The following is a 112029-nucleotide window of genomic DNA, read 5'->3' as shown; positions in this document are numbered from 1 at the left end:
AAGTACTTTGCCCATGTAGTCAATCCAGATTGGCAAAGCGGCTTGCCCCCCTGTCTCTGAGCCACCCAAGGAACGCGGCTTATCAAAGCCAAGCCAACTGACTGCCACCAAATTAGGGGTGTAGCCTGCGAACCACGCATCGTGGGAGTCATTCGTAGTGCCGGTTTTCCCAGCAAGGTCGGTACGGTTCAAGACAGAGGCGCGGGCAGCGGTCCCAAAGCGCGTAACATCTTTCATTATGCTAGTCATAATAAATGCATTACGCGCATCTAGAACTCTTTCCGAATTCTTTCCTGCAATAGTCGCTTGTGTTTTGGCTAGGACAACGCCTTTGTCATTTTCGATGCGATCGATGAAGTATGCGTTAACCTTGAATCCGCTGTTGGCGAATACACTATACGCTTCCGCCATCTGCATTGGAGTCACGCTGCCGGCACCTAATGCCATCGTTAGATATGCGGGGTGATTTTTCGCGGGAAAGCCAAATTTAGAAATATAAGCCTGTGCATATTCTGGGCCGATCGACTGCAGTATGCGAATGGATACTAGGTTCTTCGACTTCGTTAATGCATCCCGCAGCGACATCATGCCGGCGAACTTGCCATCAAAATTTTTGGGTTCCCAGCGTTGCCCGCCGATGGATGTCGGATCAATCACCAAGGGGGCGTCGTTGATCATGCTGGCCGGAGTAAAGCCGCGCTCAATGCCCGCGGAATAGATAAATGGTTTGAATGTCGATCCTGGCTGCCGCCACGCTTGCGTAATGTGATTGAAATGATTCTTCTGGAAATCGAAACCACCAACCAAGGCCTTGATTGCGCCGCTGTTAGGGTCAATAGCGACGAAGCCAACTTCAACATCAGGTACTTGCCGAATCTGCCATTCGCCACCTATCAGTTGTACACGAATAATCGAGCCAGGACGGATGCGTTGTGCGGGGGAGAGCTTACTACTCAAATGGCGGGATGCAAATTGAAGTGACTTACCTTTAAGGGTAACTAGGCCGTGTTTACTAAGGTAGGCAGTAAGTGATTTATTACTGGCTTGGGTCACGATTGCAGGAAGTAGATCGCCAATTTGGCTAAATGGCGCTAATTGCTCATCGAGAAAATCGCTTGAAGCAGAGCTAATGCCTTTCAATTCAACATAGCTTTCAGGCCCTCGATAACCATGACGCTGATCATAAGCATAAATCCCGGCACGCGATGCCGCTATCGCTGCTTGCTGGTGTGTTGAATCTATCGTGGTGTAGACCTTAAGGCCCTGTGTATATGTAGACTCGCCATACTTTTCATGCACTGCTTGTCGAACCATTTCAGCGACGTACTCGGCGTGTGTATTGAAATTCTCCCTGGTTTTCTGGACCTTCAACACTTCCGCGCGCGCTTGCTGGTACTGTGCATCGTCGATCATGTTCAGTTCGTGCATGCGCCGGAGGACATACTGCTGCCTTAGCTTTGCTCGGCTAGGATTGACAACAGGATTGTAACTTGAGGGAGCCTTCGGCAAACCGGCAAGCATAGCCATCTCGGCGATGCTTAGACCGCCTAGAGGCTTGCCGAAGTACGTCTGCGCTGCCGCGGAAAAACCATGTGCACGTTGACCGAGGTAAATCTGGTTCAAGTACAGTTCAAGAATTTGGTCTTTCGATAAGCTATGTTCAATCTTAAACGACAGCAATGCCTCATTAAATTTCCGAGTGAAAGTCTTTTCGCTGGAAAGAAAGAAGTTTCGCGCAACCTGCATGGTAATGGTGCTTGCCCCAGACTGAGCATGCCCTGAGGCTAAGTTAGACAGCGCAGCTCGGGCTACGCCGATGTAATCAATACCGTTGTGACTATAAAAGCGCTCATCCTCTGCGGCCAGAATAGCTTGACGCATCAACAGGGGAACCTGTGCGATGGGTACAAAGTCCCGTCGTTCCTCGCCAAACTCACCGATCTGAACACCATCTGCGGTGTAAACACGCAACGGAATTTTGGGACGATAGTCCGTCAGAACCTCTAGGGCTGGCAGCTTGGGGTAAGTGAGGGCTACTGCTGCAAGAATAGTGCCGGCCACGGCGACAATCAGTGCACACGCTGCCGCAGCAAGGAGCACTAACCAACGATGCGTCATGAGTTTGTCTCTTGGTGGTTGATGTCTCGCATTCTACCTCGGAGGCTCGGCCGCTGCGCTTTAGCATAAATGCATAATTCGCCTTTACACTGTTCAGGTGGGCTGCTAGCATTTAAGCTGAAACTCGTGAAATCATCACTCCCAACTAAATTATTTAAAGGGAAATTCAAGTTGAATCTAGATTTCCTAAAGCCTAAAGCACCAGCTTTGATTGGCGTCGACATAAGCACCTCTGCGGTGAAGCTGGTAGAGCTATCTGAATCGGGCAAGCATTTTACTATCGAGCGATACGTCATAGAGCCTTTGCCAAAGGACGCTGTTGCTGACGGAAACATTGCTAATTTGGAGGCTGTTTCTGAAGCAGTAAAGCGGGCATGGCGCCTGATGGGTACGCGTGTGAAGGGGGCTGCACTTGCATTGCCGGCTGCTGCAGTGATCACCAAGAAGATTACGGTCCCTGCGGGCCAAACTGAAGCTGAGCTGGAGCAGCAGGTTGAGACTGAGGCAAATCAGTACATTCCTTTTGCACTTGATGAGGTGAACTTGGACTTTCAGGTGCTTGGCGCATCTGCCGCAACCCCTGATGAGGTTGAGGTGTTGATTGCTGCATCGCGCAAGGAGAAGGTGGAGGATCGTGTTGCAGCGATCGAAGCCGCGGGTTTAAAGGCTGTCGTGATGGACGTCGAGTCTTTTGCCACTCAGGCGGCATACGAGTTAATTGAACGTCAACTGCCTAATAATGGGCAGGGTCAGACTGTGGTTATCGTTGATATCGGTGCTGCAATGATGCACATCAATGTACTGCGTGATGGTCAGCAGATCTACTCAAGAGAGCAGGCATTTGGCGGCGCGCAGTTGACTCAGGATATTCAGAGGAAATTTAATCTTTCTGCTGAGGAAGCCGAGGCTGCGAAGCGCAATGGTGGCCTGCCTGATAGCTATGAGCCAGAGGTATTGCAGCCTTTTATGGATTCATTGGCGCTCGAAATTTCCAGGGCCTTGCAATTCTTTTTTACCTCGACGCAATATAGTTCGGTAGACCATATCCTCTTGGCAGGTGGCTGTAGTGTTATACCTGGATTAGATGAGGTTGTGGCCAGCCGTACTCAGGTGAGTACGATGATTGCAAATCCGTTTCTTAACATGAGTCAGTCCGCAAGGATTAAAACTCGGCAGTTGCTGCTGGACGCGCCATCTCTGATGATTGCTTGTGGGTTGGCAATGCGGAGGTTCGATTGATGATTAAAATCAATCTACTGCCTCATAGAGAGCACAAGAGAAAAGCAAGAGTCGCTCGGCTCGGGATCTTGGCGGCTACTTCGGTTGGCTTGGGAGTATTGCTTGTGGTGTCGGCGTATTTGGCATTGAGTGCAAGCATTGCTACTCAAGAAGAGAGGAATGCTTTTCTTGCTGATGAAAATGGAAAGTTAGATAAGCAAATCGCAGAAATTGAAACGCTAAAAAAGGAACGTCAACAGCTTCTGGATAGGAAAAAGGTTGTTGAGCGTCTCCAGGTAAATCGAGGAGAGGCAGTCTCGGTGTTGGATCAGCTGGTTCGCCAAGTTCCTGAAGGAATTTACTTTTCTGAGATCAAGCAGGTAAGTAATTCTCTGCTACTAATTGGGTATGCTCAATCCAGTGCGAGAGTCTCGACGCTCATGCGTAGCCTCAATGATTCCCCAGTCTTTGAGCAGCCCAATCTGATTGAAATCAAGGCTGAGAGCAAAGGCGGGCAGCGTTCCAATTTGTTTCAGTTAAAGGTCCTGATCTCGCGAGAGCAGGAAGTCTTAACTGAAGGTAAGGGCAATAAAGGGGCTGTCAAGTGAATTTAGATGAGCTTCGGAGCTTAGATCCGAAAGAGATTGCTAACTGGCCCGCTCCAATCCAGTTTTCTGCTCTCCTGCTATTAGTTGTCGCCGTTGTTGTTGCAGGCTATTTCGCTTTGCTTGCTGGTCAGATTGAAACTCTAGATCAAGGTAGAGCGCAAGAAGAAGTGTTGAAGCAGGCCTTCTTGGATAAAAAAGCCAAAGCAATGAATCTGGATGCGTATCGGCAACAACTTGCCGAAATTCAAGAGTCATTTGGCGCTTTGCTTAAGCAGCTGCCCAGTAAGGCAGAAATGGAAACATTAATTACGGAAATTAACCAGTCCGGCGTCGGTCGGGGGTTGCAATTTGAGCTATTTAAGCCATCCCCTTCGGAGATCAAAACGCCGGAGTTTGCTGAGCGTCCTATACAGCTGAAAATAGTTGGGGGTTATCACGACTTGGCTGCATTTGCTAGCGATATATCTCAGCTCTCTCGTATCGTGACGCTTAAAGACATGCATATTGCGCAGCAGGCAGGTGGGGCGGGCTTGCTTTCTATGCAGGCTATTGCAAGTACTTATAGATCTCTGGATGCTGAAGAGGCCGTTGAGATGAGAAAAGCTGCTGCGGCAAAGAAAAAGAAGAAGTAAGGGTATGGGGCTAGGTATGAAAAACATTATGCTAGCTGTATTTTCGATTGCATCGCTCTCGGCATGTATCGGTAATGATTTCGACGATCTTAAGGTGTGGATGGATGAGAGTAGTCGTAGCTTAAAAACCCGCATCGAACCACTTCCCGCGCCAAAGCCGTATGAGCCTTTCGTATATGCTGCTTTTGAACTAGTTGATCCCTTCAACCGCAGCAAAATGGAAGTTGCCAAACAAGCTGGGGGCGCGCTTGCTCCGAATCTTAATCGCCCGAGAGAAACTCTCGAGCTATATGATTTAGAGAAGCTCAGAATGGTGGGGACGCTACAGAAGGGCAAGGAAGTGAACGCTTTGATCCGTGCTCCCGATGGCAATCTCTACAGAGTAAAGATCGGTAGTTATATGGGCCAGAATTTTGGGATGGTCACTGGGATTTCTGAGACTGAAACGTCATTGAAGGAAATCGTGGAAGATAGCGGCGGTGATTGGGTTGAGCGCACTAGCGTGCTGGCCCTGGATGAAATGGAGCAGAAAAAATGAATAAGCGGCCCTGGCAAAACTGGTTAAAAGGCTCGCTGTTGCTGCTTATGACTACGCTTGTTTTTGCAGCGGAGCCTAATGCGATTAAGTCCGTTGAGCTTCGGACGGAGAGTGCTGACCGTCAAGAGGTGATGCTGGTAATGCAGCGACCTGTAGCCGCGCCTGCGAGTTTCGTTGTGAATACTCCCCCTCGCGTGGCGTTCGATTTTGCCGACACCGTGAATGATACCGGTAAGGCGACATACCCCGCTGCCGGCGGTAATCTCAAGTCTGTTAGCCTTGCTGAGGCCGGTGGGCGCGTGCGGGTTGTGCTTGGCTTAATCAAGCCAGCGGCTTATGAAACGCGGGTCGAAGGGAACAGGGTCTATTTAAGCCTAAACAATGCCCAATCTTCTATTGGAGGTGCGACGCAATTTTCTCCGGCGCAGAATAAAGGCAAAGAGTCGATTCGTGATGTAGACTTTCGGCGGGGGAAAAATGGGGAGGGGCGTATCTCTATCGACTTGTCTAGTCCCACTATCGGTATTGATATAAGGCAGCAGGGTAAGTCCTTGTTACTTGAATTTGCCAAGACTGCACTTCCGCGGCAATTTGAGCGGCGTATGGATGTGACTGACTTTGGTACGCCGGTTCAGACTATTGATAGTTATGCGCAAGGCGATACCGTTAAGATGGTTATTGAGCCTAAGGGTGCCTGGGAATATTCAGCCTATCAGACTGAGAATCGCTTTATTGTCGAAGTTAAAAATGTCGACGAGCAAGCGCGCCGCCTGGCTCAGCTCGATAAGCCGACCTACAAAGGCGATAAGCTCTCGCTCAATTTTCAGAACGTAGAGGTTCGGACCGTATTGCAGGTCATCGCCGAGTTTACTGGTAAGAACATTATTACCAGTGATACCGTCAGTGGTAACGTTACGTTACGGTTGAAGGATGTCCCCTGGGACCAAGCGCTTGATCTTATTCTTCAGAGTAAAGGATTGGATAAGCGTGAGAATGGAAACGTAATGTGGATTGCGCCGCGTGAAGAGATTGCTTCACGTGAAAAGATGGCTCTTGAAGCTAAGGCACAAATTGCAGATATTGAGCCGCTACGCACCGAGTCCTTTCAGCTGAACTATCTTAAAGCTGAGGACTTGAGGGCGATGCTGCTTAATGAGAAACAATCCTTCCTCAGCAAGCGTGGTAGCGCAATTGTAGAGACACGCAATAATGTCTTAATTGTTAGTGATATCCCGTCTAAGCTCGACTCTATTCGTGCTCTATTGCTGCGCTCCGATGTTGCAGCTCGGCAGGTCATGATTGAGGCACGAATTGTAATCGCGGATGATAATTTCAGCCGCACACTTGGCGCGCGTCTTGCTGTTCGAGGGGATAGGACGCTCGGCGATAAGAATCGCATCGGCATCGCATCCGGCATTAATGATTCCATTGATGTCTTGAATAATGGTGTTAATGCAGCCACCACGACAAATGTCAACTTACCTGCAAGTGCTTTGGGGGGCGTATCTCCCGCGTCTTTGGGTATTACTCTATTGAATAGTAGCGTGGGTGCTTTGCTAAGCCTGGAATTGCAAGCCCTTGAGGCCGCAGGTAACGGTCGAACGGTTTCAAGCCCTAGAATTATTACGGGTGATCAGCAAAAGGCGGTAATTAAGCAAGGTTCTCGTTTCTACATCACCGTTCCCGGACAGAATGGCGCTAATACTTCCGAGGAAAAGGAGGCTAATCTTGAGCTTGAGGTTACTCCTCGTATTACGCCTGATCGCCGCATCTTCATGGAGTTGAAGATCAGTAAAGATGCGTTAGCCTCAACGGGTGCTAACCCTGTTGTTGACACGCGTAGCGTGGAAACTAATGTGCTTGTAAGTAATGGTGATACTGCTGTGATCGGCGGGATCTACGAGCTCACTGAGTCAAACGGCGAGTCGAAGGTGCCTCTGCTCGGTGATGTGCCTATCTTGGGTCATTTGTTCAAGACCAAGACGGGTACGAACACCAAGCGTGAGTTGCTGATCTTCATCACGCCACGCATCTTGGATGATGCGCTGACGCTGCGCTAAGACGGCGCAATCCGCTACAATGCCCGGCATGAATTTGCCGGGCAATTTTTTTCTAGTGGGTTTGATGGGGGCGGGGAAAACCACCATTGGGCGGGCGTTAGCGCGGCTGACCAATAAGGTTTTCTACGATAGCGACCATGAAATCGAGGCGCGCACGGGCGTACGTATCCCTATCATTTTCGAACTGGAAGGTGAGGCGGGGTTTCGTCAGCGCGAGGTGGAGACTATCCGCGAGCTGACTGCTTTGCAGGATGTTGTTTTGGCCACGGGTGGTGGTGCGGTGTTGAACCCGGACAACCGCCATCGCCTTGCTTCCGAGGGTTACGTCATCTACCTACGTGCTTCTCCCGAAGACCTGTACCAGCGCACCCGTTTAGATAAGAACCGCCCTTTGCTGCAAACCGCAGACCCGAAAGGGCGTTTGCAGGCGCTGTACGCCGAGCGTGACCCGCTATATCGCGAAGTTGCCAATCTTGTGGTGGATACCAGCCGCCAGAGCGTGAATCAGCTCGCGCTTCATATCGTCCATGAACTGCAGAAGAAACATGCGAACCGTAGCTGTTGAGTTGGCCCACGCGCCTTATCAGATTCAGATTGCCAGCGGCTTGCTCAAAGACGCTAGCTTGATCGCGGCCTGTTTGCCACAGGCTAGGGTCGCCATTGTGACCAATCAGACGGTGGCTGCATTGTATTTGGAGGATTTGCAGCAGGCTCTGGAGTCTTCAGGGATTCGCACCCTGCGTATCGTGCTGCCAGATGGTGAGCAGTACAAGAATTGGGAAACCTTGAATCAGATACTCGACGCTTTGCTTGAGCATCGCTGCGAGCGCAAGACAACGCTGATTGCCTTGGGCGGTGGAGTGGTCGGCGATATGACGGGTTTTGCCGCGGCCATCTACCAGCGTGGCATGCCTTTTATCCAGGTACCGACCACGCTGCTCGCGCAGGTGGATTCCTCCGTTGGAGGCAAGACCGCCATCAACCACCCGCTGGGTAAGAATATGATTGGCGCCTTCTACCAGCCACGCTTGGTGTTGGCGGACTTGGATACCTTGCAGACCTTACCCGCACGCGAGTATTCGGCCGGCCTCGCTGAGGTGATCAAGTACGGCCTGATCGACGATCTGCCCTTCTTCGAATGGCTTGAGCGGAATATGGCGGCACTGATGCGGCGCGATATGGAGGCGCTGGCTTACGCGGTGGAGCGATCCTGCCAGAACAAGGCGCGTATTGTGGCAGCCGACGAGCGTGAGGAAGGTGTGCGGGCGTTGTTGAATCTGGGCCATACCTTCGGTCATGCGATCGAGGCGGGGCTGGGTTATGGCGTATGGCTGCATGGTGAAGCGATCGCTGCAGGCATGGTGTTGGCTGCCAAGGCCTCGGCCCTGCTCGGTAAGTTGCGCGCTGACGAGGTGGCGCGTATCGAGCTGCTATTGCAGCGCGCAGACTTGCCGACGACTGCACCTGAGCTCGGTTTCGCGCGCTGGATGGAGCTGATGGCACAGGACAAGAAGGTGCTGGATGGGCGTATTCGTTTTGTGCTGATGGACTGCCTGGGTCAATCGGAGCTGGCTTATCTGGATGAGGCGCAATTGCGCGAACTGCTGCACTAGCTTTTGCATTGGCGCTGGAAAAGAAAACGGCATGGATGGATTCCATGCCGTTTTGCTTAGGTGGCGTTGGCTTGCCGTTGCGGACGAGGGTTTTGCCGTTGCCGAGGCACGGGGTGCAGGAAGCGCGCCAATTCGGACAGCGCATGTTCGTAGACGCCTCGCTTGAACTCGATCACCGCTTCCAGCGGCGCCCAGTAATCATTCCAGCGCCAGGCGTCGAACTCCGGGTGATTCGAGGCCCGTAGCGACACATCGCATTCGCGCCCAACCAGCCGCAGCAGAAACCAGATCTGCTTTTGCCCTTTGTAAGTACCGCGCCACTCGCGCCTTACCCAGTGGGTGGGCACATCGTAACGCAGCCAATCGCGCGTACGCCCCAGGATGCGTACATGTTCGGGTTTGAGCCCGGTTTCTTCCATCAGCTCACGGAACATGGCCTGTTCGGGTGTCTCGCCCGACTTGATGCCACCCTGTGGAAACTGCCAGGAATGTTCGCGAACGCGTTTGCCCCAAAATACCTGGTTTTTGTCGTTGCAGATAATGATGCCAACGTTGGGGCGATAGCCGTCTCTGTCGAGCATGGGTATCACCGTATAAATCGTTAAATTGCAGCGATTTTTTCACATTGGCCGAGTGATGGAAAGCGCGGCCGACATCTGTGGCGTCAGATCGCCAGTCGGCGATCGTTGTGCTCGTTCATGCGGGTGAGGTCGGTGACGAATTCGCTGAACTCGAGCGGGAAATGCGCCTCCAGGATGGCGGCGCGCTCCTTCAGGCTGCTCCAGCTCGGGTTGTGGCTGCTGCGCTTGAAACACAGTGCGGTGATATTGCCGCGCTGCCGCGCCGGCAAGCAGAGCACCTGACCGTCGAAGGCGCGCGACAGCCGGTCGACATAGACCTGGAAGCGTGGATCGGAGCCCCACAGATTGACCAGCAGGGTGCCATCCGGCGTTAACCTATCGCGGCAGCGGCCAAAGAAATCTTCGGTAGAGAGTGCTTCGGCGATGCCGGTCGGCCCAAAGGCATCCAGCATGATGATATCGACCGGGTCGAGCAGATTAGCGATATAGGCAGCGCCATCGCCAACCACGACCTGCAGGCGCTCATCGTCGGGCGGCAGGCAGAACATGCTGCGGGCAATGCTGACCACCTGGGGTAGTAGCTCGACCGCAACCACGCGGGTCTGCGGCATATGGTGGTGCACAAACTTGGGTATGGAGCCGCCGCCCAGTCCGATCACCACCATCTGCTTGGGGACTTCCCGGAACAGCAGAAAGGCGAACATGCAGCGGCTGTAACCAAGCACCAGTTCGATCGGATCGCGCACCCGCATTGAACTCTGGATGGCTTCCGAGCCCAGGTGCAGCGAGCGGATGCCGTCCTTCTCGCTGACGTCGACGACCACATCGTCGGCAAACGATTTGTGCATGCGGCGACCGAAGCGCATCAGTGACAGCCTCCGCTGCGATTACGGCTATCGAGGATGCTGAGCTTGGCGAAGGGGTGGGCGTTCTCGTTGCTGGGCAGTTCTGGCGCATCGAAGGCGGTATCGCCGTCGGCGTAAGGGCTGTCCTGAGTTTGCAAGCCCACGAAGTCGAATTGCTTCGGGTCCGCCAGGTGGGAGGGCACCACGTTCTGCAGCGAGCGGAACATGGTTTCCAGTCGGCCTGGGAAGCGCTTATCCCAATCCTTCAGCATCTGACCGACTACCTCGCGTTGCAGATTGGGCTGCGAGCCACACAGATTGCAGGGGATGATGGGGAATGCGCGCAGACCGGCGTAGCGCTCGATATCCTTTTCGCGGCAGTAGGCAAGTGGGCGGATCACCATATGCTTACCATCATCGCTGACCAGCTTGGGCGGCATGGCCTTCAGGCGCCCGCCATGGAACATATTTAGGAACAGGGTTTCCAGAATGTCGTCGCGATGGTGGCCGAGGGCGATTTTGGTGCAACCGAGCTCATCGGCCACCCGGTACAGGATGCCGCGGCGCAGGCGCGAGCACAGGCCGCAGGTCGTCTTGCCATCTTCGATCACGCGTTTAACGATCGAGTAGGTGTCCTCTTCGATGATGCGGTACTCGACGCCGAGGCTGGCCAGGTATTCAGGCAGCACGTGTTCGGGAAAGCCGGGCTGCTTCTGGTCGAGATTGACGGCCACCAGCTCGAAATCGATAGGCGCACTTTTTTGCAGGCTGAGCAGGATATCCAGCATGGTGTAGCTGTCTTTGCCGCCCGACATGCACACCATGATGCGGTCGCCCTGCTCGATCATATTGAAATCATTGATCGCATCGCCAACGGCGTGGCGCAAGCGCTTGGCTAGCTTGTCGAAGTTGTACTTGGCTTTTTGCTCAGCGCTGCTGGGCGAGGTATCGGTGACTGCGGTGTCCATGGGACTGACCTGAAAATGCGAAAGCGCGTGATTTTACAGGGTTTTTTGTCGACTACGCAGCCGTAGCGTGCGCAGAATCCGCGATTCGCTCGTCTCTCCCCGTCGGCTCGACGCTATCGAGTTGCCGGCAGGCCAGGCCGCTGCGCTGAAACGCGTCCCCGCGCACTTCTGCGATGCAGTCCAGGCGGTTTGAATGGCTGCCTATCGGTAGCTCGCGCGATACTTACAGATAGATGCTGCGACCGCCATCCACATTGATGACCTGGCCGGTAATGTAGGGTGCATCCTGGATCAGGAACAGGATGGTGCGCGCCAGATCATCCGGTTCGCCCACGCGCTTGAGCGGGATGCTGCTGGTAATGCGCTGGCGGGCCAGTTCATCGAAGACCGATTCTTCGTCCGGCCAGATATTGGCGCCGGGGGCGACGGCGTTCACGCGGATCTCAGGCGCCAGCTCGCGTGCCAGTGATTTGGTCATGGCCACCAGACCGGCCTTGGCGATGTTGTAGACCACATGGCCTTTCATCGGCCGCTCGACGTGGATATCGGCAATACTGACGATGCAGCCCTGGGTCTTCTTCAGCTCGGGTGCGGCGGCCTGTGCCAGGAAGAGTGGGGCTTTCAGATTGCTGCCAATCAGATCAAGCCAACCGGCTTCGTCGACTTCGCCTACCGGGGTGGGGAAAAAGCTGGAGGCGTTATTGACCACCGCATCGAGCCGGCCGAACTGGCTGATGGTCTGCTGCACCAGCACAGGCAGGCCGGCGATATTGAGCAGATCCGCCTGGCTGATGGCGACCGAATTCGGGCGCTGCAGATTCAGTTCAGCGGCCAGTGCGCGTGCCTCGGTGGACGAGCTGCGATAGTGAAGCATCACATTGGCGCCGGCCCCATGCAGCTTGCGCACGATGGCGGCACCGACGCGCTTCGCACCCCCTGTTACCAATACCACTTTGCCCTGCATCGCTCTGCCTCGTTAAACTGGTCGATCTCGAATGGAAATCGAATCTAACACATGCGCTCCTTACCTGCCCCCGACGCCGAACAGTTGTCCAGTAGCCAGGCGCTGACTGCCCTGATCCGGGATGAGATTGCGCGTGCCGGCGGCTGGCTGCCATTTGCCGACTATATGCGTCTGGCCCTGTACGCACCGGGTCTCGGTTATTACAGCGCCGGCAGCCGTAAGTTCGGCGCGGCAGGCGACTTCATCACCGCGCCGGAACTCAGCCCGCTGTTCGCCCAATCCTTGGCTGGCCCGGTCGCCCAAGTCTTGGCTGCTTGCGGCGGTGATGTGCTCGAGGTCGGTGCCGGCACCGGGCGGCTAGCGGCCGATCTGCTGCAGGAACTTGCGCAGCGCGATGTGCTGCCCGCGCGCTATCTGATTCTCGAACTATCGGCCGATCTGGCCGAGCGGCAACGTGCCACCTTGCAAGCCGCTGTGCCGGACTTGCTGGACCGGGTGCGCTGGCTGAGCGCGCTGCCCACGGACTTCGTCGGCTGTGTGGTGGGGAATGAGCTGCTGGATGCGATGCCCTGTGAGCTGGTACGGCGGGGTGACGTTGGCTGGCAGCGCCGTGGTGTGGTCTGGCAGGAGGGGGGCTTTGCCTGGGCCGATCGCGCCATTAGCGACCCTGCCTTGGCTGCCGCGCTGGTTGAGCTGGACCTGCCCGTCGGCTATCAGACCGAGGTGCAGCTAGAGGCGCAGGGCTTTGTGCGTGCCTTGGAGGCTGCGGTCAAGCAGGGTGCGCTGATCCTGCCTGATTACGGTTTTGTGGCCGGCGAGTACTATCACCCGCAGCGCCATATGGGCACGCTGATCTGCCACTACCGCCATCACAGCCACGATGATCCGTTTCATCTGCCGGGTCTGGAGGACATCACCACCCATGTGGACTTCTCGGCCATTTATCGCGCGGCGATGGAGGTCGGCTGGCAGCTTGAGGGCTTCACCTCGCAGGCGTCCTTCCTGCTCGAGGCCGGCGTGCTCGATTGCCTGGGTCGCCTGGAGGCGGGCTCGAACGACTATCTAAAGGCGACAGTCGCCTTGAACAAGCTGATGAGCCCGGCTGAGATGGGCGAGTTGTTCAAAGTCATCGCCTTCTCGAAGCAGCTAGCGTTGCCAGCGCTACTGGCGGGCTTTGGGCGCGATGATCGATCGGGGGCTTTGTAAGAAAATCGTGATGGGGGCTTGACGACGGTCGCGACCCTCTAGATAATCGCGCCCTCTTCGATGGCTATGTAGCTCAGCTGGTTAGAGCACAGCACTCATAATGCTGGGGTCACTGGTTCAAGTCCAGTCATAGCCACCAGGTTTCAAAAGCCCGTCGCCATTAGGCGGCGGGCTTTTTCCTTATGCGCAAGCGCCGCGTGGCGGGTAAGATAAGCGCTTGATTTTAGAGCGTTTCACAGGTGGATCGATCGTGAGCAAGAAAGTCTTCATCAAAACCTTTGGCTGCCAGATGAACGAGTACGACTCGGACAAGATGGCCGATGTGCTGCATGCCAGCGAAGGGCTGAGCAAGACCGATAACGTCGAAGAAGCCGATGTGATCCTGTTCAATACCTGCTCGGTGCGCGAAAAGGCGCAAGAGAAGGTGTTCTCCGACCTTGGTCGCATTAAGCACCTCAAGCAGCTGAATCCGAATCTGGTGATCGGTGTCGGTGGCTGCGTGGCCTCGCAGGAAGGCGAGACCATCGTCAAGCGCGCGCCCTACGTGGACGTGGTGTTCGGCCCGCAGACCCTGCACCGCCTGCCCGAGCTGATTGCCAAGCGGCGCGAGAGCGGCGCGGCTCAGGTCGATATCTCCTTCCCGGAAATTGAGAAGTTCGACCACCTGCCGCCTGCGCGCGTGGAAGGCGCTTCGGCCTTTGTGTCCATCATGGAAGGCTGCTCGAAGTTCTGCTCCTTCTGCGTGGTGCCTTACACGCGCGGCCAGGAAGTCAGCCGCCCGTTCGAGGATGTGCTGGTGGAAGTGGCCGACCTCGCGCAGCAAGGCGTCAAGGAAGTCACGCTGCTGGGCCAGAACGTCAATGCCTACCTCGGCAAGATGGAAGACGGTGAGATTGCCGACTTCGCGCTGCTGCTTGAGTACGTGCACGAGATTCCCGGCATCGAGCGCATCCGCTACACGACCAGCCACCCGAAGGAAATGACCCAGCGGCTGATCGATTGCTACCGCACTCTGCCCAAGCTGGTGTCGCATCTGCATCTGCCGGTGCAGGCCGGCGCCGACCGCACCCTGGTCAATATGAAGCGCGGTTACACCACGCTGGAATTCAAGGCCATTGTGCGCAAGCTGCGCGAGGCGCGCCCGGATCTGTGCATCTCGTCCGACTTCATCGTCGGCTTCCCGGGCGAAAGCGACGAGGATTTCGAGCGCACCATGAAGCTGATCGACGATGTGCGCTTTGATGCGAGCTTCAGCTTTGTCTACAGCCGCCGCCCGGGCACGCCGGCCGCCGAGCTGCATGATGAGGTGGACGAGGCGGTCAAGCTCAAGCGCCTGCAACGCCTGCAAAAACGCATCGACGAGCTGGCCGATGAGGTGAATCGCAGCATGGTCGGCACTGTGCAGCGCGTGCTGGTCGAGAAAATTTCGCGCAAGAACGAGAACGAACTGGCCGGCCGCACCGACAATAACCGCGTGGTGAACTTTGTCGGCAACCCGCGTCTGATCAATCAGTTCGTTGAAGTACGCATCACGGAAACCGCCACGCACAGCCTGCGCGGCGAGATCGTCACCAAGGAAACCATCGCCGCATGAGCATCCGCCACGCCACTCGGGAATTGCATTTCGCGCCGGTCGACAATGGCCGGCTGGCCAATCTGTGTGGCGCGTTGGAAGAGAACCTGCGTCAGATCGAGACCGCGCTGGAAGTGGACATCGTGCGGCGCGGCGAGCATTTCAGCATCTCGGGGCGGATTGCCCAGACCAAGCTGGCGGCGGAGTTGCTGGAGCGCTTCTACTCGATCTCGCATCGGCCCATCGAGGTGGAGGAGGTCCAGCTCAGCCTGATCGAACTGCGCATGCCGGAAGACGGCTTGCCGGCTGCGCCGGGCGAGGACGGCATGCCGGTGCTGAAGACCAAGCGCGCCGATCTGCGCGGCCGCACCCCGCGCCAGAATATCTATCTGAAGGCGATTCAGGAACACGATATCACCTTCGGCATCGGCCCGGCCGGTACCGGCAAGACCTATCTGGCCGTGGCCAGCGCGGTCGACGCGCTGGAGCGCGACACGGTCAAGCGCCTGGTGCTGGTGCGACCGGCGGTGGAGGCGGGCGAGCGGCTTGGCTTTCTGCCTGGCGACCTGGTGCAGAAGGTCGACCCCTATCTGCGCCCCTTGTACGACGCGCTGTATGACCTGATGGGCTTCGAGAAGGTCACCAAATTGTTCGAACGCGGCGTGATCGAAATCGCCCCGCTGGCCTTTATGCGCGGCCGCACCCTCAACCACGCCTTCATCATCCTTGACGAGGCGCAGAACACCACGCCCGAGCAGATGAAGATGTTCCTGACCCGTATCGGCTTTGGCTCGCGCGCGGTGGTGACTGGCGATGTGACCCAGATCGACCTGGCCAAACATCAGAAATCGGGCCTGATCGATGCGCAAAGCGTGCTGCAGAATGTGCGCGGCATTGCCCTGCATTACTTCCAGACTGACGATGTGGTGCGCCACCCGCTGGTGCAGAAGATCGTCGATGCCTATGACCGGCGCGACAAGGCGCTCAACAAGGCCGAGACCTCGGAGGTCAAGCATGGCTAGATCGCTGCTGCTGTGCCTCCTACTGGCTGCCCTGCCGGCCATGGCGCTGGATGCCAAGGCGCAGCGCGAGATCGACCAGCTGCTCGACTTCGTGGCCCGCTCCGGCTGCCAGTTCGTGCGCAATGGCAGCGTGCATGCCAGCTCTGAGGCGAGCGAGCATCTGCGCATGAAGCTCGCTAAGGCCGGTAATCGCATCCGCAGTGCGGAAGACTTTATTGAACAACTGGCCAGCCAGAGCTATCTGAGCGGCAAGCCCTATGCCGCGCGTTGCCCCGGCAAGGCCGAGCAGCCCAGCAAGAGCTGGCTGAGCAATGAATTGCGGCGCCTGCGCGCTGCCTGAACCCGGGAAGACCCATGAGCCAAACCGCCGCTGTTACCGTATTCGCCATCGACGCCAAGGGGCGTGAAAAGCTGGTCAAGGCCGAGCAGCTGCGGCTCTTGCTGGCCGATGGCAGCGAGCTGCATGTACTGCTGGATGCGCCGGATGGCGTGCTGATCGGTACCCCTGCCGAGGAAGGTACGCCGGCGCGCCTCTTGATGCGCCCGGTCAGCGCCAATGCGCTGAGCATCGGTGTGGAGCACGATGTGCAGGAAGACGAGCTGGTGCTGGGTGAGCTCGACCTGACCGTGCAATACGCGGACAAGCCCAAGGGCACCCCGGGTAAGAAGCTGATTCGCAGCTGGGCCGAGGCGGCGCTGGAAGCTGGTCTGGATGCGTCGATCACCGTACGCATCGTGGACGAGGCCGAGGCGCGCTCGCTGAACCGCGAGTTCCGCCACAAGGATTACGCCACCAATGTGCTGAGCTTTGCCTTCAACGAGGGCGAGCCGATGCCGGGTATGGAAGACGTGGTGATGGGCGATCTGGTGCTCTGCCCGGCCGTGGTCGAGCGCGAGGCTTTCGAGCAGGGCAAGGCGCTGGAAGCGCATTGGGCGCATCTGATCGTGCATGGCGTGCTGCATCTGCAAGGCTATGACCACGAGGACGAACTGGAGGCAGAGGCCATGGAAGGGCTGGAAACCGCCTTGCTGGCCAGCCTCGGCTACCCCGACCCGTATGCGAGCGAAAAAGGCGCGCCGGACGCCTGAGCGGGGCGCTAGCTGATGTCGGTGCTCAAGCTGATCGCCCTGCTGCTGGCGGTGCTGGTCGGATGGCTGGTGCTGCAGCGCTTGCTCGATCCGCGCGCAGCGCGGCGTCAGCGCTTGTTCGGGCTGCTGCTTTTGCTGGTGCTGATCGCCGCGGCGTTGATCTGGTGGCAGGGCATCGATATCCATGTGTCCTGATTTGCCCAGCCCCCTGCTTGGCCTGCACCATGTGGCGCTGATCGTGTCCGATCTGGCCGCCGCGCGGCGCTTCTATCTCGATGCACTGGGTGGGCAGGAGATTGCCGCCCACTACCGCGCCGAGCGCGATTCCTGGAAGGTGGATGTGCGCCTGCCCGATGGCGCGCAGCTTGAGCTTTTCACCTTCCCCAAGGCGCCGCCGCGCCCAAGCCGGCCCGAGGCGCTCGGTCTGCGCCACCTGGCGCTGCGCGTGCGCGATCTGGATGCCATGCTGGCGCGCCTGCAGGCTTACGGCATTGTCTGCGAGCCGGTGCGCGTGGATGAATTCACCGGCGCGCGTTTCACCTTCTGCGCCGATCCGGACGGATTGCCGGTGGAATGCTACGAACTCCCCTGAAGCGGCGCCTTAGGCGCTGCAACAATCCCACGGCTATAATCGGCCTCATCCTTATTCCACCCCACCATCATGGACTTACCTTCTAGTCGCTCATCGCTTGCTTCCCCCAACCACAAGGCCAACTGGCTGGAAAGGCTGACCGCCTTCCTGCTACGCGAGCCGGAAGACCGCGAAGAGCTGGTCGAATTGCTGCATTCGGCCTTCGAGCGCCATCTGCTCGATGCTGATGCGCTGGCGATGATTGAAGGTGTGCTGCAGGTCGGCGACCTGCAGGTGCGCGATGTGATGATTCCGCGCGCCCAGATGGATGTAATCGAAGTCGAGGCCGCGCCGGCCGACTTCATTCCCTATGTGATCGAGTCCGGTCACTCACGCTTCCCGGTCTATGAGGGCAGCAAGGACAATATCATCGGCATCCTGCTGGCCAAGGACCTGCTGCGCTACTACGCTCGCCAAGACTTCAATCTGCGCCAGATGCTGCGCCCGGCGGTATTCATTCCCGAATCCAAGCGCCTGAATGTGCTGTTGAAGGAGTTCCGTGCCAACCGCAACCACCTGGCAGTGGTGGTGGACGAATATGGTGGCGTGGCCGGCCTCGTTACCATCGAGGACGTGGTCGAGCAGATCGTTGGCGATATCGAGGACGAATACGATTTCGATGAAACTGGCGACAATATCCTGCCCGACCGACAGGGCCGTTGGCGCGTGAAGGCAATGACACCGATTGCCGACCTGAACCGTGCGCTGGACACCGATTTCAGCGATGCGGACATCGATACCGTGGGCGGCCTGGTGGTGACCGAGTTCGGCCGCGTGCCCAAGCGCGGCGATGCGATCAGCTTTGGTGGCCTGCATTTCCAGGTGCTGCGTGCCGATAGCCGGCGCGTGCATATCCTGTTGATCGAACGCGAAGCCGCCCCGGCTTCGGACGCTGCGTGAGCCGCTGGCAGGCGGCGCGCCGGCAGCTGGCCCGACTGCTCCCCCCCGCTCTGATTGGCGCCATTGCCCTGTTTGGCTTCGCGCCGTTTTACTTCTGGCCGCTGGTGCTGCTGTCGGTGGCGCTGCTGTTTGGCCTGGTCGATAGCGCGCCCGATGCGCGACGCGCTGCCTGGATAGGCTGGGCCTGGGGCTTCGGCTATTTCTCGGCCGGCGTGCACTGGATCTTCATCAGTCTGCATACCTACGGCGGGATGCCGGCGGCGCTGGCCGTGCTGGCGGTGGCGGCGCTGGCCGCCTTCCTAGCGCTCTACCCGGCGCTGGCGGCCTATGCGGCGCGGCGCCTGGCTGGCGAATCGCGCGCCATCCTGCTGCTGCTGGCCCTGCCGGCTGGCTGGTTGCTGGTCGAATGGCTGCGTGGCTGGCTGTTTACCGGCTTTCCCTGGGCGGCCATCGGCTATAGCCAGATGCCGGACGGCCCGCTGGCGGGCTTTGCACCGCTGCTCGGTGTGTATGGTGTGAGTGGGCTGCTGGCCTGGCTGGCAGGCCTGGTGGCCTGGTTGCTCGGGCGCCGCCTGGCACGCATCGATGCGGCCCTGCTGGCTGGTGCGCTGCTGCTATGTGGCGTCGGCATTGCGCTCAAACAAGTGGCCTGGACCACGCCCAGCGGCAAGCCGCTCAAGGTGGCGCTGCTGCAGGGGGCGATTCCGCAGAACCAGAAATGGGGCGTGGATGACCTGATCTACAATCTGCGCACCTATTACCAGCTGGTCAAGCAGGCCAAGGCCGAGCTGATCGTGTTGCCCGAGACCGCCTTCCCGATCTTCCTGCATGAGGTGCCGCCCGATTATCTGGACGCGGTGCTCAGCTATGCCCAGGTGCAGAACGCCGCCCTGATTGCCGGTGCGCCGCGCTTGGACGCGAAGAGCCAGCGCTATTACAACGGCGCCGTGCTGCTGACCGACCCCAAGCGTCCGGCCAACTACAAGGCGCACCTGGTGCCGTTTGGTGAGTATGTGCCGCTGCGCCCGCTGTTTGCCTGGGTGTACGACAATATCCTGCACATGCCGCTGGCTGATTTCAGCTCGGGCGGCCCGGTGCAGACGCCGCTCGCGGTGCGCGACCAGCGCATCGCCGCCAATATCTGCTACGAGGACGTGTTCGGCGAGGAGCTGCTGCCCAATGCGCGCCAAGCCACCATGTTGCTCAATCTGTCCAATCTGGCCTGGTTCGATGGCTCGGTGGCGCTGGCCCAGCATGGGCAGATTTCCCAGGCGCGCGCGCTGGAAACGGGCCGCCCGATGTTGCGCGCCACCAATAGCGGCACCACGGCGGTGATCAGCCCGAATGGCCAGTACGCGGCGCGTCTGCCCGAGCGTATCGAAGGCATCTTGACGGCCAGCGTGCAGGGCATGCAGGGCAATACGCCCTATATGCGCTGGGGTAATGCGGCCGCCTTGCTACTGGCCGGCATGGCCGTGTTGGCGGCGCTGTGGCTGCGTCGCCGCCGGGCACAGTTCTCGTAAAGACTGTCGATTGGGGGGCGCCATGCTGAGCCAATTGCCTGAACAGCTGGAATCAGAACGCCTGCTGATTCGCGTCGCCAAGCCAGGCGATGGGGCGATCTTCAATGCGGCCATCGTCGAATCAGCCGAGAGCCTGAAAACCTGGTTGGGCTGGGTGTGGCCGGCGCCGACCCTGGCAGAATCGGAACAGGCTTGCCGGCGCGCCTATGCGCGCTTTCTGCTCAATGAAGACCTGATGGCCTTCTTCATCGACAAGCACAGCGGCGTGCTGATGGGCGGCAGCGGCCTGCACAAGGCGGACTGGACCTTGCGCCAATTCGAAGTCGGCTACTGGTGTCGCCAAGGCTGGGGCGGGCGCGGGCTGATGACCGAGGGGGTGCGTGCGCTCAGTGATTACGCTTTGCAGGCCCTGGGCGCGCAGCGGGTCTTCCTGACTACCGATGAGCGCAACACCGCCAGCTGGCGCCTGGCCGAGCGGGCCGGCTTTGTGCTGGAAGGCACGCTGCGGCGCGATCGCCTCGATCTGCAAGGCCAGCTGCGCAATACCCGCGTGTACGCACGCATTCCCGACTGATTCGACTGACTAGAGCGTATCCAGCCTGGCCAGATAGTGCTCGGCCTGGGCGAGCGTGGCGCTGCGCTCGGTCTCATCCATGCGCGACCACGCCTTGTAGGGCATGGCCAGGCGCGGGTTGCGGCCCAGGCTGTCGGCATGGCGCAGATGGAAGTGCCAGTACAGGCTATTGAGCGGGCAGGCCCGTTCGCCATGGCGGCGCTTGGCGTCGTAATGGCAGCCGCGGCAGTAGTCGCCCTGGCGCTGCATATAGCTGGCCGAGCCGCAGTAGGGCTTGCTGCCCAGCAGGCCGCCATCGGCAAACTGGCTCATGCCGCGCGTATTGGGCAGCTCCACCCATTCAAACGCATCGATATAGATGCCCAGATACCAGGCATCCACCTCGTCCGGCGCGCAGCCGGCCAGCAGGGCAAAGTTGCCGGTCACCATCAGGCGCTGGATATGGTGGGCGTAGGCGCTATCCAGCGACTGGCGGATCGCCTGCTGCAGGCAGGCCATCTGCGTGTCGCCGCTCCAGTACCAGCTTGGCAGCGGGCGCTGAGCATTCAGCGCATTGAGTTGGGCATAGCCGGGCATGCGTGCCCAGTACACGCCGCGCACGAATTCACGCCAGCCCAGAATCTGGCGCACAAAGCCCTCGATATCGGCCAGCGGCACCTTGCCGGCCTCGAAAGCCGCCAGCGCGGCCTGGATCACTTCAAGCGGATGCAGCAGTTTCACATTCAGCGCAAAGCTGAGCCCGGAATGGAACAGCGTGCGTGATTCGCGACTGAGCGCATCCTGGAAGCGCCCGAAATGCGGCAGCGCATATTCGATGAAGTGCGCGAGCCATAGTCTTGCCTCGCGCCGGCTCAGCGGCCAGGGGAAGGCCTCGGCCGAGGGCTCGCCCAGCGTCTGCACGCCAGCGGCCTGAATTTCCGCCCACAAGGCGCGCAGATCGTGGCGTGTGTTGGGCCAGGCGGGGGCGGCCGGTGTGCCAGACCATTTCTCGCGGTTGTCGGCGTCATAGCTCCATTGCCCACCCACAGGCTCGCCCGCGGCATCCAGCAGCAGGCGAAAGCGCAGACGCATGGCGCGATAGAAGGTCGCCATACGCGGCACTTTGCTGGCGAACTGGGCGGCGATTTCGCTGCGCTCCAGCAGGAAATGCTCGGCGCTGACGGTCTGGTTGGGCAGGTCCAGCGCGGCGATCGCCTGATCCAGCGCCTGCTCGACCCGATATTCATCGGCCTCGATGCGCTCGATACGCTGGATGCCGAGCTCGTTGGCTACCTGGGCCAGATTGGCAGCCAGGCTCTGCCGGTTGTGTGGATCGCCGATGCGGAGGTAGTGCACGTGATGGCCGGCGGCCTGCAGGGCCGCGGCAAAGCCGCGCATGGCGGCGAAGATGGCCAGCACCTTCTGGGCATGGTGGCGCACGTAGTCGGTCTCGCTACGCACTTCCATCAATAGGTAGATCACATCGTCGCGGCGTTCGCGCAGCCAGCTGTGGCCGGCATTGAGCTGGTCGCCCAGGATAAGTCGCAGTGTGCTCATGCAGCGGGGTTGACTTGGAAGCTATCCGATTCCCGGTAGTGGCATAGCCACTCGGTGGTGAAATGACTGGCCGGCGCTGGCCGGCTGAATAGATAGCCTTGTACCGCAGGACAGCCGACTGCGTTCAGAAATGCGGCTTGTTCAGGGGTCTCGATGCCTTCCGCGGTCACCTCGAGGTCGAGACTATTGGCCATCTGCATGATGGCCGAGATCAGCCCGGCATCGCGCGCGGTGCCGGGCAGGGCGATCACGAAGGAGCGGTCAATCTTGACCCGGTTGATCGGCAGGTGCTTGAGCAGGGACAGCGAGGAGTAGCCGGTGCCAAAGTCGTCCAGCGCCACCGCGATGCCGCGCTCGCGCAGCGTGTCGACGATGCGCTTGCTGCGGTGGAATTCCTGCACCGTCGACTCGGTCACTTCGATTTCCAACTGGCGTGCCGCCAGTCCGTGCCGAGCCAACATGGTGACGATGCCATCAACCAGCTGCTCATCGTTGAACTGGCGGGCCGACACATTCACCGCCATCAGCAGTCCCTTGGCGCCGGCCTGCTGCCAGGCGGCCGCCTGGGCGATGGCGGTATTCAGGATCCAGCGCCCGAGTGGCTCGATAAAGCCGCTTTCCTCGGCAATACCGATGAACTGATCGGGCGCGATCATGCCGCGCTCGGGGTGCCGCCAGCGCACCAGTGCTTCGAAGCCGATCAGGCAGCGGCGCTTGAGGTCGACGACAGGCTGGTAGTGGAGTTCGAACTGGTTTTCCGCCAGCGCGGCATGCAGGCCCTGCTCGATTTCCAGTCGCTCGCGGATACGTGCCGCGATGGTGGGCAGATAGCCGCAGTAGCGCCCCTTGCCCTGGCGCTTGGCCTCGTACATCGCACTGTCGGCCGCGCTGAGCAGGGCATTCAGATTGTTGCCGTCCTCCGGGTAGAGGGCCACGCCGATGCTGACCGAAATGTTGTAGCGCAGGGTGTCGATCTGCACAGGCTCGTCCATGGCTTTGAGCAGCTTCTGCGCGATGACCAGACTTTCCTCGGCATGGTGCAGATCGGGACAGACCACCACGAACTCGTCGCCCCCTAGGCGCACCGCAGTGTCCTGGCGGCGTATCTGCAGGGTCAGCCGACGGGCGATCTCCTGGATCACCCGATCACCGACATGGTGGCCGACCGTGTCGTTGATGGATTTGAAGCCATCCAGATCGAGAAAGATCACCGCGAAGATGCGCTCATTGCGTTGGGCGCGGGCAATCTCGCTTTCCAGCGTGTCGTTGAGCAGATAGCGGTTGCCCAGGCCGGTCAGCGCATCGTGATAGGCCAGATGGGCGAGCTGGCGCTCGGCCTCGCGCATGGCGCTGATATCGGCCAGCGTATGCACATACTGGAGCACCTTGCCGCTGGCATCGCGTACCGCACAGATATGCTGGAGGCTAGGGAACAGCTCGCCGTGGCGGCGCCGTGCGCAGACTTCGCCCGACCAGTAGCCCTCGCTGGATGCGGCGATGGCCGCATAGCTGGGCGGCCTGGCCTCGCTGCCCAACAGCAGGCTATCGGGCAGCTGGCCAAGCAGCTCGCTCTCGCGGTACTCGGTCAGCCGGCTCAGCGCCGGATTGACCGAGCGGATCCGATACTGCTCATCGAGGATCATGATGCCCTCGGCCGTGGTGCTGAACACCACGCTAGCCTGGCGCAGCTGCTCCTCCATCTGTACCCGTTCGGTGATATCGCGGATGGCGCCGATCACCTCGCGGTGCCCGCCGGGCAGCGGGCGCAGCTGGCCATGCATTTCCAGCGTGGCCTGCTCGCCGTTGTCGCGCAGCGCACGAAACGCGCAGCTGAAGAAGCCGGGCTGGTTCAGTCCCTGCTCGACGGTGGCGCGGTCGTCCGGGTGGACGCGCGCCAGGAAGGCGTGCAGATGAGTGTGGAAATGGCAGAGCGCACCGCCCAGCATGCGGTTGAAGCGCTCATCCCCCTGCAGCTTGTCCAGCTGCGACTCCCATTCCCAGATGCCGAGTTCGGCCGCTTCCACCGCAATGGCCAGGCGCGCTTCAGAGGCGGCCAGCGCGCATTCAGTCTGGTGCCGCGTATGGGCAACCTGGATGACCGCAGCCAGCTCCTTGTTCTGGAAGGGCTTGAGCAGATAGCCGAAGGGCTTGGTGGCGGCGGCGCGTTCTATGGTCCTGTCGTCTGCGAAAGCGGTCAGGTAGATGACGGGTAGCCCCCAGCGCTGATAGATCTCCTGCGCCGCATCCACGCCGTCGCGCGCGCCGCCCAGATGGATGTCCATCAGCACCATGCTCGGCTGCTCGCGTTCGATGGCGGCCAGCACCGAGGGCACCGAGCTGTGGATACCCTCCACCTGATGGCCCATCTCCTCCAAGGTCTGGCGCAGGTCGAGCGCCACCACCGGTTCATCCTCAACGATGAGTATCCGTTCCGCCTGCATGGTCGTCCTCCGGCGTGTCGGGGTTGAATTCGATCAGAAAGCGCGCGCCCGGCCCAGCACTGCCGTGCTGTAACTCGCCGCGCAGCTGGGCCACGAACATCGGGATCAGCTGCTTGCCCAGGCCGCCCGGCCCCTGCCAGCTGAAATCGGCCGCCAGGCCCACGCCGTCATCGCTGACTGTGATGCAGGCCAATCCGGCCGCGCTGCGGCTGAGCAGTACGCGGATCTGCCCTTTGTGCTTGGCGGGAAACGCATGCTTGATCGCGTTCACGATCAGCTCATTGATCACCAGACCGCAGGGAATGGCGCGCTGGATATTCAGCTTGATCGCCCGGTCCTCGGCATGAAAGCTCAGCGCAATGCCCTGGCTGCTGGCCCCATAGGTGGTGGCAATCAGCGCCAGTAGCTGTTCCAGATACTCGGCCAGATTGATCTCGGCCATGCTGCTTGATTCGTACAGCAGCTGGTGCACCAGGGCCATGGCCTTGATGCGGCTCTGGCTCTCGATCAACGCGCGCTGTACCTCGGGCGAGCTGCGCCGGGTCTGCAGATTAAGCAGGCTGGAAACGATCTGCAGATTGTTCTTCACCCGGTGGTGCACCTCGTGCAGCAGCGCGGTCTTTTCTTCCAGCGCATGCTGCATGGCATTGCGCGCGCGGCGCTGGGCGGAGATATCGCGCACGATGCGGCAGATGCCGATCACCTTGCCCCGGCTGTCGTGCAGCGGGGCCAGCGAAGAGGACACATCCAGCACCCGGCCATCCTGGTGTTGGAGCAGCGTCTCGTGCCCATTCACCGCCCGGCCCTGAATAATCGCCTGTAGCGACTGTTGTTCACTGTCCTGGGCGGCGGCGGGTATTAGCGCCTGCAGGGTCTGACCGACGATCTGCTCGGCCGTGTAGCCGAATAGCTGGCTCGCACCCTGGTTCCAGCCGGTGATCCGGCCTTCCAGGGTCTGGGTGATGATGGCATCGCTGGATGACTCAACCACGGAGCGGTAGCGCTCCTCTGATTGGTGCAGCGCCTGCTCGGCCTGGCGCCGCTCGCTCAGATCGATGATGGCGGCCAGCACGAAGGTGCCCTCGCTGGTCTGGATGGGATTGAGGCCGATTTCGACCGGGAACTCGCTGCCATCACGGCGGCGAGCGAACAGCTCGCGCCCCTCACCCATGCGCCGTGAGCTCGGTTGATGGAAGAATTGATTGCGCATGCCCGGATGGGCGGCACGGAAGCGTTCCGGAATCAGGATTTCGATCGACTGGTGCAGCAGCTCACCATCGCTGACCCCGAACAGGCGTTGCATTTCGGTATTGGCGAGCGAGATCTGCCCGCACTGATCGATCATCACCATGGCCACCGGCGCCGATTCGACCGCGGCACGAAAGCGTGCTTCGTGCCGGCGTCGCTCGCTGATGTCCACGATGGCGCTGACCACCAGCATGCCGTGCTCGGTCTGCAGTGGGCTCAGGCCGATCTCCATCGGGAACTCGGAGCCATCCTTGCGCAGGCCGAACAGGTCGCGGCCTGCACCCATCGGGCGAGCGGTCGGGGCATGCATGAATTGGCCGCGCAGGCCGGGGTGGGCGGCACGAAAGCGTGCTGGCAACAAATGCTCTACCCCGCTGCCCAATAGCTCGGCTGACGGGTAGCCGAACAGGCGTTCCCCCTCGGTGTTGATTAGCACGATCGTGCCATCGGCATCGACGACAATCACTGCCGTGGGGGTGGCATCCAGGATGGCAGCCAACTGGGCGGCGCTGTTGACCGAGGCGAGATACTGCATTTTCCTCCTCGCCAGGCGCATGCGACTCAGGGATGAGGTGGCCGGGCTTTTTATATGCCGGTATAGCTCAGCCGAGGGAGGACTGCCATGCCGCGTCCAACCACTGGGCGCGATAACTGCCGGAAGCGTCATAGCGCTGCGCCTGAGCCTGGGTGTCGAAACGGCGCAGCGGACGCGGATCGTTACCTACGCCGGCGATGTACTGCCAGTTGCCGTAGTTACTGGCCGGTGCGTAGTCGAGCAGATGGTGCTCGAACCAGGCTGCGCCCCAGCGCCAGTCTATGCCTAGCTCGTGCACAAGGAAGCTGGCTACGTTCTGGCGCGCGCGATTGCTTAGGTAGCCGCTGGTAGCCAACTCGCGCAGGCCGGCATCCACGAAGTCGTCGCCGGTTTCGCCTTGGCACCAGCGCTGGAAATCGCTCAGTGCGTGTCGCCAGGCGCGCGTCTTGCGCTGTATACCGCCACGCCAGTACAGCGCCGGTCCATGGCGTGCGGCGGTGAACTCGAAGAAATCGCGCCACAACAGCTCGAACACCAGCCAGTAGGTCGAGGCATTGCTGCCGAATTGGCGTTCGTAGTCGCGTACCGCCGCATGAATCTGCCGCGCGCTCAGGCTGCCCTGGGCCAACCAGGGCGAGAACTTGCTCGAATAGTCGTGGCCGAGCAGGCCATTGCGCGTCTCCTTGTAATGGCCGAGCGCGCGGCGCTGGAATACATACTGGTCGAGTCGCGCCAGTGCGGCGCGCTCGCCTGCCGCAAACGGGAAGGCGCTGCGCGGGTCGGCTGCGGCGGGCGGTATCGGATTGGCTGCCAGGGCTTCGCTCTGCGCCCAGTACTCGCTTGGCAGCGTCGGTAGTTCGGGCAGCTGTGCCGGCGTGGGCAGGGCGGGGCTGCCATGCCAGACCTTCTCCAGCTGGGTGCGAAAGGTGGTGAATACGCGCGGCAGCGCATCGGGCGCAAAGGGCAGGGCGTCGGGCGGCACCAGTGTGTGCTGCCAGATGATCTGGCTGCGCAGGCCCAGCGGCGCCAGCATTCTTTGCAGTGCGGCCTGCTCGGCCACTTCCTCGCTGCCGGTGGCATGGCTGCAGCGCAGCAGCTCGGCGCCGACCAGGGCGGCCAGCTCGGCCAGTTGCACGCGCGCCTCGCCTTCCAGCAGCAAGAGATCGCTACCTCGTGCGCGCAACTGTTCGCGTAGCGCGAGCAGACCTTGCTGGCGGAAAGCCAAGCGGCGCGTATGACTGCGCGGGAAGCCGAGTGGCACGCAGTCGATTTCGACCGGTGGCGTAGCCGTAGGCCAGATCGCCACCGGCAGCAGCCGGTCCCCGTGCTGCAGGCCGCTCAGGCATTGGTTGTCGTGCAGGCGCAGATCATCGCGCACCCACCACAGCACGCAGCTCATGCCGTACCGGCCTTGCTGCGCTGACGACGGCAGCGCTCCGAGCAGTATTTGACCTCGTCCCAGTCCTTGGCCCACTTCTTACGCCAGGCAAACGGGCGTGCGCACACCAGGCAAGGCTTGCTGGGCAGGGTGAGTTTCTTGTGCATTCAGGCTTCCTCAAACAAACCGAGCTGGCGCTGGTCGGGCGTTGGGCGCTTGCGCCGACCCCATTCGCGCTCGGCCTTGGCGCGCCGGCTACCGTGCTTGTCGAACACCGCGCGTGCGAGTTCACGCAGCCCCGGCTGTTCGCGCCATGTGCTGAAGCGTGCCTTGGCCGTGCGCAGGGAGGTGCTGAAGTCGACCAGCGGCGCCGGGTAGTCGTGGCCAATGCGCACGCCGTGGCGGGCTTGCAGGGTGCTGGGCATCTGCCAGGGTTCGAATAGATAGGGATCGGGCACCCGGCGCAACGCCGGCAGCCACTGGCGTACGAAGTGGCCGTGTGGATCGTGTTCCTGCGCCTGCTTGATCGGGTTATAGATGCGCAGCGCATTGATGCCGGTGACGCCCGACTGCATCTGCACCTGCGGGTAGTGAATGCCGGGCTCGTAGTCGGTGAACAGGCGCGCCAGATGGTGGGCTGGAGCACGCCAGTGCAGCCACAGGTTGTAGCTGGCAAAGCTGATCAGCATCGCGCGCATGCGGAAATTCACCCAGCCGGTGGCCTGCAGTTGCGCCATGCAGGCATCGATCAGCGGGTAGCCGGTCTGGCCGAGCGCCCAGGCTTCGAACCAGTCGCTGCGGAAATCCTGCTCGCGCAGGCCATCGTAGCCGCGGTGCATATTGTGCAGCTCAATCTCAGGCTCGCTCTCCAGCTTCTGGATGAAATGGCAGTGCCAGTGCAGGCGTTGCTCGAAGCTGGCCAGCGAGGGCAGCAGATTGCGCGGGCGCTGCGCCTCGGGGCCTTGCTGCAAGGCTAGCACATGGCGGCGCTTGGCCTGCACCACTTCACGCAGCGAGAGATTGCCCCAGGCCAGATAGGGCGACAGGCGCGAGCAGGCGCTGCCGGCCTTGAGCGGACTGGAAATCCCGCCACGGTATTGCGCCGCACGCTCGGCAAGGAAATCGCTAAGCACACCTACCGCCACGCGCCGGCCACCGCGCTGGCGTGCGGCGATATCGGTATCAGGCAGGCCAAGCTCACGCGCATCGGGCCAGCGATTGGGCGCGAGTGCGATCTGCGCCGCTTGGGCCGCGCGCGGTAATGGCGCCGCTTCGGCGGCCATGAACTGCTCCCAGCGCCCCGCCCAGGCATTGCGGCTATCCAGCCGGCGGATCACGCCGTACTGGGGAATTTCACGCCAGTGCACGCCGTGTTGCCGACACCAGGCGGCGACGGCCTTGTCGCGCGCATAGCTGGCCAGATTGCCGGTTTCCTCATGGCTCCACAGCCCGGCGATGTCGCGCTGCGCGCGCAGCTGCTGCAAGGCGGCGCACACCTCACCGTGGTAGAGCCACAGGCGCAGGCCAAGCTTGGCCAGATCGTGTTCGAGCTCGCGCAGGCTGTCCTGCACGAAGCCCAGGTGCCGCGCCGAGGCATCGGGCTGCTGCCACTGGCTGGGTTCGAAGCAGTACAGCGCCAGCACCGGTCCAGCCGCGCAGGCCTGTTGCAGCGGCCAGTGGTCGCGCACGCGCAGATCGCGCTTGAACCAGACCAGTTGCAGCGTCGTCATGGCCGTCGCTCAGGCCTTGGGCAGCGGGTGCAGCACGGCATGGCCGCCATCCACCCCGATCTGCTGGCCGGTAATCCAGCGTGCCTCATTGCCGAGCAGGAAGGCGATCAGGGCCGCGCTGTCCACGCCTTCACCCACCTTGCCCATCGGGTTCATGCGCGCATTGCGCTCAATTGCCTCGGGCGAACCAGTCAATCTTGCCGACAGGACCGATACGGTCAGGCCCGGGTGCACGCAGTTCACCCGTATGCCCTTGTCCGCATAGCTGGCGGCGGTGCTGAGCGCCAGGGCCGCCACGGCCGCCTTGGCGCTGGCAATCCCTTCATGGTTGGGAAAACCGGCCTGGGCAACCAGGCTGCCCACCAGCACGGCGCTGGCCGGCTGTTTGTGCTTGAGCGCCGCCTGCACAAAGGCCTTCAGGGTATGAAAGGCACTGAAGTAATTGAGCTCGAACACGGCGCGCAGATCGGCCTCGGCGGTCAGGTGCAGGGGCTTGATCAAGGTGCTGCCCACGCAATGGGCGAGGCCCTGTATCGGCCCCAAGGCCGCTTCTGACTGCGCGATGACGGCGGCGGCCGCATCGGGTTGGGTCAGATCGGCGGGCACGATCACGGTGTCGACCTCCAGCTGCTCGGCCAGGCTGCGCAGCTTGCGCTCATCGCGCGCGCACAGCGCCAGCTGCACGCCGGCTTCGGCCAGTTTGTGCGCCAGCGCGCGGCCCATGGCCCCGCTGGCACCGGTAATCAGCGTCGCTGCCATCATGCACTCCGTTTGCGTTTGTACAGGACGATTATAGGTCACAAAACCGATTGTGCGGATAGGCGCAAGCTGTGCTTGACCGGCGGCGGTATAGTGTCTTAAATTTCTGTAACGACAGAAATAACGGAATTGATATGCAGCTGAGCCCGACCACCGAGAAATACATCCTGCACTGGGGCGAGATGGGCACCCGCTGGGGGGTGAACCGCACCGTGGCGCAGATTCACGCACTGCTCTTCCTGAGCAACCGGCCGCTGCATGCCGAGGAGATTGCCGACACGCTGACCGTGGCGCGCTCCAATGTCAGCACCAGCCTGAAGGAGCTGCAAAGCTGGGGCCTGATCCGCGTGACCCATGTGCTGGGCGACCGGCGCGATCACTTCCAGGCCCACCAGGATGTATGGGAAATCTTTCGGGTAATCATGGAGGAGCGCAAGAAGCGCGAACTCGACCCGACGCTGACCGTGCTGCGCGAGTGCGCGCTGGAGGCCGGCAACGATGCGGCGCTGGAAGCCGCCACCCGTGCACGCATGGATGAGGTACTGGCCTTTCTGGAAATCCTCATGCGTGCTTACGACGACTTCAAGCATCTGGAACCCGCGACCCTGCAACGCTTTCTGAAAATGGGCGGCAAGATCGCCCGCTTCCTTGGCCCCGACGAAAAGGACGATCTATGAGCACCGCGCTGACCGTATTCTTTGATAGCCGCTGCCCGCTGTGTGCGGCTGAAATGCGCCGCTTGGCCCAGTGGGACCGGCATGGGCGGCTCGCCTATATCGATATGCAGGCGGCGGATTTTGACGCCAGCGCCTACGGCACAACTTGGGCCGCCATGGATGCCGAGCTGCATGCCCTGACGGCGGAGGGTCGCATGCTGGTCGGCATCGATGCCGTGGCGGCCGCCTACCAGACCATTGGCCTCGGTTGGCTGGTCTGGCCGCTGAAGCCGGCGCTGACCAAGCCATTCTGGCAGCGCACCTACCGCTGGTTTGCCCGCAACCGCTACCGCGTCAGTCGCTGGTTTGGCTATCGCTGTGTCGATGGGGTGTGCGACGCGCGCTATCGCTAATTTTTTTGCGCAATCATTTCTGTCTTTACAGAAATTACCGTTGGAGATAAGCATGAACCCGCTCAGCCTGCTTGCCCTGGAAATGCTGCTGTCGCTATTACTCAGCCTGATCGTCGTCAACTATCTGCGCACCGTACTGGCCGAATTGCTGGCCCAGGCCTGCCCGCATGGTGGCGGCTTATTCTGGATACGCACCCTGGCCCTGCTGCAATTCCTTGCCCCGCTACTGCTGGTGGTCTGGCGCAGCGAGCTGAACCCGGCCGTCGATGCTGCGCTGGAGATCAAGCGGGCGGTGGCCTGGATGCTGCTCGGGCATTGCCTGGCCTTGGCGCTGCTGGCGCGCACCGTGTGGAAGAGCCTGGTGGCGCCCGAACTGGCCGCCGCCAGGGTTGCGGTATGAAGATCCTGCTGACCGGCGCTAGCGGCTTGATCGGTGCCGCCCTATTGCCCCGCTTGCTGGCGGACGGCCATCAGCTGACCGCTGTATGCCGCCGTGCCGGGGCGCCTGCCGAGGGTCTGACCTGGCAGCAGGTCGACATGGCCCAGTACCTGCGGCCAGCCGACTGGCTGCCCTTGCTGGCCGGCGTGGACCTGGTCATCAATGCGGCCGGCATCCTGCGCGAGCAGCCTGGGCAGCACTTTGCCACGCTGCATGCCCAGGCGCCGGCGGCCTTGTTTGCGGCCTGCGAGCTGGCTGGTGTGCGCCGGGTGATTCAGCTCTCCGCCCTCGGTGCGCGCCAGGATGCCTCAACCGCTTACTGGCGCAGCAAGGCCGCCGGTGATGCCGCCTTACAGGCCATTGGGCTGGATTGGGCCATTGTGCGGCCCTCGCTCGTGTATGCCGATGAGGGCGCCAGCAGCGCGCTATTCCGGCGCCTGGCCGCCGCCCCCTGCTTGCTGCTGCCCACCCGGGCCGGCGTGGTGCAGCCGATACATCTCGACGATCTGCTTGCCTTGCTCGTCGCGCTGGTCAAGGCCCCGAGCCTTGGGGCGCACATCATCGACGCCGTCGGCCCGCAGCCGCTGCCCTTCGCCGATTATCTGCAAGCCCTACGCCGAGGCATGGGCCGCGCGCCGGCCACGGTGTGCCGGCTACCCGATCGCCTGGTGCAGGCCGCCAGCTGCCTCGCGCAATATCTGCCCGGCAGTCTGCTCAGTCCGGCTAGCCTGGCCATGCTGCGAGAAGACAATCGCGCCGATGTCGCGCCTATCGAGGCCATCTTGGGCCGCTCCTTGCGCGCGCCGGCCAGCTTCTGTCGGCCGGTGCTGCATGCCGATGCGCTGCTGGGGCTTTGGCTGCCCCTGGCGCGCGCCGGGCTGGCCTTTATCTGGCTGTTTACTGCCTGGGTTTCGCTCTACAACGCGCCCGAAGGCCTGCGCCTGTTGGCGGATGCCGGCCTGCCGCCCAGCTGGCATAGCGCGCTGCTCTGGGCGGGTGCCGGACTCGATACCGTGCTGGGCCTGCTCACCGTACTGCACCCTTCGCGCCGGCTCTGGCAGGCGCAGATGGCGCTGGTGCTGGGCTACACGCTGTTCATCAGCCTGTGTCTGCCGCAATGGTGGCTGCACCCGTTCGGGCCGATCAGCAAAAACCTGCCCATTCTGCTCTGGCTGGCCCTGCTGCTTGGCACCAGCAAACCTGCGGCCTCACCCAGACCTCCATCCCCCTAGAAAGCCCGCCATGGACTACCTGACCCTGAAATGGCTGCACATCCTGTCGGCCACCCTGATGTTCGGCACCGGCTTCGGTACCGCTTTCTATATGTTCTTCGCCAACCGCAGCGGCAATGTGCAGGCCATCGCGGTGGTGACGCGCTGGGTGGCGCGCGCCGATTGGTGGTTTACCACCCCGGCCGTCATCATCCAGCCGCTCAGCGGCTTCTGGATGATTTATCTGGCCGGCTTTCCGCTCCAATCGCGCTGGATTGTCTGGTCGCTTGCCCTATACGCGCTGGCCGGTGCCTGTTGGCTGCCGGTGGTGTGGCTGCAGCTGAAGATGCGCGATATGGCCGCCCAGGCCGCGCAAAGCGGCAGCGCGCTGCCCGCGCGTTACTGGCGCTACGAGCGACTCTGGACCGCGCTCGGCTTCCCGGCCTTTGGCGGCCTGCTCATCGTGTACTGGCTGATGGTGCATAAGCCGGTCTAGGGCCTGTTCATCCTCATTTCGTGGATCGCGTTTGCCAACTTTGGGGCCTGATGCAAGGCGCAAGACGAGTGGCGTAGTGATCTACGCAAGCGGCTTGCAACGCAGCAGCAGGCCCCAAAGTTGGCAAACCCGCAGGGCTGGGTCGATTTTTGCGGCATGGCGTCGTTTCGACTCACTGACTTATCCCGATAAGCCACGTTCGTCGCGCCTAGCCCTGCCGCAAAACTCGGCCCAGCGCGACCACGAAATGAGGGTGAATAGGCCCTAGCTCGCGCCGCCCGTCGCCAACTTCCTTCTTGCGGCCGTGCTTGGCTACCTGCCTGCTAGCGTTAGCTCAGCATGCCTAGTGCCCAGTTCGGCTTTCAGATCAGTAGCTTGAGGAGGATGGCGATGGCCAAGTATACGGTGAAATTTGTGAAGGGTGACTATACGGCGCGCCAGGAAGCGGCCAATGCGCTGAAGGCGGTCGCCTATGTCGAGCACCATTTCAATAGCGGGCCGAGCACGGCGGGCTATGTGTCGGTGGTGGTGGGCAGCAATGCCAGCCAGACCAGCAAGAACTGGGGGCGCTGGTATGCACAGGCGATAGGCAATGCCTTCGGGGTCAAGCTCTACCAGCCCGATGGCGTGGTGGTGGGGGGCTTTGGCGGGCGTGGCGACGGCAATCTCAAATATACGCGCATGCCCGCGCTGCTGCTCGAGCCGCTGTTCTGCAGCAATCCGCTGCATGCGGGCTGGATACGCAGCGCGCAAGGCCAGCAGCGCCTGGCCGAGGTGCTGGCCGACAGCATCCGGCGCTTCTTTCCCGATGGCGGCACCATCGCCTTTAGCGTCGGGCACAAGTACAAGACCAGCAGCCCGAAGGACCGCGGCGCCGAGGTATTTGGCGGCGGCATGGAGGCCGATTACGCCGAGCTGGTCCTGAAGGCCGCCCAGGCCCTGCTGGAAGGCGAGCCGGCCGCCGCACTCGACCAGGTCAAGATACGCCGTGGCGATGCGTTGCTGCAGGCGATCGATGTCGACCCGGATACGGAGCTGCGCTGGGACCCGGTCACCAAGACGCTGTATCTGTAAACCCATGCACAGCAAAAAGGGACGCCGCGGCGTCCCTTTTGCATGGCAGTACGGGCGTGGATCAGGCCAGTACCATCACCGCATCGGCTTCCACCAGGCCGCCCTTGGGCAGCGCGGCGGCCTGCACGGCGGCGCGGGCCGGGTAGGGCGCTTCGAAATACTGACCCATGATTTCATTGAGCTTGGCGAAGTTGGCCAAGTCCACCACGAACACGCCGAGTTTGACGATGTCCTTCAGGTCGCCGCCGGCAGCCTGGGCCACGGCGCGCAGATTCTTGAACATCAGGTGGGCCTGGGCTTCGAAGCCTTCGGCCAGCTCCATGGTGGCGGGGTCCAGGCCCAGCTGGCCACTCAGGTAGACGGTATTGCCCACCTTGACGGCCTGCGAATAGGCGCCAATGGCCTTCGGGGCGTGATCGCTATGGATGATCTGCTTGCTCATGGATGTCTCCTTGGGTGAATGGTGGTGTCGTGCCACTGGTTTACGCGTCGTGCAGGAAGAGCTGCAAGAGGGTGTTCTGGTAGCGGCGGCCGCGCTCGCTCGGTTTAATGGTGCGGAAGTCGCGCTCGATCAGGCCTTGCGCTTCAGCCGCCTGCAGCTGGCGCTCGATCACCGTGATCGGCAGGCCGCTGCGCTCGGCAAACAGCGGCACGGCAAAGCCCTCGGCGAGGCGCAGCGCATTCAGCATGAACTCGAACGGCAGCTGATCGTGGCCGACCACTTCCTCGCTCTGCACTGCATTGCCCTCGCTCACCGCCTTCAGGTAAGCAGTCGGCTGCTTGAAGCGCGCCTGGCGGAGGATGCGGTCGTGGAAGCTGAGCTTGCCGTGCGCGCCGGCGCCGATGCCCAGGTAATCGCCAAACTGCCAGTAATTGACGTTATGGCGCGCGCGGTGACCCGGCCGCGCAAACGCACTGGTTTCGTAATGCTCGAAACCCGCCGCCATCAGGCGCGCTTCGATCGCATCATGCATCTCGGCCGCCGCATCGTCGTCCGGTAGCTCGGGCGGGTAGCGGTAGAAATAGGTATTCGGTTCCAGGGTCAGGTGGTAGCAGCTCAGATGGGTGGGCGCGAAGCTCAGCGCGGTCTCCACATCCTGCAACGCCTGCGCGATGCTCTGGCCGGGTAGCGCGAACATCAGGTCGAGGTTGAAAGTGTCAAAGGTCTCGGCCGCCAGCGCCGCGGCGCGCTTGGCCTCCTCGGCATCGTGGATGCGGCCGATGGCTTGCAGATGTTCGGCGTTAAAGCTCTGGATACCGATGGACAGGCGGTTGATGCCGGCGGCGCGATAGCCCTTGAACTTGGCCGCTTCCACTGTGCCCGGATTCGCCTCCAGCGTGATCTCGGCATCGGGCAGCAATTTGGTGCGCGCACGGATGCCGGCCAGGAGCGTGTCCATTGCCTCGGGCGAGAACAGGCTCGGTGTGCCGCCGCCCATGAAGATGGTGTGGATAGGCCGGCCCCAGATCAGCGGCAGGCTGTGTTCGAGGTCCTGCAGCAGCGCCGCCACATAGCCCATCTCGTCAATGCCACCGCGCGCCTCATGCGAATTGAAGTCGCAATACGGGCATTTGCGCACGCACCAGGGGAAGTGGATATACAGCGACAGCGGCGGCAGCGCGCTCAGCTGCCAGTTGGCGCGGCTGACCGGTTGTTGGGCAACGGGGCGGTAGTTGGGGGCGGGGTGGATGGGGATGCTCATACGGGTGCCTGGCATTGAGCCTGCGCCGGGCCACCGCCCGGTAGGCGTTGTAGCGAGAGGCGCTGGCTGGCGAGCAGCTCGACCGGGCAATCTTGCAGGCGCAGCAGATTGATCGGCAGCTGCTCAATTCGCGTCAGCTTGCCCTCGGTAAAGCCCAGCAGAATGACTTCCTTGGGCGGCTTGGCCAGTGCGGTGCGGCAGTCTTCCTGGCCTGCGCTGAGCGTATTACAGGCGGCCATCAGGTCGGCGCCGGGGGCGTACAGGCGCGCGGTCTGCCATTTGCCGTCGTTCAGGTCGGCAAAGCGCAGCTGCTGTGGGGTGTCGCGTGCCAGGGCGAACGCCTGTTCGGCGGTATTGCGTGCCAGCGAGGGCGTGCGGCCGCTGGGCATGAACCAGGTCTGCAGCGCGGCGAACACGAGGCCGAGCGCGATCAGGATGGCGAAGCGGCGGCCTTCGCGCTTCGGCGTGGCGGGGCTGTCAGCGGCCATAGGGGTTGACCAGTTCATCCACCATGCGGTGCAGCGCTTCGCGCATCTGCGCCTCGTTCACTTCCATCAACAGGCCATCCTCGAACGCGTCCTGCGCCATCTGGCGAATCTCGTTCAGGTTCTCTTCCATCACCTTCACTTTTTCAAAGCAGCTGACCACGCTGCCATCGTCCTTCAGCCATTTGGGCCAGGCGCTGCTCATAGGGCGTCCTCCTGCAGCTTGGCCAAGAGGGCGGCCAGCGCCTTGCCGCGATGGCTGATCGGGTTCTTTTCTTCTGGTGTGAGTTCAGCCGCGGTCTTGCCCAGGCCTGCGATCAGGAAGTGCGGGTCGTAGCCAAAGCCACCGGCGCCACGCGCTTCGGCAATCACCTCGCCATCGAGCCGACCTTCGGCGATCAGCGGGCGCGGGTCATCGGCCGAGCGCACCAGTACCAATACTGCGTAATAGAAGGCGCGCTTATCCTGGTGCTGGGCCAGGTCGGCCACCAGCTTGGCGTTATTCGCCGCGTCCGATTTTGGCTCGCCCGCATAACGCGCCGAGTACACACCCGGTGCGCCGCCCAGGGCCGGCACACAGATGCCCGAGTCGTCAGCCAGTGCGGGCAGGCCGGTGGCCGCCGCCGCATGGCGCGCCTTGGCCAGCGCGTTTTCCACGAAGGTGGCGTGCGGCTCTTCCGCCTCGCTCACCCCGAGCTGGCCCTGCGGGATCACCTCGATCGCCAGCGGGGCGAACAGGCGGCTGAACTCCTTGAGCTTGCCAGCGTTATTGCTGGCCAGTACCAGTTGCTGCATGGCTTTCCTTCAAGCTGGGCGCCACGGCGCGTAGCGCGTTGGCAAAGATTTCGGGTTGCGGCAGGCCAAACCAGAGCTCGCGGCCATCGGCGAGTTCGATCTGCACACCGCGGTTCAGTTCGGGAGTGAAGTTGCCACCGTGCAGCTCGGCCTGGCCGAGGCGGCGCACCGGGCGCGTCGGTTTATCGGGCAGGCTGGCCACGCGTACGGCGCGGATATCGGCCAGCTTCAGGCTGCCGGCCGGGCCGGTATTCAGCTGGCCCCAACGCCAGTACAGGCTATCGCCCGCGCGCCACAGCTTGAACGCCAGGCGCGGCAGCAGCCACCAGGTCAGCGCCAGGGTCACGGCGAGCGCAAGGCCCAGGGCGCTGGTCGGCGCGGCCAGCCAGCGCAGTATGCCAATCACGATCACCAGGGCGATCAGGGCGGCCAGGGCCGGTGGGTAGATGACCCACTGTTTGAGTTGCTGGTCGGGTGTGTTGCTGGGCATGGTCAGAATTTCTTTTTCAGGGTCATGGTGTCGCCATCGCGCTGCATCTGCAGGCGGTTCAGCACGCTCATGCCGATCAACGGCACTTCGGGGAAATTGCCCTCGCTGACCACCACGTCGACTTCATATAGCGTGATGCCTTCGATCTTCAGGCTGTTCGCCTTGCCGCGCCAAGACACCTTGCGCCCCTGCGCGGTGCTGAGCAGGATGGGATTGCTACGGTCGATGCGCAGGCCAAGCTGGGCCGCCTGGGGCGTGGACAGTGACAGAAAGCTGGCGCCGGTATCGATGATGCCGCGCACCGTGCCCTGGCCGCTGCTGATATTGGCCATGAAGTGGCCGTGGCCGACACTGAACAGGGTAGCGCTATTGGCGCTCCCACTGGCCTGGCCTTCGCCGCCACCGGGGGCGAAGAAGCCTTGACCCAGGCGTACCTGACGGCGCTTGCCGTCGGCCTCGAACACGGCCGAATCGGGCGCCACGCTCACCAGTTTCACGCCCTCGCGGCTCTGGCCCACGCTGAGCGTGACCGGCTTGTCGCCAAAGGACACCGAGGCCTTATTGCCCATGGTGGCCAGCAGCACGGGTTCGGCCGCCTGGGCACAGAGCAGGCTGAGCGCGAGCGCGCCGCGGATGAGCTTACGCACCTTGGCTCGCCATGAGGCCATGCTCGACTTCAGCGAGCGCGGTCTCGATGATTTCCGGCCCCGCGCCCTGCAGCAGCTTGCTATCGCTGAGCAGGCGGCGCCAGTTGCGCGCCCCGGGCCGGCCCTGATAGAGGCCCAGCACATGGCGGACGATGTGCTTGGGCAGGGTGCGTCCGCTGGCCATGCGTTCGGCGATATAGGGCATCAGCGCGCGCGCCACCTCGGCGCGGCTGGGCACGGCGCGCGTGTCGCCGTAGTAGCGCGCATCCACGGCGGCGAACTGGTAAGGATCGTGATAGGCCATGCGCCCTATCATCACACCGTCCACATGCTGTAGCTGCGCATCCACGCTGTCCCAGTCGGCCAGGCCGCCGTTGAGGATGATCTCCAGCTGCGGGAAGTCCTGCTTGAGCCGGTGCACATAGTGGTATTTGAGCGGCGGAATCTCGCGGTTTTCCTTGGGCGACAGGCCCTTGAGGATGGCGTTGCGTGCGTGGGCGATAAAGGTGGTGCAACCGGCTTCGGCCACTGTGCCGACGAAGTCGCGCAGGTATTCGTAGTGCTCGACCTCATTGATGCCGATGCGGTGCTTGACCGTCACATCGATGCTGACTGCGTCACGCATCGCCTTCACGCAGTCGGCCACCAGCTGCGGCTCTTCCATCAAGCAGGCGCCAAACGCACCCGACTGCACGCGCTCGCTCGGGCAGCCGACATTGATGTTGACCTCGTCATAGCCCCATTGCTCGGCCAGCTTCGCGCACTGGGCAAGGTCGGATGGCTCCGAGCCACCCAGCTGCAGGGCCACCGGGTGCTCGCAGTCGCTGAAGTCGAGAAAGCGCGCGCGCTCGCCATGGATGATCGCGCCGGTGGTCACCATCTCGGTGTACAGGAAGGTATGGCGCGAAATCTGGCGCAGGAAGTAACGGTAATGCCGGTCAGTCCAATCCAGCATCGGGGCCAGACAGATACGGCGTGGGGTGGGCTTGTTCACGGCATGCTTTCAAGCGCCAAGGCGGTCGGGCTGGGCGTCCCTGCCGCCTTGGATAAACGGATTATTGCGCCAGCGCGGCCTTCTGCGCGGCCATCAGCTCGGTGATGCCGGCTTCGGCCAGCTCGATCAGGCTGTTCATCTCGCTGCGGCTGAACGGAGCGCCCTCGGCCGTGCCTTGCAGCTCGACAAAGCCGCCTTGCGAGGTCATCACCACATTCATGTCGGTGTCGCAGTCGCTGTCTTCCAGATAGTCGAGATCGAGCACCGGCTGGCCCTGGAATACGCCCACCGACACAGCGGCCACCTGGGCACGGATCGGGTTGCTGGCCAGTTTGCCGCTGGCCAATAGGCCGTTGATTGCATCCTGCAGCGCGACGAAGGCGCCGGTGATGCTTGCGCAACGCGTGCCGCCATCGGCCTGGATCACATCGCAATCGATGGTGATCTGGCGCTCGCCCAGGGCTTTGAGATCGACCACGGCGCGCAGGCTGCGGCCGATTAGGCGCTGGATTTCCTGGGTGCGACCGCTTTGCTTGCCGCTGGCCGCTTCGCGCTTCATGCGGCTATTGGTCGAGCGCGGCAGCATGCCGTACTCGGCGGTCACCCAGCCCTCGCCCTTGCCCTTCAGAAAGGGCGGCACGCTTTCTTCCACGCTGGCGGTACAGATCACCTTGGTGTCGCCCATCTCGACCAGCACCGAACCTTCGGCGTGACGGGTGAACTGGCGGGTGAGACGAACGGTGCGAAGCTGCTGGGGAGAACGGCCGGACGGGCGCATGGCGGTACCTTGTTGAATTCAAGGCGGAAATTATACCGCATGCGTCAAGATGGCCGGATCGGGGCTTTGCCAAGGGAGCGGCTCAGCCCCGGCCGACCTCACTTCGAGTACTTGTTGATCGCGTTCTGGATTTCATTGATGGCCGCTTCGATATCGGCCTCGGTGATTTCCTTGCTTTCCTTAAGCGCCTTGTCGGCGTTCAGGGTGTTCAGACGGGTGGTGACTTCGCCGTCCGACAGCTGCTTGGTGGACAGGCTGCCATTGCCGCTCAGCTCATCCTCGTCATGCCAGTTCACGCCCACGCCGGTCAGATTGTCGCCATGCACGCCACCACGCATCTCGGCGCGGTCGAGCAGCTGCGGCAGCGCATACAGCACCGGGTAGCCGGACAGCATCTGCTCAAGCTCGGCCTGGTTCACACCGCCCCACAGGCCGTCGGTGCACAGCAGCACGGTGTCGCCATCCAGCAGCGGTGTCTTGCCGCCGATCTCCACCTCGGGCGGGAACATCGAGCCCAGGCAGTTGTAGATCTTGTTCTTCTCCGGATGGCGTTCGGCTTCTTCCGGCGTCAGGCGGCCCATTTCCACCATCTGCTGCACCTTGGAATGATCGCGGGTGCGCGCAATCGTCTCGCCGTCGCGGATCAGGTAAAGGCGCGAATCGCCGACATGGGTCCAGTACAGCATGCCGTCCTGGATGATGGCCGCCACCACCGTGGTGCGCGGCGTCTCCAGCAGGCTGTGGTTGGCCGCGTAGTTGAAGATCGCGTCATGGCATTTCATGCAGCCGTCGATCATGAACTGGTGCGGGTTCTGGATGGTGGGCTTGGCCTTCTTCTGGAACAGTTCGGCCATCAGCTCGACGGTGATCTGCGCGGCCACTTCGCCATGCAGATGACCGCCCATGCCGTCCGCGACCACCATCAACAAGGAGTCGCGGCTGTAGGAGTAGCACATGCGATCCTGGTTGTACTGGCGGGCACCCTTCCGTGTTTCCTGGAAGATGGTGAATTTCATTTTTGTTCTCCCTTGCCGCCGGCCAGGATATCCATCCGGCCCAGGCGACTGACGGTGTTCTTCAGGCTGTTCAGCAGTCCGCCCTGCTTGATCAGCGGTTCAGCGGCGATATCAACCAGAATCTTCTGCACCTCGCGCACGCTTTGCGGGCGTTTGAGCGGGTCGAGTTCCAGGCACCAGTCCACGAGTTCCAGAAGGCGCGGCGAGTATTTGCCGGCCCAGGCCTTCTTGACCGATTGGTAACGGTCGTCCTTGGCGCGCTGGTCGGCCGCTTGTGGGGCCATGCCGCTCATGCAGGCGAAGATGCTGGCGCCCACGCTATACAAATCACTCCAGGGGCCGAGCTTGTCGCGCTCGGCATACTGTTCGGGTGAAGCGAAGCCCGGGGTGTACATCGGGGTGAACTTGCTCATCGCCGATTGGTTGAGCGCCTCGCGCGCCGAGCCGAAGTCGAGCAGCACCGGGCTGCCATCGCGGCGGATATACAGATTGGCCGGCTTGATATCGAGATGCAGCATCTTTTTCAGATGCACTTCGCGCAGGCCATTTAGCAGGTGGGCGAACACATACAGAATCATGTTCTCCTTCACCCCGCCCTCGGTCAGCTGGATTTCCTTTTGCAGCGTACGACCGCGCTCGTATTCCATGACCATGTAGACGGTCTCGTTGGCACGGAAGAAATTGATCACGCGCACCACATTCGGGTGGCGGATCTGCGCCAGGGTCTTGCCCTCCTCGAAGAAGCACTTCATGCCATGGCGGAACAGGGCCAGATTATCGGCCGAGGTTGCCAGCACCCGCTCGCCCTCGCTGCGCAAGGCCAGCGCATTGGGCAGGTATTCCTTGATGGCGACTGGCTGGTCGTGCTCGTCGTGCGCCAGATAGACAATGGAAAACCCACCCGCCGACAATTGCTTGACGATGGTGTAGTTGAGCAGTTGATAACCGCGTGCAAGCGGCAGATTACTGGGTGGAGGCATCAGGGCTGGCTTGGTCGCTGTGGTAGAATCCGGGCCTCTTCGAACCGGTGTTTTCATGACATCCGGGTTCGCGTGCCGCTGATTGTGGTTTTGCCCCGCCACAAAGTCAAAGCGGGCGCGTCATCACAGCATTGGGAGTTCCGCATGATCCTCAGTATGACAGGCTATGCCGTTGCCACCCGTGAACTGGCCGGCGGCCTTTTGAGCGTGGAATTGCGCGCGGTCAATCACCGTTTCCTCGACCTGAGCCTGCGTCTGCCCGAAGAGCTGCGCCTGATCGAAAACCAGATCCGCGAAAAGCTGGCCGGCCGCGTCTCGCGTGGCAAGCTCGATTGCCGCATCGGCTTTTCCGCCCGTGCGGAAACCCAGCCGCGCCTGCAACTGAATACTGAGCTGCTGAGCCAGCTGATCGCGCTGTCCGAACAGGCCCGTAGCGTGGCACCGAATGCGGGTGAGCTGCGCATGGGCGAGCTGCTGCGCTGGCCGGGTGTGCTGGCCACCGATTCGGTCACCCCGGAAGCGATGCAGCAGACCGCTTTGGAGCTGCTGGAACTGGCGCTGGCCGATTTCTCCGCCACCCGTGGCCGGGAAGGTGACAAGCTGGCGGCCTCGCTGATCGAGCGCGCCGACAAGATGGCCGCCATCGTGGAAGAGGTGCAACCGCGCCTGCCGGCCATCGTGGCCGCCTATGACGACAAGCTCAAGCAAAGGCTGGTCGAGGCGCTCGGTAGTGCCGATGATGACCGCGTGCGCCAGGAAGTGGCGCTGTTCGCACAGAAGATCGATGTGGCTGAAGAATTGACCCGCCTGGTCACCCATATCGCCGAGCTGCGCCGCATCCTGAAAACCGGCGGCGCGGTCGGTAAGCGGCTGGATTTCCTGATGCAGGAACTGCATCGCGAGGCGAATACCCTGGGTTCCAAGTCGGTGGCGGTCGATACCAGCCAGGCCTCGATGGAGCTCAAGGTGCTGATCGAACAGATGCGCGAACAGGTACAAAATATTGAATAAACTGCCGGGCCATTGCACGGCGCGCCGGCCAGTTTTGTGCGCGTGCCTGCATGGGAGCCGGGCGGCGATTGTGTTACGCTGCCACGAAGCCGTTTGAATCAACGAGATACGCACATGAGCAAAGGCAAGCTTTTCATCCTCGCTGGCCCCTCGGGCGCCGGCAAGGCCACCCTGGTTCACGCGCTGCTGGCCGCGGATGCCAAGGTGCAGCTGTCCATTTCCTTCACCACCCGCGCGCCGCGCGAGGGTGAGCAGAATGGCCGTGAATACCATTTCGTCAGCCGCGAGGAATTCCTCGCCATGGCCGGCCGCGGCGAGTTCCTTGAGCACGCCGAGGTGCACGGCAACCTGTACGGCACCTCGCAGAAGTGGATCAGCGACGCCATGGCGCGCGGTCAGGACATCCTGCTCGAGATCGATGTGCAGGGCGCCCAGCAGGTCAGACGGATTTTCGACGGTGCGGTGGGTGTCTTCATCCTGCCGCCCAGCGCCGAGATTCTCGAGCAGCGCCTGCGTAACCGCGGCACCGATAGCGAAGAAGCCATCGTCAAGCGCCTGGCCAATGCGCGCGAGGAAATCGCCCATGTGGGCGAGTTCGACTATGTGATCGTCAACGAGCACATCGATGAAGCCGTGCGCGACATCATTGGCGTGGTACGCGCCGAGCGCCTGCGCTTTCTGGCCCAGGCCGAGCGCCATAACGCACTGATCGCCAGCCTGCAGGGCTGAGCACCGATTGTTTTACCGCGCCGGCAGCCATGCCGGGCGTTTATCTGGAGTAGTGAAATGGCCCGTATTACCGTTGAAGATTGTCTGGATCGCATCCCCAACCGTTTCGACCTGACCCTGGCTGCCGCCTACCGCGCCCGCCAGCTGGCAAATGGTTCGACCCCGCTGGTGGAAGCAGCCGGCCGCGACAAGCCGACCGTGCTGGCCCTGCGTGAAATGGCCGCCGGCAAGATCGGCCTGGAAATGCTGACGCGTACGCGCAGCTAAACCAGCAGGTAGAAGACCAAGAAGCGGGCCCAGGCCCGCTTTTTGTCCCTTTGCCGCCATGCTAGACGCCGCCGAACTTCCCGTCCCCGCAGCCTACGCCACCCAGGTGGCGCACGACGCCAATGCGCTATTGGCCAAGGTGTCCGGCTATCTGAAGCCGGAGGACCTGCCGCTCTTGGAAGCGGCGTTCAAATTCAGCGCCGAATGCCATAAGAGCCAGCTGCGCAAGAGCGGCGAGCCCTATATCACTCACCCTCTGGCCGTGGCCGACATCCTGGCCGACCACCATCTGGACGCCCAGGCGCTGATGGCGGCCTTCCTGCACGACACCATGGAGGACACCGGCGTCACCAAGCTCGAACTGACCGAGCGTTTCGGCAAGCCGATTGCCGAGCTGGTGGACGGCCTGTCCAAGCTGGAAAAGCTTGAATTCCAGAGCAAGGAAGAGGCGCAGGCGGAAAACTTCCGCAAGATGCTGATGGCGATGGCGCGCGATGTGCGCGTGATCCTCGTCAAGCTGGCCGACCGTTTGCACAATATGCGCACGCTCGACCATATGCGCGAGGACAAGCAGCGCCGCATCGCGGCCGAGACGCTGGAAATCTATGCGCCGATCGCCAACCGCATCGGCCTGCATGCGATCTACCAGGAGCTCGAGGACTGGAGCTTCAAGTATCTGCACCCGATGCGCTACGAGGTACTCGGTAAGGCCTTGAAGGCGGCGCGCGGCAATCGGCGCGAGGTGGTGAGCAAGATCCTCGATGCGATCAAGCACAAGCTGCACGAGGCCAAGGTCGAAGCGACCGTCTATGGGCGCGAGAAGCATCTCGCCAGCATCTACCGCAAGATGCAGGAAAAGCACCTGAGCTTTTCCGAGGTGCTGGATATCTACGGCTTCCGCGTCATCGTCAAGGATGTGCCGACCTGCTACCTGGCGCTTGGCACCCTGCACGGTCTGTACAAGCCACGCCCCGGCACCTTCAAGGATTACATCGCCATCCCCAAGCCGAATGGCTACCAGAGCCTGCACACCGCGCTGTCCGGCCCCTATGGCACGCCGATCGAGGTGCAGATCCGCACCCACGATATGCACAAGGTGGCCCAGGCCGGGGTGGCCTCGCACTGGATGTACAAGTCGGGCGACGACGGCGTCAGCGATGTGCAGCAAAAGACCCACCAGTGGCTGCAGAGCCTGCTGGAAATCCAGTCCATGTCGGGCGACTCGGTCGAGTTCCTCGAGCACATCAAGGTCGACCTGTTCCCGGGCGAAGTGTATGTGTTCACCCCCAAGGGCAAGATCCTGACCCTGCCGCAGGGCGCCACGGCGGTCGACTTCGCCTATGCCGTGCACTCGGACATCGGCAATCGCTGCATTGCGGTGCGCATCAATTACGATCTGATGCCCTTGCGCACCCAGCTCAAGACCGGCGACCAGGTCGAGATCATCACCGCCACCACCGCGCGCCCGAATCCGAACTGGCTGAACTTCGTGGTGACCGGCAAGGCGCGCTCGCATATCCGCCACTTCCTGAAGACCATGCGCTATGAAGAGGCGGTGGCGCTGGGCGACCGCCTGCTCAACCAGGCCGTGCGCGCACTTATGAACCAGGCCGCCGACATCCCGCTCGATGCCTGGGAGCGCTATGTGAAGGAAAACGCGCCGTCGCGCCAGGACGAGATCCTGGCCGATATCGGCCTGGGTAAGCGCCTTGGCGTGGTGGTCGCGCAGCGCCTCCTGACCCTGGCTGGCCTGCTCAGCGAGGGCGAGACCCATGCCGGCCCGATCCTGATCCGCGGCACCGAAGGTGTGGCCGTGCAGTTTTCGCGCTGCTGCAACCCGATTCCGGGCGACCCCATCATCGGCATCATCAAGCAGGGCCAGGGCCTGGTCATTCACACCCACGACTGCCCGCAGGTGGTCGGTCGCCACAGCAAGTTCGACCCGGACAAGCTCCTGGAAGTGGAGTGGGATGTGCCGGCCGGCAAGCTGTTCGATGTCCAGATCAAGGTACTGGCCATGCATGAACGCGGTGTGCTGGCCCAGATCGCCGCCGCCATCTCGGAAGCTGCTGCCAATATCGAGAATGTGCGCATGGACAACGAGGCCGAGGGCGACCGCTACACCGAGATCAGCTTCACCGTGCAGGTGGAAAACCGCCAGCATCTGGCGCGTGTCATGCAGTCGCTGCGCAGCCTGGAACGCGTGGTGCGCATCCATCGCCTCAAGGGCCAGAACGGCCACGCCTGAACCCCTAGATACCGCTTCTCCATCGTGATCGACATCCATATCAATGGCGCAAGCCACCAGCTACCCGCTGCCACCACCCTGAGCAGCCTGATCGAGCAGCTCGGCCACGCTGGCCGGCGCATCGCCATCGAGCGTAATGGCGAGATCGTCCCCAAGAGCCAGCACGGCGACACCGTGCTGCAAGCCGGCGACAAGCTGGAAATCGTCGTTGCGGTTGGTGGCGGCTAGCCTGCCTTCCCCCTGTTTTCCCGGCCTTTGTGCCCAGCCTGCCCACAGGATTCCCATGCATACAGACGCACGCCTCACCATCGCCGGCCGTGAATACGGCTCCCGCCTGCTGGTTGGTACCGGCAAGTACAAGGATTTCAACGAAACCCGCGCCGCCATCGATGCCTCGGGCGCCGAGATCGTCACCGTGGCCATCCGCCGCGTGAATATCGGCCAGGACGCTGGCGCGCCCAGCCTGCTCGACTATCTGCCGCCGAGCGAATTCACCTATCTGCCCAATACCGCCGGCTGCTACAGCGCCGACGACGCAGTACGCACGCTGCGCCTGGCGCGCGAGCTGCTGGATGGCCACAAGCTGGTTAAGCTCGAAGTGCTGGGCGACCCGCATACCCTGTACCCGAATGTGCTGGAAACGCTGCGCGCGGCCGAAACCCTGGTGAAGGACGGCTTCGACGTGATGGTCTATACCTCGGACGACCCCATTATTGCCAAGCAGCTCGAAGCCATTGGCTGCTGCGCGATCATGCCGCTGGCCAGCCTGATCGGCTCGGGCATGGGCATCCTCAATCCGTGGAATCTGCAGCTGATCATTGAGCAAAGCACCGTGCCGGTGATTGTGGATGCCGGCGTCGGCACCGCCTCGGATGCCGCGATTGCCATGGAGCTCGGTTGCCACGGCGTGCTGATGAATACCGCCATCGCCGCCGCGCGCGACCCGGTGCTGATGGCCAGCGCAATGAAGAAGGGTGTGGAAGCCGGCCGCGAAGCGTTTCTGGCCGGCCGTATGCCACGCAAGCTCTACTCGGCCAGCCCGAGCTCGCCGACGACAGGCATGATTGCCTGATGGCCACCGTAGGAAGGATTCGCGCAGCAAACCGCCGCTGATCGAATCCAGCGCTGGACTCGCAACACTGAAAGTACAAGACATGGAAGACCCGAAACACCGCCATATCCGCAGCTTTGTGCTGCGCCAGGGCCACTTTTCCGAGGCGCAGACGCGTGCGGTGGAAGAGGGCATGCCGCGCTGGGGTATTGAGTACCGGCCCGAACCGCTAGATCTGCAGGCTGCCTTCGGGCGTGCCGCGCCAAAGGTGCTGGAGATCGGCTTTGGCATGGGCGCGGCCACGGCCGATATCGCCGCCGCGCGGCCCGAGGTCGATTTCCTCGGCATCGAGGTGCATGGCCCCGGGGTGGGCAATCTGCTCAAGCTGATCGACGACAAGCAGCTGAGCAATATCCGCGTGATCCGCCATGATGCGGTGGAAGTGCTCGCCCATATGCTGCCCGATGCCTCGCTGGATGGTTTTCATCTCTACTTCCCCGACCCGTGGCCGAAGAAGCGCCAGCAGAAACGCCGCCTGGTGCAGCCGGAATTCCTGGCAGGCATCTTGAACAAGCTCAAGCCGGGCGCCTATATCCATATGGCCACCGATTGGGAGGACTACGCGCTGCAGATGCTGGAGGTGCTGTCCGCCAATCCGGCCCTGCAGAACAGCTATGACGGTTTCGCGCCGCGTCCGGCATGGCGCCCGCTGACCAAGTTCGAGCAGCGTGGCCTGAATCTGGGCCATGGCGTGTGGGATTTGATGTTTACCAAGCGCGCCGACTGAGGCGCCCGGTGGGGTAGTACTCGCCCTACTGCAATGACTTTGATACCTGCCCGCGATAGGGCGTTTTGGGAGAGACCATGAAGAAGATGATTGCACCGTTGTTGTTGGCCCTCTTGGCCGCCGGCCACGCGCATGCGGTAGGTGTGGGTGTACGCGCGGGCACCACCGGCGTAGGCGGCGATGTGGCCTGGGGCGTGTTCCCGACCTTCTCGGCCCGCGTCGGTTACAGCGCGCTCAACTACAACACCACGGTGGACGACGAAGATCTCGACTACGACGCCAAGCTCAAGCTGAAGAACCTGAGCGGCCTGATCGACTGGCATCCGCTCGGCCCCTTCCGCCTGACCGCCGGTCTCGTCTCGGCTGGTAATAAGTTCGGCCTGAATGCCAAGCCCAGCAATGGCAATTTCGAGATCAACGGCAATAGCTATAGCGCGAACGGCGTATCGATCAATGGCGAGGTGAAGGGCAAGAAGCGCGTTGCCCCCTATCTGGGCGTCGGCTACGGCAACGTGTCGGGCTTCGGTGTGAACTTCTATGGCGATCTGGGCGTGATCCTGCAGGGTGGCGCCAAGGCCAGCCTGAATGTGAACTGCGGCAGCAGCCTGTCGCCGGCCGAGTGCGCGAGCCTGAAGAACGACGTAGAGGCCGAGCGTGTGAAGCTGCAGGACGATCTGAAGAGCTTCAAGGTCTGGCCGGTGCTGAATGTCGGTCTGACCATCGGCTTCTGATCGGCACCGCTGAGTTGGATGGCAAAACGGCGACCCAAGGGTCGCCGTTTTTTGTGGGTGAGTGACCGCGATCCCGCTCAGCAGTCGACCTCGCTGACCGTGCTGCCACGGAAGTTCATCGCAGCCCGGCCAAGATTCAGGCGTGCCGACTTGGGTACCTGACGGATCAGCAGCTGCAGGCTCTCGCCCTCGCCGCGCTCGCGCATGACAGCCGAGCGCACACCCTGCTGCTTGACTGCTTCCAGGCGCCGCTCGGCCGCTTCGCGGGTCGAGAACAGGCCCAGCGATACCGAGCGGTTCCAGCGCGAGCCATCGGCTACCACGAAGAAGTCGCTGACCCCGAGGCCGCGCAGCTCCTCGGCCTTCTTCTGCGCATCGGCCAGCGTGCCGCGCGGCGGGATATACACCCAGAAGCGCTGCGGGCCCTCGGCGCCGACATTCTGTACCGACACCTCGCCACCCAGTTGCAGGGCAGCCAGGCGCTTACGCGCATTGGGCAGATCGGCCGGCAGGATATTGCGCCAGGCGAAACAGGCGAGCGGGCCGCTAGGCTTGGGTGGCGTCGCTGCCGCTGTTGTCGCCGGGCTGGCCGGCGGAGGGGCGGGTGTTGCGGCCACCGCGGGCACGGCGGGTTTGGGCTCGGTCTTGGGCTCGCTCGCGGCTGGCGCGGCGGCGGGTGCGCTGGTAGCAGGTTCCGCCGCCGGCGTTTCGCTTGGCGTGGGCGTCGGTTCGGCCGGCGCGCTGCTATCGGCAGCCGGCTCACTGGCGCCAAAGGCCACCTGGCGCAGCTGCGCCGCATTTACCTCGCGGCTGCGCCAATCGACCTGGGCCGGTGGGCTTTCCAACTGGGTGTAGGCGAAGAACAGCAGATTGCCGAGCAGCAAGAGTACGAACAGCCATTTCATGCAGAAGCTTCCTGGTTTGAGTCGCGCTGCGCGAGCTGGGCCAGCCCGTGCAGCACCAGATTATCAATGCGGATCAGCTGGGCGGCCAGTGCTGGCGGCAGGCAGGGCGCAATCCGGGCCGCATCGCCGCCCGAGAGAAGGATCTGCACGCTGCGCCCGCTGTAGGCACTCAGCTGCGCATACTGCTGGGCAATTGCGCCAGACAGGGCCGCCAGTGCGCCATTCACGATCGCCTCGCCCGTGCTGCGCGCGAAGGTGGCCGTGGCGCCATCGGGCAGGCCGAGGTCGGCGGTGCCGCGCGCGAGGGCCTCACGCATCAGCCGAAAGCCGGGCACGATCACCCCACCCAAAAATTCACCCGTACTGCTCAAGGCATCCACGGTCATCGCGGTGCCGGCCATCACCACCAATAGATCGGTTTGGCGTAGCGCACGCGCGCCGATCAGCGCGGCCCAGCGGTCGGCGCCCAGTTGCTCGGGGCGCAGATAACCATTGCGTACGCCGGCCTGGGCCGCGCTGCTCTTCAGCCAGGCAATCGGCAGCGCGGGCCAGCAGGCGGCAAGCTGCTTGGCCACTGCGGGGCCAGCCACATTGCAGGCCAGGATGCGCTGCACGGCCGGCCAGGGCGCGAGCTGGGCTGGCAGCCCGGCCAGCTCGGCATAGGCGCACACGCCTTGGGCCAGCCAGTGCGGGCCATCCAGCAGCGCCCACTTCAGGCGGGTATTGCCCGCATCCAGCAAGAGGCAGCTCATGGGCGCGCCCTCAGGCTGACTTCGCCGCTATGCCATTCCTGCACGCCATCCGTGCCTTCCAGCTGCAGCGCGCCATTGGCCGCCACACCGCGCACCAGGCCATCCACGCTAGTGCCGTTTGGCAGCAGCAGGCGGGCGGGGCGGTTCTGCAGCGCATGGCAGGCCTGCCAGTCGGCAATGAAGGCGGTAAAGCCCTGTTGTTCGAAACGCGGCAGCAGCTCGGCCAGCTCGGCCAGGATGGTGGCCAGCAGGGTATTGCGCTCGCCTGCGTAGCCAACGGTGGCCAGCGATTCGGCCGGCTGGTCTAGCGCAGCTCGCTGAGCGTCGCTCAGGCGCACATTCAGTCCGATACCGATGACCACGGCCGAGGGGCCGAGTGCGTCGCCTGCCAGCTCGATCAGGATGCCGCCCAGCTTGCCGCTGGGGGCGATGATGTCGTTTGGCCATTTGAGCGCGGCATCCTTGAGCCCCAGGCCATGTAGCGCACGCGCCACCGCCAGGCCGACCACCAGGCTCAGGCCGGATAGATCGGCCACGCCCAGATTGAAGCGCCATAGCAGCGAGAACATCAGGCTATCGCCCAGCTCGCCCTGCCAGCTGCGCCCGCGCCGGCCGCGCCCGCGCGTCTGGTGCTCGGCCGCGTAGCACAGGCCCGAAGGCGCACCTTCGGCAATCCTGGCCAGCAGCGCGCTATTGGTCGAGTCGATCTCGTCAAAGCAGTGCAGGTCGAAATAGCGCGCGTGCTCGCCCAGTGCCTGCGCCACGCGCGTCTCATCCAGCCAGCTCAGAGGCTGGGCCAGCCGGTAGCCACGGCTTTTCTGCACCAGCACCTGCACGCCCAGCTCGCTGGCCGATTTCAGCGCCAGCGACACCGAGGCGCGCGAGACGCCCAGAGCCTCTGCCAGTTGTGGGCCGGGCGTGTAGTGTTCGTGCGACAAGCGGCGCAGGAGCGGGTAGGGATTCATGCCGGGCTACGGGTCAGACGCGAGTAGAGCACGGTGCAGACGAAGATCCACACCGACAGGGCCACTTCAACCAGGGCCAGATAGCGGATGGTGCCGACATCGCTCCAGCCGCGCATCACGCCCTCGATAAACCAGAGCAGGATGTACATGGACAGCCACTGATAGGTGTAGCGCTTGCCGCGCAGCACGCCGGGCAGCGGCAGCAGCAAGGGCAGGGCCTTGATCCACAGCAGCGAACCGGGGCGCAGCGGGGCGAGCCAGGCTTCCCACAGCAGGCACAGGGCCAAGAGGGCCAGCATGCCGGCTACGGTGCCGTTGCGGCTCAGGCGGATCAACGCGGCGACGTTCATAGCGGGCGCTCCAGTTTCAGCGCGGTTTCGGCCAGACGTTTACCCAAAGCCATGGCCAGCGCCTTCTCGTGTTCGTCGATGGCGCGGCGGCCGTCGTGGCCGGCCACGTGGCTGGCGCCATAGGGTGTGCCGCCGCCCTGGGTTTGCGTCAGGCCCGGCTCGCTATACGGAATGCCCAGCACGGTCATGCCATGGTGCAAGAGCGGCAACATCATGGTCAGCAGGGTGGCCTCGTTGCCGCCATGCGGGCTGCTGGTGCTGGTGAAGACCGCTGCCGGCTTGCCCGAGAGGCTGCCGGCCAGCCATTCGCCGCTGCTGCCATCGAGGAAATACTTGAGCGGTGCGGCCATATTGCCAAAGCGCGTCGGGCTGCCCAGTGCGAGGCCCGCGCATTCGCGCAGATCGCTGAGTTCCACATAGGGTGCGCCGCTATCGGGTACGGCCGGCGCGCTGGCTTCAACCACGGTGGATACGGCCGGCACGGTGCGCAGGCGGGCCTGGCAGCCCGGCATGCTTTCAATGCCGCGTGCGATCAGCTGCGCGAGTTGGCGGGTGGCGCCGTGACGCGAGTAATAAAGGACCAGGATATCGGCCATGCTGCTTCTTTGTGGGTGGGCGTAAAGCCGGGATTATAGGGCTTTGCCATCCTGCATATTTCATGGATAGTCGTGGCCATCTCCCGCAAGCCCGATTCTGCTGCAATGCCCAGCCTGTCCGACTACCGCCGCAATGTGTTTACCCGCCTGCCCGCGCCGCTGGACTTCGTGGTCTTCCTCTTGCGTCGCCTGCGCGATGACCGCTGCCTGGAAGCGGCCGGCAGCCTGACTTTCACTACGCTGCTGGCCCTGGTGCCCTTCCTGACCATTGCCATCATGGTGGTGTCGGCCTTCCCGATGTTCGAGGATTTCTCCAGCGAGGTGCGCCGCTTCCTGATCAAGAACCTGGTGCCCGATTCGGCTGGCCGGGTGATTACCGGGCCGATGCGCCAGTTCACCGAGAACACCGGCAAGCTGACCGCGGTTGGCTTCATCACCCTGGGCGTGACGGCGCTGGCCATGATGGCCACCATAGACCGCACCTTCAACCGCATCTGGCGTATTCAGCGCCAGCGGCCGTGGATGTTGAAGACGCTCACCTACTGGGGCGTGCTGACCCTGGGCCCCTTGCTGCTGGGGGCCGGCTTGACGCTGACCGGCTGGATTTCCGACAAGGCGGGCGAGAGTGCGCTGGCCACACTGCTCAACGGCAGCGGCTTTATCCTGGCCCTGCTTGGCTTCACCCTGCTGTACCGCGTGGTGCCCAACTGCCCGGTGCCGCAAAGCCACGCCACCATCGCGGCCCTGTTCAGCACGGTGGCGCTGACGTTGATGAAGGGCCTGTTCGGTCTGTATGTGAAGAAGTTCGGTACCTTCAAACTGATCTACGGCGCCTTCGCCAGCCTGCCCATCTTCCTGCTCTGGCTCTATCTGATCTGGGTGATCGTGCTGGCCGGTGCGGTACTGAGCGCGAGCCTGTCCTACTGGCATGGCGAGGCCTGGCGCAAGCGTGCCCATCCGGGCCAGCGTCTGTACGACGCGGTGCGCCTGCTGCTGCGTCTGGAAGACGCGCGCGAACGCGGTGAGGTGCTGAGTCTGGGACGGTTGCGCCGTGCATTGGCCCTGGGGCAGGACGAGCTGCATGAACTGTTGGGCATGTTGTCCGAACGCGGCTGGGTGCAGGCCACGCGCAGTGATGGCTGGCTGCTGGCGTCCAGCCTCGAGCGCATCACCCTGCAGGAGCTCTACCACTTGCTGGTCGCGCGCCCGGTGGTGGCGCCGCGCAGCGCCGATGGCCTGCACAGCCTGCTGGCCGAGCGCTTCGGCCTGATCGATCAGACTCTGGATATCACCCTGGCGGAACTGGCCCGCCTGGCGCGCCATCAGGAAGCCGAGCGCGTCGCGCATGCGGCGGCGCTGGCACCGCTGGGCTAAGCACGCCTCACCCGCGCATCAGCCCTCGCTGGGCACGTATTCGAACAGATCGAAGCCGACCGCCTGCTCATGCAGGCGGCTGGCGCGCAGCAGCTGCTCGCCATCGTCGGTGTACAGCGATAGCTCGCGCATCGGGGCAAAGCTGCCGCGTGGGGCTAGCAAGAGCGGCGGCTGCTTGAGCGCGCTGACCTCGGGCAAGAGCAGGCAGGGCTGAAAGCTATTGCCCGAATGGGTGATGGTGGGGCGCAGCATGGCGGCGCTGCCGCGCGGCGCCAGCACCTGGATGCCGATCTCCACCGCCTCGCCCGCCTCTGTGGTTTGCAGCCAGCGTATGCAGGCCACCATCCAGTCATCTTCCTCGTGCGCGCGCAGGCCGACTACATCGCCAACCCGGTACACGCAGTTCTGCGGTACTGGCTTGAGCCGCAGGGCAAAGCCGCCCGGACTTTCGTTCAGCAGCACCCAGTCGTCGGGCGGGCCGTAATGGCTGCCCTGTAGCGTGGGCGGATTGTCATTGTCCGGCTCGCTACCATCGAGCAGCAGCGGCTGGAACAGCGGCGTGGCGTTGTTCAGGTAGAAGGCGGTCATGCGCAGGCCGCCCATCATCTTGATGCGGCTATTGGCGCGGATGCGCTGGAAGGCGCGCTTGGGCGCAATGCTCCATTGCCGGCTGACCCGGCGCAGCAGCTCTATCCAGGCTTGCGCCTTGGCGCGATCGGTGGCGGTGGGTAGCTTCTGCTCGACCGCATGCAGGGCCTTGTGTAGCAGCTTGGCCATTTCCAGGGTGTCGAGCAGGATGGCATTGCTGGCATCCACATCCTGCGGCTTCTGTCCAATGAACACCGGCGGCGCGTCCTGGTCCATGCGCACCAGGAAGCAGCCGGCCGGGTGGACCGCATGGCCTATGGCCTGGAACTGCGCGGCGGCGCCATAGCTGCGGATCAGGTCGTGCACCTTCTCCTGCTCGATCGGGTGGTAGCGATAGGGGTCGGACAGCGCGAGCAGCAGCATCTGCTTGTAGCAGCCGCCTATGGTCTTGCTCGGATGCTCGGCGCCATCCGGTTCGTCCAGCAGCTTGTGCTGGATCGCGTAACGGAACAGCGCATGCACCTCCTGCCAGACGCCGGTCGGAATCGGCGCGTAGTTCTTGCAGCAGATCCACATCAGCTTCTGGTAGATGCCGAGCAGGCGATAGATGAGCTCGGGGATATCGCGCTTGCCAAAGCCAAAGCGCGCGCCCAGGCGCTCGGTCAGCGCCAGCTTGTAGCCATTGGCCAGTTCCAGCTCCAGATTGCGCGCCAGCGTGCCGGCCTGGCGCGCCTTTTCCTTGGCCGGTACGGCGGCCGAGCCGAACAGCGCTTCCAGCGGTGCATCGAGCATATCGATGGCCACCTGGTAGTGCTCAAGCAGTTTGAGGCGGCTGTCGGCATCCAGCTTGACCCGGTTCAGCGTAGTCAGCGCGTCGAAGATCGCCCGGGCGGTCTCGGCCGTCTGCGCCGGCGGCAGCGAGACCAGCCAGGCTTTGACGGCGCGCGGATTGGTCTCCACGCTGATGGAGTGACCGGTAATCGGTTCGGGGACACGCAGGGCGATGGACATGGACGGGGTGGGCTGGGGCGCTGGTTCGGTATAGCGTAAATCGGGGCGGTCGGGCCGGCTATTATGTCGTTTGCATCAGCGCAGGCCTTCGTCCAGCAAGGCCTGCAGCGTAGCGAATACCTGTTGCAACTCGGCGATAGTAACGACGTAGGGCGGCATCAGGTAGACCGTATTATTCACCGGACGCAGCAGCACCCCGCGCGTCAGTGCGGCTTCAAACAGACGGCTGGCAAAGCCGGGGGCCGCATCGATGACCTCGAAAGCCCAGATCATGCCCAGCTGGCGCGCATGCGCGACGCGCGGATGGGCGGCGAGGCGCGCGAAATCGGCCGCCACGGCCGCCGCTTTGCTGTGGTTGTGCGCCAACACATCGTCATCACGAAAGATGCGCAGCACTTCCAGCGCCGCGCGGCAAGCCAGCGCATTGCCGGTATAGCTATGGCTGTGCAGAAAGCCGCGCGTCACATCGTCGTGGTAGAAGGCGGCGTAGATCGCATCGGTGGTCAGCACAGCCGACAGGGGCAGATAGCCGCCAGTAATGCCCTTGGACAGGCAGATGAAATCGGCGCGTATGCCGGCCTGCTCGCAGGCGAATAGGGTGCCGGTACGCCCGAAACCCATGGCGATCTCGTCGGCGATCAGATGCACGCCGTATTCATCGCATAGCGCGCGGGCGCGCTGCAGATAGACCGGGTGGTACATGGCCATGCCGGCCGCGCCCTGGCACAGCGGCTCGACAATGAAGGCCGCCAGCTCGCCAGCCTTGGCCTTGAACAGCGCCTCCAACGCGGCGGCGGCGCGCAAGGCATAGGCCTCGGCGCTCTCGCCCGGCTCGGCCAGGCGCCAGTCGGGCGACATCACCCGCTCGGTCTGGCGCAAGAGCGGCGCATAGGTGGCGCTAAACAGCGGCACATCGGTCACGCTCAGCGCACCCAGGGTTTCGCCGTGATAGCTGTTGTGCAGGCTGACAAAGCCGGTCTTGGCGGGCTGGCCGCTGTTCTGCCAGTACTGAAAGCTCATCTTCAGCGCGATTTCGGTCGCGCTCGCCCCATCCGAGCCATAGAAAGCGTGACCTAGGCCGGTCAACTCGCCCAGCTGCTCGGACAGCTCGACCACCGGTCGGTGGGTGAAGCCGGCCAGGATCACATGTTCGAGCGTATTCATCTGCTCGAGCAGGGCCGCATTCATGCGCGGGTTGGCGTGGCCGAACAGATTGACCCACCAGCTGCTTACACCATCCAGAAAACGCCGTCCGGCGAAGTCGATCAGCCACGCACCTTCGCCACGGGCCACCGGCACGATGGGCAGGCTTTCATGGCGTTTCATCTGGGTACACGGGTGCCAGACCGCCTTGCGGCTGCGGGCCAGCCAATCCTCATTTGCTTGCTGCATGTTTTCTCCTTGCGCAGCGGGCTTCTACGCCCGCCGTGGCCGACTGTAAAGCCTTTCCCTGATGTGGCGCACGCGCACGGTGCACGTGCCTGTCCTTGGTGCATAGACAAGTCGCTGCCAAGCCGCGCCAATACTGAATTGCCTGTGTAGACAAGTGCTTATTGCACTGCAGCAGGCGTGGCACGCCTTCTGCTAAATACCCGCCAGCGCTCAGGCTTGAGCCCTTACCGGGGCTGGCCCTCATGCATCACGTTTCCGGTACGCCAATTCACGGCCTGCCGCGTCGAGCAGTCAGGTTTTCTACCGCACCAGCTTGTTCTTGTTTGTTCACACTTTCAGGGAAGGAAGCGTCATGAAGCGTCGCATCGTATTGAAGGCGGCCAGTGCCGCGGTGGCACTGGGTTTCGCCGGCATCGGCCTGCAGGCTTACGCGGCCGAGACCATCAAGGTCGGCATCCTGCATTCGTTGTCCGGCACCATGGCGATCTCGGAAACTGCGCTGAAGGAAACCGCGCTGATGACCATTGCCGAGATCAATGCCAAGGGCGGCGTGCTGGGCAAGAAGCTTGAGCCGGTGGTGGTCGACCCGGCCTCGAACTGGCCGCTGTTCGCCGAGAAGGCACGCCAGCTGATCAGCAAGGACAAGGTGGCGGTCACCTTCGGTTGCTGGACCTCGGTATCGCGCAAATCGGTGCTGCCGGTCTACAAGGAGCTCAACAGCCTCCTGTTCTACCCGGTCCAGTACGAGGGCGAAGAGCTCGAGAAGAATGTGTTCTACACCGGCGCCGCGCCCAATCAGCAGGCGATTCCGGCCGTCGAATACCTGATGAGCAAGGATGGTGGCGAGGCCAAGCGCTTCGTGCTGCTCGGTACCGACTATGTGTACCCGCGCACCACCAACAAGATCCTGCGCGCCTTCCTCAAGTCCAAGGGTGTCAGCGACGCGGACATCATGGAGGAGTACACCCCCTTCGGGCATAGCGACTACCAATCCATCATCGCCAAGATCAAGAAGTTCTCCGCCGAGGGCAAGAAGACCGCCGTGGTGTCCACCATCAATGGCGACTCCAACGTGCCTTTCTACAAGGAACTCGGCAATGCCGGCCTGAAGGCCACCGATGTGCCGGTGGTGGCTTTCTCGGTGGGTGAGGAAGAGCTGCGCGGTATCGACACCAAGCCACTGGTGGGCCACCTGGCTGCTTGGAACTACTTCATGTCGGTGAAGAACCCCGAGAACGCCGCCTTCACCAAGATGTACCGCGACTGGGCAGTGAAGAACAAGCTGCCCAATGCCAGCACCGTGGTGACCAATGACCCGATGGAAGCGACCTATGTGGGCATCCATATGTGGGCCAAGGCGGTGGAGAAAGCCAAGTCCACCGATACCGACAAGGTGATTGCCGCCATGGCCGGCCAGAGCTTCAAGTCACCGTCCGGCTTCGTGCTGACCATGGACCCGAAGAATCACCATCTGCACAAGCCGGTGATGATCGGCGAAGTGAAGGCCAATGGTCAGTTCGACGTGGTGTGGAAGACCAAGGCGCCGATCAAGGCCCAGCCCTGGAGCCCCTTCATTGCCGGCAACGACAAGAAGAAGGATGAACCGATGCTGGCAGCCAAGTAAGCCGATCTAGGAATGGCCCGGCGCCGGCTGGCGTCGGGCGACCCTTGCCTGGAAGACACCATGGCCTCTACACCCCTTATCTGGCTGCGCCACCTGCTGGTCTGGTTGGCCTTGGCTGGCCTGGCCGCATCGGCCAGCGCGCTGGAGCGCGCCCAGCTGCAGACCCTGGTCAGCGGCGAAAACGATGACAAGGTCAGCGTGATCGCGGCACTGGCCGCGGCGGGCGATGCGCGCGCGCTGCCGGTGCTGCAGGCGCTGAGCGAGGACGCGCTGCTGGCTGGTCCAGATGGCTCGGCCTACCTGGCACGCGGCACGCAGGTGATCGACGCGCTCAGCGGCCAGATCGTCACCTTGCAGGCGACGGATCTGGAGACCGTCAGCATCAATAACCGCCTGCGCCGCGAGCTGGCCAGCGCGCTGGCGCTGCTCAAGCTCGGCGCGGCCGAGCCAGCCACTCGCCTCGCTGCCGTGGCGGCGCTGAGCGAGAGCGCCGATGTGGCGCTGCTGCCCAGGCTGCGTCAGCGCCTGACGAGCGAAAGCGATGTCCAGCTGCGCGCTGCCTTGAACGAGGTGATCGCCCGCGTGGAGCTGGCCAGCCCCGAGCCGGCTGTGCGCGCCAGCGCCGCACGCACCCTGGGCGAAAGCGGCGCGCCTCAGGTCAAGGCCCTGCTGGAAAGCGCGGCCGCCAGCGAGACCGACGAGAAGGTGAAGGCCGTGCTCGCCCAGAGCCTGCGCGAGGTCAAGCAGCGCCTGATGTGGGGCGAGATCGCCGGCCAGCTGTTCACCGGGGTCAGCCTCGGTTCGATTCTGCTGTTGGCGGCACTGGGCCTGGCGATTACCTATGGCCTGCTGGGCGTGATCAATATGGCGCACGGCGAGATGCTGATGCTGGGCGCCTACACCACCTATCTGGTGCAGGGCCTGTTCCGCAGCTACTTTCCCGGTGCCATCGATGCCTATCTGGCCCTGGCCCTGCCGGCCGCCTTCCTGGTCACCTTCGTGGTCGGCGTGGGGCTCGAGCGCCTGGTGATCCGCCATCTGTACGGGCGCCCGCTGGAAACCCTCTTGGCCACCTGGGGTATTAGTCTGATGCTGATGCAGGCGGTGCGCGTGCTGTTCGGTGCCCAGAACGTCGAGGTGGCCAACCCAAGCTGGATGAGCGGCGGCTGGCAGGCGCTGCCCAATCTGGTGCTGCCCCATAACCGCCTGGTCATCATCGTATTCGCCGCCCTGGTGCTGCTGGCGGTGTGGGCCTTGATCAACCGCACCCGCCTGGGCCTCTTCGTCCGCGCGGTCACCCAGCACCGGCCGATGGCGTCCTGCGTCGGGGTCAGCACCGCACGCGTCGACATGCTGGCCTTTGGCCTCGGTTCCGGTATTGCCGGCCTCGCGGGCGTGGCATTGAGCCAGATCGGCAATGTCGGGCCCGATCTGGGTCAGGCTTATATCGTGGATTCCTTCATGGTGGTGGTGCTGGGCGGGGTAGGGCAGTTGCTCGGCACCGTGCTGGCCAGCCTCGGCCTCGGCATGCTGGCCAAATTGCTCGAGCCGCAGACCGGCGCCGTGCTGGCCAAGATCGCCATCCTCTTGCTGATCGTGCTGTTCATCCAGAAGCGCCCGCAGGGCATGTTTGCCCTCAAGGGCCGTTCCGCTTAAGGAGGCTTGTCCATGAACGCTGCCAATCCCGCCGTCCACCCGCCCTCGGCCGCCCAGCTGCCGGTGCCCGGCCATGGGCCGCTCGGCCCGCGCGGTATGGCTGCCGTGCTGGTGGCCCTGTTCGTGCTGGTGGTGCTGGTGCCGGTACTCAATCTGGCTGTGCCGGCCGATAGCGCGCTGCACCTGAGCGCCAGCACCGTGGCGCTGGCCGGCAAGATCATGTGCTACATGATGGTGGCGCTGGCGATGAACCTGATCTGGGGCTACACCGGCATCCTTTCGCTCGGCCATGGCCTGTTCTTTGCGCTGGGCGGCTACGCGATGGGCATGTACCTGATGCGCAGCATCGGCCGCGAAGGCGTGTACCAGAGCGATCTACCCGACTTCATGGTCTTTCTGGACTGGAAGGAACTGCCCTGGTACTGGAGCTTTACCGAGCACTTCTGGTACGCAGCGCTGCTGGCCGTGCTGGTGCCCGGGGTGCTTGCGCTGGTATTCGGCTTCTTCGCCTTCCGTTCGCGCATCAAGGGCGTGTATTTCTCCATCATCACCCAGGCACTGACTCTGGCGGCCATGCTGCTGTTCTTCCGCAATGAAACTGGTTTTGGCGGCAATAACGGCTTTACCGATTTCAAACGCATTCTCGGTTTTTCGATTACCGCACCCGAAACGCGCGCCACGCTGTTTGCCATCAGCGGCGCGGTGCTGATCGCCATGCTGCTATTCGTGCGCTGGCTGACCGGCAGCAAGTTCGGCCGCATCCTCACCGCCATCCGCGATGCCGAGCCGCGCGTGATGTTCTGCGGCTACCAGCCGCTGTATTACAAGCTCACCGTGTGGACCATCTCGGCCGTCATGTGCGGCATTGCCGGCGCGCTGTATGTGCCCCAGGTCGGCATCATCAACCCGGGCGAAATGAGCCCGGCCAACTCGATCGAAATTGCGGTCTGGGTGGCGCTGGGCGGGCGCGCCACGCTGCTGGGTCCCTTGTTCGGTGCCGGCATTGTCAACGGTGCCAAGAGCTGGTTCACCCAGGCCTTCCCCGATATGTGGCTGTTCTTCCTTGGCGCGCTGTTTATCGTGGCTACGCTGTGGCTGCCGAATGGCGTGGTCGGGCTGTGGCAGCAGTTGCGCAGCAAATGGCAGGCAAACAAGGAGGACGCAGCATGAGCGAGCTGCTGGCCCGTGCCGCATCGGGCGATAGAGAGAGTGCGCCGGTCGGCTATGCACGCGTGCTGGGCGAAGGCGTGGATACCTCGCATGGCCCGATTCTCTACCTCGACGATATCACGGTCAGCTTCGATGGCTTTCGGGCGTTGAACAAGCTGACCCTGACCATTGATGTGGGCGAATTGCGTTGCATCATCGGCCCGAATGGTGCGGGCAAGACCACCATGATGGATGTGATCACCGGCAAGACCCGGCCCGATAGCGGTACCGCCTTCTTTGGCCAGACCATAGACCTGACCCGCCTGAGCGAGCCGGAGATCGCCACGGCCGGCATTGGGCGCAAATTCCAGAAGCCGACGGTGTTCGAGCCGCTCAGCGTGTTCGAGAACCTCGAACTGGCCATGAAGACCGATAAGCGCGCGCGCCACAGCCTGCGCGCCAAACTGAACAGCGAAGCGCGCGACCGCATTGCCGAGATGCTCGCGCGCATCAATCTGTTCGACTCGGCTGCGCGCCTCGCGGGTGAGCTGTCGCACGGCCAGAAACAGTGGCTGGAGATTGGCATGCTCTTGATGCAGGAGCCGCAGCTCTTGCTGCTGGACGAGCCGGTGGCCGGTATGACCGACCACGAAACCGCCAAGACCGCCGAGCTATTCGTCTCGCTGGCCGGCAGCCATTCGCTGGTGGTGGTCGAACACGATATGGACTTCGTCGAACGCCTGGGCGGCAAGGTGACGGTGCTGCACGAGGGCAGCGTGCTGGCCGAGGGGCCACTTGCCGAGGTGCAGCAGGATGAACGTGTGATCGAAGTCTACTTGGGGCGCTAGGCAATGCTCGAAATTGAAGGCCTGAACCAGTACTACGGCGGCAGCCATATCCTGCGCGGGGTGTCGCTAAGCGCGCCGCAGGGCCGCGTCACCACCTTGCTCGGACGCAATGGCGTGGGCAAGAGCACCCTGCTCAAGTCGCTGATGGGTCTGGTGCCGGTCAAGGCCGGGCGCATCCGCTGGAACGGAGCCGACATCACCGACTGGCCTACCCACCGGCGCGTGCGCGCGGGCATCGGCTATGTGCCGCAGGGGCGCGATATCTTTGCGCGCCTCACCGTGGAGGAAAACCTGCGCATGGGCCTCGCTACCCTGAGCGGCACGGCGGCGCGCACGATTCCGGACGAGATCTACACCATGTTCCCGGTGCTGAAGGACATGCGTACACGGCGTGGCGGCGATCTGTCCGGCGGGCAGCAGCAACAGCTAGCCATCGGCCGCGCGCTGGCCGCCAAGCCCAAATTGCTGATCCTTGACGAGCCGACCGAGGGCATCCAGCCATCCATCATCAAGGATATCGAGGCAGTGATCCGTCATTTGGCCACCAGCGGCGAGATGACTATCCTGCTGGTCGAGCAGTATTACGATTTCGCCGCCAGCCTGGCCCACCACTATGCGGTGATGTCGCGCGGCGAGCTGATCCGCCAGGGCGAGGGCGCCGAGATGCAGGACGCCAGCGTCAAGAACCTGCTGGCAATCTGAATGCAGCGTGCGCTAGACCCGGCCCTGAGTCCGGCTGCCAGCTTTGGCGCCTGGCAGGCGCGCCTGCAGCTCGGTTTCGAGCGGATGGACGATGGCGGTGGTGCGCGCACCGTGTTGCGCCGCCTCGGCCAGCTCGGCCCGCTGACCGTGCAAAAGCCGCTCTACCCGGAAGGGCCGCTGCGCTGCCATGCGATTGTGCTGCACCCGCCCGGTGGCATCGCCGGTGGTGATCACCTTGAGCTGGGCATCACGGTGGGCGAGGGTGCCGAGGCGCTGCTGACCACGCCCGGCGCGGCCAAGTGGTATGCGAGTGTCGGCCCAGAGGCGCGCCAGCACATACAGCTGAGCGTGGCGACGGGCGGCTGCCTCGAATGGCTGCCGCAGGAGAGCATCGTGTTTGATGGCGCGCAGGCGCAGTCCGAGGTCGAGATCACCCTGGGCGAGGGGGCTCGGCTCGCTTACTGGGACATCGTCTGCCTGGGCCGACCGAGCAATGCGCTGCCGTTTACGCGCGGGGCATGGCGCCAGTCGCTGCGTATTCGCGGCGCCGATGGGCGCGTACGCTTTCTGGAACGCGGCCGACTACTGGGGGGCGATGCGCTGCTGAGTTCGCCCATGGGCCTCGCTGGACTGCCGGTAATGGGCACGCTGATCCTGGCCGGCCAATTGGACCGCGACAGACTGGCCGCCGTGCGCGAATTGCCCAGCCCGGCTGGCGTGCAGCTGGGCTGGACCCAGCTCGAGGACCTGATTGTGTTGCGTGCGCTGGCCAGCCAGGCCGAGCCGCTACGCGCTGCCTTTGTGCAGGCCTGGCAAGCGCTGCGGCCAGAATGCCTGGGGCGCCCGGCCATGCTGCCGCGCATCTGGGCCACCTAGGGCGGTTACGCGGCCTTGAACCGAGACGAGACACCATGGAACTGACACCAAGAGAGAAAGACAAGCTGCTGATCTTCACCGCCGGCCTATTGGCCGAACGGCGCCGCGCGCGCGGCTTGAAGCTCAATTACCCGGAAGCGGTTGCCTATATCTCGGCCGCGATACTGGAAGGTGCACGCGATGGCCGCACGGTGGCTGAGCTGATGCAATATGGCACCACCCTGCTAAGCCGCGCCGATGTCATGGATGGCATCGCCGAGCTGATCCCCGAGATCCAGGTTGAAGCCACCTTCCCGGACGGCACCAAGCTGGTGACCGTCCATCACCCGATTGCCTGAGATTTGCCATGACTGTCCAGATTCGCCCCGCCCTCGATGCCGACCTCGAAGGCATACGCAGCATTTACAACGACGCGGTCGTTAACACCACCGCCATCTGGAATGAGGTGGCGGTAGACCTAGCCAACCGGCGTGCCTGGCTGGCCGACCGCACGGCGGCCGGCTTTCCGGTGCTGGTGGCGGTGGATGCCGCCGGCGCGGTGCTTGGCTATGCGAGCTATGGCACCTGGCGCGCGATTGATGGCTTTCGCCATACGGTCGAGCACTCGGTCTATGTGCGCGCCGACCAGCGGGGCGCCGGCCTTGGCGCGCGCCTGCTCGAGGCGCTGATTGCCGAGGCACGCCAAGCCGGCCTGCATGTGCTGGTGGCGGCCATCGAAAGCGAGAACCAGGCCTCGATCCGTCTGCACCAGCGCTTCGGCTTCACCATCACCGGCCAGATGCCCCAGGTGGGCCGCAAGTTTGACCGCTGGCTGGACCTGACTTTCATGCAACTGATTCTGGAGTAGCGCGACCATGATTCCCGGCGAAATGCAGGTGCAGGACGGCGAGATCGAACTGAATGCGGGGCGGGCCACCGTCACGCTCAGCGTAGCCAATACGGGCGACCGGCCCATCCAGGTCGGCTCGCACTACCATTTCGCCGAGACCAATGATGCGCTGGCTTTCGACCGCGCCGCCGCACGCGGCTTTCGCCTCAATATCGCTGCGGGCACCGCCGTGCGTTTCGAACCGGGCCAGAGTCGCACGGTGGAGCTGGTGGCCTTGGCCGGCGACAGGCTGGTCTACGGCTTTCAGGGCCGGGTGATGGGGGCGCTATGAAGATCAGCCGCCAAGCCTATGCCGAGATGTTCGGCCCCACGGTGGGCGACCGCGTGCGCCTCGCCGATACGGATCTGTGGCTGGAGGTCGAGCGCGACCACACCATTTATGGCGAGGAAGTGAAGTTCGGCGGCGGCAAGGTGATCCGCGACGGCATGGGCCAGAGCCAGCGCCTCGATGCCGAGGTGATGGACACGGTGATCACCAATGCGCTGATCCTGGACTGGTGGGGGGTGGAGAAGGCCGATATCGGTCTGAAGGCCGGGCGCATCGCCGCCATCGGCAAGGCCGGCAATCCCGATATCCAGCCCGGGGTGACTATCGTGATCGGCGCCGCCACCGAGATCATTGCCGGCGAGGGCATGATCGTGACCGCCGGTGGCATCGACAGCCATATCCACTTCATCTGCCCGCAGCAGATCGAAGAAGCGCTGATGAGCGGGGTGACCACCATGATAGGCGGTGGCACCGGGCCGGCCACCGGCACCAATGCCACCACGGTCACGCCGGGGCGCTGGCATATGGCGCGCATGCTGCAGGCGGCCGACAGCTTCCCGATGAATATCGGCTTTACCGGCAAGGGCAACGCGAGCCTGGCCGAGCCCTTGCGCGAGCAGGTGGCGGCCGGTGCCATCGGCCTCAAGCTGCATGAAGACTGGGGCACCACCCCGGCCGCCATCGACAACTGCCTCTCGGTGGCCGATGAATGCGATGTGCAGGTGGCCATCCATACCGACACCCTCAACGAATCGGGCTTTGTGGAAACCACGCTGGCCGCCTTCAAGGGCCGCACCATCCACACCTATCACACCGAGGGCGCGGGTGGTGGCCATGCGCCCGACATCATCAAGGCCTGCGGCGAGGCGAATGTGCTGCCCTCGTCCACCAACCCGACCCGGCCCTATACGGTGAACACCATCGACGAGCATCTGGACATGTTGATGGTCTGCCACCACCTCGACCCGGCCATTGCCGAGGACGTGGCCTTTGCCGAAAGCCGCATCCGCCGCGAGACGATTGCCGCTGAGGACATCCTGCACGACCTCGGCGCGTTTTCCATGCTCTCGTCCGATTCGCAGGCGATGGGCCGCGTCGGCGAGGTCATCATCCGCACCTGGCAGAGCGCCGACAAGATGAAGGCCCAGCGCGGCCAACTGGCCGAGGACGTGGCCGGCAACGACAACTTCCGTGCGCGCCGCTATATCGCCAAGTACACGATCAACCCGGCCATCACCCATGGCATCGCGCATGAGGTCGGCTCGATTGAAGTGGGTAAGCTGGCCGATCTGGTGCTGTGGAAGCCGGCCTTCTTCGGCGTGAAACCGAGCCTGATTCTGAAGGGCGGCATGATTGCCGCGGCGGCCATGGGCGATGCGAATGCCTCGATCCCCACTCCGCAACCGGTCCATTACCGGCCCATGTTCGGCAGCTTTGGCAGCGCCATGGCCGCCACCGCGCTGACCTTTGTCTCGCAGGCGGCACTGGCGCGCGATATCGGCTACGAGCTGGGCCTGAAGAAGCGCCTCGCGGCCGTGCAGGGCATACGCAGCCTGCGCAAAAGCGATATGAAGCTCAATACCTACTGCCCGCGCATCGAGGTCGACCCGCAGAACTACCTGGTGCGCGCCGATGGCCAGTTGCTGGTGTGCGAGCCGGCCGCCGTGTTGCCGATGGCGCAGCGTTATTTCCTGTTTTGAATTCGATAGAGACCGCCTATGTGGGTACTGACCGAACGACTCCCCGCCCAGGCCACGGCCGATGCCGAGCTGGCCATGCCGTTTGAGCTGCGCCAGAAGAGCCGTCTGCGCACGCGCCTGGCTGATGGTAGCGAGGTGGGGTTGTTTCTGGAACGCAGCGGCGTGCTGCGCGGTGGCGACTGCCTGCGCGGCGAGGATGGCCGCGTGTTACGCATCCTGGCCAAGCCCGAGGCGGTGCTCGAGGTGCGTTGCGCTGATGCGCGCGAGCTGGCGCGTGCCGCCTATCACCTCGGCAATCGCCATGTGATGCTGGAAGTGGGCCCCGACTATCTGCGCCTGCTCGACGACTATGTGCTGCACGATATGTTGCGCCAGCTTGGCTGCACGCTGAGCGCCTTCGAAGCGCCGTTCGAGCCCGAGGCCGGCGCCTATGCGGGCACCCCGCACTCGCACGGCGAGAGCGAATTCGTGCGCAAGCCGCGCATCCACGACTTCGCGCGCTGATGCAGGCGCTGCAGCTGTGCCAGTTGCTGCGCCTGGCCAGTCCGGCCCTGCCGGTGGGCGCCTACAGCTATTCGCAGGGGCTGGAATGGGCGATTGAGGCCGGCACCGTGCACGACGCGGCCAGTGCCCAGGCCTGGATTAGCGACATGCTGCAGCTCAACCTTGCCCATTACGAGCTGCCGCTGCTTGCGGCGCTGCTGCGCGCCTGGCAGGCCGATGATCTGGCCGAGGTGCAGCGCCTGAACGATGACTACCTGGCCAGCCGCGAGAATGCTGAGCTGCGCGCCGAAACAGTGCAGATGGGCTATTCACTCGCCCAGCTCTTGGGCGCGTTGCCCGAGCTTGGTGCGCTTGGCCAGCGCCAGCTGGCCGGCCTGCAGCGGCCGTGCTGGCCCAGCCTGTATGCGCTGGCCGCGCGGCACTGGCAGCTGGATGGCGCTGCCGCGCTGACGGCCTATGCCTGGGGCTGGCTGGAAAACCAGCTGATGGTGCTGATGAAGGCGCTGCCCATGGGCCAGCTGGCCGGGCAATTGCTTCTGTCGCGCTTGCTGCCGCAACTGGCGCCGCTGGCCGAGCAGGCCAGCGCCCGCCCTGAAGCGGCTTGGCACAATCTGGCGCCCGGCTTTGCCCTGGCCTGCGCCCGCCATGAAACCCAGTACAGCCGATTGTTCCGCTCATGAGCTATCAACTACGCCCCCATACCGATGCCGACCTGCCCGCCATGCTGGCCTGCATACGCGCGGCCTTCGCCCAGTACCAGGGCCTGCTCGACCCGCCGTCCAGCGCCGAGCAGAAGACGCTTGAGCACGTGCGTGCCGAGCTGCGCGACGCTGAGGCCCTGGTGGCCGAGCAGGATGGCAGCCTGGTCGGCTGCGTGTTCCTGCATCGCCGCGCCGAGTCGGTGTATATCGACCGCCTGTCGGTTTTGCCCAGCCATCGCGGCCTGGGCATAGGCGATGCCTTGCTGCGTGCATTGGAAAAACGCGCACGCGGCCAGGGGGCGCGTGGCCTCAGCCTGTCGGTGCGCCTGGCGCTGGAAGCGCAGCAGGATTACTACCGGCGGCGTGGCTTTGCCCACGCGAGCTTCGGCACCCATGCCGGCTACGCCCAGCCTACCTATCGCAATATGTTCAAGCCGCTGACCTTGGCGTCGGCCCAGCACGAGGAAGCACTATGAAACAGCAGCCCCTGCGCGTCGGCATCGGCGGCCCGGTCGGTTCGGGCAAGACCGCGCTCACCCTGTCGCTATGCCGCGCGCTGCGCGACAAATACCAGGTCGCTGCGGTGACCAACGATATCTACACCCAGGAAGACGCGGCCTTCCTGGTGCGTAATGACGCGCTGCCGCCCGAACGCATCCTGGGCGTGGAAACCGGCGGCTGCCCGCATACCGCGATCCGCGAAGATGCCTCGATCAATCTGGAAGCGGTGGCGCGCCTGCATGGCCGCTTTCCCGATCTGGAGCTGATCTTCGTCGAATCGGGTGGCGACAATCTGGCCGCCACCTTCAGTCCTGAGCTGTCCGACTTCACCATCTATGTGATCGATGTGGCGGCCGGCGAGAAGATTCCGCGCAAGGGCGGCCCCGGCATCTGCAAGTCCGATCTGCTGATCATCAACAAGATCGACCTGGCGCCGCATGTCGGCGCGTCGCTGGAAGTGATGGAGGCGGACGCGCGCAAGATGCGCGGTGAGCGCCCGTTTCTGTTCAGCAATCTGAAAACCGGCCAGGGCCTGGCCGAGATCATTGCCACCATCGAGAGCCGCGGCATGTTGCTGCCGGCCTGATTGTCCCGTTCAACCCGACCCGATACGAGACCACCATGCTGCTGTCTGCCGTACGCCGTACGTCCCTGTTATTGATCGGCCTCCTCGCCACCCCCGCCTTGGCCCATAGCGGCGGCGCCCATCTGCATGGCTTCGCGGCCGGCTTTGTCCACCCCTTGTTTGGTTGGGATCATCTCTTGGCCATGCTGGCGGTTGGCATCTGGTCTGCCCAGCAGGGCGGCGTGCGCCGTGTGCTGCTGCCGGCCTGTTTCTTGGCCGCCATGGCCGTGGGGGGCGCGCTGGGCATGGCCGGCGTGCAGCTGGGCTTTACCGAAACCGCCATCGCGGTCAGCGTGCTGACGCTGGGCGTGCTGATTGCGCTGGTGCGTACACTGCCAGCGCCGGTTGGGGCTGCGTTATGCATAGTGGCCGCCATCTGCCACGGCCTTGCGCATGGTGGTGAGCTGCCGCTGGCGGCCAGCGCCACCGGCTATGTGCTCGGTTTCCTGCTGGCTACGGCCGGTCTGCACCTGGCCGGCATCGCCCTGGCCTTGCGCATGCAGGCTGTCTGGCTGCGCGGCTTTGGCTTGCTAGCCGGGCTGGCTGGCAGCTATCTGCTGCTGGCCTGACGGGGCTGGGCAGACAAAAGCGCAGGCTTTGCGTAGCCTGCGCTTTTTTCATGCTGCCTAAGGAATCGGAATGAATCGCCTCTGGCTTATGCTGGCCGCTCTGGGCGGCTTCAGCGGCGTGGCGCTCGGGGCGTTTGCCGCCCATGGCCTGCGCGCCCAGCTCTCGCCCGCCTATCTGGCTACTTTTCAGACCGGTGTGCACTACCAGCTGATCCATAGCCTGGCCCTGCTGGCCTTGGCGGGCTTTGGCGCGCAGCTGGGGCGCCTGGGTCTGTGGGCCGCGCGTGCCTTTGTGCTCGGCACGGTGCTGTTCTCGGGCAGCCTGTATCTGCTGACGCTGACGGCCACCCCCCAGCTCGGCATGATCACCCCCTTGGGCGGCTTGGCCTTTCTGTTCGGCTGGGCCTGCTTATTCCTGGCCGGCTGGCGTCAAGCGAAGACCCCCTGAGTAGGTATCTTCCCCTGCGCGATGGCCGGGTGCCTCAGCCGTCCTGATCGGCCGCCTGGCGCGCCAGGTGCCGGTAGAGCGTGCTGCGATGAATGCCGAGCCGCCGCGCCGCACTACTTACGCAGCCCGCGCTGGCGGCCAGTGCTGCGTCCATCGCTTCACGGGTTAGCTCGGCCAGCACCTGGCTGCCCGCCTGCGGGCCGCGCAGTGCGGCAGGCAGGTCATCCAGGCCCAGCGTGCTACCGGTTTCGGCCAGCGCAATCAGCGTGCGCAGCGTACTGACCAGCTCGCGCACATTGCCCGGCCAGGCGTGAGCGAGCAGCGCGCCTTGCGCAGCCTCATCCAGGCGCAGCTGTGCCGCGCTGCCGCCCAGCTCGTCAAACAGGCGCGCCAGCAGTGCAGCCTTGTCGTCGCGGTGGCGTAGCGGCGGCAGGATCACCTCGTACTCGCGCAGGCGGAACAGGAGGTCGGCGCGGAACTGGCCGTGCGCGACCAGCTCGTTCAGATCACGATGGGTGGCGCAGACCAGGTCGAAATCCACCTGCACCGTCTTGCCGCCACCGAGCGGGGTCACGCTCTTATCCTGCAGCACGCGCAAGAGGCGCGCCTGCAAGGCCACGGGCATATCGCCTATTTCATCAAGGAACAGCACGCCGCCCGCCGCTTCGCGCACCCGGCCCGGCATGCCGCGTTTGCGCGCGCCGCTGAAGGCGCCCTCCTCATAGCCGAATAGCTCCGATTCGATCAGGTTCTCCGGCAGCGCCGCGCAATTGACCGCCACGAAGGGGCCGGCGGCGCGCCGGCTGGCTGCATGCAGGCGGCGCGCGAACACCTCCTTGCCCACGCCGGTTTCGCCGTGGATGAGTACCCCCAGCCCGGCATTCAGCACCCGGCTGGCCTTGCCAAGCAGGCTGGCCAGCGCATCGGGCGCTGTGGCCGGCGTGCTGGGCTTGGCCGCGCTATGCAGATTGGCCCAGCGCCCGATCAGCGGCAGGCCGGCGCGCTCGTAAAAGGGCAGCAGCGTGTCGCCGCTGCGCCGGGCCGGCAGGCTGTCGAACCATTCATCCAGACCCGAGCCGATCAGCCGCTCGCGGGCAATGCCCAATAGGCGCAGTGCGGCCTCATTCGCGCCGACGATGCGCTCCTGCTCCACGATCAACACTGCTTCGCGATGACTGCCGAGCAGGGCGGCTTGGCGGTGAAAGTGCAGGCGGGGCAGGGCGCCGGCGCTGTCGATGAGCAGGCGGTGTTCGACCAGGGTGGCGGCCAGTCGCACCAGGGCCAGCGATTCAGCCGGTAGACGCCCGGCTTCGCCCGACACATCGAGTACCCCGGCCAGGCTGCCGTCCGGCCCGGTCAGTGGCGTGGCGGCGCAGCTGAGGATGCGGTTATCGCTTAAATAATGTTCGGCGCCGAACACCGCCACGGCGCTGCCCTCGGCCAGGGCGGTGCCGATGGCATTGGTGCCACGCCCGGCTTCCGACCAGCTGCTGCCGGGCTTGAGCGCCAGCCGCTCGGCACGGCTGAGAAAGGCCAGATCACCGGCGGCATCGAGAATCAGGCCATCCGGATCGGTGAGGATCACCATGCCACCCAGGCCGCGCATCTCGTCCGCCAGCGATTCCAGCGCCGGTTGGGCGGCGCGGCGCAGCTGGGCGTGTTGCTCGTGGCGCTCGCGCAACTGGCGCGGGGTCACCGCTTGAGCCAGTTCCAGATCGGGCTGCAAGAGGCGGCTGCGTTGCCAGGAGCGCAGGATCAACGCCGGCACCAGCTCGCTCGGGCTTTCGCCCTGCTCGAAAAAGCGCTGGCGCGCCTGGGCCAGCAGATCGTGATTGGCTTGGGACAAGACCGTCTCCTGCTCGCGTTGTCGCCCGCGACACCGGCGCGACAGCAGGCTGTCGCAATCTGCGACGCCGCTGCCGATGGACTGATGGCCGGTATGGTGCGGCGCTGCCACGTCTAGAGCAAATATTCTTTTGCAATCAGGGCGCTGGCGCAGCGCGGGTTAGGGCAGGCGCGCGTGGCACGCTTGCTGCAGTGCTGGAAGGGCGCAAACAGCGCTCACAACAATCACGGAGACCATCATGCCCCAGCTCGAACCCGGCCATTTCGGCCAAGCCCCCTTGTTTAAGAAGCGTTACGGCAACTACATCAATGGCCGTTGGGTGGAGCCGCTGAGCGGCCAGTACTTCGAGAACATCACCCCGATTACCGGCAAACCGTTCTGCGAGGTGCCGCGCTCCAATGAGGCTGACATCGAGCTGGCGCTGGATGCTGCCCACGCGGCCAAGACGGCCTGGGGCAAGGCTTCCACCACCGTGCGCTCGGGCGTGCTGCTGAAGATTGCCGACCGCATGGAGGCCAATCTGGAACTGCTGGCCACGGCCGAGACCTGGGACAATGGCAAGCCGATACGCGAGACGCTGGCCGCCGATATTCCGCTCGCCATTGACCACTTCCGCTACTTCGCCGGCTGCCTGCGCGCCGAGGAGGGCAGCATCGGCGAGATCGACCACACGACCTATGCCTATCACTACCGCGAACCGCTCGGCGTGGTCGGCCAGATCATCCCGTGGAACTTCCCCATTTTGATGGCGGCCTGGAAGCTGGCGCCTGCGCTGGCGGCCGGCAACTGCGTGGTGCTCAAGCCCGCCGAGCAGACGCCGGCCTCGATTCTGGTGCTGCTGGAAATTATTGGCGACCTCTTGCCGCCGGGTGTGCTCAATGTGGTGAACGGCTTTGGCCTGGAAGCTGGCAAGCCGCTGGCGTCCAGCAAGCGCATCGCTAAGATCGCTTTTACTGGCGAGACCAGCACCGGCCGCTTGATCATGCAGTACGCGAGCCAGAACTTGATTCCGGTCACGCTCGAGCTCGGTGGCAAGTCGCCGAATATCTTCTTTGGCGATGTGTGCGCGAAGGACGACCGTTATCTCGACAAGGCGGTCGAGGGTTTCGTGATGTTTGCATTGAACCAGGGAGAGGTGTGCACCTGCCCCTCGCGCTCGCTGGTGCATGAATCGATTTATGAGCAGTTCATGGAGAAGGCACTCAAGCGCGTGGCGGCCATCAAGCAGGGGAACCCGCTCGAGCGCGACACCATGATCGGCGCACAGGCCAGTCAGGAGCAGCTCGACAAGATCCTCGGCTACATGGACATCGGCCGTAGCGAGGGTGCTGAATGCCTGATCGGTGGCGGGCGCCAGCTGCTGACGGGGGCATTGGAAGGTGGCTACTACGTGCAACCCACGGTATTCGCCGGCCATAACAAGATGCGCATCTTCCAGGAGGAAATCTTCGGCCCGGTGCTGAGTGTGACCAAGTTCCGCGATGAGGAGGAAGCGATCCATATCGCCAATGACACGAATTTCGGCTTGGGCGCCGGGCTATGGACGCGCGATATGAATACCGCCTTCCGCGTGGGCCGCGCCGTGCAGGCTGGCCGGGTATGGACCAATTGCTATCACGCCTACCCGGCCCATGCGGCCTTTGGCGGCTACAAGCAGTCGGGCATTGGGCGCGAAAACCACAAGATGATGCTCGACCACTATCAGCAGACCAAGAACCTACTGGTCAGCTATAGCGACGACCCGCTGGGCTTCTTTTGATCCGGGCTGATTTGCATTGCGTGTCTGCCACTATGCCCCGCCTAGGCGGGGTTTTTTTATTGGCTCAAGTGCGACTTTTCGTCGCCATTCCGGTCGCCAATGCGCATTTGGGAAAATCTTTATTTGAATTGGGCTCGCGATAGGTATTAAATAAACGCAGATCGCCATTCGGCTATCTCTCCAAGCAGCAGTCCCCAGGCCCGCACGGCCGAAAGCGGATTGAACCTTGGCCCCGGCAGGGCAGTCGATATTTCATGCAGAACCGTTTCCTGATCTGCACAGCCATCCGGCTTGAAGTCCGCCTGTCTGCCCCAATTAATGGCTCATCTCGGTAATCTGTGATTGCAGATACTTAGTTCAAAGAGAGTATGAAGACACGTCAAAATCGTTCTCATGACGCTGCCCAATCGCGTGCAGCGCTTGAAGCCCTGTTCAGCAATTCCAGCAGTGCCAATCCCAGCCCGTCCTCACCCGCTTCGCTGGAAGGCGAAGTATTGGTCGCCAAGAAGGCGGCCGATGCCCATGCGGTTTCCTCGCGCATCGACCTGCTGCGCCGCAAGCGCGAAGCCATGCAGGCGATCCAGGAGGCGGCCAGTCACACGGGTTTCTCCCTGGAAGAGCTGCGCGAAGTCGCCGACCAGGCCGACCGCCAGCACTGATCACTGCTTCCCCGTCGGGCTCAGGTGCGGCCGCGCCTGCGGCTGTGCGTCTGTTTTTTGTGCCGCTTCCGTCTGTCCACCCCGCCTCGCTTCAAACATCGCTAACAGCCCCACTCTTGAAATGGTCAGGTCTCGCCCATATCATTAGCACTCGTTAGCCGTGAGTGCTAACAGCGATCATCGAAGTACTGATTTTTGCCTGTTACGGCATTCAGAAAAATCCCCATCAGGAGCAAACCATGAAGATTCGTCCCCTGCACGATCGCGTTGTGATCAAGCGCGTCGAAGCCGAAGAAAAAACTGCCTCGGGCATCGTTCTGCCAGGCAATGCGGCCGAGAAGCCCGATATGGGCGAAGTGGTGTCCGTTGGCACCGGCAAGATCCTGGAAAACGGTTCCGTGCGCGCCCTGCAAGTCAAGGCTGGCGACAAGGTGATCTTCGGCAAGTACAGCGGCCAGACCGTCAAGGTGGATGGCAATGAACTGCTGGTGATGCGCGAAGAAGACATCATGGGTGTGGTTGAAGGCTAAGGCTTCGCCTTACGCCCTAGGGCGTGTGGTAGACCACCTCTTACCCCAGCCCTTTCCCCTTGGAGGGGAAAGGGAGGCGTGCCAAGCACGTCGGTAAACTAATCGGAGATATGAACATGGCTGCAAAAGAAGTGAAATTCGGCGACAGCGCACGCGCGAAAATGGTTGTTGGCGTGAACATCCTGGCTGATGCCGTCAAGGTGACCCTGGGCCCTAAGGGCCGCAATGTGGTGCTGGAGCGCTCCTTTGGCGCCCCGACCATCACCAAGGACGGTGTGTCGGTGGCCAAGGAAATCGAACTGAAGGACAAGTTCGAGAACATGGGCGCCCAGATGGTCAAGGAAGTGGCTTCCAAGACTTCCGACATCGCCGGTGACGGCACCACCACCGCTACCGTGCTGGCCCAGGCCATCGTGCACGAAGGCATGAAGTTCGTGGCCGCCGGCATGAACCCGATGGACCTGAAGCGCGGTATCGACAAGGCCGTGACCGCCCTGGTCGCAGAGCTGAAGAACATCTCCAAGCCTTGCACCACCTCCAAGGAAATCGCCCAGGTCGGTTCGATCTCGGCTAACTCCGACACCAGCATCGGCGACATCATCGCCACCGCCATGGACAAGGTTGGCAAGGAAGGCGTGATCACCGTTGAAGACGGCTCCAGCCTGGAAAACTCGCTCGACACCGTGGAAGGCATGCAGTTTGACCGCGGCTACCTGAGCCCCTATTTCATCAACAATCCGGAGAAGCAGATCGCTTCGCTGGACAACCCGTTTGTGCTGCTGTTCGACAAGAAGATCAGCAACATCCGTGATCTGCTGCCGGTGCTGGAACAAGTGGCCAAGGCTGGCCGTCCGCTGCTGATCATTGCCGAAGATGTTGAAGGCGAAGCCCTGGCTACCCTGGTGGTCAACAATATCCGCGGCATCCTGAAGACCGTGGCCGTGAAGGCGCCTGGCTTCGGCGATCGTCGCAAGGCCATGCTGGAAGACATCGCCATCCTGACCGGCGGTACCGTGATCGCCGAAGAAGTCGGCCTGACCCTGGAGAAGGCCACCCTGGCTGATCTGGGCCAAGCCAAGCGCGTGGAAATCGGCAAGGAAAACACCACCATCATCGACGGTGCTGGCCAAGCTGATGCCATCCAGGCTCGCGTGGGCATGATCAACAAGCAGATCGAAGAATCGACCAGCGACTACGACCGCGAGAAGCTGCAAGAGCGCAAGGCTAAGCTGGCCGGCGGTGTTGCCGTGATCAAGGTTGGCGCCGCCACCGAAGTCGAAATGAAGGAAAAGAAGGCACGCGTTGAAGACGCGCTGCACGCTACCCGCGCTGCCGTGGAAGAAGGCATCGTGGCCGGCGGTGGCGTGGCCCTGCTGCGCGCCCGCGCTTCGATCACCGAACTGAAGGGCGCCAATGCCGATCAGGATGCCGGTATCAAGATCGTGCTGCGCGCCATCGAAGCCCCGCTGCGTCAGATCGTCCAGAACGCCGGCGATGAGCCGAGCGTGGTGGTGGCCAAGGTGCTGGAAGGCAAGGGCAACTTCGGCTACAACGCCGGCACCAGCGAGTACGGCGATATGGTCGAAATGGGCGTGCTGGACCCGACCAAGGTCACCCGCTCGGCCCTGCAACACGCCGCTTCGGTTGCCAGCCTGATGCTGACCACCGACTGCATGGTTGCCGAACTGCCGAAGGAAGACGGCCCGGCCATGGGTGGTGGCATGGGTGGTATGGGCGGCATGGGCGGTATGGACATGTAAGTCCTGCCGGCTAAGGCCAGCACAGAGCCCCGCTTCGGCGGGGCTTTTGCTTTCTGAGGTGCTATCGGCTGGTCTCAGCCGTCGGTCAACTGCTCGCTGCCTTCTGTCTCAATGCGCTGGAGCAAGGCGGCAACTTTGGATTAGTGTATGACGTGATGATATTATTCATTCGTCATGGTGCGCGTCGGCGATGCTGGACTGTCGCCCCGCATGTGACTCAACTGATCATGAATTTTTGGTAAAAAATATGTGCTGCTACACGAACCGATCGCTAAGCCGGTCTGTTGCCAGAAGCTTGAGGCAGCAGGGCTTGACGCTTATCGAACTCATGATTGTGATCGCCCTGCTAGGGGTCGTCATGGCCATAGCCGCTCCGAACTATCAAGAGTTTGTAAGAAATAGCCGCTTGGCTACAGCTTCCGATGAATTGCTTACAAATATGATGTTGGCGAAAACAGAAGCGATCAAGCGTAATGGTGTCGTGATTGTTTGTAATTCCAGTGATCCGACCGCCGCAGCGCCTTCTTGTGTCGCCGATAACCCTAATTGGAAAACAGGCTGGATTGTTTTTGTGAGTAAAGATGGTAATGGCACATTTGATGAAGATGAGGACGAACTAATTAGAGTAACGGCGGGCTCGGCAAATATTGGCAGTGTTACAGGACCTGATGATGTGATCTCAGTTACCTTCCGATCTATCACCCTTAGCGGGGGGGATAAGGAATTTAAATTCTGTACCGAGGGAGCGGCATCTCGAATTGTAACCGTCGAGAAAACTGGCCGAATCTTTCGCACTTTAGGCCCGACTTGCACATAAGGAGATAAAAATGAAACGTCAGTCCGGGCTGATTATGATCGAAGTACTATTGTCGATGTTCTTGATTGCCATTGGTGTGCTCGGTGTTGCCTCACTACAGGCCTACTCAATACGGAGTAGTCAGAGCGCCTATTGGAGAGCGGTTGCAGCTGATCTTGCAAATGATCTAGCTGAGCGGGTTCGCGCGAATCGCTCCCCCAAATTGGTGCTTACTGGTGAGACCGGAGCTGGCAGTGATGAGTCGGGAAAGACCGTACCCTTGGCGCCTGACTATGGCCGGCTGGCCTGTGAACTGAGCGACGACGATAAGATGGAGTGTGATTGGATGGATGCGTACGCCCTGCCAGCGGGCACGGCAGGCGCGGATATAGCGAAGGCCGATTTGGCTGAGTGGATGGATTTGGTGCGTTACACACTGCCCGTAGGGTCGATGGGTGGGGCAATTATTTGCCGCAGCAATACAACGGACAATCCGATTAATCCGGACAGTGCCCCAGTATTAGATCCAGCTGCTGCCGATTTTACGGACAAGACTGGATGTTTGGCGACTGATGCTGCTAACTACGCAACGGCGCCCTATGTAATTAAAATCTGGTGGCAGGATATTCGTGAATCTCGAGGCGAGAGCGTGGATGCGGGCATGCTACTTTACTCAACGACGATCTGATTATGAAAAAGACACAACAGGGTTTTACGATCATCGAGCTGATGGTTGGTCTGTCCTTGGGGTTGTTGCTGGCTTTTGCCGTGGCGGCTATTTATCTACAAACCGGGCAGTCGCGTAATACACAGACGGAATTGAGTCGATTTAACGATAATGGACGATATGTTCTGGATACATATAAGCGAATTGTTACGCAGTCTGGCTATCGTGCCTGGTCTGATGCAGGGTCGTCCAAGGATAATATTCAGTTAAATTTGGCTTTTCCCGCCGCAGGCGACTTTCTTGCGGGTCAAACGATTCTAGAGAAAGACAACGAGTTATTGGTTAGATTTAAAGGCGATGCGAGTAAGAATATTATTCGTTGTGACAAAAGTGATGATGCGGATTACCCTTTTCTGAAAGATGCTTCTGTTGCCACCACGTTCGCGCTATATCTAGATTCGGGGAGTTTGATCTGCAAAATCGCTGGCGAAGATGACTCTAAGCAAATCCTCGTTAAGAATGTGGTGGATTACAGTCTGTTATATGGTGAGGATACTGGAGGGGCTAAAGACCAAATTCCAGATGCTTATGTGTTAGCAGGCGCAGTTGGTAATTGGTCGGATGTCTATGCAGTGAAACTTTGCTTTGTTCTGAAGAGCGAGAATGCGAAGTTGCTCGAAAAACCTATGGATTATATGAAGTGCGATGGCAGTGTTTCGGATGGCTCTGCTGCCGGGCGAGCTGGAGACTTGGCGATGTACAGGACATTCAGAAGCACGATTATGCTTAGAAATCGTTTCAAATAGGGGGGGCTATGAATACTTATAGCCGACGCATAAACTCAGGCTTTGTCCTTATCACGAGTCTGGTTTTTTTGATCGTTCTGACAATGATAGTGGTTAGTTCGATTCGGAGTGCAACGCTATATGAGCGTGCTGCAGGCAACACTCGCAATCATAGCCAAGCCTTTCAGGCTGCAGAGTTTGCGCTTAGGCAAGCACAATTTAGGCTAGTGGCAGACCCTCCGCCGGTTGCCGCTGCAGATGATGCTTGCAATGACGGATTGTGTGGTAAGACATTCGATACGTCGATATTTGCAACGGCTTCTAATTGGCTTACTGATGATAATAAAGGTAAAAGCTGCGGTGTTAATAACGCCGATTGCAACAAAGGTGGTGCAGCCAAGGTGGCAGAGCTTCCAAATGTTACTGAACAGCCACGTTATGTCATTAAGAAGTTAGTTCCAGGCACTGACTCAAATCCAACCTGCGACTACTTTGAACTGACTTCTATGGGTGTGGGTTCTAGCGCAGATAGCGCGGTGATCCTCCGCTCCATCGTTAAATCTTGCGCTAGTTAATTGCAAGGAGATTACTGTGTCTAATCGTCACCAATTCTTGTGGTGTGCTCTACCGCTGCTCAGTATGAGCGCGAATGCCGCCCCCATTACGCAGGCGGGCCAGAATCCATACACGCCTTTGTTGGCCATCAACAATGCGCCGCCGCTTAATACTTTAGTGCTTGAGCGCGACTTTAAGCTGTGGATGGCGGCGTATAATGATGCAAGTGCACTGGTTGAAAATGGCCCAATTGATGTGGGCTATAAAGGAAATAAGACAAAGTCCGGTGCCGAAGGCGCAAAGAAAGGCGACTTTCGGATTGACTATTATGGGTTGTTTGATTCCTATAAGTGCTATTCGCATACGTCGGGTATCTTTACACCGATTGCCGAGACGGTGAATAAGAAATGTACCAATGCCTGGAGTGGTGATTTCTTAAACTATTTAACTACTTCTCGCATGGACGCTTTGGCAAAGGTACTTTTCGGTGGTATTCGAAATGTTGATACCGCAACGAAAACAGTCCTGCAGCGTGCATATATTCCAAGTAACTCCAATTCTTGGGGTAAGGAATACACCAGCGAAACTGTGGATGGATACAAGATCACCGATTACACGCCTTTAAAGCAGCCCAGTGCCGGCAAACGTCATTTGTTTGTTAGCGTCACGCCAACTGATTCATCTGGTGGTGTTGGTAAAGCACCAACGCTAAAGTACCTGCAAGATAGGCAAGAGCGTATTTGGGAGTGGACTGCTAAAGAAGTGCCAGTAAGTGGTGACACGATCGATCAATCTGCCTACGGTGGTAAGGATGCGGTCGACATCTCTGGCAGCGTTACAAAGCTAGATGTTTATGTCGAGGTGTGTAAGGCGAATCTGCTTGAAGATAACTGTACGCTATATGGTAGTACTTATAAGCCTACGGGATTGCTGCAGCAGTATGGTGAGCCAGATGCGATGCGCTTTGGCTTGCTAACGGGTAGTTTCACCGCAGGTACCAACTCAAAAAATGATAAGGGCGGTGTGCTACGTAAAAATGTCAGTAGTTTCTCAGACGAGATTAATCCTACTGATGGCACATTCAAGTATACGACCAACGGTATCATTGCCACGTTGAGTAAAATGAGACTGGATGGTTGGAAAGATAACGGCTACTCGGGTGCTAGCTGGGTTTACAACCCGGTGGCGGAAATGCTTCAAGAAACACTTAACTACTACGCCGGCGGTTCGGCAAACGCTAACTTCAAAGGTGACACCGCAGGTGCCGCCCTAGCTTGGGGGACGGGCGCTGTCGGGAAGTGGACGGCAGGTTTGCCTGAGCCAGCTTGGGTAAATCCTTATGCCAGCGCAGATAAGTGCTCTAAGCCCTATATCACTCTTATTTCTGATGTGAATCCATCCAAGGATGGTGACAATCTGGTTTCGTCCATTGGTGGTAAGTCTTTTAGCTCTAGTACGATTGGTAAGAAATTATGGGACAAGGAATTTGGTGGTGTCGCCAATGTGCTTGTCGCGGACACTATCGGGGGCATTAGCCAACCGGCGAAGATTGCGATCTCCAATTTTGACGATATTAAAGCGCTGTCTCAGGAACCTGGTTTGGCGGGCACTTATAAAGCGGCTGCTGTGGCTGAATTTGGTCGGCAAAACAGCCTGATTTCAAAAAGCGCAGATTTGAAAGTGGCGAACTATGTACTCGCCCTGTCGTCACCATTTCCTTACATCGAACTAACCGTGAAGAAGAAACGCGTTATTGTGACGCCTTTCTCAAAGTCCACCAATGGTCAGGGTAATAAAATTGTAGGTTTCTTTATCGACAAGGCATTTAATGCCCCGGGCTTCCCCGATAATCTGACGCCAGGAACTAATCTGGATTTAGGTCAGGGGAATGGTGGATTGCCCATTTATCGTGTCCGGGTCAGTTTCTCTGACAATGATCAGGGTGCCGGCGATGATGATATGGACTCCATTACTCAATACACGGTCTTTGCGAACGCTAATGACACATTTACCGTGAATGTCGACTCCATCTTTGCCGCTGGCGGTGGAACAGAACACCAAGGTTATGCAATCAGCGGTGCCGGTGACGCCGATCGTGTTTATCTTGTTGTTCGCGATTGTGATACCGCTAACGTGGAGAAGCTTCCTTCTGGTAGCGGCCCACTTTCGGCTGATGAGCCGTTCGATACGGATATTACAAAAGCGAAACAGCTATGTAATCGATCAAGCCGTGAGCGTAGCTGGTCTCGGAATGCCGACGTAGCGATTTCTTTGGATTCTCCAGACCCTGGTAGTGGATACCCAAACAAAACGGGTGCAGTCTACTCTGGTAGTAGTGTGGTTAAGAACAACGCTCGGCAACTGCCATTGCGCAGCAGTCGTACATTTAGCGTGAACGAGTCGTCAACCATCTTGGCTGACTTGAAGAATCCGCTCTGGTACGTAGCTAAGTACGGTGGTCCCGTGCTGCCTAAGGATACCGACAGCAAGGATAAAATCCCCGACAGCTACTTCTTGGTGAGTAATCCGCTCAAGATGAAAGAACAGCTAGGAAAGGCTTTCGCTGATTTGCAAGCCGATGCTGCGACCTCGGCGCTGGTTGGTAGCGGAGGTAGTACAACGGGCAGTGACCAGGTGATTTACCGTGCTTCTTACTTGTATAACCGTTGGCCTGGCGAGCTCGTTGCTTTCTCTCGGACTGCCGGTAGCAGCGGCTTAGGTGAGGAACTGTGGAGCACGTCTAAAGTACAGGCCGATTACAAGACACGTAATGTCATTACTCTGAATAGCAGCACGGCGAAGGGTGTTCCCTTCCTGTGGGATAAGTTGTCTACGACTCAGCAGTCTTGGCTTAACACTGATGGATATGGCAACGCCGATGCCAAGGGTGCTGATCGCGTCACCTACTTGCGGGGCAGCAACGCTAAAGAGGGCACCAGTGCCGGTACATTCCGCCAGCGCCAGCAGGTGCTGGGCGGAGTAAGTAACTACTTTGGTGACATTATTGACGCCAGCCCCTATCTGGTTAGTGCGCCAGATCCGCTGTATCGCGCATCAACGTCTTCTCACAAGGAATTCGCTGACGCATTCAAGACGCGTAAAGAAGCGGTCTACATCGGCGCGAATGATGGGATGTTGCATGTCGTTGATAACGGCGGGGCAAAACTTAAGGACGGGGGCAAAGAACTGCTCGCCTATGTTCCGTCGTTTATGTACGAAAAGCTCAGCTATCTGACCAGTCAGAACTATAACCATGCCTACTATGTCAATGGGCAGGTTTCGGTTAATGACGTCCAGCTGACCAAGAGTTGGCACGTTGATAGCGGCTGGTCTACTTTGGCCGTTGGATCAGTCGGTTTTGGGGGGAAAGGTATTTATGCTCTGGATGTAACCGACCCTGCACAGTTTACGGAGGCCAAAGCTGCGGATATCGCACGCTGGGAATTCAGTAGTAAAGACGATGCTGATATGGGCTTTGTTACGGGTAACCCGCTGATTTTGAAGACGAACGATGGCAAGCATCGAGTAATTGTCGGTAATGGCTACAATAGCGATACCGGTAAAGCTGTACTTTATCTGTTAGACGCGGATGGTCCAAAGTCGGGCAGCTGGGCTGGTCAATATGTGAAGATTGACGTAGAGATGGGGTCTAAGACTGATCCCAACGGACTTTCTGCGCCTACATTTGCCGATCTGAATGCCCTGAATGCGAATCTGGATGAGGCTAGCAGTGATGGTACTGTTGATGTTGCCTACGCAGGCGACCTTTACGGAAATCTTTGGAAGTTCGATTTGAGCAGCAGCGATCCGAAGGACTGGAAGGTGGCGCTGACTGATGCTAAGACAAGCAAACCACAGCCTTTGTTTACCACTGCAGTCTGGGATGATAAAACCGGCTTACGTACAGGCGGCAAGCCAATTGCAGGTGCGCCTGCGGTAGCTCAGCATCCTGTTAAAGAGTCTGGTAAGGGGTTGGTAAAGTTTGACAAGGATGGCAAGCCCGAGACATTGAGCGGCACCTTGGTGTTTTTTGGGACAGGGAAGTTCTTGGGTGATTGTGACAAAACAAATGACTGTGACCGAGAGTTCAAAACGAACACGTTCTATGGGGTCTGGGATAACCAAAAGCCGGTAGAGGCCAGCACGCTTCTCGAGCGCAAGTATTATTACTACACCAAGGACGCAATAGAACTGGCTATGGCTAAGACATCTACGAAGCTGAGTGCAGCTGAAATCAGTGCAATCGTTGATGCTGGTTATGCGTACATTGATCCTAAATGCGGTACCGCAGACTGCGAAATTAATTGGGATACGCAAAATGGGTGGTTCATGAATTTGGTTGATCTGTCGAATGTTGCGGGAACAGGCGCACGAATCGCTGGTGAGCCGCGTATTCTGAATGGCACCATGGTCGTATTCGATGTGATGAATACCAAAGTGTCTTCTGATTCCTGTTCTGTGAATGGTGTTAACACGACCCTGGTCGCCAATATTGGCGACGGATCGGGGAAAGGTAATTCAACCGGCTCGACTTTCAATGTCACTGTTGGCGGTCTGCAATTGGCATTGCCGAATGCAGGCTACTCTGTTAAAGAGAACCTCCCGCGTGGTACTCGTACTGTCGGTGTTGTGACGACGGGGCTTGCAGACCGGAACGATGGTGGTAAGAAATACGGTGTAACGGGTTCAGGCAAGACGATGAACTGTTCGGGGCTGGATTGCGAGGATATTTTCCTTGGCCGTACTGTCACCCAAGTAAACTGGCGCGAGATTATTCAATAACGCTGTGTGCCGGGGTGCTCACTAAATTTGATACGGCGGATCGAATGATCTGCCGTATTTTCTTATTAAGAGGATTGCAAATGAAAAGCGAATTTGCTCGTTCCAGTGGATTTACTCTGGTGGAATTGATGATTGTGGTTGCGATTGTGGGTATCCTGCTGTCCATAGCAGTTCCCAGCTATCAGGAGTATGTATATAAAGGTAGGAAGACGGACTTGCAGACTGTCTTGTTGCAGAATGCTCAGATCTTGGAGCGCCATTACACTGCTAATAGTCGATATACAGAAGCCGATGGAGACTGTGATATGGATGCTTTAGGCTTGATCAAGAATGCGCCTATTGATGGTGCGACTAAGTACTACGAAATTAGCTTTGATAAGGATGCGGGCGGCGCTGATATGTGTGATCAGAACACATATAGGCTTAAAGCCCAGCCGATTAACCAGCAAGCAAAGTATGGTGACGATAAGGACTTCCTGCTGCTTGATTCTGCTGGTCGGCGTGCCTGGGATGCAGATCACGATGGGTCAATTGCCGCCGGTGAATGGCACTGGTAAAGCATGATCACCATCACGTTGATAGTGATCATGCTCTTCAAGCACGGCGAGCTCACTAAAGTTGCGGGTGGGCGCGCTCCTGATTGGCCGCAAGGTGATTGAGAGCCGATAAATATGCTTTTGCCGAAGCAATAAGGATATCTATATCAGCGCCTTGTCCGTTAACTACGCGCTCTGCTTTGTGCAGGCGAACAGTAACTTCACCCTGGCTGTCGGTGCCACTCGTAATTGCATTGACCGAGTAGAGTTGTAAATCGGCCTGACTCTGTAAGATGGACTCGATTGCTTTGAAGGTTGCATCTACCGGGCCCGCTCCAATAGCTTCGCCCGCGAGTTCAATGCCGTCCCTACGTAGCGTCACGGTCGCTTTGGGAGCGGTTCCCGTCTCCGATGTTACTTTCAACGCAACTAGTTGTATGTTCTCTGATGCTGTACCCGAGTCTTTACCGAATAGCGCAAATAAGTCCTCATCAAATATCTCGCGCTTCTTGTCCGCTAAGGCTTTAAAGCAGACAAAGGCGTTATTGAGCGCTTCTTCCGAGCTGGGTAGCAGATTTAACTCCTGCAGCCGGCTGCGGAATGCATTCCGCCCCGACAATTTCCCCAATATCAGTTTGTTCTGCGTCCAGCCCACCGACTCGGCGGACATGATTTCGTAGGTTTCGCGGTGTTTGAGGACGCCATCCTGGTGGATGCCGGACTCGTGTGCGAAGGCGTTGGCGCCGACGACGGCTTTGTTTGGTTGTACCGGGTAGCCGGTGATGCTGGAGACCAGCTTGGAGCTCGGGACGATCTGGGTGGTGTCGATGCGGGTTTCCAGGTCGAACACATCGCGCCGCGTGCGCACGGCCATGACGATTTCTTCCAGGGCGGCATTGCCGGCACGCTCGCCGAGGCCGTTGATCGTGCATTCCACCTGGCGTGCGCCACCTTGCACGGCGGCCAGGGAGTTGGCTACCGCCATGCCGAGGTCGTTGTGGCAATGGGCGGACCAGATGACTTGGTCGGAATTGGGTGTGCCTTCGATCAGCTGGCGGAAGAAGGCAGTGGTCAAATAGGGCACGGCATAACCGACCGTATCGGGCACGTTAATAGTGCGTGCACCGGCTTTGATCACGGCCTCGAAAATGCGGCATAGGAAGTCGGGTTCCGAGCGCAGCGCATCCTCGGCCGAGAACTCCACGTCATCGGTGTATTCGCGTGCCAGCTTCACGGCTGCCACGGCAGCTTCCACCACCGCATCCGGCTGCATGCGCAGCTTCTTTTCCATGTGGATGGGGCTGGTGGCGATGAAGGTGTGGATACGACCTCGGTTGGCGGGCCTGATTGCCTCACCGGCGGCACGGATATCGCGTTCATTGGCGCGCGCTAGCGAGCAGATGGTGGAGTCCTTGACCGTCTCGGCAATCGCTCGGATGGCATCCGCGTCGCCCGGGCTGGCTGCGGCGAAACCGGCCTCGATAATGTCGACGCCAAGCTTTTCAAGCTGCTTGGCAATGCGGATCTTCTCGTCGCGGGTCATGGATGCGCCCGGGCTTTGCTCGCCATCCCGCAAGGTGGTGTCGAAGATATACAGGCGTTCGCTCATGATGTTGCTCCAATCACGGTTTTGATTGTTCTGAGAGTAAAACAGCCGCCGGGTCGGGGACCGGGCGGCTGTGGAATGAAATCGACTGCTGGATTGCATGGCGTCGCAGCGAAGCATGTGCCGCGACTTGCTCCGTGCCAGACCGCGAAAGCCATAAGACTGTCTTTGCAATCATCGGTTTATGCAGGCTAAGGCTGCCGCTGCAGCGTGTCAAGGCGCGCTGGCGGCGCTGCTGGGCTTGGGCCGCAAGTAGCCCCAGGCCGCCAGGACGTAGCCGGATAGCGCATAGGCGACAAACAGGCAGAACAGTGCCACGGGCGGGCTGGCGGCAATGGCGACCAGCACGAATAGAATCGGCAGCAGCAGGAAGAAGGGCACGGTTTTGCGCACATTGACCTCCTTGAAGCTGTAGTAGCGCACATTGCTGACCATGGTCAGGCCGGCAAAGGCCGTGATGACCAGCGTAAACCAGCGCATGTGTGCACCGGCCCAGTCCATTTCCAGCGATACCCAGACGAAGCCGGCAACCAGGGCGGCTGCGGTCGGCGAAGGCATGCCCTGGAAGAAGCGCTTGTCGGATACTTCTAGCTGGGTATTGAAGCGCGCCAGTCTTAGCGCAGCGCCGGCGCAGTAGATAAAGGCGATGATCCAGCCCAGCTTGCCCATGCCGCGCAACATCCATTCATAGGACAGCAGTGCTGGCGCCACGCCGAAGGACACCATATCGGACAGCGAATCGAATTCCGCACCGAAAGCGCTCTGGGTGTGCGTCATGCGCGCCACACGGCCATCCATGCCGTCGAGCACCATGGCCACGAAAATGGCCACCGCGGCGTATTCGAAGCGATGGTTCATGGCCTGCACGATGGCATAGAAGCCGGCAAACAGGGCGGCCAGGGTGAAGCTATTGGGCAGCAGATAGATGCTCTGGCGGCGCAGATTCATGCGGCGCTTGGCGCTGGGATGCATAGGGCGTGTCTCGGAGTGGTGCGAGCCGACCGTCGATGGCAGGCAAGCGGATGTGCCGACAAAGGCGCCTGATTTTAACCGAGGCCTACTCGGCTGTCTTTGCAGTCCGCCGCCAATGCGGTGACTGCGATAGAATCGCGGGCTTATTACTTATCCAGGATTGACCGTGTCCGAACGGCTGTTTGTTCTGTTGCAGCATGTGCTGCCCAAGCTCGCCTTGACCCGCCTGGCCGGGCATTTTGCGCGCCGCCCTGCTGATCCGCTCGTGCGCTGGATGATCCGCAATTTCATCGCGCGCTATCAGGTCAATATGGCCGAAGCCGCGAACCCGGATATCGATAGCTACGCCAGTTTCAACGAGTTCTTTACCCGCGCCCTGAAGCCGGGCGCGCGCCCCTTGGCGGATGCCGACCTGGTGTGCCCGGTGGATGGCGCGATCAGTCAGTTTGGTGCCATCGAGCAGGACCAGATCTTCCAGGCCAAGGGCCATCGCTACTCGACCCGCGCGCTGGTCGGCGGCGATGCCAAGCTGGCCGAGCAGTTCCAGGATGGCAGCTTCGCCACCATCTATCTGAGTCCGCGCGATTACCACCGCATCCATATGCCTTGCGATGGACGCTTGTTGCAGATGATCTATGTGCCGGGCGAGCTCTATTCGGTTAATCCAGCCACGGCGCGCGGCGTGCCCGGTCTGTTTGCCCGCAATGAGCGCGTGGTGTGTGTATTCGAGTCGGCGCGGGGGCCGTTTGTGCTGACCCTGGTTGGCGCGACCATCGTCGGCAGCATGGCTACCGTCTGGCATGGTGTGGTCAACCCGCCGCGCGGCAAGCAGGTGCAGGTATGGAACTACGCGGAGCAGCAGATCGTGCTCAAGCGTGGCGAGGAGATGGGGCGCTTTCTGCTTGGCTCCACCGTGGTGTTGCTGTTTCCCAAGCCTGCCGTGTCGTTCAACCCGGCCTGGGCGCCCGCTGCCGGTGTGCGTCTGGGTGAGGCGATGGCGAACTACGTACGCTGATGCGATGGCGCTTGGCAGGCTGGGGCTGCTGGTAGCCAAAGAAATGCAAAAGGCCGGTCAGCTGACCGGCCTTTTGCTTGCACTGCGTGCTGCTTAGTTCTTGCTCTGGTCGACCAGCTTGTTGGCCTTGATCCACGGCATCATGTCGCGCAGCTGCTCACCGACCACTTCAATCGGGTGCACAGCGTTCAGGCGACGACGCGCGGTCATGCTCGGGTAGTTGGTCTTGCCTTCCAGGATGAACATCTTCGCGTATTCGCCGGTCTGGATGCGCTTGAGCGCATTGCGCATGGCGGCGCGCGACTGCTCATTGATCACCTCGGTGCCGGTCACGTACTCACCGTACTCGGCGTTGTTGGAGATCGAGTAGTTCATATTGGCGATGCCGCCTTCGTACATCAGGTCGACGATCAGCTTCAGCTCGTGCAGGCACTCGAAGTAGGCCATTTCCGGCGCGTAGCCGGCTTCGGTCAGGGTTTCGAAGCCCATCTTGACCAGTTCGACCGCGCCACCGCACAGCACGGCTTGCTCGCCGAACAGATCGGTTTCGGTTTCTTCACGGAAGTTGGTTTCGATCACGCCGCCCTTGGTGCCGCCATTGGCTGCGGCGTAGGACAGGGCGATATCACGTGCCTTGCCCGACTTGTCCTGGTACACGGCGATCAGCGACGGCACGCCACCGCCACGCTTGTATTCGGAACGCACGGTGTGGCCCGGGCCCTTGGGGGCAACCATGATCACATCGAGGTCGGCGCGCGGCACGATCTGGTTGTAATGCACATTGAAGCCGTGGGCAAAGGCCAGCACGGCACCTTGCTTGGCATTCGGGGCGATGTCGCGCTCGTACACGGCCGGTTGGCTCTCGTCCGGCAGCAAGATCATGATCACGTCGGCGCTCTTGACCGCTTCGGCCACTTCCTTGACCGGCAGGCCGGCGGCTTCCGCCTTGCTCCACGAAGCACCGCCCTTGCGCAGGCCGATGGTTACGTTCACGCCGCTGTCCTTCAGGTTCAGCGCGTGGGCATGGCCTTGCGAGCCGTAACCGACGATGGTCACTTGCTTACCCTTGATCAGGGAGAGGTCGGCGTCTTTGTCGTAGAAAACTTTCATTTGGAACTCCTGTGAGGGGTGAGGTGAGAGGGGTGAGGAGCTGCGCTGGTTGCCGTGCTCCTCACGCCTCACGTCTAATCAGATTTTCAGAATACGTTCGCCGCGGCCGATGCCCGAGGCACCGGTACGCACGGTTTCCAGAATCAGCGTGCGGTCGACTGCTTCGATGAAGGCATCGAGTTTGCTGCTTTCGCCGGTCAATTCGATCGTGTAGGTCTTCTCGGTCACATCGAGGATGCGGCCGCGGAAGATATCCGCCATCCGCTTCATTTCCTCGCGGTCCTTGCCGGTAGCGCGCACCTTGATCAGCATCAGCTCGCGCTCGACATGGTCAGACTCGTTCAGATCGATGACCTTGACCACCTCGATCAGCTTGTTCAGCTGCTTGGTGATCTGCTCGATCACATCGTCCGAGCCGCTGGTGACGATGGTCATCCGCGACAGGGTCGGGTCTTCGGTGGTCGATACGGTCAGTGAGTCGATGTTGTAACCGCGTGCCGAGAACAGGCCCACCACGCGGGACAGCGCGCCGGCTTCGTTTTCCAAGAGGATGGAAAGAATATGTCGCATGGGTCTTCCCTCCTTAGCTCAGATTGCCGTAGTCGCGCTCTTTGGCGACGGTGCCGGTTTGCAGGTGGCGCATATGCGGCGGCAGATCCATCTGGCTCAGGCCGCGGTTGTTCTGCACCATGGGGAAGACGTTTTCCTTCTGGTCGGTGATGAAGTCCATGAACACCAGGCGTTCCTTGAGCTTCATGGCCTCGCGCAGGGCCGGCTCCACATCGGCCGGACGTTCGATCTTCATGCCGACGTGGCCATAGGCCTCGGCCAGTTTCACGAAGTCGGGCAGCGCATCCATATACGACTCGGAATAGCGGTTGCCGTAGAAGAACTCCTGCCACTGCCGCACCATGCCCAGGTAGCGGTTGTTCAAGTTAATGATCTTGACGGGGGTGTGGTACTGCTTGCAGGTGGACAGCTCCTGGATATTCATCTGGATCGACGCTTCGCCGGTGATGCAGGCGACGGTCGCATCCGGATTGGCCAGTTGCACGCCCATGGCGGACGGCAGGCCAAAACCCATGGTGCCGAGGCCGCCCGAGTTGATCCAGCGACGCGGCTTGTTGAACTTGTAGTACTGCGCGGCCCACATCTGGTGCTGACCCACGTCGGAGGTGATAAAGGCCTCGCCGCCGGTCACTTCATACAGCTTCTGCACCACGAATTGCGGTTTGATGATCTCGCTGTCCAGGTCGAACTTCAGGCAGTCATGGCTGCGCCATTCCTGCAGCTGCTTCCACCAGGCGGCCAGCGGCTCGGCGGCCGGCTTGGCGCCAGTCTGGCGCAAGAGGCCCAGCATCTCGTCCAGCACATCGCGCACATTGCCAACGATGGGGATGTCCACCTTCACGCGCTTGGCAATTGAGGACGGATCGATATCGATATGGACGATCTTCTTCGGCGAAGACAGGAAGTGCGAGGGCGAGGAAATCACCCGGTCGTCAAAGCGTGCACCAATGGCGATCACCACATCGGCGTGCTGCATGGCCATATTGGCTTCATACAGTCCGTGCATGCCCAGCATGCCGAGGTTCTGCGGGTCGGAACCCGAGAAGGCACCGAGGCCCATCAGGGTGTTCACGGCCGGCACGCCCAACATTTTCACCAGTTCGGTGACTTGGTTGGAGGCGTTCGACAGCACCGCGCCACCACCGATATAGATCAGCGGGCGCTTGGCATCGGCCAGCAGATTGACCGCTTTCTTGATCTGGCCAGGATGGCCCTTGGAGGGGGGGGTGTAGGAACGCAGGCTGACCGATTGCGGATAGTGGAACTCCGCCTTGGCGATAGTTACATCCTTGGGGATGTCGATGACCACCGGGCCTGGGCGGCCGGTCGTGGCGATATGGAAGGCTTTCTTCATCGACGCGGCCAGATCACGCACATCCTTGACCAGGATGTTGTGCTTCACGCAGGGGCGCGTGATGCCGACCATATCGACTTCCTGAAAGGCGTCGAGACCGATGGCGGGTGTGGGCACCTGGCCCGAGATCACCACCATGGGAATGGAATCGAGGTAGGCGGTGGCAATGCCGGTAATGGCATTGGTGGCGCCGGGGCCGGAGGTGACCAGGGCTACGCCGACTTTCTGCGAGGAGCGCGAATAGCCGTCGGCCGCGTGGACTGCGCCTTGTTCGTGGCGCACCAGCACATGCTTGAATTTGTCTTGCTTGAAGATTGCGTCGTAGATTTCGAGCACCGCGCCGCCAGGGTAACCGAAGACGAATTCAACGCCTTCTTCCTGCAGACAGCGGGTAACGATTTCCGCACCGGATATTTCCATGATGTCTTCCTTTGTGGAGAGGACACGTCATTAACAGCTTCCAGCATCGCGTGACCGATCGACCAACTGACGGAGGCAGGCACTGCATGGCAGAACCGGACGACGGGCGCCGAATGACCACCGGGTCATCAAGGCCAGACATCATTACCGACGCAATCGCGGAGCGTGTGCCCCAGATCAACTTGTTAAACGACAACTGAAAACTGCACCAATGCAGCAAAAAAGCCTGTAGGACTTTTGATCAGCACGCTAGCTGCGTGCCTAAGCCAACCGGGTCGTCGCCGCGCGCTGCTTGTGGCTGCTGGGCGAACATCATAGGACTGCTGCCGATGTGGTGCCTGCGAGGGAGTTGCAAGCGGGCACCGTCCGTGGCGGAGAGATAGACGCCAACATAGCCGACCCGGCTGCGCGCGGTCAAGTAAGTTTGTGCACCCGCAGCATCGGCGCGATCGTCGGCAAGCCACTGGCGCCTGCCGGGTAGGCATCGTATCGTGGCGGCCTTCTTTGATTCCCCGCTTTAAGCCATGTCTGCTGACTATCCACTCGCGCCGCGCGGGCGCCGTCTTTTCTCACTGTGCTACGAGGCCTTACTGGTGCTGGCCGTCGTGCTGGCCTCCGGCGTGCTGTTCCAGCTGCTGCTCGGCGTGGGTGGCGTCAAGGCCACCGCGATTGCCGAATCGGCTGTGTGGCGCGGCTTGTTTGGCGTCTACTGGCTGCTGATCCTGTACGGCTATTTCGCCTGGTGCTGGCGGCGCAGCGGCCAGACCTTGCCGATGAAGACCTGGCGCCTGCAGCTGGTCATGCGCGAAGGCGGCGTGCTGAGCCAGCGCGCGATGTTGATCCGCTTTGTGGTCTGCTTTCTGGCTTTTGCGCCACTCGCGCCAGTCATGGTCTGGGTGCGCCACACGCCTGATATGCAGTGGGTGAAATGGGCGGCCTATGCCTGGTTGGCGCTGCCGCTGCTCTGGTCATGGCTAGATAAGGACAGGCAGTTCCTGCATGACCGCCTGGCCGGCACGCAGATTCTGTTGCTGCCCATCGTGCGTGAATAAGGGCGCGCGAGCGCGGCAAGAAAACCCGGGCCGTTCCCGGGTTTTTTCTTTGGAGGGGAGGCCAAAACGAAAAGCCCGACTCGTGAGAGTCGGGCTTTTTGTATCTGGTGGCCAGTCGCGGAATCGAACCACGGACACGCGGATTTTCAATCCGCTGCTCTACCAACTGAGCTAACTGGCCGTCGAGAGAGGCCGCATTAAACCGGAAAGGCCGCAGTGCGTCAAGCACTGGGCTGGAAGTTTTTTCATTTCGCTGACGGCGAGGGTGGCCGTTACGGGCGCTCTAGCGTGCGCTTGGCAGCCGGATTTGCGGGCGTAAGTATTGGTTTTGATTGCACGCGCGGGCTTTGGTAGGCCTCGCTGAGCTGGCCGGTGGCGAGGTCGAGTGTCTGGCCGACCTTGAGTGGCGGTAGCGCGGCGCCAAGGCCAGGCTGGCGCAGTTGTAGCTGAGGACTGCGTTGGGCAGGCGTGCTGCCTCTGGCATTCAGCTGGGCTGGTTGGGCGGGCTTGGCATCGTTCAGCCACACCGTCGTCAGCTGTCCCTGGCGGAGCAGCAGGCCTTTGAGGTGTACGGCTTGCTCGGACACGGCTGGGCTAGCCGGCGCTGCCGGTTCGCGTAGCGCCTCCAGCTCGGCCCGCTCTTGTGGGCTGAAGAACAGCCGGCCGAGTGCCGTGTCGGCGCTGTGTACCGAGGCGGGGAGCAAAAGCGTGGCGAGCAGGCAGGGGGCAATGCGCATGATGTTCTGCTTAGGGGGAGGACCGATCTGGCCGGGCTAGGGTAAATAGCTTGCCCTGGCATTGCAGCGCCAGCCGATAAGGACGTGGCCCGTTGGTGCCGTCGCTGCGGCGCAGCCGGCATGCATCAAGCGTATAGGCGCCGGGCAAAGTGTCGAGCTGGCGCAGCAAGCTGAGCAGATCGCCCTCGTGCAGCAGCTTACTGTCGAGCTTGAGCGGGCTGGCGTAAAACTGCAGCTCGGCTTGGGTCGCGCCGTTTGCTTCGTTCAGCGGGCGACGCGGGCCCAGTTCCAGTTGCAAGCTGGCTAGCCGACCGCTGCGCTGCAGTGCATCGACAGCCTCTGCCCAGGCCAGACGCTGCTCCTGGCCGAGCAAGCCGCGCTGCTGCAAGGTGGTCAGCACGGCCAAGTGGCGCGTGCGCTCGGTCTGCAGGCTTTGCGCGGTTTGGATATTGGCCTCGGCAGCGTGGGCGGTGGCTTCGCGCTGTTGTAGGCGCTGCTCGGCCACTTGGCGTGTGTGCTGCGCCCAGATCATCAGGCTGATACTGAGCAGCACACTGACCAGGCCGCAGAGCAGCGGCAGTTTGATGCCTGGCAGCAAAGGCAGCGCCTCCTTCATGGGGCGACCTCGGCGTGGCCCTGGCCGCTCGGCTTTGAAGGGTTGAGCTGTAGCTGCAGGCGGGCTCCGGCCGTTTGGTCGGCGCGCTCGCTGCTCAGTTTAAGGTGCTGGTCAGGGCGCAGGTCCAGCGGCAGTTGGCGCGCTTCCACTTGGTAGCCCGCAGCTTGCAGACTGGTGATGATCTGCTGGCTGAGCGCCAGCTGCGTGCGTTGTGCCGCGGCACTCAGCTGGCCGTGCAGTTCGATGTGTGGGCCGCGCGTATTGGCGTGAGCAGTCTGATCTGCGTTACCTGCCTCGGCCGCTGCGCTGGTGGGGCTACCTTGGGACCAGATCAACTCGTCCAGTTGATACTCGGGATGAGCCAGCAGTGCTTGGGACACCGTGAGCAGGCTGTCTGCCAGACGCGGCTGCTCGGCCAGGTAGTGCTGATAGTGGCGCGACAGCTGCAGCAGATTCGCCGGGCTTGGCTCATCGGCACGCGGGCGCAGCAGGGCTTGCTGGCTGTCCTCAACGCGGGCTAAGCGCTGCGCAACTAGGCGCTCCGCCTGATTGGCTTGCTCGGCCTGCCGCCAGTCGTGATAGGCGAGGCCGAGTCCAAGCAGCAGGACCGCCGCACTGGCTAGGTAGAGCGCGCGACCCGCGCGCCAGGCCCGATAGGGCACGCGCAGCGCCGCGGGGGCGAAATCATGTTGCGGGCGGCCTTGGGCGAGCAGGCTCAGCCAGAAGGCCGTGTTGCCCTGCGTGCCGGCCGGGGCGGGTAGCTTCAGGGCCTTCGCCAGTGCGGGCAGCGGCAATGCTCGATACTCAAGCAGCGGCGTGTTCTGGCAGTACGGCTGCAGTGCGCGCTCTTGCCCAGGTTCGCACAGCAGGCAGACCGTCAGCGCCGCCTGAGCGTCGATGGCGCGCAGGCTGGCCAGGTATTGGCGCGCCTTGGCGGCCTCTTCCTGAATCTGGGTGGCCAGCAGGGCGGGCTCGGTACTTGCCACGTGGCTCAGGCGTGAGAAGCGTAGCTGGCCCTGTTCCAGATACAGCTGACGCAGCCCACTATCGGCCTGATGGCTGATCAGCAGGGCGTGAGGCGGTAGCGCTGGCAGGTGGGGCAGGTGCTGGGCGCCCAGCAGCGAGATTGAATACAGGCCGACCAGACGAGCCTGCTGTGCCTGCAAGGGCGCCAGCCAGAGCGCGAGTGGGGTCGGATTGGTCTGCGCACCGAACAGTAGGCGCTCATGTCGCTTGGGCGTTTCTGCCCTCCCAAGGCGCAGCGCAGCATGGTAGGGCGTATGGCGATATAACTGCTGCAAGCGACGTGTGATTAAGAGCAGGCGGTCGCGCCCGTGCGCCGGAGGCAGGGTCTCGATGCGGCAGTCTTCCTCCTGCAGATCGAACAGGACTGACCACAGGGCTTGCGGTTGGGCGGCGAGCAGGTGTTCGAAGCTGGCCACGCCCTCGGCATCAGCCGGATAGCGCGCGCTGCATTGCATCAGGTCGGCTTGGCGCTGCCAGACGGTGAGCGCGGTATCGCTGATGAACAGGAAGTAGTGCGCGTGAAGCATCTCAGTAACGGATCTGGCTGAGCAAATCGTAGATCGGGCCGAGCACCGACAGCATGACCGTGCCGAGCAGCACGCCAAGCAGCAGGGTCAGCATTGGCTCCATGAGCAGCTGCAGGCGGGCGATGCTTTCGCGCGCATCGCGGCTGTAGAAATAGCTGACATTGCCGAGCGCGCGGTCGATGGCGCCGGTGCTTTCACCCACCCGCAGCATGCGGATCACCAGCGGCGGAAACAGGCGCAGGCGCTCGAAGCTGGCGGCCAGGCCCTGACCGGCGCTGATATCGCGGCGAGCCTGTGCCAGGCTGTGGGCGAGCGCGCTATTGCCGACCACGCCTTCCAGCACCGCCAGACTGTCCAGAATCGGGATGCCCGCGCCGTACATGAGGCCGAAATAGCGTGCGAAGCGCGCCAGCATGATCTTCTGCAGCACCGGGCCCAGATAGGGCAGGGCGAGCGTGAGCCGGTCGACCTTGTATCGGTAGGTGGGATCGAGCCAGCGCCACAGTCCCCATGCGGCAAACGGGCTGGCGGCCAGCAGGGCGAGCAGATGGGGCTGGCTGCGCAATAGCTCGGACAGGTTGAGCAGCAGGCGGGTATTCCAGGGCAGCGTCTGGCCCATATTGCGGATGAAGCTGGCCAGATTGGGGACCAGCCAGAGCAGCAGGAAAAGCAGCACCAGGCCGATGATCAGGCCCAGCAGGCTAGGGTAGATGAGCAGGCGCCGTGTCTGCGCAGCCAGCTCGTCCTGCCACTTCAGTGTTTCCACCAGGTGCTGGAGCACCTCGGGCAGCTTGCCACTGGTTTCCCCGGCTTCGATCAGGCTGACGAATACCCGGTCGAACACCGCCGGGTGACGCGCCAGCGCATGCGAGAGCGGCTGGCCACCCTCGATGTCCTCGATCAGGCTGGCGATCAGCACGCGCAGGCGGCCCTGCGGCAGGCTGTCGCGCAGATCGGCCAAGCTGTCGAGCAGTGGCACGCCGGCGTTCAGCAGCTGTTCGAGGTGAAAGCACAGCTCGATCAGCTGGCTGCGGGTGACCGGTGCGCGCCGCCACAGCCGGAGCGTGGGTGCCAGTGGTTGGGCATCGATCAGGATCAGGCCAAGCCGCTCCAGGCGCAGTTCAAGCGCTGCGCTGTTCTGCGCGTCGAGCCGACCGCGCTGGCGGCGCCCGTCCTGGTCGATGGCTCGATAGCGGTAGCGCATCAGCGTCGCTCCGTCAGGTCGACCACGCGCTGTGCTTCTTCCAGCGAGGTCGCACCCTCCAGCACGCGCCGGATGGCGTCCCCGGCCAGCGGTCGAAAACCGCTGGATTCCGCCTGAAGGCGCAATTCACGCGGCGTGGCGCGCCGCGCGATCAGCTCATCCAGCGCCTCGTCCGGCTTGAGGATTTCCAGTACCGCCAGCCGGCCGCGATAACCGTGCTCATCACAACGTGCGCAGCCACGGGCGCGCCAGATCGGAAGGGCTGCGTCGTCGTCCCGACCCAGCAGGGCGCGCTCCGCGGCGCTGGCGGTGTCTGGCTGCTTGCAATGCGGACAAAGCCGGCGCAGCAGACGTTGCGCCACGATGCCGATGATATTGCCGGCCAGGATGTCGGGCAGGATGCCCATGTCCAGCAGGCGCGGAATCGCGCCGATGGCCGAATGGGTGTGCAGGGTGGAATACACCTGGTGGCCGGTCATGGCCGCACGCAGTGCCATCTCGGCGGTATCTTGGTCGCGGATCTCACCGATCAGGATCAGGTCCGGGTCCTGACGCAGCATCGCGCGTATGCCGCCGGCGAAGTCGATCTTCTCGCTGACCGAGGTTTGGCGCAGCAGCGGCAGCGGGTACTCGACCGGGTCCTCGAGGGTCATGATATTGACCGCTTCGTGGTTGAGGTGGCTGAGCAGGGAGTAGAGCGTGGTGGTCTTGCCCGAGCCGGTCGGCCCGGTGACCAGGATGATGCCTTCGGGGCGCGCCATCATGCGTTTGAGCACGCCCAGGCTGTCGTCGGGCAGGCCCAGCTCCTCCAGCTTCAGCAGGCCTTTCTGCTTGTCGAGTATGCGCAGCACCAGATTCTCGCCATGCAGGGTGGGCTGGGTGGCCACGCGGAAGTCGAGCGGGCGGCCGGCGATGCTGAGCGAGATACGCCCATCCTGAGGCGCGCGCGTCTCGGCGATATTCATGCCCGAGATCACCTTCAGCCTGACCACCATGGCTGGCCAGTAGGTCTTGTGCAGGCTGCGGATCTGACGCAGCACGCCGTCGATGCGATAGCGGATGCGTACGAAGTGCGCCTCGGGCTCGAAATGCATATCGGATGCGCCGCGATGCACGGCATCGGCCAGCAGCGCGTCGATCAGGCGCACCACCGGCTGGCTGTACTCGGCCAGCTGGCTGCTCAGGCTCGCGTAGTCGAGCTGGCCGGTTTCGATTTCATGCAGGATGCCGTCCAGCGACAGCTCATAGCCATAGTGCTGCTCGATCGCGCGCAGGATGTCGGCCTCGGCCGCCAACACCGGCTCAAGCTGATAGGCATTGCGTAACAGCGCACGCAGCTGATCGAGCGCGACCAGATTTTTCGGGTTGGCCATCGCGATGCGCAGCTGGCCGGAGGCCGGATCCAGGGAGAGCGGTAAGAGCAGATGGCGTTTGGCCATGTCCTTGGGAATCAGCGCCACCGCGTTGGCCGTGGGCAGCACATGGGCCAGGTCGACCGCATCCTGCTCCAGGTTTTCTGACAGCGCCTCGCGCAGTGTGGCATCTGAGACGAAGCCCAGCCGCACCAGCTCCTGCCCCAGGGCCAGGCTGGACTTGCGCTGCTCGGTCAGCGCGATGCGCAGCTGATCGGCGCTGATCACGCCCTTGCCGACCAAGAGTTCCCCCAGTGGTGACTTGACCTCGTTCATGGCCGCTCCAGCTCGCTGAGCCGTTGGGTGGCGGCTAGTACATCAAAGCTGGCACGCGCCTGCTGTGCCAGGTTCAAGGCCTGGCGATAGAAGCCGGCCGCCATCCGTCCTTCGCCCAAGGCATCGAGGCTGACCGCCAGATTGAAAGCATGATCAGCCTGCTGCGGCTCGGCATGGTGGGCCTGGAAGTAATAGTGCTGCGCCTCGCGCCAGCGCCCCTGCCGGGCCAGCAGGCTACCCAGGGCGGCGGCGGTATCGGCTTGCGGGTGGCTGTCATGCAGCTGCCGCAGCTGACGTTCGCTCGCCTCGGCCTGGGCCTGTGGGTTCAGGCTGAGCAGCGCCGCCCGGGCAATCGGATCGAGCGGGTCGAGGCGTAATAGCTGTTGATACAGTGCGCGCGCCACTTCCAGGCGAGTCTGGCGCAGTGCCAGGGCGGCCAGGCCGAGCAGGGCGTCGCGGCTGCGTGGGTCTTGCTGCAGATGCTGACGATAGTGGTGCTCGGCCTGTGCGTCATCGCCTTGCTGGAAGGCCGTGTAGGCCTCCTTGAGGCGGGGCGCAAGCGCCGGCTCGGCAGCGTTGCGCTGCACGCGCAGACGGCTGCTGGGCGGTGGACTGGCCAGAATCTGGGCGCGGTCGTGTGCTTTGGTGCGCGCTGCGGGCGGTGCGGCTTGCGTGCCGGGGCTGATGAGCGGCTCGGCACTGGCCTCTGCCTGGCCAATGGTGCTGACCAAGAGTGCCGCCATCGATAGCGCGCAGCCGCGCCAAAGCCGGTCCCGGCACAGCGGGTAGCGATTCATGGCCCCTCCTGTCGTGCACTCAAGCCGTTCTGGAACACGGAGATTTCATCCGCGGCGCGGCTGAAGAAGTCGCTGCCGGGCAGAAATTGGCGGAACTCGCGCAGCTCACCATTCAGGCTGGGGTCGTGCACGACTACCGGGCGCATGAAGATCACGAGCTCGGTCTTAGTGGCCTCGTCTTCACGGTAGCTGAACAGATCGCCCAGCAAGGGCAGGCGCGATAGCAGCGGCACGCCTGCGCGACTGGTCTGCAGATTGTCCTGGATCAGCCCGCCCAGCACCGCCATCTGGCCGTCGGCCAGCTTGAGCGTGGATTCCAGCTCACGTACCTGGATTTCCGGGATCAGATTGTCGACTTCGCTGCCACTGAGGCGCAGGGCCGGATCGATCTTGTAGCTGGTGATGCGCGAAATGGTCGGGCGCACATTGAGCGAGACCATGGCATTGTCGGCGATCTGTGGCGTGACGCTCATCACTACGCCTACCGGCACGGTGCGGATTTCTGAGGTGTATTCGCGCCGCTCGGGTGCATTGTCGGTGGCGGCGGTCACCTCGAGCTTGGTGGTGAAATAGACCTTCTCATCCACCACCTTGAGCAAGGCGGTCTGATTGTTCAGCGCCATGATCTTCGGGCTGGACAGCACCTTGGTCTTGCCGAACTGCTCGAGCGCCTTGATGGTGGCGGTGAAGTCGGCGCCACCCAGCCAGCCGCTGGCCAGATTGGTATAGGTGAGTACCGAGAGTGGCGAATCGGTAAAGCGGTTGGCAGTCAGGTTTTGGCTCAGATTCAAGCCATTGCCCGGCTTGAAGATGCGCCAGTCGATGCCGGCTTGGTACTGGTCGCTGAGCAGCACCTCCACAATGGTGGCCTCGATCAGCACCTGGCGCCGCGCGCCCTGGGCTATGCGTTCCAGCAGCTCACGCACCTTGGCGTGTTCGCTGGCGGTGGCATTTACGCTAACCACGCCGCTTTCCGGGTGGATGAACACATCGACACCTGCCTGCTCGGTTTCCGCGCTGGCGGGCTTGGGCTCGTTCAGCACCATGGACAGTAGGGCTGGGGCGCCATTGCCGGCGGGTGCCAGTGCCTGCGCGGTCTTCAGGCGCGCCTCCTGGCGTTGGCGCTCGCTCTCTGGCTGCTGTTCGGCCGCATGGGTCGGCGTCACGCCCTCGTTTAGTGCTGCACGTTCCTTGCGCAGGGCGCGGCTGGTTCGCCGGCTAGCACTGATCAGTTCGCGCAGATTGGTTTCCAGGCGCTCCCAGAACTTGTTCTCGGACAGATTGTTCACCTCGGTGCCCGAGCTATTGCGACCTTCGGCGCCGCCGCCATTTGCGCTGCCCACGCTGCCGCCGGTGGCTGCCACCGAGGTGGAAATGGCCACCTTGCCCTGGGTGCTGCGGCTGACGTTGACGTAGTCGACGCTATAGCTGCGAATGAACGGGGTGTCGGGGCTGATCACTAGCACGCCATGTTCGAGCGTGTAGCGCATCGCCACCTGGCGCGCGATGCGCTCGAGCAATTGCGGCAGGGTCTGGTGCAGCGCATTCAGGGTGACCGTGCCTTCGATCAGCGGATGCACATCGACATTCAGATTGGCATCGCGCGCCAGTACGAACAAAAGCTCGCGCACCGGCAGATTGCTGGCCACTACGCTATAGGTGTCGGCTTTGCGGCTGGGGCTGGGCGGCGGCAGAAAGCTCGGTCGCTCGACGATGGCGGGCAGATCGGCTGGGCGCGCGGACGGTGCGGCAGCATGCCGGCCGGGCTCCAGCCGCAGCGGCTGCGTGGCGCAGGCGGTCGCCAGCGCGGGCAGCAAGAGCGCGAGTAGACGCATGGGCGCGATAACCTTGTTTTGTCGTTATTGGGTCAGGCTGTTTTTAAATCGGCCCGTTTCCTCCGCGGGTCGCATGCCGTTATAGGAAAAAAATCGATGGCAACGGAAATGTGCAAACGGGCATTTCCGCCCAAAGGCTTGAAACAGCCTGATGCGCCCCCAAATACTGTCGCCTGAGCGGGTGCGGCGCCGCTACCGCGCTGCGAAAATGCTTTTTGCATAGGCCGGCATGCATCTGCTTGACGAGGGTGAGATAATGTTGCCGCACTGCAACATGAACGGTTATTCCTAATTGGTGTCACACCCACCCTTCACCTAAAATTCGCCACCCAATGCCACTGAGCACCCCCGCTGTGTCCGCAGACCCTCTTGTCGCCATCGACAACGTCACCTTTGCCTATGACCGCCGCACCATCCTGAAGGGAATCAGCCTGACGATTCCCAAGGGCAAGGTTGTTGCCATCATGGGTGGTTCCGGCTGTGGCAAGACCACCTTGCTGCGTCTGATCGGCGGGCAGGTCAAGCCATCCAAGGGCGAGGTACGCGTGGCCGGCAAGGTCGTGCACGAGCTCGATTCGGACGGCCTGTACCAGCTGCGCCGCAAGATGGGCATGCTGTTCCAGTTCGGCGCGCTGTTCACCGATATGTCGGTGTTCGACAACGTGGCCTTCCAGATGCGTGAGCACACCGATCTGCCGGAAAGCATGATCCGTGATCTGGTGCTGATGAAGCTGAATGCAGTCGGTCTGCGCGGCGCGTCCAAGCTGATGCCGTCCGAGCTGTCGGGCGGGATGGCGCGCCGGGTGGCGCTGGCGCGTGCGATTGCGCTCGACCCGATGCTGATGATGTATGACGAGCCGTTCGCGGGCCTCGATCCAATTTCGCTCGGTGTGGTTGGCCAGCTGATCCGCCAGCTCAATGATGCGCTCGGCGCCACTTCCATCCTGGTCACCCACGATGTGGTCGAGTCACTGCAGATCGTCGACTATGTGTACTTCGTCTCGGAAGGCGCGATTGTGGCGGAGGGCACGCCGGATGAAATCCGCGCCTCCACGGAACCCTTCGTGCGCCAGTTCGTCGGCGGCCTTCCCGATGGCCCGGTGCCCTTCCAGTACCCGGCCAAACCGTATGCAGAAGAATTGATGGGGTTGAAAAATGCTTGAGTGGCTTAGTGCCCGCGTTCGCGGTTTTGGCGCGCCGGCCGTCGATGCCCTGATCAAGCTGGGCTTCGGTTTCCGTTTCCTCAGCGCGGTGCTGTGGCATTCCGCCACCGCTTTCCGCCGCTTCAATCTGATCATCCGCGAGGTGTACTTCACCGGCGTGCTGTCGCTGGTGATCATCCTGGTCTCTGGTCTCTTCGTCGGCATGGTGCTGGGTCTGCAGGGCTACGATACGCTGCAGCGCTTTGGCGCGTCGGAAGCGCTGGGCGTGCTGGTGTCGCTCAGCCTGCTGCGCGAGCTTGGCCCGGTGGTGGCGGGTCTGCTATTCGCTAGCCGCGCCGGCTCCGCGATCACTGCGGAAATCGGCCTGATGAAGGCGACCGAGCAGCTGGCTGCCATGGAGATGATGGCCGTCAACCCACTGGCCCGCGTGGTTGCACCGCGCTTCTGGGCCGGCGTGCTGTCCATGCCCATCCTTGCTGCGTTGTTCTCGGCCATGGGCATTCTGGGCGGCTATTTGGTCGGTGTGGTGCTGATCGGTGTGGATGCTGGTTCCTTCTGGGCGCAGATGCAGTCCCAGGTCGATCTGTACAACGATATCGGTAACGGCCTGATCAAGAGCGTGGTGTTCGGGGTGGCCGTGTCCATCATCGCCGTGTTCGAGGGCTTTGATGCGCCGCCGACTGCTGAGGGCGTGTCGGGTGCCACCACCCGTACCGTGGTCACGTCTTCGCTTGCCATTCTTGGTCTGGATTTCATCCTGACCGCTTTCATGTTCCGAGGTGTTTGATGAATCGCCGCTTCTACGACTTCTGGGTCGGTCTGTTTGTAATCCTGGGCTTGGCTGCACTGGCTTTCCTGGCGCTGCGCGTCAGCAATATCTCCTCGGCCAATGGTCATGCCACCTACCGGGTTACCGCCGCCTTCGACAATATCGGCGGCCTGAAGGCCAAGGCGCCGATCAAGAGCGCCGGCGTGCTGGTGGGCCGCGTGGCCAGCATCCAGCTCGATCCGACTACCTACCGCGCCGTGGTGACCATGGATGTGGAAGAGCAATTCCAGTTCAGCAAGGACTCCTCGGCCGAGATCCTGACCTCGGGCATTCTGGGTGACCAATATATCGGCCTCACGCCGGGTGCCGAGGAAACCATGCTCAAGAATGGCGATCGAATCAGCCTCACCTCGTCGGCCATCGTGCTCGAACAACTGATCAGTCAGTTCATGTTCAGCAAGGCGGCGGAGAATCCCCCAGAGGCGAAATCCGCCCAATAATAGGAAATAGACATGCGTAAATTTCTCGGTTTTATCCTGCTGCTGGCTGGCCTGAATGTGGCTGCCGCCGATGTGCCCGCGCCCGAGCAGCTGGTGCGCAATACCAGCAAGGAAGTGCTGGAGGTGATCAAGACGGAAAAGCTGTCGCCGTCCGACAAGCGTTTCCGCGATCTGGTCGAAGCCAAGGTGCTGCCGATTTTCGACTTCAACCGCCTGACCGCACTGGCCGTGGGCAAGTACTGGCGCCAGGCTTCGCCTGAGCAGCAGGCTGCGCTGGCCCGTGAGTTCCGTACTCTGCTCGTGCGTACCTACTCGACCGCCGTGGGCGCCAACAAGGTGCAGGAAATCAATGTGAAGGCGGTCAAGATGGCCGATGCCGACACCGATACCACTGTGCGCACCGAGGTGATCACCGCCAGCGGTCAGCCTTTCCCGATCGACTACCGTCTGTTGAAGACCGGTAATGGCTGGAAGGTGTATGACGTGGCGGTGGAAGGGGTGAGCCTGGTGACCAATTACCGCACCAGCTTCAACCAGACCATCCAGAAGGACGGCATCGATGGCCTGATCAAGGCGCTGGCCGACCGCAATGCCGCTCAGCCGGCCAAGACCTCGGCCAACTGAGATGAGTGAGCGGATTACCCTGAGTGGCGGTCTGGTGCTCGACTCAATCTGCCGGGTCGAGCGCGAGGTGGCGCCCCAGCTGGTGGCGCCGGCGCTCTGCCTGGATCTGAGCGAGGTGGCGGAAGTGGATTCGACCGCCATCAGCCTGCTGCTGCAATGGCGGCGCCAGGCCCACGCGGCCGGCCGCCAGCTCACGCTGCACAATCCGCCCGCCAGCCTGCTTAGCCTGGCCGCGCTGTATGGCGTGGAAGACTTCCTGCAGTTTTCTGCCGACGCTGCAGCCAGCGCTGCCTGAGGACTTTGCGATGCGTAGCCTGCTTGCCCCCCTCTTGCTCAGCCCGCTTCTGTTGGTCGCCTGTGCCACGCCGGCCAATCATTACGACCCGCTCGAACCGATGAATCGCAAGGTGTATGCGTTCAATTCGACGCTGGACAAGGCGGTGCTCAAGCCGGTGGCCGAGGGCTATGCCGCGGTTACGCCGCGCCCGGTGCGTACCGCGGTGGGTAATTTTTTCGGCAATCTGTCCGACGCCTACAGCGGCGCGTCCAACTTCCTGCAAGGCAAGTGGCGCCAGGGTACGACCGATGTGGGCCGCGTACTAATCAACACGACGCTGGGCCTGGGTGGGCTGATCGATATCGCCTCGATGGCGCCTAGCCTGCCCAAGCGCAATGAAGACTTCGGCCAGGTGCTTGGCCACTGGGGCGTGGGTTCTGGCCCCTACTTGGTGCTGCCTGTGCTGGGGCCCAAGACCTTGCGCGATAGCGTTGACTATGTGGGCGTTTACTACACCGACCCGGGCATCCATATCAACGACACATTGCTGGGCTACGGCTTGACCGGCCTGCGCCTGATCGATACGCGTGCCAACCTGCTGTCGGTAGAAGAAACCATGCAGGCGGCGGCGTTTGGTGATGAGTACACCTTTGTGCGCGATGGCTATCTGCAGCGCCGCTACAGCTTGGTCTGGGACGGTCGCCCGCCCGAACCGCTGCAACTGGGTGAGCCGCTCGAAATGGACGAGGAAGAGATCGATGTGAAGGATCTTGATATGTCCGGGGTGGAGAAAATCGAGGCCCAGGAGGCCAAGCCCGCGCCCTAGCGCGCTGGTAGTGGATGCAAGCGGCCCCCGGGCCGCTTTGCTTATTCTGCTTGCCAGTACTAGTTGCGAAAAAACTGATTGAGCAGGCCGCTCTAGGTACAATTCCGCCTTTCCGCACTGATCCGCCCATGTCTACAGCCATCCGCTTCTCTGCCGTCAAGAAACGCTTCGGGGACTTCGAAGCCCTGAAGGGTATCGACCTCGAGGTGCGAGAGGGCGAGTTCTTCGCCCTGCTGGGCCCGAATGGCGCCGGCAAGACTACGCTGATCTCGGTGCTGGGCGGGTTGACCCGGCCCGACTCGGGTTCGGCCAGCGTGATGGGTTGCGATGTGCAGGCCGATTACCGCGCCGCGCGCCGCCAGGTCGGCATCGTGCCGCAGGAGCTGACCTTTGATCCCTTCTTTACCGTGCGCGAAACGCTGGTCTTTCAGTCCGGCTATTTCGGCCTGCGCCGTAACGACGCCTGGATTGATGAGCTGCTGGAAAATCTTGGTCTGGCCGACAAGGCAAATGCCAATATGCGTGCGCTGTCGGGCGGTATGAAGCGGCGCGTGATGGTGGCGCAAGCCTTGGTGCACAAGCCGCCGGTCATCGTGCTGGACGAGCCGACCGCTGGCGTGGATGTGGCGCTGCGCCAGACCCTATGGGCCTTCGTGCAACGCCTGAACGATGAAGGTCATACCATCGTCTTGACTACCCACTATCTGGAAGAGGCGGAAACCCTGTGCAACCGCATCGCCATGCTCAAGCAGGGCGAGCTGGTGGCGCTGGATGACAAGGTGGCGCTGATGCAATCGCATTCGACCCGCTTACTGTCGCTGCGTCTTTTGCCCGATGCGCTGCCGGCGGCCTTGCAACCCTTGCTGGTCAGCGAGCGTGATGGGGCGTATCTGTTGCGCCTCGATGACTGCAAGCAGCTTGAGCCGATGCTGGCCTGCGTGCGCGAGGCGGGTGTCAGTCTGCGCGATATCGAAATCGTCCAGCCCGACCTGGAGTCGGTATTCCTCGATGTGATGGGAAGGAAGGCGGGCTAAGGCCCTCGAACCGTATGCAAGGCTTCTACACCCTGTTCTACAAGGAAATCCTGCGTTTCTGGAAGGTGAGCTTCCAGACCGTGGCCGCGCCGGTGCTGACCGCCGTGCTGTATCTGCTGATCTTCTCGCATGTGCTGGAAGCGCATGTCGAAGCCTATCCGGGTGTGCGCTACACCGCCTTCCTGATTCCTGGCCTGGCCATGATGTCCATGCTGCAGAACGCGTTCGCGAATACCTCGAGCAGCCTGATCCAGTCCAAGCTGACCGGCAATATCGTGTTCATCCTGCTGCCGCCCTTGTCGCGCCTGGAGTTCTTCCTTGCCTATGTGCTGGCGGCCATCGTGCGCGGCCTGGTGGTGGGCGCGGGCGTGTTGCTGTTCACCAGCCTGTTCGTGCTGCCCGAGCTCAAACACCCGCTGTGGGTGCTGGCTTTTGCCCTGCTCGGTTCGGGCGTGCTGGCCGTGCTCGGCATGATCGCCGGCATCTGGGCGGAGAAATTCGACCAGCTGGCGGCCTTCCAGAACTTCATCATCGTGCCGCTCACCTTTCTGAGCGGCGTGTTCTATTCGATCCATTCCCTGCCGGTGTTCTGGCTGGGCGTCTCGCACCTGAACCCGGTCTTCTACATGATCGATGGTTTCCGCTACGGCTTCTTTGGCGTGGGCGATGTGTCGCCCTGGCTGAGCCTGAGCGTGGTGGGCAGCACCTTTGCCCTCTTGACCCTGTTTACCCTGCATCTGTTGCGCACCGGCTATAAGCTGCGCCACTGAGCCCCGATTTCTTACTGGTCCCCCATCATGGTTACCCCTGAACAAGTCAAACAATACATCGCTGCCGGCCTTGCCTGCGAGGTGCTGGAGGTGAGCGGCGATGGCCATCACTTCGAGGCCATCATCGTGGCGCGCGCCTTCGATGGCCTGCCGCGTGTGCGCCAGCATCAGCTCGTCTACCAGGCGCTGGGCGAACGCATGCGCGAGGAAATCCACGCGCTGTCGATGAAAACCTTCAGCCCGCACGAATGGAAGAGCCGCGCCTGAAACCGGCCAAGCCCGACAAGCCGGCAGGTTTCAGCCGGCTCGGACTAGTATTGGTGAACCTGCCCTGGCTATTCGTGCTGCTGGTGCTGTACTGGATCTGGCGCTAGCTGCGCCGCCATCACATAGATGATCGTGCCGCTGCCCTGTGGCGGCCTTACAGGTTGAAAGACATGGAAAAACTCAAGATTACCGGCGGCCCCAGCCTGGAAGGCGAAATCAGCATCTCGGGTGCCAAGAATGCGGCGCTGCCGATTCTGTGCGCGAGCCTGTTGACGGCCGACACCCTGCGCCTGACCAATGTGCCGCAGCTGCGCGATGTGCTGACCACCCAGAAGCTCCTGCAGGGCATGGGCATGCGCGTGATGACGGACAATGTGCACGAGTTCGAGCTGACCGGCGCGGGCGTGGACAAGCTGGAAGCGCCGTATGAGCTGGTGAAGACCATGCGCGCGTCGATTCTGGTGTTGGGTCCGACCCTGGCGCGTTTTGGCGAGGCGCGCGTGTCGCTGCCTGGCGGTTGCGCGATCGGTAGCCGTCCGGTCGAGCAGCACATCAAGGGTCTGCAGGCCATGGGCGCTGAGATCAATATCGAGCATGGCTATATCCATGCCCGCGCCAAGCGCCTGAAGGGTGCGCGCTTTATGTCCGACATGGTGACCGTGACCGGCACCGAGAACCTGTTGATGGCTGCCGTGCTGGCCGATGGCGTGACCGTGCTGGAAAACGCCGCGCGCGAGCCCGAGGTGGTCGATCTGGCCGAATGTTTGATCAAGATGGGCGCCAAGATCAGCGGCCACGGCACCGACACGATTACCGTGGAAGGCGTGGCCAGCCTGCATGGCGCCGAGCATGCGGTGATGCCGGACCGCATCGAGACCGGCACCTTCCTGTGCGCGGTGATGCTGGCGCGCGGCAAGGTGCTATTGCGCAATACCCGCGCCAATATCCTGGAAAGCGTGCTCGACAAGCTGCGCGAAGCCGGTGCCTATATCGAGGCCGGCGATGGCTGGATCGCCATCGAGATGCGCGAGCGCCCGAAGGCGGTCAGCCTGCGCACGCTGCCCTACCCGGCCTTCCCGACCGATATGCAGGCCCAGTTCATGGCCATGAACACCCTGGCCACCGGCACCGGCGTGATCACCGAGACCATCTTCGAAAACCGCTTCATGCATGTGTCGGAACTGGCCCGCATGGGGGCTGACATCCATATCGACGGCCATACCGCCGTGGTGCGTGGCGTGGAGCGTCTGTCCGGTGCGACCGTGATGGCCACCGATCTGCGCGCCTCGGCCTCGCTGGTGATTGCGGGCCTGGCGGCCGAGGGCGAGACCATCGTCGATCGCATCTACCATCTGGACCGCGGCTACGAGCATATCGAAGCCAAGCTCGGCGGTGTCGGCGCGCTGATCGAACGTACCCAGTAAGCCCCGCTGCGGCGAAAGCCACAACGCGAGTCAGTAAGCCCGGTGGGCGGCATATTCCTTGTCGCCTGGCCGGGCTTTGTGATTTAAAGGCGCTTTGCCCGTGGGAGGCGCCGTATGACTGCCGAAGCCGAACTGATCACCCGCTTTTACGCGGCCTTCCAGCGCCGCGACTGGGCCGCCATGGCGGCCTGCTACCACCCCGAGGCGCAGTTCTCCGACCCCGCGTTTACCGATTTGCGCGGCCGCGCGCCGGGCGCCATGTGGCGCATGCTGCTGGAAGGTGCCACTGATCTGGCCGTCAGTTTCTCTGCCGTGGAAGGCGCGGCCGGGCGCGGTTCGGCCAACTGGGTGGCGGTCTACCCATTCTCGCAAACCGGCCGCACTGTCACCAATCGCATCCACGCCCAATTCGAATTCCGCGACGGTCTGATCTGGCGCCATCGCGACCAGTTCGACTTCTGGGCCTGGAGCCGCATGGCCCTGGGCCTGCCCGGCTATCTGCTCGGCTGGTCGCCGCTGTTGCGCAACAAGGTGCGCAAGATGGCTGGCCAGCGCCTGCAACGCTTTATCGACAAGCACCCGGAATACCGTTGATTGACTAGACAAGTTTCGCATGAACTTGGCTAAGCATCTGATGGGTAAATAACTTTTCCTTATGATGGTGATAGACAAGTATTGCTCGCCAGCCCTGGGTCTGGCCGGCATAATCCGTCTCCTGCTGTTTTCTGCCTTGCCATGATTACCATCGCCCTGTCCAAAGGACGCATCTTCGAAGAGACCGTGCCGCTGCTGGCCGCGGCCGGCATCGTGCCGTCCGAGAATCCCGAGAGTTCGCGCAAGCTGATTCTCGGTACCAACCGTGCCGATGTGCGCCTGGTCATCGTGCGCGCCACCGATGTGCCCACCTATGTGCAGTACGGCGCCGCCGACCTCGGCATCGCCGGCTACGATGTCTTGCTTGAGCATGGCGGCGCTGGCCTGTATCAGCCGCTCGATCTGCAGATTGCCGCCTGCAAACTGATGGTGGCGGTGGCCGAGGGCTTCGACTACCACGCAGCCGTCAAGCAGGGCGCGCGCCTGCGCGTGGCCACCAAGTACGTCGAATCGGCGCGCGAGCACTTTGCTGCCAAGGGCGTGCATGTCGACCTGATCAAGCTGTATGGCTCGATGGAGCTGGCGCCGCTGGTGGGCCTGGCCGATGCCATCGTCGATCTGGTCAGCACCGGCAGCACGCTCAAGGCCAATAAGCTGGTGGCGGTTGAGCATGTGCTGGATGTCAGCTCGCGCCTGGTGGTTAACCCGGCCTCGCTCAAGCTCAAGCGCGCCGGTGTGCAGCCGATTCTGGATGCTTTCGCGCACGCCACTGCGCAACACGCCGAGCATCATCACGCCTGAGGGGTCTGCACCTAGGTGCCGGCCCCGTGTTAACACGCACCGGGTCACAGGCTTGGTGCCCAGAGTGAACCCCGTATGAGACGCCTGAATAGTAGCTCCGCCGATTTCCCCGCCCAACTGGCCGCCCTGCTGGCCTTCGAGACCGCCCAGAACCCCGAGGTGGATGTCGCTGTCGCGCGCATCTTGGCCGATGTGAAGGCGCGCGGTGATGCGGCCGTGGTCGAATACACGAATCGCTTCGATGGCCTGAACGCCAGCAGCATGGCCGAACTCGAGCTGAGCCGCGCCGAGCTGGAGGCCGCCTATCAACGCCTGAGCACCACGCAGCGTGAAGCGCTGGAAGCCGCCGCCGCGCGCGTGCGCCGCTATCACGAGCAGCAGGTCCAGCACAGCTGGCAGTACACCGAAGACGACGGCACGGTGCTGGGTCAGGCGGTGACGCCGCTCGATCGCGTGGGTCTGTATGTGCCGGGCGGCAAGGCCTCCTATCCATCTTCGGTGCTGATGAATGCGATTCCCGCCAAGGTGGCCGGGGTGGGCGAGATCATCGTGGTGGTGCCCACGCCGCGCGGTGAGCGCAATGATCTGGTGCTGGCCGCCGCCTATATCGCCGGCGTGGATCGCGCCTTCACCATCGGTGGTGCACAGGCCGTGGCGGCGCTCGCCTATGGCACCGCCACCATCCCGCAGGTCGACAAGGTGACCGGACCGGGCAACCAGTATGTAGCGGCCGCCAAGCGCGCGGTATTCGGCGTAGTCGGCATCGATATGGTGGCCGGTCCGTCCGAAATCCTGGTTATCTGCGATGGCCAGACCGACCCTGACTGGATAGCCATGGACCTGTTCAGCCAGGCCGAGCATGACGAGATCGCCCAGTCCATCCTGCTCTGCCCGGATGCCACCTATCTGGAGCAGGTGGCGGCCAGCATAGCGAAGCTGCTGCCCAGCATGCCGCGCCGCGACATCATCGCGCAGAGCCTGGCTAATCGAGGTGCGCTGATACAGGTGCGCGATCTGGATGATGCAGCCGAGATTGCCAGCCAGATTGCCGCTGAGCATCTGGAACTGTCGGTGGTCGACCCCTGGGCGCTGCAGGCCAAGATTCGCCACGCCGGGGCTTTTTTCCTTGGCCGCTTTGCCTCGGAAGCGCTGGGCGACTACTGCGCCGGCCCCAACCATGTGCTGCCGACTTCGCGCACCGCGCGTTTTGCCAGCCCGCTTGGTGTGTACGACTTCCAGAAGCGCTCCAGCCTCATCTATGTCTCGGAAGCTGGCGCGCAGACACTAGGGCGTATTGCCAGCGTGCTGGCGCATGGTGAAGGCCTGCCCGCCCATGCCAAATCGGCCGAATACCGTTTGAAGGATCAAGCATGAATGCGCGTGACTGGGTAAGGCCCGAGATTGCCGAGCTGGCCGCCTACCATGTGGCTGACGCGAGCGGGCTGATCAAGCTCGATGCGATGGAGAACCCGTTCCCGCTGCCGGCCGACTT

At 61.8% G+C, this 112029-nt stretch carries 118 protein-coding genes and 2 tRNA genes (2 of these 120 running past the window's edge); 76 read left to right on the top strand and 44 right to left on the bottom strand.

Features of this window, described 5'->3' with window-relative positions; all coding sequences use genetic code 11:
* Positions 1-2118, bottom strand: partial view of a penicillin-binding protein 1A gene (locus BT173_RS11825; protein ID WP_072428857.1) — the 5' portion only. It extends 192 nt beyond the left edge of the window; only the first 2118 of its 2310 coding nucleotides appear in the window; it begins with the start codon at positions 2116-2118; its stop codon lies beyond the left edge, outside the window.
* A 126-nt stretch (positions 2119-2244) separates the two neighbouring features.
* On the opposite strand from BT173_RS11825, the gene BT173_RS11820 reads away from it, so the two are divergent.
* From BT173_RS11820 to aroB, 7 genes are read left to right on the top strand one after another with little or no spacing between them, the layout of a single operon-like run.
* Complete coding sequence (locus tag BT173_RS11820) at positions 2245-3357, top strand: pilus assembly protein PilM (RefSeq protein WP_373279668.1); 1113 nt, start codon at positions 2245-2247, stop codon at positions 3355-3357.
* A complete protein-coding gene (locus BT173_RS11815) occupies positions 3357-3944 on the top strand; it encodes a PilN domain-containing protein (protein WP_072428856.1) in 588 nt (195 codons plus the stop codon). Before BT173_RS11820 ends, BT173_RS11815 begins: the two co-directional genes overlap by 1 nt.
* A complete protein-coding gene (locus BT173_RS11810; RefSeq protein WP_072428855.1) occupies positions 3941-4576 on the top strand; it encodes a type IV pilus inner membrane component PilO in 636 nt (211 codons plus the stop codon). Before BT173_RS11815 ends, BT173_RS11810 begins: the two co-directional genes overlap by 4 nt.
* 16 nt (positions 4577-4592) lie before the next feature.
* Positions 4593-5114 (top strand): pilus assembly protein PilP, encoded by a 522-nt coding sequence (locus tag BT173_RS11805; protein ID WP_072428875.1) that lies wholly within the window; start codon positions 4593-4595, stop codon positions 5112-5114.
* Complete coding sequence (locus tag BT173_RS11800) at positions 5111-7174, top strand: type IV pilus secretin PilQ (RefSeq protein ID WP_072428854.1); 2064 nt, start codon at positions 5111-5113, stop codon at positions 7172-7174. Before BT173_RS11805 ends, BT173_RS11800 begins: the two co-directional genes overlap by 4 nt.
* 19 nt (positions 7175-7193) lie before the next feature.
* Positions 7194-7739: a shikimate kinase gene (locus BT173_RS11795; RefSeq protein ID WP_072428853.1), complete on the top strand. Its 546-nt coding sequence runs from the start codon at positions 7194-7196 to the stop codon at positions 7737-7739.
* A complete protein-coding gene (aroB, locus tag BT173_RS11790) occupies positions 7720-8787 on the top strand; it encodes a 3-dehydroquinate synthase (RefSeq protein ID WP_072428852.1) in 1068 nt (355 codons plus the stop codon). Before BT173_RS11795 ends, aroB begins: the two co-directional genes overlap by 20 nt.
* Positions 8788-8843: 56 nt before the next feature.
* On the opposite strand, the gene BT173_RS11785 is transcribed toward aroB, so the two are convergent.
* From BT173_RS11785 to BT173_RS11770, 4 genes are all read right to left on the bottom strand, one after another.
* Complete coding sequence (locus BT173_RS11785) at positions 8844-9368, bottom strand: RNA pyrophosphohydrolase (protein WP_072428851.1); 525 nt, start codon at positions 9366-9368, stop codon at positions 8844-8846.
* 83 nt (positions 9369-9451) lie between these two features.
* Complete coding sequence (locus BT173_RS11780; protein WP_084658491.1) at positions 9452-10234, bottom strand: polyamine aminopropyltransferase; 783 nt, start codon at positions 10232-10234, stop codon at positions 9452-9454.
* A complete protein-coding gene (gene ttcA / locus BT173_RS11775; RefSeq protein ID WP_072428849.1) occupies positions 10234-11181 on the bottom strand; it encodes a tRNA 2-thiocytidine(32) synthetase TtcA in 948 nt (315 codons plus the stop codon). The genes BT173_RS11780 and ttcA overlap by 1 nt, the downstream gene beginning before the upstream one ends.
* 223 nt (positions 11182-11404) lie before the next feature.
* Positions 11405-12145 carry a pteridine reductase gene (locus BT173_RS11770; RefSeq protein WP_072428848.1) on the bottom strand — a complete coding sequence of 247 codons (741 nt, stop codon included), beginning with the start codon at positions 12143-12145 and terminating at the stop codon, positions 11405-11407.
* Positions 12146-12196: 51 nt separating this feature from the next.
* On the opposite strand from BT173_RS11770, the gene BT173_RS11765 reads away from it, so the two are divergent.
* The 11 genes from BT173_RS11765 to BT173_RS11715 all read left to right on the top strand — a co-directional run bounded on the left by BT173_RS11765 (position 12197) and on the right by BT173_RS11715 (position 20663).
* Entirely contained in the window at positions 12197-13351 is a 1155-nt protein-coding gene (locus BT173_RS11765; protein ID WP_072428847.1) for a class I SAM-dependent methyltransferase, read from the top strand.
* A 62-nt stretch (positions 13352-13413) separates the two neighbouring features.
* Positions 13414-13490, top strand: a tRNA-Met gene (locus BT173_RS11760).
* A gap of 150 nt (positions 13491-13640) precedes the next feature.
* The gene (gene miaB / locus BT173_RS11755; protein ID WP_217651457.1) at positions 13641-14945 is read left to right on the top strand and encodes a tRNA (N6-isopentenyl adenosine(37)-C2)-methylthiotransferase MiaB; all 1305 of its coding nucleotides are present in this window, start codon (positions 13641-13643) and stop codon (positions 14943-14945) included.
* A complete protein-coding gene (locus BT173_RS11750; protein WP_072428845.1) occupies positions 14942-15946 on the top strand; it encodes a PhoH family protein in 1005 nt (334 codons plus the stop codon). Before miaB ends, BT173_RS11750 begins: the two co-directional genes overlap by 4 nt.
* A complete protein-coding gene (locus BT173_RS11745) occupies positions 15939-16286 on the top strand; it encodes a DUF5329 family protein (RefSeq protein ID WP_072428844.1) in 348 nt (115 codons plus the stop codon). Before BT173_RS11750 ends, BT173_RS11745 begins: the two co-directional genes overlap by 8 nt.
* 14 nt (positions 16287-16300) lie before the next feature.
* Positions 16301-17035, top strand: coding sequence for an rRNA maturation RNase YbeY (ybeY, locus tag BT173_RS11740; RefSeq protein WP_072428843.1), 735 nt, complete (start codon positions 16301-16303; stop codon positions 17033-17035).
* 15 nt (positions 17036-17050) lie between these two features.
* Entirely contained in the window at positions 17051-17230 is a 180-nt protein-coding gene (locus BT173_RS11735; protein ID WP_072428842.1) for a hypothetical protein, read from the top strand.
* Between the two features lies 1 nt (position 17231).
* Positions 17232-17627 (top strand): SMU1112c/YaeR family gloxylase I-like metalloprotein, encoded by a 396-nt coding sequence (gene gloA2 / locus BT173_RS11730; RefSeq protein WP_139256129.1) that lies wholly within the window; start codon positions 17232-17234, stop codon positions 17625-17627.
* A 69-nt stretch (positions 17628-17696) separates the two neighbouring features.
* The gene (locus BT173_RS11725) at positions 17697-18566 is read left to right on the top strand and encodes a CorC family transporter (protein WP_072428840.1); all 870 of its coding nucleotides are present in this window, start codon (positions 17697-17699) and stop codon (positions 18564-18566) included.
* Complete coding sequence (gene lnt, locus BT173_RS11720) at positions 18563-20089, top strand: apolipoprotein N-acyltransferase (RefSeq protein ID WP_072428839.1); 1527 nt, start codon at positions 18563-18565, stop codon at positions 20087-20089. The genes BT173_RS11725 and lnt overlap by 4 nt, the downstream gene beginning before the upstream one ends.
* Before the next feature lie 22 nt (positions 20090-20111).
* Complete coding sequence (locus BT173_RS11715) at positions 20112-20663, top strand: GNAT family N-acetyltransferase (RefSeq protein ID WP_072428838.1); 552 nt, start codon at positions 20112-20114, stop codon at positions 20661-20663.
* Between the two features lie 9 nt (positions 20664-20672).
* On the opposite strand, the gene BT173_RS11710 is transcribed toward BT173_RS11715, so the two are convergent.
* The 7 genes from BT173_RS11710 to BT173_RS11680 form a co-directional block, all read right to left on the bottom strand.
* Positions 20673-22199: a cryptochrome/photolyase family protein gene (locus tag BT173_RS11710; protein ID WP_072428837.1), complete on the bottom strand. Its 1527-nt coding sequence runs from the start codon at positions 22197-22199 to the stop codon at positions 20673-20675.
* Positions 22196-24640, bottom strand: a complete 2445-nt coding sequence (locus BT173_RS11705; RefSeq protein ID WP_072428836.1) for a two-component system response regulator — start codon at positions 24638-24640, stop codon at positions 22196-22198. The genes BT173_RS11710 and BT173_RS11705 overlap by 4 nt, the downstream gene beginning before the upstream one ends.
* Positions 24612-26423: a PAS domain S-box protein gene (locus tag BT173_RS11700; protein WP_072428835.1), complete on the bottom strand. Its 1812-nt coding sequence runs from the start codon at positions 26421-26423 to the stop codon at positions 24612-24614. The genes BT173_RS11705 and BT173_RS11700 overlap by 29 nt, the downstream gene beginning before the upstream one ends.
* Before the next feature lie 67 nt (positions 26424-26490).
* On the bottom strand, positions 26491-27822 hold the full coding sequence (locus BT173_RS11695; RefSeq protein ID WP_084658482.1) for a DASH family cryptochrome: 1332 nt from the start codon (positions 27820-27822) through the stop codon (positions 26491-26493).
* Positions 27819-27968: a DUF2256 domain-containing protein gene (locus BT173_RS11690; RefSeq protein WP_072428834.1), complete on the bottom strand. Its 150-nt coding sequence runs from the start codon at positions 27966-27968 to the stop codon at positions 27819-27821. The genes BT173_RS11695 and BT173_RS11690 overlap by 4 nt, the downstream gene beginning before the upstream one ends.
* Positions 27969-29531, bottom strand: coding sequence for a cryptochrome/deoxyribodipyrimidine photo-lyase family protein (locus BT173_RS11685; RefSeq protein ID WP_084658479.1), 1563 nt, complete (start codon positions 29529-29531; stop codon positions 27969-27971).
* Positions 29532-29540: 9 nt separating this feature from the next.
* A complete protein-coding gene (locus BT173_RS11680) occupies positions 29541-30290 on the bottom strand; it encodes an SDR family NAD(P)-dependent oxidoreductase (RefSeq protein WP_072428872.1) in 750 nt (249 codons plus the stop codon).
* 134 nt (positions 30291-30424) lie between these two features.
* Here BT173_RS11680 and BT173_RS11675 point away from each other — a divergent pair, with 134 nt between their 5' ends.
* From BT173_RS11675 to BT173_RS11650, 6 genes are all read left to right on the top strand, one after another.
* Positions 30425-30967, top strand: coding sequence for a GbsR/MarR family transcriptional regulator (locus BT173_RS11675; protein WP_072428833.1), 543 nt, complete (start codon positions 30425-30427; stop codon positions 30965-30967).
* Complete coding sequence (locus BT173_RS11670) at positions 30964-31359, top strand: thiol-disulfide oxidoreductase DCC family protein (RefSeq protein ID WP_072428832.1); 396 nt, start codon at positions 30964-30966, stop codon at positions 31357-31359. The genes BT173_RS11675 and BT173_RS11670 overlap by 4 nt, the downstream gene beginning before the upstream one ends.
* A 52-nt stretch (positions 31360-31411) precedes the next feature.
* Positions 31412-31759 carry a hypothetical protein gene (locus BT173_RS11665; protein ID WP_072428831.1) on the top strand — a complete coding sequence of 116 codons (348 nt, stop codon included), beginning with the start codon at positions 31412-31414 and terminating at the stop codon, positions 31757-31759.
* Positions 31756-33030 carry an SDR family oxidoreductase gene (locus BT173_RS11660; RefSeq protein ID WP_072428830.1) on the top strand — a complete coding sequence of 425 codons (1275 nt, stop codon included), beginning with the start codon at positions 31756-31758 and terminating at the stop codon, positions 33028-33030. The genes BT173_RS11665 and BT173_RS11660 overlap by 4 nt, the downstream gene beginning before the upstream one ends.
* A 10-nt stretch (positions 33031-33040) precedes the next feature.
* Entirely contained in the window at positions 33041-33505 is a 465-nt protein-coding gene (locus BT173_RS11655) for a DUF2269 family protein (protein ID WP_072428829.1), read from the top strand.
* Between the two features lie 390 nt (positions 33506-33895).
* The gene (locus BT173_RS11650) at positions 33896-34579 is read left to right on the top strand and encodes an N-acetylmuramoyl-L-alanine amidase (protein WP_072428828.1); all 684 of its coding nucleotides are present in this window, start codon (positions 33896-33898) and stop codon (positions 34577-34579) included.
* A gap of 61 nt (positions 34580-34640) precedes the next feature.
* Here BT173_RS11650 and BT173_RS11645 read toward each other — a convergent pair whose 3' ends face one another.
* The 11 genes from BT173_RS11645 to BT173_RS11595 form a co-directional block, all read right to left on the bottom strand.
* Positions 34641-35021: a Rid family detoxifying hydrolase gene (locus BT173_RS11645; protein ID WP_072428827.1), complete on the bottom strand. Its 381-nt coding sequence runs from the start codon at positions 35019-35021 to the stop codon at positions 34641-34643.
* A gap of 40 nt (positions 35022-35061) precedes the next feature.
* The gene (gene hemW, locus BT173_RS11640; protein WP_072428826.1) at positions 35062-36282 is read right to left on the bottom strand and encodes a radical SAM family heme chaperone HemW; all 1221 of its coding nucleotides are present in this window, start codon (positions 36280-36282) and stop codon (positions 35062-35064) included.
* Positions 36279-36770: a hypothetical protein gene (locus BT173_RS11635; RefSeq protein ID WP_072428825.1), complete on the bottom strand. Its 492-nt coding sequence runs from the start codon at positions 36768-36770 to the stop codon at positions 36279-36281. The genes hemW and BT173_RS11635 overlap by 4 nt, the downstream gene beginning before the upstream one ends.
* Positions 36760-36972 (bottom strand): hypothetical protein, encoded by a 213-nt coding sequence (locus BT173_RS11630; RefSeq protein ID WP_072428824.1) that lies wholly within the window; start codon positions 36970-36972, stop codon positions 36760-36762. Before BT173_RS11630 ends, BT173_RS11635 begins: the two co-directional genes overlap by 11 nt.
* On the bottom strand, positions 36969-37562 hold the full coding sequence (rdgB, locus tag BT173_RS11625; protein ID WP_072428823.1) for an RdgB/HAM1 family non-canonical purine NTP pyrophosphatase: 594 nt from the start codon (positions 37560-37562) through the stop codon (positions 36969-36971). The genes BT173_RS11630 and rdgB overlap by 4 nt, the downstream gene beginning before the upstream one ends.
* Positions 37534-38052, bottom strand: coding sequence for a hypothetical protein (locus BT173_RS11620; protein WP_072428822.1), 519 nt, complete (start codon positions 38050-38052; stop codon positions 37534-37536). Before BT173_RS11620 ends, rdgB begins: the two co-directional genes overlap by 29 nt.
* A gap of 2 nt (positions 38053-38054) precedes the next feature.
* Positions 38055-38699 carry a retropepsin-like aspartic protease family protein gene (locus tag BT173_RS11615; RefSeq protein ID WP_175545594.1) on the bottom strand — a complete coding sequence of 215 codons (645 nt, stop codon included), beginning with the start codon at positions 38697-38699 and terminating at the stop codon, positions 38055-38057.
* Positions 38692-39693, bottom strand: coding sequence for a tRNA dihydrouridine(20/20a) synthase DusA (gene dusA / locus BT173_RS11610; protein ID WP_072428821.1), 1002 nt, complete (start codon positions 39691-39693; stop codon positions 38692-38694). Before dusA ends, BT173_RS11615 begins: the two co-directional genes overlap by 8 nt.
* Positions 39694-39754: 61 nt before the next feature.
* Positions 39755-40471, bottom strand: coding sequence for a ribonuclease PH (gene rph, locus BT173_RS11605; protein WP_072428820.1), 717 nt, complete (start codon positions 40469-40471; stop codon positions 39755-39757).
* 98 nt (positions 40472-40569) lie between these two features.
* Entirely contained in the window at positions 40570-41487 is a 918-nt protein-coding gene (locus BT173_RS11600) for a PP2C family protein-serine/threonine phosphatase (RefSeq protein ID WP_072428819.1), read from the bottom strand.
* Positions 41484-42467 (bottom strand): serine/threonine protein kinase, encoded by a 984-nt coding sequence (locus tag BT173_RS11595; RefSeq protein WP_072428818.1) that lies wholly within the window; start codon positions 42465-42467, stop codon positions 41484-41486. Before BT173_RS11595 ends, BT173_RS11600 begins: the two co-directional genes overlap by 4 nt.
* Positions 42468-42611: 144 nt before the next feature.
* Between BT173_RS11595 and BT173_RS11590 the strand changes: the two genes are divergently transcribed.
* From BT173_RS11590 to BT173_RS11555, 8 genes are all read left to right on the top strand, one after another.
* A complete protein-coding gene (locus tag BT173_RS11590) occupies positions 42612-43478 on the top strand; it encodes a YicC/YloC family endoribonuclease (protein WP_072428817.1) in 867 nt (288 codons plus the stop codon).
* A 114-nt stretch (positions 43479-43592) separates the two neighbouring features.
* Entirely contained in the window at positions 43593-44207 is a 615-nt protein-coding gene (gmk, locus tag BT173_RS11585) for a guanylate kinase (RefSeq protein WP_072428816.1), read from the top strand.
* A 57-nt stretch (positions 44208-44264) separates the two neighbouring features.
* A complete protein-coding gene (gene rpoZ, locus BT173_RS11580) occupies positions 44265-44474 on the top strand; it encodes a DNA-directed RNA polymerase subunit omega (protein WP_072428815.1) in 210 nt (69 codons plus the stop codon).
* A 58-nt stretch (positions 44475-44532) separates the two neighbouring features.
* Complete coding sequence (locus BT173_RS11575) at positions 44533-46722, top strand: RelA/SpoT family protein (protein WP_072428814.1); 2190 nt, start codon at positions 44533-44535, stop codon at positions 46720-46722.
* Between the two features lie 24 nt (positions 46723-46746).
* Positions 46747-46950 carry a sulfur carrier protein ThiS gene (gene thiS, locus BT173_RS11570; protein WP_308417579.1) on the top strand — a complete coding sequence of 68 codons (204 nt, stop codon included), beginning with the start codon at positions 46747-46749 and terminating at the stop codon, positions 46948-46950.
* 55 nt (positions 46951-47005) lie between these two features.
* A complete protein-coding gene (locus tag BT173_RS11565; RefSeq protein WP_072428813.1) occupies positions 47006-47794 on the top strand; it encodes a thiazole synthase in 789 nt (262 codons plus the stop codon).
* Between the two features lie 82 nt (positions 47795-47876).
* Complete coding sequence (trmB, locus tag BT173_RS11560) at positions 47877-48560, top strand: tRNA (guanosine(46)-N7)-methyltransferase TrmB (protein WP_072428812.1); 684 nt, start codon at positions 47877-47879, stop codon at positions 48558-48560.
* Between the two features lie 77 nt (positions 48561-48637).
* Complete coding sequence (locus tag BT173_RS11555; RefSeq protein WP_084658470.1) at positions 48638-49291, top strand: hypothetical protein; 654 nt, start codon at positions 48638-48640, stop codon at positions 49289-49291.
* Between the two features lie 77 nt (positions 49292-49368).
* Here the strand turns inward: BT173_RS11555 and BT173_RS11550 are convergent, their stop codons facing one another.
* The 5 genes from BT173_RS11550 to wrbA are packed head-to-tail and all read right to left on the bottom strand — an operon-like array spanning position 49369 to position 52859.
* Positions 49369-50196, bottom strand: a complete 828-nt coding sequence (locus BT173_RS11550; RefSeq protein WP_072428811.1) for an SPOR domain-containing protein — start codon at positions 50194-50196, stop codon at positions 49369-49371.
* Entirely contained in the window at positions 50193-50948 is a 756-nt protein-coding gene (locus BT173_RS11545; RefSeq protein WP_072428810.1) for a type III pantothenate kinase, read from the bottom strand. The genes BT173_RS11550 and BT173_RS11545 overlap by 4 nt, the downstream gene beginning before the upstream one ends.
* On the bottom strand, positions 50945-51913 hold the full coding sequence (locus tag BT173_RS11540; RefSeq protein WP_072428809.1) for a biotin--[acetyl-CoA-carboxylase] ligase: 969 nt from the start codon (positions 51911-51913) through the stop codon (positions 50945-50947). The genes BT173_RS11545 and BT173_RS11540 overlap by 4 nt, the downstream gene beginning before the upstream one ends.
* Complete coding sequence (locus tag BT173_RS11535) at positions 51910-52263, bottom strand: DUF2069 domain-containing protein (protein WP_072428808.1); 354 nt, start codon at positions 52261-52263, stop codon at positions 51910-51912. Before BT173_RS11535 ends, BT173_RS11540 begins: the two co-directional genes overlap by 4 nt.
* Positions 52260-52859: an NAD(P)H:quinone oxidoreductase gene (gene wrbA, locus BT173_RS11530; protein WP_072428807.1), complete on the bottom strand. Its 600-nt coding sequence runs from the start codon at positions 52857-52859 to the stop codon at positions 52260-52262. Before wrbA ends, BT173_RS11535 begins: the two co-directional genes overlap by 4 nt.
* 72 nt (positions 52860-52931) lie before the next feature.
* On the opposite strand from wrbA, the gene BT173_RS11525 reads away from it, so the two are divergent.
* Positions 52932-54233, top strand: coding sequence for a YihY family inner membrane protein (locus tag BT173_RS11525; RefSeq protein WP_139256128.1), 1302 nt, complete (start codon positions 52932-52934; stop codon positions 54231-54233).
* 18 nt (positions 54234-54251) lie between these two features.
* On the opposite strand, the gene BT173_RS11520 is transcribed toward BT173_RS11525, so the two are convergent.
* Positions 54252-55832: a cyclic-di-GMP receptor FimW-related protein gene (locus BT173_RS11520; protein ID WP_072428806.1), complete on the bottom strand. Its 1581-nt coding sequence runs from the start codon at positions 55830-55832 to the stop codon at positions 54252-54254.
* Between the two features lie 75 nt (positions 55833-55907).
* Positions 55908-57224 carry an adenosylmethionine--8-amino-7-oxononanoate transaminase gene (gene bioA / locus BT173_RS11515; RefSeq protein ID WP_072428805.1) on the bottom strand — a complete coding sequence of 439 codons (1317 nt, stop codon included), beginning with the start codon at positions 57222-57224 and terminating at the stop codon, positions 55908-55910.
* A gap of 352 nt (positions 57225-57576) precedes the next feature.
* On the opposite strand from bioA, the gene urtA reads away from it, so the two are divergent.
* The 16 genes from urtA (at position 57577) to BT173_RS11435 (ending at position 70284) form a co-directional block, all read left to right on the top strand.
* A complete protein-coding gene (gene urtA, locus BT173_RS11510) occupies positions 57577-58848 on the top strand; it encodes an urea ABC transporter substrate-binding protein (RefSeq protein ID WP_072428804.1) in 1272 nt (423 codons plus the stop codon).
* Between the two features lie 60 nt (positions 58849-58908).
* Positions 58909-60504 carry an urea ABC transporter permease subunit UrtB gene (urtB, locus tag BT173_RS11505; protein ID WP_072428803.1) on the top strand — a complete coding sequence of 532 codons (1596 nt, stop codon included), beginning with the start codon at positions 58909-58911 and terminating at the stop codon, positions 60502-60504.
* A gap of 12 nt (positions 60505-60516) precedes the next feature.
* Positions 60517-61674 carry an urea ABC transporter permease subunit UrtC gene (gene urtC, locus BT173_RS11500; RefSeq protein WP_072428802.1) on the top strand — a complete coding sequence of 386 codons (1158 nt, stop codon included), beginning with the start codon at positions 60517-60519 and terminating at the stop codon, positions 61672-61674.
* Entirely contained in the window at positions 61671-62501 is an 831-nt protein-coding gene (gene urtD / locus BT173_RS11495) for an urea ABC transporter ATP-binding protein UrtD (RefSeq protein WP_245794167.1), read from the top strand. Before urtC ends, urtD begins: the two co-directional genes overlap by 4 nt.
* 3 nt (positions 62502-62504) lie before the next feature.
* A complete protein-coding gene (gene urtE, locus BT173_RS11490) occupies positions 62505-63203 on the top strand; it encodes an urea ABC transporter ATP-binding subunit UrtE (protein WP_072428801.1) in 699 nt (232 codons plus the stop codon).
* The gene (locus BT173_RS11485; RefSeq protein ID WP_072428800.1) at positions 63204-64079 is read left to right on the top strand and encodes an urease accessory protein UreD; all 876 of its coding nucleotides are present in this window, start codon (positions 63204-63206) and stop codon (positions 64077-64079) included.
* A 35-nt stretch (positions 64080-64114) separates the two neighbouring features.
* Entirely contained in the window at positions 64115-64417 is a 303-nt protein-coding gene (ureA, locus tag BT173_RS11480; RefSeq protein ID WP_072428799.1) for an urease subunit gamma, read from the top strand.
* Positions 64418-64425: 8 nt separating this feature from the next.
* Positions 64426-64926: a GNAT family N-acetyltransferase gene (locus BT173_RS11475; RefSeq protein WP_072428798.1), complete on the top strand. Its 501-nt coding sequence runs from the start codon at positions 64426-64428 to the stop codon at positions 64924-64926.
* A gap of 7 nt (positions 64927-64933) precedes the next feature.
* Positions 64934-65239, top strand: a complete 306-nt coding sequence (locus tag BT173_RS11470) for an urease subunit beta (protein ID WP_072428797.1) — start codon at positions 64934-64936, stop codon at positions 65237-65239.
* Positions 65236-66936: an urease subunit alpha gene (gene ureC, locus BT173_RS11465; protein ID WP_072428796.1), complete on the top strand. Its 1701-nt coding sequence runs from the start codon at positions 65236-65238 to the stop codon at positions 66934-66936. Before BT173_RS11470 ends, ureC begins: the two co-directional genes overlap by 4 nt.
* 18 nt (positions 66937-66954) lie before the next feature.
* Positions 66955-67440: an urease accessory protein UreE gene (gene ureE / locus BT173_RS11460; RefSeq protein ID WP_072428795.1), complete on the top strand. Its 486-nt coding sequence runs from the start codon at positions 66955-66957 to the stop codon at positions 67438-67440.
* Entirely contained in the window at positions 67440-68120 is a 681-nt protein-coding gene (locus tag BT173_RS11455) for an urease accessory protein UreF (RefSeq protein WP_072428794.1), read from the top strand. Before ureE ends, BT173_RS11455 begins: the two co-directional genes overlap by 1 nt.
* On the top strand, positions 68117-68617 hold the full coding sequence (locus BT173_RS11450; RefSeq protein ID WP_072428793.1) for a GNAT family N-acetyltransferase: 501 nt from the start codon (positions 68117-68119) through the stop codon (positions 68615-68617). Before BT173_RS11455 ends, BT173_RS11450 begins: the two co-directional genes overlap by 4 nt.
* Positions 68614-69228, top strand: coding sequence for an urease accessory protein UreG (gene ureG / locus BT173_RS11445; RefSeq protein ID WP_072428792.1), 615 nt, complete (start codon positions 68614-68616; stop codon positions 69226-69228). The genes BT173_RS11450 and ureG overlap by 4 nt, the downstream gene beginning before the upstream one ends.
* A 35-nt stretch (positions 69229-69263) precedes the next feature.
* Complete coding sequence (locus tag BT173_RS11440) at positions 69264-69836, top strand: HupE/UreJ family protein (RefSeq protein ID WP_072428791.1); 573 nt, start codon at positions 69264-69266, stop codon at positions 69834-69836.
* A gap of 70 nt (positions 69837-69906) precedes the next feature.
* Positions 69907-70284, top strand: coding sequence for a DUF423 domain-containing protein (locus tag BT173_RS11435; RefSeq protein WP_072428790.1), 378 nt, complete (start codon positions 69907-69909; stop codon positions 70282-70284).
* 34 nt (positions 70285-70318) lie between these two features.
* Here BT173_RS11435 and BT173_RS11430 read toward each other — a convergent pair whose 3' ends face one another.
* The gene (locus tag BT173_RS11430) at positions 70319-72130 is read right to left on the bottom strand and encodes a sigma-54-dependent Fis family transcriptional regulator (RefSeq protein ID WP_072428789.1); all 1812 of its coding nucleotides are present in this window, start codon (positions 72128-72130) and stop codon (positions 70319-70321) included.
* A 238-nt stretch (positions 72131-72368) separates the two neighbouring features.
* Between BT173_RS11430 and adh the strand changes: the two genes are divergently transcribed.
* The 10 genes from adh to BT173_RS11375 all read left to right on the top strand — a co-directional run bounded on the left by adh (position 72369) and on the right by BT173_RS11375 (position 84980).
* Positions 72369-73889 carry an aldehyde dehydrogenase gene (adh, locus tag BT173_RS11425; protein WP_072428788.1) on the top strand — a complete coding sequence of 507 codons (1521 nt, stop codon included), beginning with the start codon at positions 72369-72371 and terminating at the stop codon, positions 73887-73889.
* 368 nt (positions 73890-74257) lie between these two features.
* On the top strand, positions 74258-74548 hold the full coding sequence (locus BT173_RS11420) for a hypothetical protein (RefSeq protein WP_072428787.1): 291 nt from the start codon (positions 74258-74260) through the stop codon (positions 74546-74548).
* A 239-nt stretch (positions 74549-74787) separates the two neighbouring features.
* Positions 74788-75078 carry a co-chaperone GroES gene (groES, locus tag BT173_RS11415; protein WP_072428786.1) on the top strand — a complete coding sequence of 97 codons (291 nt, stop codon included), beginning with the start codon at positions 74788-74790 and terminating at the stop codon, positions 75076-75078.
* A 116-nt stretch (positions 75079-75194) separates the two neighbouring features.
* A complete protein-coding gene (gene groL / locus BT173_RS11410) occupies positions 75195-76838 on the top strand; it encodes a chaperonin GroEL (RefSeq protein ID WP_072428785.1) in 1644 nt (547 codons plus the stop codon).
* 190 nt (positions 76839-77028) lie between these two features.
* A complete protein-coding gene (locus BT173_RS11405; RefSeq protein WP_084658463.1) occupies positions 77029-77655 on the top strand; it encodes a GspH/FimT family pseudopilin in 627 nt (208 codons plus the stop codon).
* A 10-nt stretch (positions 77656-77665) separates the two neighbouring features.
* Complete coding sequence (gene pilV / locus BT173_RS11400; protein ID WP_072428783.1) at positions 77666-78322, top strand: type IV pilus modification protein PilV; 657 nt, start codon at positions 77666-77668, stop codon at positions 78320-78322.
* Between the two features lie 2 nt (positions 78323-78324).
* Positions 78325-79107 carry a PilW family protein gene (locus BT173_RS11395; protein ID WP_072428782.1) on the top strand — a complete coding sequence of 261 codons (783 nt, stop codon included), beginning with the start codon at positions 78325-78327 and terminating at the stop codon, positions 79105-79107.
* A gap of 8 nt (positions 79108-79115) precedes the next feature.
* The gene (locus BT173_RS11390; RefSeq protein WP_072428781.1) at positions 79116-79661 is read left to right on the top strand and encodes a pilus assembly PilX family protein; all 546 of its coding nucleotides are present in this window, start codon (positions 79116-79118) and stop codon (positions 79659-79661) included.
* 16 nt (positions 79662-79677) lie between these two features.
* Positions 79678-84423, top strand: a complete 4746-nt coding sequence (locus BT173_RS19030; RefSeq protein WP_084658460.1) for a pilus assembly protein — start codon at positions 79678-79680, stop codon at positions 84421-84423.
* Between the two features lie 80 nt (positions 84424-84503).
* Positions 84504-84980, top strand: a complete 477-nt coding sequence (locus BT173_RS11375) for a type IV pilin protein (RefSeq protein WP_072428778.1) — start codon at positions 84504-84506, stop codon at positions 84978-84980.
* Between the two features lie 55 nt (positions 84981-85035).
* Here BT173_RS11375 and BT173_RS11370 read toward each other — a convergent pair whose 3' ends face one another.
* Entirely contained in the window at positions 85036-86568 is a 1533-nt protein-coding gene (locus BT173_RS11370) for a 2-isopropylmalate synthase (RefSeq protein WP_072428777.1), read from the bottom strand.
* Between the two features lie 210 nt (positions 86569-86778).
* On the bottom strand, positions 86779-87537 hold the full coding sequence (gene pssA / locus BT173_RS11365; RefSeq protein ID WP_072428776.1) for a CDP-diacylglycerol--serine O-phosphatidyltransferase: 759 nt from the start codon (positions 87535-87537) through the stop codon (positions 86779-86781).
* 166 nt (positions 87538-87703) lie between these two features.
* Between pssA and asd the strand changes: the two genes are divergently transcribed.
* On the top strand, positions 87704-88552 hold the full coding sequence (gene asd / locus BT173_RS11360; protein WP_072428775.1) for an archaetidylserine decarboxylase: 849 nt from the start codon (positions 87704-87706) through the stop codon (positions 88550-88552).
* A gap of 93 nt (positions 88553-88645) precedes the next feature.
* Here asd and ilvC read toward each other — a convergent pair whose 3' ends face one another.
* From ilvC to ilvB, 3 genes are all read right to left on the bottom strand, one after another.
* On the bottom strand, positions 88646-89662 hold the full coding sequence (gene ilvC, locus BT173_RS11355) for a ketol-acid reductoisomerase (RefSeq protein WP_072428774.1): 1017 nt from the start codon (positions 89660-89662) through the stop codon (positions 88646-88648).
* A gap of 78 nt (positions 89663-89740) precedes the next feature.
* A complete protein-coding gene (ilvN, locus tag BT173_RS11350) occupies positions 89741-90232 on the bottom strand; it encodes an acetolactate synthase small subunit (RefSeq protein ID WP_072428773.1) in 492 nt (163 codons plus the stop codon).
* Between the two features lie 13 nt (positions 90233-90245).
* On the bottom strand, positions 90246-92006 hold the full coding sequence (gene ilvB, locus BT173_RS11345) for a biosynthetic-type acetolactate synthase large subunit (protein ID WP_072428772.1): 1761 nt from the start codon (positions 92004-92006) through the stop codon (positions 90246-90248).
* Positions 92007-92530: 524 nt separating this feature from the next.
* Here ilvB and BT173_RS11340 point away from each other — a divergent pair.
* Complete coding sequence (locus BT173_RS11340; RefSeq protein ID WP_072428771.1) at positions 92531-93058, top strand: RDD family protein; 528 nt, start codon at positions 92531-92533, stop codon at positions 93056-93058.
* Positions 93059-93163: 105 nt separating this feature from the next.
* Here the strand turns inward: BT173_RS11340 and BT173_RS11335 are convergent.
* The 8 genes from BT173_RS11335 to mshL form a co-directional block, all read right to left on the bottom strand.
* Positions 93164-93239, bottom strand: a tRNA-Phe gene (locus BT173_RS11335).
* Between the two features lie 91 nt (positions 93240-93330).
* Positions 93331-93795, bottom strand: a complete 465-nt coding sequence (locus BT173_RS11330; protein ID WP_072428770.1) for a hypothetical protein — start codon at positions 93793-93795, stop codon at positions 93331-93333.
* A gap of 10 nt (positions 93796-93805) precedes the next feature.
* On the bottom strand, positions 93806-94411 hold the full coding sequence (locus BT173_RS11325; RefSeq protein WP_072428769.1) for a hypothetical protein: 606 nt from the start codon (positions 94409-94411) through the stop codon (positions 93806-93808).
* Complete coding sequence (locus tag BT173_RS11320; RefSeq protein WP_072428768.1) at positions 94408-95964, bottom strand: hypothetical protein; 1557 nt, start codon at positions 95962-95964, stop codon at positions 94408-94410. Before BT173_RS11320 ends, BT173_RS11325 begins: the two co-directional genes overlap by 4 nt.
* Before the next feature lies 1 nt (position 95965).
* The gene (locus tag BT173_RS11315) at positions 95966-97168 is read right to left on the bottom strand and encodes a type II secretion system F family protein (RefSeq protein ID WP_084658457.1); all 1203 of its coding nucleotides are present in this window, start codon (positions 97166-97168) and stop codon (positions 95966-95968) included.
* Positions 97168-98856, bottom strand: coding sequence for a GspE/PulE family protein (locus BT173_RS11310; protein ID WP_072428766.1), 1689 nt, complete (start codon positions 98854-98856; stop codon positions 97168-97170). Before BT173_RS11310 ends, BT173_RS11315 begins: the two co-directional genes overlap by 1 nt.
* Positions 98853-99653: a tetratricopeptide repeat protein gene (locus tag BT173_RS11305; protein WP_072428765.1), complete on the bottom strand. Its 801-nt coding sequence runs from the start codon at positions 99651-99653 to the stop codon at positions 98853-98855. Before BT173_RS11305 ends, BT173_RS11310 begins: the two co-directional genes overlap by 4 nt.
* Positions 99650-101488, bottom strand: a complete 1839-nt coding sequence (gene mshL, locus BT173_RS11300) for a pilus (MSHA type) biogenesis protein MshL (RefSeq protein ID WP_072428764.1) — start codon at positions 101486-101488, stop codon at positions 99650-99652. The genes BT173_RS11305 and mshL overlap by 4 nt, the downstream gene beginning before the upstream one ends.
* 353 nt (positions 101489-101841) lie before the next feature.
* Here mshL and BT173_RS11295 point away from each other — a divergent pair, with 353 nt between their 5' ends.
* The 15 genes from BT173_RS11295 to hisC form a co-directional block, all read left to right on the top strand.
* On the top strand, positions 101842-102651 hold the full coding sequence (locus BT173_RS11295) for an ABC transporter ATP-binding protein (RefSeq protein ID WP_308417578.1): 810 nt from the start codon (positions 101842-101844) through the stop codon (positions 102649-102651).
* Positions 102644-103438 (top strand): lipid asymmetry maintenance ABC transporter permease subunit MlaE, encoded by a 795-nt coding sequence (gene mlaE, locus BT173_RS11290; protein WP_072428762.1) that lies wholly within the window; start codon positions 102644-102646, stop codon positions 103436-103438. Before BT173_RS11295 ends, mlaE begins: the two co-directional genes overlap by 8 nt.
* Positions 103438-103920, top strand: a complete 483-nt coding sequence (mlaD, locus tag BT173_RS11285) for an outer membrane lipid asymmetry maintenance protein MlaD (RefSeq protein WP_072428761.1) — start codon at positions 103438-103440, stop codon at positions 103918-103920. Before mlaE ends, mlaD begins: the two co-directional genes overlap by 1 nt.
* Before the next feature lie 12 nt (positions 103921-103932).
* A complete protein-coding gene (locus BT173_RS11280) occupies positions 103933-104544 on the top strand; it encodes an MlaC/ttg2D family ABC transporter substrate-binding protein (protein WP_072428760.1) in 612 nt (203 codons plus the stop codon).
* 1 nt (position 104545) lies between these two features.
* Positions 104546-104839, top strand: a complete 294-nt coding sequence (locus BT173_RS11275) for an STAS domain-containing protein (RefSeq protein ID WP_072428759.1) — start codon at positions 104546-104548, stop codon at positions 104837-104839.
* Positions 104840-104849: 10 nt separating this feature from the next.
* Entirely contained in the window at positions 104850-105647 is a 798-nt protein-coding gene (locus BT173_RS11270) for an MlaA family lipoprotein (RefSeq protein ID WP_072428758.1), read from the top strand.
* Between the two features lie 128 nt (positions 105648-105775).
* Positions 105776-106681: an ABC transporter ATP-binding protein gene (locus BT173_RS11265; protein ID WP_072428757.1), complete on the top strand. Its 906-nt coding sequence runs from the start codon at positions 105776-105778 to the stop codon at positions 106679-106681.
* A 14-nt stretch (positions 106682-106695) separates the two neighbouring features.
* Complete coding sequence (locus tag BT173_RS11260) at positions 106696-107451, top strand: ABC transporter permease (RefSeq protein WP_072428756.1); 756 nt, start codon at positions 106696-106698, stop codon at positions 107449-107451.
* 27 nt (positions 107452-107478) lie between these two features.
* Entirely contained in the window at positions 107479-107718 is a 240-nt protein-coding gene (locus tag BT173_RS11255) for a BolA family protein (RefSeq protein WP_175545592.1), read from the top strand.
* Complete coding sequence (locus BT173_RS19945; RefSeq protein ID WP_281247366.1) at positions 107700-107825, top strand: hypothetical protein; 126 nt, start codon at positions 107700-107702, stop codon at positions 107823-107825. Before BT173_RS11255 ends, BT173_RS19945 begins: the two co-directional genes overlap by 19 nt.
* Positions 107826-107888: 63 nt before the next feature.
* On the top strand, positions 107889-109142 hold the full coding sequence (gene murA / locus BT173_RS11250; RefSeq protein ID WP_072428754.1) for a UDP-N-acetylglucosamine 1-carboxyvinyltransferase: 1254 nt from the start codon (positions 107889-107891) through the stop codon (positions 109140-109142).
* A 114-nt stretch (positions 109143-109256) separates the two neighbouring features.
* Positions 109257-109736, top strand: a complete 480-nt coding sequence (locus tag BT173_RS11245; protein WP_072428753.1) for a nuclear transport factor 2 family protein — start codon at positions 109257-109259, stop codon at positions 109734-109736.
* 141 nt (positions 109737-109877) lie between these two features.
* Positions 109878-110537 (top strand): ATP phosphoribosyltransferase, encoded by a 660-nt coding sequence (gene hisG, locus BT173_RS11240; RefSeq protein WP_072428752.1) that lies wholly within the window; start codon positions 109878-109880, stop codon positions 110535-110537.
* A 75-nt stretch (positions 110538-110612) separates the two neighbouring features.
* Positions 110613-111911 carry a histidinol dehydrogenase gene (gene hisD, locus BT173_RS11235; protein ID WP_072428751.1) on the top strand — a complete coding sequence of 433 codons (1299 nt, stop codon included), beginning with the start codon at positions 110613-110615 and terminating at the stop codon, positions 111909-111911.
* Positions 111908-112029: the start of a histidinol-phosphate transaminase gene (gene hisC, locus BT173_RS11230; protein WP_072428750.1), read on the top strand. The gene runs 940 nt beyond the window's last position; only the first 122 of its 1062 coding nucleotides appear in the window; its start codon is at positions 111908-111910; its stop codon lies beyond the right edge, outside the window. The genes hisD and hisC overlap by 4 nt, the downstream gene beginning before the upstream one ends.

Origin of the sequence: Chitinimonas taiwanensis DSM 18899 (genome assembly GCF_900119825.1) — a bacterium.
Classification (GTDB): domain Bacteria; phylum Pseudomonadota; class Gammaproteobacteria; order Burkholderiales; family Chitinimonadaceae; genus Chitinimonas; species Chitinimonas taiwanensis.
The sequence above is the reverse complement of the archived record's forward strand: the minus strand, read 5'-3'. Positions and strand labels throughout refer to the sequence as shown.

Coding starts and splice junctions, on each gene's coding strand:
- BT173_RS11815 (WP_072428856.1), top strand. CDS start 3,357: ATGATTAAAATCAATCTACTGCCTCATAGAGAGCACAAGAGAAAAGCA.
- BT173_RS11805 (WP_072428875.1), top strand. CDS start 4,593: ATGAAAAACATTATGCTAGCTGTATTTTCGATTGCATCGCTCTCGGCA.
- BT173_RS11800 (WP_072428854.1), top strand. CDS start 5,111: ATGAATAAGCGGCCCTGGCAAAACTGGTTAAAAGGCTCGCTGTTGCTG.
- BT173_RS11795 (WP_072428853.1), top strand. CDS start 7,194: ATGCCCGGCATGAATTTGCCGGGCAATTTTTTTCTAGTGGGTTTGATG.
- aroB (WP_072428852.1), top strand. CDS start 7,720: ATGCGAACCGTAGCTGTTGAGTTGGCCCACGCGCCTTATCAGATTCAG.
- BT173_RS11785 (WP_072428851.1), bottom strand. CDS start 9,368: ATGCTCGACAGAGACGGCTATCGCCCCAACGTTGGCATCATTATCTGC.
- BT173_RS11780 (WP_084658491.1), bottom strand. CDS start 10,234: ATGCGCTTCGGTCGCCGCATGCACAAATCGTTTGCCGACGATGTGGTC.
- ttcA (WP_072428849.1), bottom strand. CDS start 11,181: ATGGACACCGCAGTCACCGATACCTCGCCCAGCAGCGCTGAGCAAAAA.
- BT173_RS11770 (WP_072428848.1), bottom strand. CDS start 12,145: ATGCAGGGCAAAGTGGTATTGGTAACAGGGGGTGCGAAGCGCGTCGGT.
- BT173_RS11765 (WP_072428847.1), top strand. CDS start 12,197: ATGCGCTCCTTACCTGCCCCCGACGCCGAACAGTTGTCCAGTAGCCAG.
- miaB (WP_217651457.1), top strand. CDS start 13,641: ATGAACGAGTACGACTCGGACAAGATGGCCGATGTGCTGCATGCCAGC.
- BT173_RS11750 (WP_072428845.1), top strand. CDS start 14,942: ATGAGCATCCGCCACGCCACTCGGGAATTGCATTTCGCGCCGGTCGAC.
- BT173_RS11745 (WP_072428844.1), top strand. CDS start 15,939: ATGGCTAGATCGCTGCTGCTGTGCCTCCTACTGGCTGCCCTGCCGGCC.
- ybeY (WP_072428843.1), top strand. CDS start 16,301: ATGAGCCAAACCGCCGCTGTTACCGTATTCGCCATCGACGCCAAGGGG.
- BT173_RS11735 (WP_072428842.1), top strand. CDS start 17,051: ATGTCGGTGCTCAAGCTGATCGCCCTGCTGCTGGCGGTGCTGGTCGGA.
- BT173_RS11725 (WP_072428840.1), top strand. CDS start 17,697: ATGGACTTACCTTCTAGTCGCTCATCGCTTGCTTCCCCCAACCACAAG.
- BT173_RS11715 (WP_072428838.1), top strand. CDS start 20,112: ATGCTGAGCCAATTGCCTGAACAGCTGGAATCAGAACGCCTGCTGATT.
- BT173_RS11710 (WP_072428837.1), bottom strand. CDS start 22,199: ATGAGCACACTGCGACTTATCCTGGGCGACCAGCTCAATGCCGGCCAC.
- BT173_RS11705 (WP_072428836.1), bottom strand. CDS start 24,640: ATGCAGGCGGAACGGATACTCATCGTTGAGGATGAACCGGTGGTGGCG.
- BT173_RS11700 (WP_072428835.1), bottom strand. CDS start 26,423: ATGCAGTATCTCGCCTCGGTCAACAGCGCCGCCCAGTTGGCTGCCATC.
- BT173_RS11695 (WP_084658482.1), bottom strand. CDS start 27,822: ATGAGCTGCGTGCTGTGGTGGGTGCGCGATGATCTGCGCCTGCACGAC.
- BT173_RS11690 (WP_072428834.1), bottom strand. CDS start 27,968: ATGCACAAGAAACTCACCCTGCCCAGCAAGCCTTGCCTGGTGTGCGCA.
- BT173_RS11685 (WP_084658479.1), bottom strand. CDS start 29,531: ATGACGACGCTGCAACTGGTCTGGTTCAAGCGCGATCTGCGCGTGCGC.
- BT173_RS11680 (WP_072428872.1), bottom strand. CDS start 30,290: ATGGCAGCGACGCTGATTACCGGTGCCAGCGGGGCCATGGGCCGCGCG.
- BT173_RS11675 (WP_072428833.1), top strand. CDS start 30,425: ATGCAGCTGAGCCCGACCACCGAGAAATACATCCTGCACTGGGGCGAG.
- BT173_RS11670 (WP_072428832.1), top strand. CDS start 30,964: ATGAGCACCGCGCTGACCGTATTCTTTGATAGCCGCTGCCCGCTGTGT.
- BT173_RS11665 (WP_072428831.1), top strand. CDS start 31,412: ATGAACCCGCTCAGCCTGCTTGCCCTGGAAATGCTGCTGTCGCTATTA.
- BT173_RS11660 (WP_072428830.1), top strand. CDS start 31,756: ATGAAGATCCTGCTGACCGGCGCTAGCGGCTTGATCGGTGCCGCCCTA.
- BT173_RS11655 (WP_072428829.1), top strand. CDS start 33,041: ATGGACTACCTGACCCTGAAATGGCTGCACATCCTGTCGGCCACCCTG.
- BT173_RS11650 (WP_072428828.1), top strand. CDS start 33,896: ATGGCCAAGTATACGGTGAAATTTGTGAAGGGTGACTATACGGCGCGC.
- BT173_RS11645 (WP_072428827.1), bottom strand. CDS start 35,021: ATGAGCAAGCAGATCATCCATAGCGATCACGCCCCGAAGGCCATTGGC.
- hemW (WP_072428826.1), bottom strand. CDS start 36,282: ATGAGCATCCCCATCCACCCCGCCCCCAACTACCGCCCCGTTGCCCAA.
- BT173_RS11635 (WP_072428825.1), bottom strand. CDS start 36,770: ATGGCCGCTGACAGCCCCGCCACGCCGAAGCGCGAAGGCCGCCGCTTC.
- BT173_RS11630 (WP_072428824.1), bottom strand. CDS start 36,972: ATGAGCAGCGCCTGGCCCAAATGGCTGAAGGACGATGGCAGCGTGGTC.
- rdgB (WP_072428823.1), bottom strand. CDS start 37,562: ATGCAGCAACTGGTACTGGCCAGCAATAACGCTGGCAAGCTCAAGGAG.
- BT173_RS11620 (WP_072428822.1), bottom strand. CDS start 38,052: ATGCCCAGCAACACACCCGACCAGCAACTCAAACAGTGGGTCATCTAC.
- rph (WP_072428820.1), bottom strand. CDS start 40,471: ATGCGCCCGTCCGGCCGTTCTCCCCAGCAGCTTCGCACCGTTCGTCTC.
- BT173_RS11600 (WP_072428819.1), bottom strand. CDS start 41,487: ATGAAATTCACCATCTTCCAGGAAACACGGAAGGGTGCCCGCCAGTAC.
- BT173_RS11595 (WP_072428818.1), bottom strand. CDS start 42,467: ATGCCTCCACCCAGTAATCTGCCGCTTGCACGCGGTTATCAACTGCTC.
- BT173_RS11590 (WP_072428817.1), top strand. CDS start 42,612: ATGATCCTCAGTATGACAGGCTATGCCGTTGCCACCCGTGAACTGGCC.
- gmk (WP_072428816.1), top strand. CDS start 43,593: ATGAGCAAAGGCAAGCTTTTCATCCTCGCTGGCCCCTCGGGCGCCGGC.
- rpoZ (WP_072428815.1), top strand. CDS start 44,265: ATGGCCCGTATTACCGTTGAAGATTGTCTGGATCGCATCCCCAACCGT.
- BT173_RS11575 (WP_072428814.1), top strand. CDS start 44,533: ATGCTAGACGCCGCCGAACTTCCCGTCCCCGCAGCCTACGCCACCCAG.
- BT173_RS11565 (WP_072428813.1), top strand. CDS start 47,006: ATGCATACAGACGCACGCCTCACCATCGCCGGCCGTGAATACGGCTCC.
- trmB (WP_072428812.1), top strand. CDS start 47,877: ATGGAAGACCCGAAACACCGCCATATCCGCAGCTTTGTGCTGCGCCAG.
- BT173_RS11555 (WP_084658470.1), top strand. CDS start 48,638: ATGAAGAAGATGATTGCACCGTTGTTGTTGGCCCTCTTGGCCGCCGGC.
- BT173_RS11550 (WP_072428811.1), bottom strand. CDS start 50,196: ATGAAATGGCTGTTCGTACTCTTGCTGCTCGGCAATCTGCTGTTCTTC.
- BT173_RS11545 (WP_072428810.1), bottom strand. CDS start 50,948: ATGAGCTGCCTCTTGCTGGATGCGGGCAATACCCGCCTGAAGTGGGCG.
- BT173_RS11540 (WP_072428809.1), bottom strand. CDS start 51,913: ATGAATCCCTACCCGCTCCTGCGCCGCTTGTCGCACGAACACTACACG.
- BT173_RS11535 (WP_072428808.1), bottom strand. CDS start 52,263: ATGAACGTCGCCGCGTTGATCCGCCTGAGCCGCAACGGCACCGTAGCC.
- wrbA (WP_072428807.1), bottom strand. CDS start 52,859: ATGGCCGATATCCTGGTCCTTTATTACTCGCGTCACGGCGCCACCCGC.
- BT173_RS11520 (WP_072428806.1), bottom strand. CDS start 55,832: ATGTCCATCGCCCTGCGTGTCCCCGAACCGATTACCGGTCACTCCATC.
- bioA (WP_072428805.1), bottom strand. CDS start 57,224: ATGCAGCAAGCAAATGAGGATTGGCTGGCCCGCAGCCGCAAGGCGGTC.
- urtA (WP_072428804.1), top strand. CDS start 57,577: ATGAAGCGTCGCATCGTATTGAAGGCGGCCAGTGCCGCGGTGGCACTG.
- urtB (WP_072428803.1), top strand. CDS start 58,909: ATGGCCTCTACACCCCTTATCTGGCTGCGCCACCTGCTGGTCTGGTTG.
- urtC (WP_072428802.1), top strand. CDS start 60,517: ATGAACGCTGCCAATCCCGCCGTCCACCCGCCCTCGGCCGCCCAGCTG.
- urtD (WP_245794167.1), top strand. CDS start 61,671: ATGAGCGAGCTGCTGGCCCGTGCCGCATCGGGCGATAGAGAGAGTGCG.
- urtE (WP_072428801.1), top strand. CDS start 62,505: ATGCTCGAAATTGAAGGCCTGAACCAGTACTACGGCGGCAGCCATATC.
- BT173_RS11485 (WP_072428800.1), top strand. CDS start 63,204: ATGCAGCGTGCGCTAGACCCGGCCCTGAGTCCGGCTGCCAGCTTTGGC.
- ureA (WP_072428799.1), top strand. CDS start 64,115: ATGGAACTGACACCAAGAGAGAAAGACAAGCTGCTGATCTTCACCGCC.
- BT173_RS11475 (WP_072428798.1), top strand. CDS start 64,426: ATGACTGTCCAGATTCGCCCCGCCCTCGATGCCGACCTCGAAGGCATA.
- BT173_RS11470 (WP_072428797.1), top strand. CDS start 64,934: ATGATTCCCGGCGAAATGCAGGTGCAGGACGGCGAGATCGAACTGAAT.
- ureC (WP_072428796.1), top strand. CDS start 65,236: ATGAAGATCAGCCGCCAAGCCTATGCCGAGATGTTCGGCCCCACGGTG.
- ureE (WP_072428795.1), top strand. CDS start 66,955: ATGTGGGTACTGACCGAACGACTCCCCGCCCAGGCCACGGCCGATGCC.
- BT173_RS11455 (WP_072428794.1), top strand. CDS start 67,440: ATGCAGGCGCTGCAGCTGTGCCAGTTGCTGCGCCTGGCCAGTCCGGCC.
- BT173_RS11450 (WP_072428793.1), top strand. CDS start 68,117: ATGAGCTATCAACTACGCCCCCATACCGATGCCGACCTGCCCGCCATG.
- ureG (WP_072428792.1), top strand. CDS start 68,614: ATGAAACAGCAGCCCCTGCGCGTCGGCATCGGCGGCCCGGTCGGTTCG.
- BT173_RS11440 (WP_072428791.1), top strand. CDS start 69,264: ATGCTGCTGTCTGCCGTACGCCGTACGTCCCTGTTATTGATCGGCCTC.
- BT173_RS11435 (WP_072428790.1), top strand. CDS start 69,907: ATGAATCGCCTCTGGCTTATGCTGGCCGCTCTGGGCGGCTTCAGCGGC.
- adh (WP_072428788.1), top strand. CDS start 72,369: ATGCCCCAGCTCGAACCCGGCCATTTCGGCCAAGCCCCCTTGTTTAAG.
- BT173_RS11420 (WP_072428787.1), top strand. CDS start 74,258: ATGAAGACACGTCAAAATCGTTCTCATGACGCTGCCCAATCGCGTGCA.
- groES (WP_072428786.1), top strand. CDS start 74,788: ATGAAGATTCGTCCCCTGCACGATCGCGTTGTGATCAAGCGCGTCGAA.
- groL (WP_072428785.1), top strand. CDS start 75,195: ATGGCTGCAAAAGAAGTGAAATTCGGCGACAGCGCACGCGCGAAAATG.
- BT173_RS11405 (WP_084658463.1), top strand. CDS start 77,029: ATGCTGGACTGTCGCCCCGCATGTGACTCAACTGATCATGAATTTTTG.
- pilV (WP_072428783.1), top strand. CDS start 77,666: ATGAAACGTCAGTCCGGGCTGATTATGATCGAAGTACTATTGTCGATG.
- BT173_RS11395 (WP_072428782.1), top strand. CDS start 78,325: ATGAAAAAGACACAACAGGGTTTTACGATCATCGAGCTGATGGTTGGT.
- BT173_RS11390 (WP_072428781.1), top strand. CDS start 79,116: ATGAATACTTATAGCCGACGCATAAACTCAGGCTTTGTCCTTATCACG.
- BT173_RS11375 (WP_072428778.1), top strand. CDS start 84,504: ATGAAAAGCGAATTTGCTCGTTCCAGTGGATTTACTCTGGTGGAATTG.
- BT173_RS11370 (WP_072428777.1), bottom strand. CDS start 86,568: ATGAGCGAACGCCTGTATATCTTCGACACCACCTTGCGGGATGGCGAG.
- pssA (WP_072428776.1), bottom strand. CDS start 87,537: ATGCATCCCAGCGCCAAGCGCCGCATGAATCTGCGCCGCCAGAGCATC.
- ilvC (WP_072428774.1), bottom strand. CDS start 89,662: ATGAAAGTTTTCTACGACAAAGACGCCGACCTCTCCCTGATCAAGGGT.
- ilvN (WP_072428773.1), bottom strand. CDS start 90,232: ATGCGACATATTCTTTCCATCCTCTTGGAAAACGAAGCCGGCGCGCTG.
- ilvB (WP_072428772.1), bottom strand. CDS start 92,006: ATGGAAATATCCGGTGCGGAAATCGTTACCCGCTGTCTGCAGGAAGAA.
- BT173_RS11340 (WP_072428771.1), top strand. CDS start 92,531: ATGTCTGCTGACTATCCACTCGCGCCGCGCGGGCGCCGTCTTTTCTCA.
- BT173_RS11330 (WP_072428770.1), bottom strand. CDS start 93,795: ATGCGCATTGCCCCCTGCCTGCTCGCCACGCTTTTGCTCCCCGCCTCG.
- BT173_RS11325 (WP_072428769.1), bottom strand. CDS start 94,411: ATGAAGGAGGCGCTGCCTTTGCTGCCAGGCATCAAACTGCCGCTGCTC.
- BT173_RS11320 (WP_072428768.1), bottom strand. CDS start 95,964: ATGCTTCACGCGCACTACTTCCTGTTCATCAGCGATACCGCGCTCACC.
- BT173_RS11315 (WP_084658457.1), bottom strand. CDS start 97,168: ATGCGCTACCGCTATCGAGCCATCGACCAGGACGGGCGCCGCCAGCGC.
- BT173_RS11310 (WP_072428766.1), bottom strand. CDS start 98,856: ATGAACGAGGTCAAGTCACCACTGGGGGAACTCTTGGTCGGCAAGGGC.
- BT173_RS11305 (WP_072428765.1), bottom strand. CDS start 99,653: ATGAATCGCTACCCGCTGTGCCGGGACCGGCTTTGGCGCGGCTGCGCG.
- mshL (WP_072428764.1), bottom strand. CDS start 101,488: ATGCGTCTACTCGCGCTCTTGCTGCCCGCGCTGGCGACCGCCTGCGCC.
- mlaE (WP_072428762.1), top strand. CDS start 102,644: ATGCTTGAGTGGCTTAGTGCCCGCGTTCGCGGTTTTGGCGCGCCGGCC.
- mlaD (WP_072428761.1), top strand. CDS start 103,438: ATGAATCGCCGCTTCTACGACTTCTGGGTCGGTCTGTTTGTAATCCTG.
- BT173_RS11280 (WP_072428760.1), top strand. CDS start 103,933: ATGCGTAAATTTCTCGGTTTTATCCTGCTGCTGGCTGGCCTGAATGTG.
- BT173_RS11275 (WP_072428759.1), top strand. CDS start 104,546: ATGAGTGAGCGGATTACCCTGAGTGGCGGTCTGGTGCTCGACTCAATC.
- BT173_RS11270 (WP_072428758.1), top strand. CDS start 104,850: ATGCGTAGCCTGCTTGCCCCCCTCTTGCTCAGCCCGCTTCTGTTGGTC.
- BT173_RS11265 (WP_072428757.1), top strand. CDS start 105,776: ATGTCTACAGCCATCCGCTTCTCTGCCGTCAAGAAACGCTTCGGGGAC.
- BT173_RS11260 (WP_072428756.1), top strand. CDS start 106,696: ATGCAAGGCTTCTACACCCTGTTCTACAAGGAAATCCTGCGTTTCTGG.
- BT173_RS11255 (WP_175545592.1), top strand. CDS start 107,479: ATGGTTACCCCTGAACAAGTCAAACAATACATCGCTGCCGGCCTTGCC.
- BT173_RS19945 (WP_281247366.1), top strand. CDS start 107,700: ATGGAAGAGCCGCGCCTGAAACCGGCCAAGCCCGACAAGCCGGCAGGT.
- murA (WP_072428754.1), top strand. CDS start 107,889: ATGGAAAAACTCAAGATTACCGGCGGCCCCAGCCTGGAAGGCGAAATC.
- BT173_RS11245 (WP_072428753.1), top strand. CDS start 109,257: ATGACTGCCGAAGCCGAACTGATCACCCGCTTTTACGCGGCCTTCCAG.
- hisG (WP_072428752.1), top strand. CDS start 109,878: ATGATTACCATCGCCCTGTCCAAAGGACGCATCTTCGAAGAGACCGTG.
- hisD (WP_072428751.1), top strand. CDS start 110,613: ATGAGACGCCTGAATAGTAGCTCCGCCGATTTCCCCGCCCAACTGGCC.